The organism is Clostridium novyi NT, assembly GCF_000014125.1.
Classification (GTDB): Bacteria; Bacillota; Clostridia; order Clostridiales; family Clostridiaceae; genus Clostridium_H; species Clostridium_H novyi.
This window is the reverse complement of the sequence record NC_008593.1, coordinates 1,211,104-1,326,446: the sequence shown is the minus strand read 5'-3', so window position 1 is coordinate 1,326,446 and position 115,343 is coordinate 1,211,104. Positions and strand designations below refer to the sequence as shown.

Annotated in this window: 106 protein-coding genes, 3 pseudogenes, 1 riboswitch and 2 other annotated features (2 of these 112 only partly in view); of the genes and pseudogenes, 29 read left to right on the top strand and 80 right to left on the bottom strand. The window is 27.5% G+C overall.

Going from position 1 to position 115,343, the window contains the following annotated elements:
- The 10 genes and pseudogenes from recA to NT01CX_RS06120 form a co-directional block, all read left to right on the top strand.
- Window positions 1–343: the 3' end of a recombinase RecA gene (gene recA / locus NT01CX_RS06165; RefSeq protein WP_011722196.1), read on the top strand. Its footprint begins 710 nt before the window's first position; the window shows 343 of its 1,053 coding nt (coding positions 711–1,053); its start codon lies beyond the left edge, outside the window; the stop codon is at window positions 341–343.
- A gap of 289 nt (window positions 344–632) precedes the next feature.
- Window positions 633–2,147, top strand: a complete 1,515-nt coding sequence (gene rny, locus NT01CX_RS06160) for a ribonuclease Y (RefSeq protein ID WP_011722195.1) — start codon at window positions 633–635, stop codon at window positions 2,145–2,147.
- Between the two features lie 132 nt (window positions 2,148–2,279).
- Window positions 2,280–3,474 (top strand): annotated as a pseudogene (locus tag NT01CX_RS06155) (pyridoxal phosphate-dependent aminotransferase).
- Window positions 3,475–3,559: 85 nt separating this feature from the next.
- Window positions 3,560–3,814, top strand: a complete 255-nt coding sequence (locus NT01CX_RS06150; RefSeq protein WP_011722192.1) for an HPr family phosphocarrier protein — start codon at window positions 3,560–3,562, stop codon at window positions 3,812–3,814.
- 158 nt (window positions 3,815–3,972) lie between these two features.
- Window positions 3,973–5,406, top strand: coding sequence for an adenylosuccinate lyase (purB, locus tag NT01CX_RS06145; RefSeq protein ID WP_011722191.1), 1,434 nt, complete (start codon window positions 3,973–3,975; stop codon window positions 5,404–5,406).
- A gap of 270 nt (window positions 5,407–5,676) precedes the next feature.
- Window positions 5,677–7,398 carry a methyl-accepting chemotaxis protein gene (locus NT01CX_RS06140; RefSeq protein WP_011722190.1) on the top strand — a complete coding sequence of 574 codons (1,722 nt, stop codon included), beginning with the start codon at window positions 5,677–5,679 and terminating at the stop codon, window positions 7,396–7,398.
- Window positions 7,399–7,494: 96 nt separating this feature from the next.
- On the top strand, window positions 7,495–8,907 hold the full coding sequence (gene lysA, locus NT01CX_RS06135; protein WP_011722189.1) for a diaminopimelate decarboxylase: 1,413 nt from the start codon (window positions 7,495–7,497) through the stop codon (window positions 8,905–8,907).
- A gap of 48 nt (window positions 8,908–8,955) precedes the next feature.
- Window positions 8,956–10,374: an APC family permease gene (locus NT01CX_RS06130; RefSeq protein ID WP_011722188.1), complete on the top strand. Its 1,419-nt coding sequence runs from the start codon at window positions 8,956–8,958 to the stop codon at window positions 10,372–10,374.
- 14 nt (window positions 10,375–10,388) lie between these two features.
- Window positions 10,389–11,495 carry an alanine/ornithine racemase family PLP-dependent enzyme gene (locus NT01CX_RS06125; protein WP_011722187.1) on the top strand — a complete coding sequence of 369 codons (1,107 nt, stop codon included), beginning with the start codon at window positions 10,389–10,391 and terminating at the stop codon, window positions 11,493–11,495.
- A 742-nt stretch (window positions 11,496–12,237) separates the two neighbouring features.
- Window positions 12,238–13,062 (top strand): tyrosine-type recombinase/integrase, encoded by an 825-nt coding sequence (locus tag NT01CX_RS06120; protein ID WP_011722186.1) that lies wholly within the window; start codon window positions 12,238–12,240, stop codon window positions 13,060–13,062.
- 94 nt (window positions 13,063–13,156) lie between these two features.
- Here NT01CX_RS06120 and NT01CX_RS06115 read toward each other — a convergent pair whose 3' ends face one another.
- Window positions 13,157–13,558, bottom strand: a complete 402-nt coding sequence (locus NT01CX_RS06115) for a hypothetical protein (RefSeq protein WP_011722185.1) — start codon at window positions 13,556–13,558, stop codon at window positions 13,157–13,159.
- Window positions 13,559–13,693: 135 nt separating this feature from the next.
- On the opposite strand from NT01CX_RS06115, the gene lexA reads away from it, so the two are divergent.
- Window positions 13,694–14,308, top strand: a complete 615-nt coding sequence (lexA, locus tag NT01CX_RS06110) for a transcriptional repressor LexA (RefSeq protein ID WP_011722184.1) — start codon at window positions 13,694–13,696, stop codon at window positions 14,306–14,308.
- A gap of 101 nt (window positions 14,309–14,409) precedes the next feature.
- Here the strand turns inward: lexA and NT01CX_RS06105 are convergent, their stop codons facing one another.
- From NT01CX_RS06105 to miaB, 7 genes are all read right to left on the bottom strand, one after another.
- Complete coding sequence (locus NT01CX_RS06105) at window positions 14,410–15,690, bottom strand: aminotransferase class I/II-fold pyridoxal phosphate-dependent enzyme (protein WP_011722183.1); 1,281 nt, start codon at window positions 15,688–15,690, stop codon at window positions 14,410–14,412.
- A gap of 101 nt (window positions 15,691–15,791) precedes the next feature.
- A complete protein-coding gene (locus tag NT01CX_RS06100) occupies window positions 15,792–18,197 on the bottom strand; it encodes a homocysteine S-methyltransferase family protein (protein ID WP_039223736.1) in 2,406 nt (801 codons plus the stop codon).
- Between the two features lie 118 nt (window positions 18,198–18,315).
- Entirely contained in the window at window positions 18,316–18,549 is a 234-nt protein-coding gene (gene hfq / locus NT01CX_RS06095) for an RNA chaperone Hfq (RefSeq protein WP_011722181.1), read from the bottom strand.
- A gap of 22 nt (window positions 18,550–18,571) precedes the next feature.
- Window positions 18,572–19,516, bottom strand: a complete 945-nt coding sequence (miaA, locus tag NT01CX_RS06090; RefSeq protein WP_011722180.1) for a tRNA (adenosine(37)-N6)-dimethylallyltransferase MiaA — start codon at window positions 19,514–19,516, stop codon at window positions 18,572–18,574.
- A gap of 12 nt (window positions 19,517–19,528) precedes the next feature.
- Window positions 19,529–21,466: a DNA mismatch repair endonuclease MutL gene (mutL, locus tag NT01CX_RS06085; protein ID WP_011722179.1), complete on the bottom strand. Its 1,938-nt coding sequence runs from the start codon at window positions 21,464–21,466 to the stop codon at window positions 19,529–19,531.
- A gap of 19 nt (window positions 21,467–21,485) precedes the next feature.
- Window positions 21,486–24,215: a DNA mismatch repair protein MutS gene (mutS, locus tag NT01CX_RS06080; RefSeq protein WP_011722178.1), complete on the bottom strand. Its 2,730-nt coding sequence runs from the start codon at window positions 24,213–24,215 to the stop codon at window positions 21,486–21,488.
- Window positions 24,216–24,266: 51 nt separating this feature from the next.
- A complete protein-coding gene (gene miaB / locus NT01CX_RS06075) occupies window positions 24,267–25,625 on the bottom strand; it encodes a tRNA (N6-isopentenyl adenosine(37)-C2)-methylthiotransferase MiaB (RefSeq protein WP_011722177.1) in 1,359 nt (452 codons plus the stop codon).
- Window positions 25,626–25,923: 298 nt separating this feature from the next.
- On the opposite strand from miaB, the gene gltS reads away from it, so the two are divergent.
- Entirely contained in the window at window positions 25,924–27,120 is a 1,197-nt protein-coding gene (gltS, locus tag NT01CX_RS06070) for a sodium/glutamate symporter (protein ID WP_039223733.1), read from the top strand.
- A 69-nt stretch (window positions 27,121–27,189) separates the two neighbouring features.
- Here gltS and NT01CX_RS06065 read toward each other — a convergent pair whose 3' ends face one another.
- The 4 genes from NT01CX_RS06065 to NT01CX_RS06050 form a co-directional block, all read right to left on the bottom strand.
- Entirely contained in the window at window positions 27,190–27,897 is a 708-nt protein-coding gene (locus NT01CX_RS06065; RefSeq protein WP_011722175.1) for a hypothetical protein, read from the bottom strand.
- Window positions 27,898–28,117: 220 nt separating this feature from the next.
- Window positions 28,118–29,662 carry a thiol-activated cytolysin family protein gene (locus NT01CX_RS06060; protein ID WP_011722174.1) on the bottom strand — a complete coding sequence of 515 codons (1,545 nt, stop codon included), beginning with the start codon at window positions 29,660–29,662 and terminating at the stop codon, window positions 28,118–28,120.
- 100 nt (window positions 29,663–29,762) lie between these two features.
- The gene (locus NT01CX_RS06055) at window positions 29,763–30,248 is read right to left on the bottom strand and encodes a flavodoxin family protein (protein ID WP_011722173.1); all 486 of its coding nucleotides are present in this window, start codon (window positions 30,246–30,248) and stop codon (window positions 29,763–29,765) included.
- A gap of 206 nt (window positions 30,249–30,454) precedes the next feature.
- Window positions 30,455–31,426 carry a GH25 family lysozyme gene (locus NT01CX_RS06050; RefSeq protein ID WP_011722172.1) on the bottom strand — a complete coding sequence of 324 codons (972 nt, stop codon included), beginning with the start codon at window positions 31,424–31,426 and terminating at the stop codon, window positions 30,455–30,457.
- Between the two features lie 184 nt (window positions 31,427–31,610).
- Between NT01CX_RS06050 and NT01CX_RS12270 the strand changes: the two genes are divergently transcribed.
- Window positions 31,611–31,781 carry a hypothetical protein gene (locus NT01CX_RS12270; RefSeq protein WP_011722171.1) on the top strand — a complete coding sequence of 57 codons (171 nt, stop codon included), beginning with the start codon at window positions 31,611–31,613 and terminating at the stop codon, window positions 31,779–31,781.
- A 45-nt stretch (window positions 31,782–31,826) separates the two neighbouring features.
- Here the strand turns inward: NT01CX_RS12270 and NT01CX_RS06045 are convergent, their stop codons facing one another.
- The 6 genes from NT01CX_RS06045 to NT01CX_RS06020 all read right to left on the bottom strand — a co-directional run bounded on the left by NT01CX_RS06045 (window position 31,827) and on the right by NT01CX_RS06020 (window position 38,575).
- Window positions 31,827–32,696 (bottom strand): GNAT family N-acetyltransferase, encoded by an 870-nt coding sequence (locus NT01CX_RS06045; RefSeq protein WP_011722170.1) that lies wholly within the window; start codon window positions 32,694–32,696, stop codon window positions 31,827–31,829.
- A gap of 133 nt (window positions 32,697–32,829) precedes the next feature.
- The gene (locus NT01CX_RS06040; RefSeq protein WP_011722169.1) at window positions 32,830–34,734 is read right to left on the bottom strand and encodes a bifunctional 4-hydroxy-3-methylbut-2-enyl diphosphate reductase/30S ribosomal protein S1; all 1,905 of its coding nucleotides are present in this window, start codon (window positions 34,732–34,734) and stop codon (window positions 32,830–32,832) included.
- A 12-nt stretch (window positions 34,735–34,746) separates the two neighbouring features.
- Window positions 34,747–35,406 carry a (d)CMP kinase gene (gene cmk, locus NT01CX_RS06035; RefSeq protein ID WP_011722168.1) on the bottom strand — a complete coding sequence of 220 codons (660 nt, stop codon included), beginning with the start codon at window positions 35,404–35,406 and terminating at the stop codon, window positions 34,747–34,749.
- Window positions 35,407–35,490: 84 nt separating this feature from the next.
- Window positions 35,491–36,717: an NAD(P)/FAD-dependent oxidoreductase gene (locus NT01CX_RS06030; protein ID WP_011722167.1), complete on the bottom strand. Its 1,227-nt coding sequence runs from the start codon at window positions 36,715–36,717 to the stop codon at window positions 35,491–35,493.
- A 140-nt stretch (window positions 36,718–36,857) separates the two neighbouring features.
- Entirely contained in the window at window positions 36,858–37,736 is an 879-nt protein-coding gene (locus tag NT01CX_RS06025; protein ID WP_039227161.1) for a MurR/RpiR family transcriptional regulator, read from the bottom strand.
- A 128-nt stretch (window positions 37,737–37,864) separates the two neighbouring features.
- Entirely contained in the window at window positions 37,865–38,575 is a 711-nt protein-coding gene (locus NT01CX_RS06020; RefSeq protein ID WP_011722165.1) for a pseudouridine synthase, read from the bottom strand.
- A gap of 167 nt (window positions 38,576–38,742) precedes the next feature.
- Between NT01CX_RS06020 and NT01CX_RS06015 the strand changes: the two genes are divergently transcribed.
- Window positions 38,743–39,897: a THUMP domain-containing class I SAM-dependent RNA methyltransferase gene (locus tag NT01CX_RS06015; RefSeq protein WP_011722164.1), complete on the top strand. Its 1,155-nt coding sequence runs from the start codon at window positions 38,743–38,745 to the stop codon at window positions 39,895–39,897.
- Window positions 39,898–39,945: 48 nt separating this feature from the next.
- Here the strand turns inward: NT01CX_RS06015 and NT01CX_RS06010 are convergent, their stop codons facing one another.
- The 17 genes and pseudogenes from NT01CX_RS06010 to ilvA all read right to left on the bottom strand — a co-directional run.
- Complete coding sequence (locus NT01CX_RS06010) at window positions 39,946–41,385, bottom strand: IS1182-like element ISCno1 family transposase (RefSeq protein WP_011722163.1); 1,440 nt, start codon at window positions 41,383–41,385, stop codon at window positions 39,946–39,948.
- 153 nt (window positions 41,386–41,538) lie between these two features.
- A complete protein-coding gene (locus tag NT01CX_RS06005; RefSeq protein WP_011722162.1) occupies window positions 41,539–42,207 on the bottom strand; it encodes a potassium channel family protein in 669 nt (222 codons plus the stop codon).
- Window positions 42,208–42,515: 308 nt separating this feature from the next.
- Window positions 42,516–43,379, bottom strand: a complete 864-nt coding sequence (locus NT01CX_RS06000; RefSeq protein WP_011722161.1) for an MBL fold metallo-hydrolase — start codon at window positions 43,377–43,379, stop codon at window positions 42,516–42,518.
- Between the two features lie 26 nt (window positions 43,380–43,405).
- The gene (locus NT01CX_RS05995; RefSeq protein ID WP_011722160.1) at window positions 43,406–44,239 is read right to left on the bottom strand and encodes a methyl-accepting chemotaxis protein; all 834 of its coding nucleotides are present in this window, start codon (window positions 44,237–44,239) and stop codon (window positions 43,406–43,408) included.
- Between the two features lie 118 nt (window positions 44,240–44,357).
- Window positions 44,358–45,143, bottom strand: a complete 786-nt coding sequence (locus NT01CX_RS05990) for an ABC transporter ATP-binding protein (protein WP_011722159.1) — start codon at window positions 45,141–45,143, stop codon at window positions 44,358–44,360.
- A gap of 3 nt (window positions 45,144–45,146) precedes the next feature.
- Window positions 45,147–46,199 (bottom strand): FecCD family ABC transporter permease, encoded by a 1,053-nt coding sequence (locus NT01CX_RS05985; RefSeq protein ID WP_011722158.1) that lies wholly within the window; start codon window positions 46,197–46,199, stop codon window positions 45,147–45,149.
- Window positions 46,200–46,234: 35 nt separating this feature from the next.
- Complete coding sequence (locus tag NT01CX_RS05980; RefSeq protein WP_011722157.1) at window positions 46,235–47,194, bottom strand: ABC transporter substrate-binding protein; 960 nt, start codon at window positions 47,192–47,194, stop codon at window positions 46,235–46,237.
- A 63-nt stretch (window positions 47,195–47,257) separates the two neighbouring features.
- Window positions 47,258–48,319 carry a pyridoxal phosphate-dependent aminotransferase gene (locus NT01CX_RS05975; protein WP_011722156.1) on the bottom strand — a complete coding sequence of 354 codons (1,062 nt, stop codon included), beginning with the start codon at window positions 48,317–48,319 and terminating at the stop codon, window positions 47,258–47,260.
- Entirely contained in the window at window positions 48,316–49,281 is a 966-nt protein-coding gene (locus tag NT01CX_RS05970) for a cobalamin biosynthesis protein (RefSeq protein ID WP_011722155.1), read from the bottom strand. Before NT01CX_RS05970 ends, NT01CX_RS05975 begins: the two co-directional genes overlap by 4 nt.
- Window positions 49,265–50,782, bottom strand: coding sequence for a cobyric acid synthase (locus NT01CX_RS05965; RefSeq protein ID WP_011722154.1), 1,518 nt, complete (start codon window positions 50,780–50,782; stop codon window positions 49,265–49,267). Before NT01CX_RS05965 ends, NT01CX_RS05970 begins: the two co-directional genes overlap by 17 nt.
- Before the next feature lie 14 nt (window positions 50,783–50,796).
- A complete protein-coding gene (gene cobC / locus NT01CX_RS05960; RefSeq protein WP_011722153.1) occupies window positions 50,797–51,396 on the bottom strand; it encodes an alpha-ribazole phosphatase in 600 nt (199 codons plus the stop codon).
- Window positions 51,393–52,145 (bottom strand): adenosylcobinamide-GDP ribazoletransferase, encoded by a 753-nt coding sequence (gene cobS / locus NT01CX_RS05955; RefSeq protein ID WP_011722152.1) that lies wholly within the window; start codon window positions 52,143–52,145, stop codon window positions 51,393–51,395. The genes cobC and cobS overlap by 4 nt, the downstream gene beginning before the upstream one ends.
- A gap of 11 nt (window positions 52,146–52,156) precedes the next feature.
- Window positions 52,157–52,717, bottom strand: a complete 561-nt coding sequence (gene cobU / locus NT01CX_RS05950) for a bifunctional adenosylcobinamide kinase/adenosylcobinamide-phosphate guanylyltransferase (protein ID WP_011722151.1) — start codon at window positions 52,715–52,717, stop codon at window positions 52,157–52,159.
- Window positions 52,718–52,722: 5 nt separating this feature from the next.
- Window positions 52,723–53,790 (bottom strand): nicotinate-nucleotide--dimethylbenzimidazole phosphoribosyltransferase, encoded by a 1,068-nt coding sequence (cobT, locus tag NT01CX_RS05945; RefSeq protein ID WP_011722150.1) that lies wholly within the window; start codon window positions 53,788–53,790, stop codon window positions 52,723–52,725.
- A gap of 121 nt (window positions 53,791–53,911) precedes the next feature.
- Window positions 53,912–54,089, bottom strand: a riboswitch (cobalamin riboswitch).
- 51 nt (window positions 54,090–54,140) lie between these two features.
- Window positions 54,141–54,782, bottom strand: coding sequence for a histidine phosphatase family protein (locus NT01CX_RS05940; RefSeq protein WP_011722149.1), 642 nt, complete (start codon window positions 54,780–54,782; stop codon window positions 54,141–54,143).
- A 125-nt stretch (window positions 54,783–54,907) separates the two neighbouring features.
- A complete protein-coding gene (locus tag NT01CX_RS05935; protein ID WP_011722148.1) occupies window positions 54,908–55,246 on the bottom strand; it encodes a hypothetical protein in 339 nt (112 codons plus the stop codon).
- Window positions 55,247–55,682: 436 nt separating this feature from the next.
- Window positions 55,683–56,642 (bottom strand): annotated as a pseudogene (gene ilvA / locus NT01CX_RS05930) (threonine ammonia-lyase); the annotation flags it as partial.
- Between the two features lie 1,279 nt (window positions 56,643–57,921).
- Here ilvA and NT01CX_RS05925 point away from each other — a divergent pair.
- Window positions 57,922–59,109, top strand: a complete 1,188-nt coding sequence (locus NT01CX_RS05925; RefSeq protein WP_011722146.1) for a dicarboxylate/amino acid:cation symporter — start codon at window positions 57,922–57,924, stop codon at window positions 59,107–59,109.
- 101 nt (window positions 59,110–59,210) lie between these two features.
- Here the strand turns inward: NT01CX_RS05925 and NT01CX_RS05920 are convergent, their stop codons facing one another.
- The 7 genes and pseudogenes from NT01CX_RS05920 to NT01CX_RS05890 all read right to left on the bottom strand — a co-directional run bounded on the left by NT01CX_RS05920 (window position 59,211) and on the right by NT01CX_RS05890 (window position 67,686).
- Complete coding sequence (locus NT01CX_RS05920) at window positions 59,211–60,569, bottom strand: sodium-dependent transporter (protein ID WP_011722145.1); 1,359 nt, start codon at window positions 60,567–60,569, stop codon at window positions 59,211–59,213.
- 351 nt (window positions 60,570–60,920) lie between these two features.
- Window positions 60,921–62,300 carry a tryptophanase gene (locus tag NT01CX_RS05915; RefSeq protein WP_011722144.1) on the bottom strand — a complete coding sequence of 460 codons (1,380 nt, stop codon included), beginning with the start codon at window positions 62,298–62,300 and terminating at the stop codon, window positions 60,921–60,923.
- Between the two features lie 169 nt (window positions 62,301–62,469).
- On the bottom strand, window positions 62,470–64,026 hold the full coding sequence (locus NT01CX_RS05910) for an ABC-F family ATP-binding cassette domain-containing protein (protein WP_011722143.1): 1,557 nt from the start codon (window positions 64,024–64,026) through the stop codon (window positions 62,470–62,472).
- A 126-nt stretch (window positions 64,027–64,152) separates the two neighbouring features.
- Window positions 64,153–65,256, bottom strand: coding sequence for an AI-2E family transporter (locus NT01CX_RS05905; protein ID WP_011722142.1), 1,104 nt, complete (start codon window positions 65,254–65,256; stop codon window positions 64,153–64,155).
- A gap of 145 nt (window positions 65,257–65,401) precedes the next feature.
- Window positions 65,402–65,769: pseudogene (locus NT01CX_RS05900) on the bottom strand (HsmA family protein).
- A gap of 51 nt (window positions 65,770–65,820) precedes the next feature.
- Window positions 65,821–66,255, bottom strand: a complete 435-nt coding sequence (locus NT01CX_RS05895) for a MarR family winged helix-turn-helix transcriptional regulator (RefSeq protein ID WP_011722139.1) — start codon at window positions 66,253–66,255, stop codon at window positions 65,821–65,823.
- A 129-nt stretch (window positions 66,256–66,384) separates the two neighbouring features.
- Window positions 66,385–67,686 (bottom strand): NCS2 family permease, encoded by a 1,302-nt coding sequence (locus tag NT01CX_RS05890; protein WP_011722138.1) that lies wholly within the window; start codon window positions 67,684–67,686, stop codon window positions 66,385–66,387.
- Between the two features lie 385 nt (window positions 67,687–68,071).
- Between NT01CX_RS05890 and NT01CX_RS05885 the strand changes: the two genes are divergently transcribed.
- Both NT01CX_RS05885 and NT01CX_RS12440 read left to right on the top strand, forming a co-directional pair.
- Window positions 68,072–68,818, top strand: a complete 747-nt coding sequence (locus NT01CX_RS05885) for a LytR/AlgR family response regulator transcription factor (protein ID WP_011722136.1) — start codon at window positions 68,072–68,074, stop codon at window positions 68,816–68,818.
- A 647-nt stretch (window positions 68,819–69,465) separates the two neighbouring features.
- A complete protein-coding gene (locus tag NT01CX_RS12440) occupies window positions 69,466–70,119 on the top strand; it encodes a sensor histidine kinase (protein ID WP_242648506.1) in 654 nt (217 codons plus the stop codon).
- 8 nt (window positions 70,120–70,127) lie between these two features.
- Here NT01CX_RS12440 and NT01CX_RS12160 read toward each other — a convergent pair whose 3' ends face one another.
- The 12 genes from NT01CX_RS12160 to NT01CX_RS05830 all read right to left on the bottom strand — a co-directional run bounded on the left by NT01CX_RS12160 (window position 70,128) and on the right by NT01CX_RS05830 (window position 80,975).
- A complete protein-coding gene (locus NT01CX_RS12160; RefSeq protein ID WP_011722134.1) occupies window positions 70,128–70,280 on the bottom strand; it encodes an AgrD family cyclic lactone autoinducer peptide in 153 nt (50 codons plus the stop codon).
- On the bottom strand, window positions 70,264–70,869 hold the full coding sequence (locus NT01CX_RS05875; protein ID WP_011722133.1) for an accessory gene regulator B family protein: 606 nt from the start codon (window positions 70,867–70,869) through the stop codon (window positions 70,264–70,266). Before NT01CX_RS05875 ends, NT01CX_RS12160 begins: the two co-directional genes overlap by 17 nt.
- Window positions 70,870–71,108: 239 nt before the next feature.
- Window positions 71,109–71,285, bottom strand: a complete 177-nt coding sequence (locus NT01CX_RS12055; protein ID WP_011722132.1) for an aspartyl-phosphate phosphatase Spo0E family protein — start codon at window positions 71,283–71,285, stop codon at window positions 71,109–71,111.
- A 102-nt stretch (window positions 71,286–71,387) separates the two neighbouring features.
- Window positions 71,388–72,329 carry a glucosaminidase domain-containing protein gene (locus NT01CX_RS05870; RefSeq protein ID WP_039242428.1) on the bottom strand — a complete coding sequence of 314 codons (942 nt, stop codon included), beginning with the start codon at window positions 72,327–72,329 and terminating at the stop codon, window positions 71,388–71,390.
- A 178-nt stretch (window positions 72,330–72,507) separates the two neighbouring features.
- Complete coding sequence (locus tag NT01CX_RS05865) at window positions 72,508–73,056, bottom strand: 2'-5' RNA ligase family protein (RefSeq protein ID WP_011722130.1); 549 nt, start codon at window positions 73,054–73,056, stop codon at window positions 72,508–72,510.
- 49 nt (window positions 73,057–73,105) lie between these two features.
- Complete coding sequence (locus NT01CX_RS05860; RefSeq protein ID WP_011722129.1) at window positions 73,106–73,894, bottom strand: hypothetical protein; 789 nt, start codon at window positions 73,892–73,894, stop codon at window positions 73,106–73,108.
- Between the two features lie 229 nt (window positions 73,895–74,123).
- On the bottom strand, window positions 74,124–75,563 hold the full coding sequence (locus NT01CX_RS05855; RefSeq protein ID WP_011721549.1) for an IS1182-like element ISCno1 family transposase: 1,440 nt from the start codon (window positions 75,561–75,563) through the stop codon (window positions 74,124–74,126).
- A 180-nt stretch (window positions 75,564–75,743) separates the two neighbouring features.
- Complete coding sequence (locus tag NT01CX_RS05850; protein ID WP_011722128.1) at window positions 75,744–77,414, bottom strand: peptide ABC transporter substrate-binding protein; 1,671 nt, start codon at window positions 77,412–77,414, stop codon at window positions 75,744–75,746.
- Between the two features lie 437 nt (window positions 77,415–77,851).
- Window positions 77,852–78,397, bottom strand: coding sequence for a Fe-S-containing hydro-lyase (locus NT01CX_RS05845; protein WP_011722127.1), 546 nt, complete (start codon window positions 78,395–78,397; stop codon window positions 77,852–77,854).
- Window positions 78,398–78,420: 23 nt separating this feature from the next.
- Window positions 78,421–79,260 (bottom strand): fumarate hydratase, encoded by an 840-nt coding sequence (locus tag NT01CX_RS05840; RefSeq protein ID WP_011722126.1) that lies wholly within the window; start codon window positions 79,258–79,260, stop codon window positions 78,421–78,423.
- A 2-nt stretch (window positions 79,261–79,262) separates the two neighbouring features.
- Complete coding sequence (locus tag NT01CX_RS05835; protein ID WP_011722125.1) at window positions 79,263–80,438, bottom strand: NAD(P)-dependent malic enzyme; 1,176 nt, start codon at window positions 80,436–80,438, stop codon at window positions 79,263–79,265.
- Window positions 80,439–80,600: 162 nt separating this feature from the next.
- Window positions 80,601–80,975 (bottom strand): phage holin family protein, encoded by a 375-nt coding sequence (locus NT01CX_RS05830; protein ID WP_011722124.1) that lies wholly within the window; start codon window positions 80,973–80,975, stop codon window positions 80,601–80,603.
- 168 nt (window positions 80,976–81,143) lie between these two features.
- Between NT01CX_RS05830 and NT01CX_RS05825 the strand changes: the two genes are divergently transcribed.
- The gene (locus NT01CX_RS05825; protein ID WP_011722123.1) at window positions 81,144–81,647 is read left to right on the top strand and encodes a GNAT family N-acetyltransferase; all 504 of its coding nucleotides are present in this window, start codon (window positions 81,144–81,146) and stop codon (window positions 81,645–81,647) included.
- 76 nt (window positions 81,648–81,723) lie between these two features.
- On the opposite strand, the gene NT01CX_RS05820 is transcribed toward NT01CX_RS05825, so the two are convergent.
- The 9 genes from NT01CX_RS05820 to NT01CX_RS05780 all read right to left on the bottom strand — a co-directional run bounded on the left by NT01CX_RS05820 (window position 81,724) and on the right by NT01CX_RS05780 (window position 90,543).
- Window positions 81,724–83,034: a hypothetical protein gene (locus NT01CX_RS05820; protein WP_011722122.1), complete on the bottom strand. Its 1,311-nt coding sequence runs from the start codon at window positions 83,032–83,034 to the stop codon at window positions 81,724–81,726.
- Between the two features lie 178 nt (window positions 83,035–83,212).
- The gene (locus NT01CX_RS05815) at window positions 83,213–84,544 is read right to left on the bottom strand and encodes an esterase/lipase family protein (RefSeq protein WP_011722121.1); all 1,332 of its coding nucleotides are present in this window, start codon (window positions 84,542–84,544) and stop codon (window positions 83,213–83,215) included.
- Between the two features lie 343 nt (window positions 84,545–84,887).
- A complete protein-coding gene (locus tag NT01CX_RS05810) occupies window positions 84,888–86,132 on the bottom strand; it encodes a hypothetical protein (RefSeq protein ID WP_011722120.1) in 1,245 nt (414 codons plus the stop codon).
- A 423-nt stretch (window positions 86,133–86,555) separates the two neighbouring features.
- On the bottom strand, window positions 86,556–86,855 hold the full coding sequence (locus NT01CX_RS05805) for a hypothetical protein (protein WP_011722119.1): 300 nt from the start codon (window positions 86,853–86,855) through the stop codon (window positions 86,556–86,558).
- Window positions 86,856–86,885: 30 nt separating this feature from the next.
- Entirely contained in the window at window positions 86,886–87,116 is a 231-nt protein-coding gene (locus tag NT01CX_RS05800) for a hypothetical protein (RefSeq protein WP_011722118.1), read from the bottom strand.
- Entirely contained in the window at window positions 87,109–87,417 is a 309-nt protein-coding gene (locus NT01CX_RS12570; protein ID WP_011722117.1) for a terminase small subunit, read from the bottom strand. Before NT01CX_RS12570 ends, NT01CX_RS05800 begins: the two co-directional genes overlap by 8 nt.
- Before the next feature lie 154 nt (window positions 87,418–87,571).
- Window positions 87,572–87,691 (bottom strand): terminase small subunit, encoded by a 120-nt coding sequence (locus NT01CX_RS12565; RefSeq protein ID WP_338032958.1) that lies wholly within the window; start codon window positions 87,689–87,691, stop codon window positions 87,572–87,574.
- A gap of 591 nt (window positions 87,692–88,282) precedes the next feature.
- Window positions 88,283–89,560 (bottom strand): FAD-dependent oxidoreductase, encoded by a 1,278-nt coding sequence (locus NT01CX_RS05785; protein ID WP_011722116.1) that lies wholly within the window; start codon window positions 89,558–89,560, stop codon window positions 88,283–88,285.
- Window positions 89,557–90,543 (bottom strand): sulfide/dihydroorotate dehydrogenase-like FAD/NAD-binding protein, encoded by a 987-nt coding sequence (locus NT01CX_RS05780; RefSeq protein WP_011722115.1) that lies wholly within the window; start codon window positions 90,541–90,543, stop codon window positions 89,557–89,559. Before NT01CX_RS05780 ends, NT01CX_RS05785 begins: the two co-directional genes overlap by 4 nt.
- Before the next feature lie 273 nt (window positions 90,544–90,816).
- Between NT01CX_RS05780 and NT01CX_RS05775 the strand changes: the two genes are divergently transcribed.
- A complete protein-coding gene (locus NT01CX_RS05775; RefSeq protein ID WP_011722114.1) occupies window positions 90,817–91,092 on the top strand; it encodes a hypothetical protein in 276 nt (91 codons plus the stop codon).
- Between the two features lie 80 nt (window positions 91,093–91,172).
- Here NT01CX_RS05775 and NT01CX_RS05770 read toward each other — a convergent pair whose 3' ends face one another.
- Complete coding sequence (locus NT01CX_RS05770) at window positions 91,173–92,141, bottom strand: ROK family protein (RefSeq protein ID WP_011722113.1); 969 nt, start codon at window positions 92,139–92,141, stop codon at window positions 91,173–91,175.
- 275 nt (window positions 92,142–92,416) lie between these two features.
- On the opposite strand from NT01CX_RS05770, the gene NT01CX_RS05765 reads away from it, so the two are divergent.
- Window positions 92,417–93,856: an IS1182-like element ISCno1 family transposase gene (locus NT01CX_RS05765; protein ID WP_011721434.1), complete on the top strand. Its 1,440-nt coding sequence runs from the start codon at window positions 92,417–92,419 to the stop codon at window positions 93,854–93,856.
- An 85-nt stretch (window positions 93,857–93,941) separates the two neighbouring features.
- On the opposite strand, the gene NT01CX_RS05760 is transcribed toward NT01CX_RS05765, so the two are convergent.
- Together NT01CX_RS05760 and NT01CX_RS05755 are read right to left on the bottom strand one after the other, a co-directional pair.
- Window positions 93,942–94,151 carry a hypothetical protein gene (locus tag NT01CX_RS05760; RefSeq protein WP_011722112.1) on the bottom strand — a complete coding sequence of 70 codons (210 nt, stop codon included), beginning with the start codon at window positions 94,149–94,151 and terminating at the stop codon, window positions 93,942–93,944.
- A 131-nt stretch (window positions 94,152–94,282) separates the two neighbouring features.
- Window positions 94,283–95,410 (bottom strand): D-alanyl-D-alanine carboxypeptidase family protein, encoded by a 1,128-nt coding sequence (locus NT01CX_RS05755; RefSeq protein ID WP_011722111.1) that lies wholly within the window; start codon window positions 95,408–95,410, stop codon window positions 94,283–94,285.
- Between the two features lie 212 nt (window positions 95,411–95,622).
- On the opposite strand from NT01CX_RS05755, the gene NT01CX_RS05750 reads away from it, so the two are divergent.
- Window positions 95,623–96,156, top strand: coding sequence for a DUF2953 domain-containing protein (locus NT01CX_RS05750; RefSeq protein WP_011722110.1), 534 nt, complete (start codon window positions 95,623–95,625; stop codon window positions 96,154–96,156).
- Between the two features lies 1 nt (window position 96,157).
- The gene (gene ytfJ / locus NT01CX_RS05745) at window positions 96,158–96,562 is read left to right on the top strand and encodes a GerW family sporulation protein (RefSeq protein WP_011722109.1); all 405 of its coding nucleotides are present in this window, start codon (window positions 96,158–96,160) and stop codon (window positions 96,560–96,562) included.
- A gap of 4 nt (window positions 96,563–96,566) precedes the next feature.
- Here ytfJ and scpB read toward each other — a convergent pair whose 3' ends face one another.
- From scpB to ilvC, 6 genes are all read right to left on the bottom strand, one after another.
- On the bottom strand, window positions 96,567–97,139 hold the full coding sequence (gene scpB / locus NT01CX_RS05740; protein ID WP_011722108.1) for an SMC-Scp complex subunit ScpB: 573 nt from the start codon (window positions 97,137–97,139) through the stop codon (window positions 96,567–96,569).
- Window positions 97,126–97,878, bottom strand: coding sequence for a segregation/condensation protein A (locus NT01CX_RS05735; RefSeq protein WP_011722107.1), 753 nt, complete (start codon window positions 97,876–97,878; stop codon window positions 97,126–97,128). Before NT01CX_RS05735 ends, scpB begins: the two co-directional genes overlap by 14 nt.
- A complete protein-coding gene (locus tag NT01CX_RS05730) occupies window positions 97,856–99,040 on the bottom strand; it encodes a CCA tRNA nucleotidyltransferase (RefSeq protein ID WP_011722106.1) in 1,185 nt (394 codons plus the stop codon). The genes NT01CX_RS05735 and NT01CX_RS05730 overlap by 23 nt, the downstream gene beginning before the upstream one ends.
- 99 nt (window positions 99,041–99,139) lie before the next feature.
- A complete protein-coding gene (locus NT01CX_RS05725; RefSeq protein WP_011722105.1) occupies window positions 99,140–100,054 on the bottom strand; it encodes a branched-chain amino acid transaminase in 915 nt (304 codons plus the stop codon).
- 19 nt (window positions 100,055–100,073) lie between these two features.
- Window positions 100,074–101,774, bottom strand: a complete 1,701-nt coding sequence (gene ilvB, locus NT01CX_RS05720) for a biosynthetic-type acetolactate synthase large subunit (protein ID WP_011722104.1) — start codon at window positions 101,772–101,774, stop codon at window positions 100,074–100,076.
- A 37-nt stretch (window positions 101,775–101,811) separates the two neighbouring features.
- The gene (gene ilvC / locus NT01CX_RS05715) at window positions 101,812–102,807 is read right to left on the bottom strand and encodes a ketol-acid reductoisomerase (RefSeq protein WP_011722103.1); all 996 of its coding nucleotides are present in this window, start codon (window positions 102,805–102,807) and stop codon (window positions 101,812–101,814) included.
- Between the two features lie 47 nt (window positions 102,808–102,854).
- Window positions 102,855–103,054, bottom strand: a binding site (T-box leader).
- Between the two features lie 36 nt (window positions 103,055–103,090).
- Window positions 103,091–103,290 (bottom strand) — a binding site (T-box leader).
- Between the two features lie 164 nt (window positions 103,291–103,454).
- Here ilvC and ilvD point away from each other — a divergent pair.
- Window positions 103,455–105,119 carry a dihydroxy-acid dehydratase gene (ilvD, locus tag NT01CX_RS05710; RefSeq protein ID WP_011722102.1) on the top strand — a complete coding sequence of 555 codons (1,665 nt, stop codon included), beginning with the start codon at window positions 103,455–103,457 and terminating at the stop codon, window positions 105,117–105,119.
- Between the two features lie 71 nt (window positions 105,120–105,190).
- Here ilvD and NT01CX_RS05705 read toward each other — a convergent pair whose 3' ends face one another.
- From NT01CX_RS05705 to NT01CX_RS05675, 7 genes are all read right to left on the bottom strand, one after another.
- Window positions 105,191–106,369 carry a D-alanyl-D-alanine carboxypeptidase family protein gene (locus tag NT01CX_RS05705; RefSeq protein WP_011722101.1) on the bottom strand — a complete coding sequence of 393 codons (1,179 nt, stop codon included), beginning with the start codon at window positions 106,367–106,369 and terminating at the stop codon, window positions 105,191–105,193.
- A gap of 112 nt (window positions 106,370–106,481) precedes the next feature.
- On the bottom strand, window positions 106,482–107,360 hold the full coding sequence (gene xerD, locus NT01CX_RS05700; protein WP_011722100.1) for a site-specific tyrosine recombinase XerD: 879 nt from the start codon (window positions 107,358–107,360) through the stop codon (window positions 106,482–106,484).
- A gap of 35 nt (window positions 107,361–107,395) precedes the next feature.
- Window positions 107,396–107,626 (bottom strand): hypothetical protein, encoded by a 231-nt coding sequence (locus tag NT01CX_RS05695; protein ID WP_039242266.1) that lies wholly within the window; start codon window positions 107,624–107,626, stop codon window positions 107,396–107,398.
- Window positions 107,623–108,276, bottom strand: a complete 654-nt coding sequence (gene spoIIM / locus NT01CX_RS05690) for a stage II sporulation protein M (protein ID WP_011722099.1) — start codon at window positions 108,274–108,276, stop codon at window positions 107,623–107,625. The genes NT01CX_RS05695 and spoIIM overlap by 4 nt, the downstream gene beginning before the upstream one ends.
- Before the next feature lie 81 nt (window positions 108,277–108,357).
- Window positions 108,358–108,876: an NUDIX hydrolase gene (locus NT01CX_RS05685; RefSeq protein ID WP_011722098.1), complete on the bottom strand. Its 519-nt coding sequence runs from the start codon at window positions 108,874–108,876 to the stop codon at window positions 108,358–108,360.
- Between the two features lie 162 nt (window positions 108,877–109,038).
- Window positions 109,039–109,425 (bottom strand): hypothetical protein, encoded by a 387-nt coding sequence (locus NT01CX_RS05680; protein WP_242648505.1) that lies wholly within the window; start codon window positions 109,423–109,425, stop codon window positions 109,039–109,041.
- A 139-nt stretch (window positions 109,426–109,564) separates the two neighbouring features.
- Window positions 109,565–110,458, bottom strand: coding sequence for a DegV family protein (locus NT01CX_RS05675; RefSeq protein WP_011722096.1), 894 nt, complete (start codon window positions 110,456–110,458; stop codon window positions 109,565–109,567).
- A 395-nt stretch (window positions 110,459–110,853) separates the two neighbouring features.
- Between NT01CX_RS05675 and NT01CX_RS05670 the strand changes: the two genes are divergently transcribed.
- The 5 genes from NT01CX_RS05670 (at window position 110,854) to NT01CX_RS05660 (ending at window position 112,919) form a co-directional block, all read left to right on the top strand.
- On the top strand, window positions 110,854–111,180 hold the full coding sequence (locus tag NT01CX_RS05670; protein WP_011722095.1) for a hypothetical protein: 327 nt from the start codon (window positions 110,854–110,856) through the stop codon (window positions 111,178–111,180).
- Between the two features lie 327 nt (window positions 111,181–111,507).
- Window positions 111,508–111,750 carry an aldehyde dehydrogenase family protein gene (locus NT01CX_RS12435; RefSeq protein ID WP_011722094.1) on the top strand — a complete coding sequence of 81 codons (243 nt, stop codon included), beginning with the start codon at window positions 111,508–111,510 and terminating at the stop codon, window positions 111,748–111,750.
- 154 nt (window positions 111,751–111,904) lie between these two features.
- Window positions 111,905–112,066 carry a hypothetical protein gene (locus tag NT01CX_RS12260; RefSeq protein WP_187146702.1) on the top strand — a complete coding sequence of 54 codons (162 nt, stop codon included), beginning with the start codon at window positions 111,905–111,907 and terminating at the stop codon, window positions 112,064–112,066.
- 18 nt (window positions 112,067–112,084) lie between these two features.
- Window positions 112,085–112,222 (top strand): hypothetical protein, encoded by a 138-nt coding sequence (locus NT01CX_RS12255; RefSeq protein ID WP_011722092.1) that lies wholly within the window; start codon window positions 112,085–112,087, stop codon window positions 112,220–112,222.
- A gap of 298 nt (window positions 112,223–112,520) precedes the next feature.
- Window positions 112,521–112,919: a (deoxy)nucleoside triphosphate pyrophosphohydrolase gene (locus tag NT01CX_RS05660; RefSeq protein ID WP_011722091.1), complete on the top strand. Its 399-nt coding sequence runs from the start codon at window positions 112,521–112,523 to the stop codon at window positions 112,917–112,919.
- 63 nt (window positions 112,920–112,982) lie between these two features.
- Here NT01CX_RS05660 and NT01CX_RS05655 read toward each other — a convergent pair whose 3' ends face one another.
- Window positions 112,983–114,422, bottom strand: a complete 1,440-nt coding sequence (locus NT01CX_RS05655; RefSeq protein ID WP_011721549.1) for an IS1182-like element ISCno1 family transposase — start codon at window positions 114,420–114,422, stop codon at window positions 112,983–112,985.
- 293 nt (window positions 114,423–114,715) lie between these two features.
- On the opposite strand from NT01CX_RS05655, the gene NT01CX_RS05650 reads away from it, so the two are divergent.
- Window positions 114,716–115,343, top strand: partial view of a hypothetical protein gene (locus NT01CX_RS05650; RefSeq protein ID WP_011722090.1) — the 5' portion only. The gene runs 917 nt beyond the window's last position; only the first 628 of its 1,545 coding nucleotides appear in the window; its start codon is at window positions 114,716–114,718; its stop codon lies off the right edge, out of view.

Here is a 115,343-nt window from a genome sequence, read left to right as displayed (position 1 = left end):
AGGAAGCAGAACTAGAGTAAAAGTAGTTAAAAACAAAGTAGCACCACCATTTAAACAAGCGGAATTCGATATAATGTACGGTACAGGAATTTCTTTTGAAGGAAATGTGTTAGACGTTGGTGTTGATAATGAAATAATTCAAAAAAGTGGTTCTTGGTTCTCATATAATGATACTAGATTAGGACAAGGAAGAGAAAATGTAAAACAATTCCTAAGAGAAAATCCTAGTATATTATTAGAAGTAGAGAATAAAATAAGAGAAAAACATAATTTAAAAACAAGAAATACAGCGGATTCAAAAGTTACAGGTGCTAAAGACGAAAAGTCTAAAGAAGAAAAATAAATAAAAAATTATAGTGGTATTTATTAAATAGCTTAATGCTATGAAGTATATACCACTTTATAGTATATTAAAAAGTTTTTATACAAAGTTTCTAGGATTTTTTGCATAAACTTGACATGAATTTAAAAATAATATAAAATGAATACAAATACTGGTTTAACATATCATAAATAATTAATATATAAGAAAACATAACACCTTTTCTAAAACTTCGATGACGCTGAAATTTGTATTAAAGCTAAAGTAAGGAGGTGTTGTTTTGGGTATTCCGTTTTATATTTACCCGTTAATGATTATTACAATTTTAATTGCTATATTTGTAATAATATATGTTAGAAAAAATATTTCGCAAGCTAAAATTGCAGAAGCAGAAGCTAAGTCTAAAAAGATCATAATAGATAGTGAAAAAAATGCTGAAGCAATAAAAAAAGAAGCAATTTTAGAGGCAAAAGAGGAAGTTCATAGGATTAGAAATGATTTTGAAAAAGAATCAAGAGAAAGACGTAATGAAATTCAAAGATTGGAAAGAAGAATTATTCAAAGAGAAGAGTTGCTAGATAAAAAAAGTGAGGCTATTGAAAATAAAGAAGAAGTCTTAAATAAAAAGCAACAGGATATCAATGAAAAGGCTGCTAGCATAGATGAGCTCTATGATAAGCAAAGAGAAGAACTTGAAAAATTATCAAATTTATCTTCTGATGAAGCTAGAGAATTATTATTAGAAGAAACAAAAAAAGAAATTAGACATGATTTAGCAGTAATGATTAAAGAGATGGAAAATAAGGCAAAAGAGGAAGCAGATAAAAAGGCTAAAGAAATAATTTCTACAGCTATACAAAGATGTGCTGCCGACCATGTTGCTGAAAGTACTGTTCATGTGGTTTCTTTACCTAATGATGAGATGAAAGGTAGAATTATAGGAAGAGAAGGTAGGAATATAAGAGCCTTAGAAACATTAACTGGTGTTGATTTAATTATAGATGATACTCCAGAAGCCGTAATTTTATCTGGTTTTGATCCTATTAGAAGACAAGTGGCAAGAATAGCCCTTGAAAAATTGATAATTGATGGTAGAATTCATCCTGCTAGAATTGAAGAAATGGTAGAAAAAGCAAAACAAGAAGTAGAAAACGATATTAAAGAAGAAGGAGAACAAGCTACTTTTGAAACAGGAGTGCATGGTTTACATCAAGAGTTAGTGAAACTTTTAGGAAGACTTAAGTACCGTACAAGTTACGGACAGAATGTTTTAAAACATTCTATGGAAGTAGCTTACTTAGCTGGTCTTATGGCATCTGAATTAGGTATGGATCCAACTTTAGCTAAAAGAAGTGGATTATTACATGATATAGGTAAAGCTGTAGACCACGAAATAGAGGGTCCTCATGCACTTATAGGTTCTGAAATGGCCAAAAAATATCATGAATCTTCTGTAGTTGTTAATGCAATAGCTGCACATCATGGAGATGTTGAATACGAATCAATTGAGGCTATCTTGGTTCAAGCTGCAGATGCTATATCAGCAGCACGTCCTGGTGCAAGAAGAGAAACTCTGGAAGCTTATATCAAGAGATTAGAAAAACTTGAAGAAATAGCAAATTCATACGAAGGTGTAGAAAAATCTTATGCTATACAAGCTGGAAGAGAAGTTAGAATCATGGTTAAACCAGAGGATATTGATGATTATGGATGTATTGAAATGTCAAAAAATATTGTTAAAAGGATAGAAAGTGAATTAGAATATCCTGGACAGATTAAAGTTAATATTATAAGAGAAGTTAGAGCAGTAGAATATGCAAAATAAAAAATAATTAGATAAAGGCCCTTTTGTTGTATTAAATTATTACAAATAAAAAGGGTTTTTATTTTTTTTATAGAATAGTAAAATATTAAAGTAATTTATATTATAAATTCAAAGCAAATGGAGGAAATTATAATGATATTATCAAAAAAGGCTAAAGAAATTTCGCCTTCAGTAACTTTAGCTATAACAGCTAAAGCTAAAGAAATGATGAAAGAAGGAAAGGATGTTATAAGTTTTGGCGTTGGAGAACCTGACTTTAATACTCCTAAAAATATACAAGATGCTGCAATTAAAGCTATACAAAGTGGACTAACAAGATACACAGCAGCTTCAGGAATACCTGAATTAAAACAGGCTATTGTAGAGAAGTTTAAAAAAGATAATAATTTAAACTATAACATAGATAATATAATAGTATCTACTGGTGCAAAAACAGTGCTTAGACAATGCATTTAAAGCTATTTTAAATCCAGGAGATGAAGTTTTGGTTCCAATACCTTATTGGGTAAGCTATCCAGAACTTATAAAAATGAGTGATGGCGTTCCGGTTTTTGTAGAAAATAGAGCTAAAGATAATTATAAATATACTCTGGAATCACTAGAAAAGTTTGTAACACCAAAAACTAAAGCGTTAATATTAAATAGTCCTAATAATCCTACTGGTTCAATATATTCAAAGGAAGAGTTAGAAAAAATAGCGGAATTTGCTAAAAAACATAATCTTATTATTATATCTGACGAAGTATATGAAAAACTTATTTATGGAGATAATAAACATATAAGTATAGCTAGTTTAAGTGAAGATTCTTTCAAAAGAACAATTGTTATAAATGGAGTTTCGAAGGCTTATGCTATGACGGGATGGAGAATAGGATATGCCGCAGGGGACAAGGAAATTATAAAATTAATGTCTAGTGTCCAAAGTCATACTACATCAAATCCTAATTCTATAGCTCAATATGCTGCTCTTGAAGCTTTAACAGGTTCTCAAGATAGCATCAAGGAAATGGTAGCTGAATTTGAAAAAAGAAAAGAATATATGATTTCTAAAATAGATTCTATGAAAAATGTATCATGTATAAAAGCTGATGGAGCATTTTATATAATGCTTAAAGTATCACATTTTTATGGAATGAAAAATAATGATAAACAAATAAAAAATTCTATAGATTTTTCAAGTGAATTATTAGAAGATAAGAATGTTGCTGTAGTTCCTGGAATTGGATTTGGATTAGATGAATATATTAGATTATCATATGCTAATTCTATGGATAATATAAAGCAAGGATTAGATAGAATAGAAAGCTTCATGAATAATTTAAAGTAATTAAATTAAAAAGTTGAGAAATATTAATATAATGATATAATAAGAGTGATATTACAAAATATAAAAAATATAGAGGTGATTTTACATGATAAAAAAGGAAGCTACAATTAAAAACTCTACAGGATTGCATGCGAGACCAGCTACATTATTAGTTAAAAAAGCATCTTCTTTTAAGTCTGATATATATTTAGAATATGGAGATAAAAAAGCTAATGTAAAAAGCTTAATAGGAGTATTATCTTTAGGAGTTACTAAAGATTCTAAAGTAACTATTAGTGCATCAGGAGACGATGAAACTTTAGCAGTTGAAGAAATGATAAAATTAATTGAATCACTATAAAAAGGCGGTTGAAGCCTTTTTTTATTGCATAAATTTAGTTTAAATAAGTAAAAAAGACAAATAAACGAATAAAAAACTTACTTAATTAGAGAATATATGTTATAATATGAATGAAATAAGAATAATAATTTTAAATATATGTGTATGGAGGTTCCAGAATGAAAAGAGATTCTTATAATACACCGTTAAATAGTAGGTATGCATCTCCTGAAATGTCATATTTATTTTCAGAAGATATGAAATTTAAAACATGGAGAAAACTTTGGACTGTATTAGCTGAATGTGAAAAAGAATTAGGATTAAATATTTCCGAAGAACAAATAAATGAATTAAAAAGTAATATAGACAATATAAACTATGAAGATGCACAAAAAAAGGAAAAGGAAATAAGACATGATGTAATGAGTCATGTATATGCATATGGACTTCAATGCCCTAATGCTAAGGGGATTATTCACTTAGGAGCAACTAGTTGTTTTGTTGGAGATAATACAGACTTAATAATTATGAAAAATGCTCTTGAAGTTATTAAAAAGAAAGTTTTAAATGTTATAAGCAACTTAGCGAAGTTTGCAAATGAATATAAAGCAGTTCCTACTCTAGGATTTACTCACTTGCAACCAGCTCAATTAACTACTGTAGGTAAGAGAGCTACGCTTTGGATGCAAGATTTATTGTTAGATTTAGAAAACTTAGAATTTGTTATAGATAATTTAAAACTAAGAGGAGTTAAAGGAACAACAGGTACTCAAGCAAGTTTTATGGAATTGTTTAATAATGATGAAGAATTAGTTAAGAAGCTTGATAAACTAGTTGCTAAAAAAATGGGCTTTGATAAAACTTATGCTGTAACTGGTCAAACATATTCAAGAAAGATAGATTCTATTGTACTTAATACTTTATCAGAAGTTGCTCAAAGTGCATATAAGTTCAGTAATGACTTGAGAATACTTCAAAGCATGAAAGAAATGGAAGAACCTTTCGAAAAGAAACAAGTAGGATCATCAGCTATGGCTTATAAAAGAAATCCTATGAGATCTGAAAGAATCAGTGCTTTAAGTAGATTTGTTATAACAACATCATTAAACCCTGCAATAACTGCTGGAACTCAATGGTTTGAAAGAACACTAGATGATTCTGCTAATAAAAGATTAGCTGTTGCAGAAAGTTTCTTAGCTTTAGATGGAGTATTAAACTTATATATGAATATATCTGAAAATATGGTTGTATATAAAAAGGTTATTGAATCACATGTGTTGCGCGAACTTCCTTTTATGGCTACTGAAAATATATTAATGGAGGCTGTAAAAAGAGGGGGGGATAGACAAGAACTTCATGAAAAAATAAGAGAACTTTCAATGGAAGCTGCAAAGAGAGTTAAGGAAGAAGGTCTTGATAATGATCTTATAGAAAGAATAATAAATGATGGATCTTTCTATATGAATCGTGAAGAAATTTTATCTATTATAGATCCTATTAAATTTACTGGTAGAGCATCAGGTCAAGTTGATGATTTTATAAATGAGGTAGTTAAACCTATATTAGAAAAAAACAAACAACTACTTGGAGCTAATGTTAGTATAAATGTATAAAAATTATATTTTATGTAGATAAGAAAAATATGTATAAAAGAGGAAGTGTTCAAATAAGTTTGGATGCTTCCTTTTAAATATTTTTAAGGAATATTTACTCCGTACAGAATGTTAACGATATTTTATGAAATCTATAGAAAACAATATAGAAAAAACCCGTAATAGAAAATTTTACATATAAATATGTAGAAAAATACTAAAATATATAGTATTATCTATTATGTAGTTAAAAATATTTTTAAAATATTCTATAGGAGGTATATTATTGTAATGATTAAACTCAAAGACAAATTAAGTTTTAGAATCACCATACTATTTATATTTATAACTTTCTTTACTGTAGTCACATTGTTTTTAATGATGTATACAAAAAGTAATAAGTTGTTGTTTGATAACTTTGCTATGAGAGCAAACAAAATAGCTAATGTTGTTATAGAAGACATTGATAAAGAAACCTTCAATAAGCTTCAGGTAAAAGAAGATAAAGAATTAGATGGTCATAAAAAAATGAGACAATATTTTAAGGCTACTAAAAGATTAGTGGGGGCTAGATATCTATATGGTATCAAAAAGAATAAAGATGGAAAATATATATATGTTATAGATGGTATGCCTGATAATGATGAAAACAAATCTGAAATAGGAGATATAGCAGAAGGCTTAGATGAAAGCTTGAACAAGTTATATGAAACTGGTCAAATTCAATCAGGAAATATGGAAATATCTAAATGGGGTGTTTTGGTAGCTAATTACTACCCAATAAAAGATAATAGTGGACAAGTCATAGGTGCGTTAGGTGTTGATTATAATATTAAAGATGAATATGATTCTTTTAAAAAAATGAAAATAGAAATTATTATAGTATGTATTGTTCTGATGGTAATTACTAGTGTTATTGGAATAATTATATCAAGAAGTATAGCAAGTCCTATAGTTGATATTTCTAATAAATCTAATAGTGTTGCAAATCATGATTTAACTGTAGAAAAAAGTAAGATGAAAGTATTTGGAGAACTTAAATTATTATCAGATAGCTTTTATATATTAGTAAACAATAATAAAAAACTCATAAATAAATTGGGGAGTATTATAGATAAAGTATCTGAAACATCTAAAGTAATAGCTAATTCTTCTAATGAAATTACATTATCCAGTGAAGAAATATCTATGAAGATTCAGGAAATAGCAGAAGGGGCAAATAATGAAGCTGAGCATGTAACAGAAGGGGTAGAAAGAGCTAGTGATTTTTCAAAAAAAATAGATGATATTTCTAAAAAATTAAATAATGCTGTAATGAATGCCAATAATATGAAAAATAAAAATGGAAAAGGAATGGAATCTATAAAAACTTTAGAAATCAAATTAAATGAAAATACAGAAATAACAAAAACTGTAGAAGAAGGAATGAAAGATTTAGTTGATAAATCTAATTCTATAAAAACAATTATAGAAACTATAAGAACAATTGCGGATCAAACGAATTTATTAGCTTTAAATGCATCTATAGAAGCTGCTAGGGCTGGAGAACACGGAAAAGGATTTGCTGTTGTTGCCGATGAAGTTAAGAATCTTGCAGAAGAATCTTCGAATGCAACTAAAGAAATAGAAAAAATAATAAATCAAGTTATAGATGATATTAATTGTACAAATATAACTATGGAGAAGAATCAAAATATAGTACAAAATGCTAATGTTTCTTTAAAAGAAGCTAAAGAAGTGTTTGATGAAATGGAAAGTTCGGTAAGAGATGTTGTGTTGCAAATTAAATCACTAAATGAAGATATAGAGTTTATAGATGATACTAAAAATAATTTATTGGAATGTATAGAAAATAGTTCTGCTATTGCAGAAGAAACAGCTGCATCAACTGAAGAAATAAGTAGTGCTGTAGAAGAACAAACAGTAGCTATACAACAAGTAAGTGAACTTACAGAAGAATTAAATAATGTAGTTGATGAATTAAGTGAAGAAATTAAAGTGTTTAAAATCTAATATTTGTGTTTAAAATGATTCAGCTAATAAAACATTTGATTTATTAGCTGATATATTTATTCAAATTTTAACTATATGTTTTAGGGGGAGAATAATATGAAATTGCAAAATGAACAGTTTATTAAAGAAAGGTTATTGTTGTTTAATAATACCAAGGAATACATTTTAGATAATGATAGAAGGTTTTCTAAAAGTGACGAAAACTTACTGTTTGAAGGAATTAACCTAAATGAATTAGGTAAAAAGTATTCTACGCCTTTTTATGTATATTCACAAAAAGAAATATTAAGAAATATAGATGAAATAAAAAATGCTTTTAAAAATCATGCTAATACTAAGATTTTTTATGCTTCTAAAGCTTGTTCTGTGATGAAAATATTGAATATTGTAAAAGAAAGTGGTATATGCGTTGAAGCAAATTCTATATATGAGGTTAGAAAGTGTTTAGATGTAGGATTTACAGGAGATCAAATAGTTTTTAATGGTGTTGTAAAGAAAAAAGAGGAATTGGAATTTGCTATAAAAAATGATTTGTACTCAATTAATGTAGATAGCTTTTTTGAACTTGATATTATTGAAGAAATAACTAATAGACTACAAAAAAATGCTAATGTTTGTGTAAGAATAGAGCCTAGTGTATCTTCTCCAACGCATCCGGGGCTTGTAACGGCTTTTCATGCAAAGTCAGGAATAGATTTAGAAGATGCAGAGAATATGTGTAAAAAAATAATTAATATGAAATATGTAAGATTAAAAGGATTACATATGCATGTTGGCGATCAAGTGCCAATATCAGAGCCTTTCAGAAAAGCTACAGAAATTATGGTTAAAGAGGCAGCTAGATTAGAAAGAGTATTAAATTACAAATTTGATTTAATAAATGTTGGTGGCGGTATTCCTGTGCCTTATAAGTATGAAAGAGGAAATGCACAAGAAGACTATTTGTATGGAGGCATAAACTCATATGATTTTGCAAGTGCTATAATAAGTGAGGTTCATAAGTGGAGAAAAGATATAGAGATTTGTATAGAACCAGGTCGAAAAATAGTTAGTAGTGCGGCTGTGTTACTTACTTCAATAAGCTGTGAAAAAACTAAAACTAATTATGATGAAAATAATAATATTCAAGATGTAGTTGATTGGAAATTTATAGATGCAGGGTATAGTATTCTTTCGGATAGTTTACATTTTGATTGGTATTTTTATTTATTAAATGCAAGCAAGACTAATGAAAAGTATGAGAGTTTATTTAAAGTTGCTGGCCCTTTATGTGATGGAGGAGATTATTTTCATCAAGGTGTGGTAGGAGAGTTTTTTGCACTTCCAAATAATACGGAAGTTGGTGATGTTCTAGCATTCTTGGATGCAGGGGCATATACAATAGAAAGCCAGACTGTGTATAATAATAGACCTAGAACTGCAGTAGTTTTAATAAATAATGAAGGAAAAGATGAACTTATAAGAAGAGAAGATTCTTATGAAGATATGCTAAAGTGTGATATATATTAATCTATATTACAAGTAAACTATATATTTATACAATTGGAGGAAAAAATAATGGAACAGACAAAGAAGTTGGGAGTAAAGGATATTTTACTTCTTAATGTAGCAGCTATTCTTAGTATAAAACAAATACCTAATGTAGCGCCTTATGGAGCATCATCTATAATACTTTGGGTTCTTGCAGCTTTAGGGATGTTTGTACCACTAGCTATGGTTTGTGGAGAATTGTCTACGGGTTGGCCTGAAGAAGGTGGTTTTTTTATATGGATTAAAGAAGCTATGGGAGAAAGAATTGGTTGGTTAAATGTATTTTTGTATTTATGTTCTTGTGTAGTGTATTTTCCTGTTACGTTACAATTTATGACTACTACTATAGGATATGCTATTAGTGAGTCGCTTGGACAAAATAAAGTATTCATTGGTTTAACATCTATAATAATTATGTGGTTACTTACATTTGTTAATGTAAAAGGTATGAATTGGACTAAAAAGATAAATAACTTAGGTGCTATTTTTGGAGTGTTTATTCCGTCCATCGTACTTATATTACTGGCTATGTATTGGGTTTTAACTGGGCACGGTATGGCAACGAATTATTCAAATATCAATAATTGGATACCTAAATTAGGAGAGTGGAACAATATAGTGTTCTTATCTTCTATGATGTTTGCTTTTGCTGGTATGGAAGTTGCACCTATGATTGCTGGACATGCAAAAAATCCTCAAAAAGATTTTCCGAGAGCTATCTTTCTTTCAGCTATTATTATAGTTGGTATATATATAATAGGAACTATATCTTTAAATGCTTTATTTTTAGATAAAGATTCAAACATTGTCGCAGGTATAATGCAGGCTATTAAGTCTGCTGCTATTAATTTAAATATACCTTGGTTGGTACCATTAATGGCTATATTTATAGCTGTAGGTGCTTTGGCTCAAATTAATTCATGGTTAATAGGGCCTATATATATGTTGAATGTAGCTACAGCTAATAACAATTTGTTGGGTAAGGAAGTGGGAAAGGTAGATGAAAATGGAACACCTAGAAAAGCTCTATATATAGAATCTACTATAGTATCTATATTTTGTTTATTTACTTTTATATCACCTAGTGCTGAAGCTGCTTATTGGACATTATCAGCATTAACAACATTGGTGTACTTTGTTCCATATCTATGTATGTTTATATCTTATGTTATATTAAAAAAGAAAAGAAAAGATGTAAAAAGAACTTTTGAAATACCGGGTAAAGTATTGCCAGTTGTATTACCTGTGCTAGGCTTTTTATCTACTCTATTTGCGGTTATTCTACTGTTTATTCCTCCGGCTCAAGTAGATACTGGAAGTATATTAATCTATGAGTTAAAAATAGCAGGTGGCGGAATTCTAGCCTGTTTGGTAGCTGATTTTATTTATTTAAGAGCTAAAAGAAAAACAAAGTTAAAAGATAAAGTATGTAATCTAAATAAGTAAGGGGTGTAGAATATATGAGCTATCCAAGATTAGAAATAAATATAAGCAAATTAAAACATAATGCTAAAGTAGAAGTGGAAACTTTAAAAAAAATTGGTGTAGAAGTAATGGGAGTAAATAAAGTTTTTAATGGGAGTGTGGAAACAGCTAAAGCCATAGTAGATGGTGGTATAAAGGTTGTGGCTGAATCTAGAATTGACAATTTAAAAAAAATTCAAAATCTTAAATGTGAAAAAGCTTTATTAAGAAGTCCTGCTTTAAGTGAAATTGGTGATGTTGTAAAATATGCAGATATATCATTAAATTCCGAAATAGAAATAATTAGAGAACTTTCAAAAGAAGCTGTTATTCAAAATAAAATTCATAAAGTATTATTGATGATAGATTTTGGTGATATAAGAGAGGGAATATGGTTTGAAAACAAAGGAGAAATAGAAGAAGTATTAAATAAAGTGAAGTTATTGCCTAATATAGAAATCTACGGACTTGGAACTAATTTTAATTGTTATGGAACAGCTCTTCCTACTGTTAAAAATGGAAAAATGTTTGTAGAACTAGCAAGAGAACTTGAGAAAAAATTAAATATTAAGTTTAAATATTTGTCAGGTGGAAATTGTACAAGTTATCACTTGATTGATAAAGGGATTTTTCCTAAGGGTATAAATCATCTTCGTATAGGTGGATTACATCAGTTTGGAATAGAATATGTAGAAGGAAAATATTTGGATGAGTATTATCATTCTGAAATGAGTATAGATAAATATGTATCTAACTTATATATATTAAAAGGGGAAATTATAGAATTAAATACTAAGCCTACAGTTCCGGTGGGGGAATTGGGGGTAGATGCATTTTTGAAAACTAAAGAATTTGAAGATAGAGGAAATAGGAAAAGGGCTTTGCTGGCTTTTGGAAGACAGGATATACCGGAAGAGAATATTCATCCTGTAGACAGTAATCTTAAAATATTAGGTCAAACAAGTGATCATACAATAATAGACATAGAAGATAGCAGTGACAATTATAAATTAGGTGATATAATTTCATTTGAAGTAGATTATACTGGACTTTTGGCTGCTTGCAATTCGCCTGGAATAGAAAAGAAGTTTATAGAAGAATAATAAATATTTAATTATAAAAGTGGTTATGTATATTTAATTTTAAATACATATAACCACTTTTATATATAATATATTAATTATAAGAAATTGCTACCTCTTTTTGCTTAGGAAATAAAATTAGGAAATTAAAAAATAAAATACAAAAATAATTTTTCAATTATATATATAAAAATTAAAAAATACTGATATTTTTATAAATTTGATAATTTAATAAATTTTGAAAAATTTCAATAAAATATAAAACGATTTATAGCAAAAAAATAATTTTTAAAATATATTAAATGCAGAATTATATCATGTAAATAATTTTGAAATTATAAAATGTATTAGAATTAAGATTGGAGTTATAAAATAACTTATAGTTTATAAAAATAAGATGAGAATTTTCATATAAATAAGTAAATATATAAATAAGAATTATTATTAGTTATTAATATGCAAGTATATATTAATATAAAGATGTTTAAAACTATCGATATATCTTTTGCTGTATAGTTGATAAATAATTTTAGCAGTTTCAAATAATACCATAGATGAGATGGTATATAAAATCATTATATAGGTATATAATCATTTTATAATACTACATGTTTTCTAATAATACTCTGAATTATTCTGACTCTGTTTTCAAGACATAAGATATATTATGTCTTGAAAAATGGAATGTGCTGTGATATAGTAATATCAAGGGTTACAAGTCTTTTGACCTTAAATAATACATAATTATAGGTGGTGTTACGCTTTGGATAATAATATATATAAATTTACGCTATTCCTTGCTGAAAATAGAAAAAGCGGAAAAACAATTGATAGTTATATAAGGGATATTAATCAGTTTAATGAGTACATAAAAGTTAACAAAAAGAAACTAAATAAAATTAATAACTCTGATATTGATGAGTATAAAAATCATTTAATATATGATAGAGGTTTAAAGATAAAAACAATAAATAGAAAGTTGGTATCTATTAATCAATTTTTGAAATTTAATAATATAACGGTAGATATAAGACAAGAAAAAGTACAAATGCAAAACTTTCTAGATGATATTTTAAGCAATGAAGATGTAAAAGCGCTAGTTAATGCTACCTACAAAAAAGATGATCTACGCGCCAGAGCCATAATATATACCCTATATTATACGGGTATGAGGGTTTCAGAGATGCTTCAGCTTACTATATATGACATAAAGAAGCAATCTATAACTATCCTAGGTAAAGGATCTAAACACAGAGAGGTATTTGTTCCAAATAAGCTAAAGGATATATGGGAAGCGTATATGAATGTTAGAATTAAAAAAGGAACGGCTCTGTTTACGGGTAAAAGAGGGCCTATAAATAGAAAAACTGTAGATAGTTTAATTAAGGAATATGCAGCATTGGCTGGAGTTAACAAAAGTAAGGCACACGCTCATAACTTTAGGCATTTGTATTGTAAGAATTTAGCAGATAAAGGTATTGATATTAGCACTATTGCAGATATTGCAGGTCATCAAAATATTAATACTACTAGAATATACACAAGAAAAACTAAAGAAGAATTACTTGATATAATAGATAATATGTAAACTAAAATAATATTTATTTATAAAGAAAAAGGCATTTTTATTATATTAAACCCCCTGTTTTTATAATAAAAATGCCTTTTTGCATAGGTGTTCGTTATTTGTTCGATTTACCCAAAACCATGAATCCTGGAAATACTTCATTAATTAAGCTATTTGTATTAGTATCATCGTCTATAAGTTCTTTTAGACCATCAATATCATCTATATACTCCATTTTTATTTCTGATTCTGTAAGATCTTTATTGATTTCTGCTAATTCTTCAATGTTTGAATCGTTAGAAGTTTCCCTAGTTAATTCTAACTCTTCTTCATCATAATCATTATCATCATCTTCTTCGAAAATTTGTTCTATATTAATAGCTTTTGTATCATACCCTTCCAATTCTAAGCATCTGCCACAATTATTACACTTTTTATTAGGATTAAGATCACATTTGTTACACTCTCCACAATCATTACATTCCTTATTTAGTTCTAATATGCAAAGTTTAGCCATTAACGTCACCTCTTTCTATATCATTAGAGTATTATATCAAAACTTTTATGCATAATCAATAGCCATAGAACATTAGTTTGATATCGGTGGAAATTTATGATATAATTCAAAATATATGAATAAGGAGTGTTTAAAATGAGTAGATCTAGTGAAGATAAACAGATAGAAATATATGAATTTATTAAAGAACAAATAATTGAAAAAGGATACCCACCTTCTGTAAGAGAAATATGCAAAGGCGTAGGTTTAAGTTCTACTTCATCTGTACATGGACATTTATCTAAGTTGGAGAAAAAAGGTCTTATAAGAAGAGATTCAACAAAACCTAGAACAATTGAAATACTAAAAGAGCCTATAGTTCCAAAAGAAATGGTTAATATACCTATACTAGGAAAAGTCACTGCTGGAACACCTATTTTAGCAGTAGAAAATATAGAAGACACCTTCCCTATTTCTTTAAACTTTATACCTAGTAATAAGGACTTATTCATGCTTAAAATATCAGGTGAAAGTATGATAGATGCAGGTATATTAGATGGGGATTTAGCTATAATAGAAAAGACTAATACTGCTAAAAACGGAGAAATAGTCGTTGCATTAATCGATAATGAAGTTACTTTAAAACGTTTTTTTAAAGAAGATAAACATATAAGACTACAACCTGAAAATAAAAACATGGATCCTATAATATTAGAAGACGATAGCGTGAGTATAGTTGGAAAACTTGCAGGGATTTTTAGAAGATACTAAATTAATTAAAAACTAGAGAAAAGCGATTTTAAATATAAAAACCATTTTTCTCTAGTTTTATTTTATTGTTAAGTAATACTATTACTGTTTTATAATTTTTACTATTTTACAATTCTACTTAAAGCTATTAAAATTCCTATTTTAGCATGATCGAATGTTAATCCACCTTGAAGATATGCAATATAAGGTTCGCGAATTGGAGCATCAGCTGATAATTCTATTGAAGAACCTTGAATAAATGCACCAGCAGCCATTATAACTTGATCAGTGTATCCTGGCATATCCCATGGCTCACATGATACAAAGGAATCTATTGGAGAACCAGTTTGAATTCCCTTACAAAACTCTATAAGTTTATCTTTATCATTGAATTTTATAGATTGGATTATATCACTTCTTTTTTCATCATACTTTGGCATAACTTCAAATCCTGCAAGTTCCATAATTCTAGAACATAATATTGCTCCTTTTAAAGCTTCCATTGATATATGAGGTGCTAAGAATAATCCTTGATACATAGAACGTACAACTCCGAAAGTAGAACCACACTCCCCTCCTATTCCAGGGACAGTTAATCTATAAGATGTCTTTTCTATGCAATCTTTAGTTCCAGCTAAATATCCTCCAGTTGGAGCAATTCCACCACCAATATTTTTAATTAATGATCCTGCAATAAGATCAGCTCCTACATCTGTAGGTTCTTTTGTATCCATAAATTCGCCGTAGCAATTGTCTACAAAGCAAATAATATCTTTTCTAATATTCTTTACACAGTCTACTATAGATTTAATATCTTCTATTAGTAAAGCTCTTCTCCATCCATAACCAGTGGATCTTTGAATATGTACAAGAGTTATAGACTCATCTTCTTTAAGAACTTTTTCTATTTCTTCTAGGTTTGGTTTTCCATCTTCTTTTAAGTCTACTTGTTTATAGTTTATGCCAAATTCCTTTAATGATCCCATATTTGAGTTTTCAGTAATACCTATTACATCATGTAATGTATCGTAAGGTTCTCCACATACAGATAACATAGTATTTCCTGGTCTTAAATTACCAAATAAAGCAGCGCCTAATGCATGGGTACCATTAACAAAGTGAGGTCTTACAAGTGCACTTTCTGTATTAAATACTCTTGCATAAACTGCATCTAATGAATCTCTTCCAATATCTCCATAACCGTAACCAGATGAATTTGTAAAATGAGCTTCACTTATTCTTTCTTCTTGAAATGCATTTAAAACTTTAAGTTGATTAAATTCTCTAATATCATCTAAAATTTTAAATTGATTTTGTATATCATTCATAGCAGTTTCATATAATTTTAAAACTCTATCATTTATATTATATTTTTTTAAAAATTGTTTTGTGCTTTCTAGCATAGATAAATCCTCCAAGCTTTATAATAACTATATTTTCTAAAATTTTCGCTAAAAATATATTAGCATATATAAAAAAAATAGGCAAATACGCCTATTTTTAATTAACCAAATACTAATTTTGCAATTTCTACAGAATCTTTTGCATCTTTTGCACAAAAGTCTGCTCCCATTTTAATTGAGTAATCTTTAGTTATTACAGCTCCAGAAGCCATAATTTTTCCCTTAAAATTAGCTTTTTTTAAGGCAGTAATAGTATCCTCCATAGATTTAACAGTTGTTGTCATAAGAGCACTTAAACCAACTAATTTAATGTCGTTTTCGATAGCTTCTTTTACTATTCTTTCAATTGGTACATCTTTGCCTAAATCTAAGATTTCGTATCCATAGTTTTCAAGAATTACTTTAACTATGTTTTTTCCAATGTCATGAACGTCTCCTTTTACTGTAGCTAGCATTATTGTACCTTTAGTTATCTCTTTTTTATTATTTCTATTTAAGTTTTCTTTAATTAAGTCAAAGGCTATTTTAACAGTTTCAGCAGCTTGTATGAGTTGCGGAAGAAATATTTCTCCACTTTCATACCTATCCCCTACTCTATCTAGAGCTGGAATTAAATAATCATTTATTATATTTAGTTCATTATTTGTTTTTAGTAGTTCCTTTACTAAGTCTTTTGTATTGCTTTTTAGTCCCTGTAGTATAGAATTTTCTAAGGATGCTTCATTTTTAAAAGCAGGGTTTAAGCTTTCATTAGAAGAATTATTATTTGTAACTATAGTAGTTGATATTTTTTTATCTTTATAGGTTTCTATGTAGTGTTTAGCATTTTTATCATTATTGTTTAAAACTTTAAATGCATTTATGATGTTTATCATATTTTCATTATTGGGGTTCATAATAGGAAGATCTAATCCTGCTCCCAGTGCTAATGATAAAAATGTTTCATTTATTATATCCCTATTTGGAAGTCCAAAAGAAATATTAGATATTCCAAGAAGTGTTTTTACTCCTAAATTTTCTTTAACCATCTTTAAAGCTTTTAATGTTTCCATAACTTCTTTTTGCTGAGCTGATACAGTAAGTGTTAAACAGTCTATATATACATCCTCTTTTTTTATACCATATTCTAAAGCAGTATTTAATATTTTTTTACCAATTTCAAATCTTTCACCGGCTGTTTTAGGTATACCCTTATTATCTAAAGTTAATCCAATTACAGAAGCACCGTACTTTTTCACTAGAGGCAGTATAGTCTCTAAAGAACTATTTTCTCCATTTACAGAATTCACTATAGGTTTACCATTGTATATTCTTAAAGCTCTTTCAATAGCTTCTAAGTTGCTAGAATCTATAGACAGAGGAATATCTATTCTGCTTTGAATTTCTTTTATAGTATTTTCTAAAATATTAGCCTCATTTATTTCTGGAAGTCCAACATTTATGTCTAATATATCAGCTCCTCCATTAAGTTGAGTTATAGCTTGTTTTAATATATAGTCCATATCATCATTTATAATGGCTTCTTTTAAGTTTTTTTTACCAGAAGGATTTATTTTCTCGCCAATTATCCTAACCTCATTTAATTCTAATATTTTAGAAGGAGTTGTAAGGAAACTCTTTTTTATAGGATCTCTTTTTAATACTTTTTTATGATGGGACATAGATTTTAGGCATTTTATAAAATCTGGTGTAGTGCCACAACATCCGCCTATGATAGAAACTCCCATATCTATTAAAGATTCAACATAATTACAAAATTCTTCAGGTGTAATAGTATATAAAGATTGTCCATTTACTATAGTTGGAAGTCCTGCATTAGGTTGAACTATTACTGGTAAATTAGTATGTTCTAATGTTTTTTTTACTATAGGTTTTAATTCTTTTGGTCCTAGTGAACAATTAACGCCTACTGCGGTGACACCTAGTGCTTCTAACGTAACTGCCATACTTTCAGGAAGACATCCAGTAAAAGTTCTACCATCATTTTCAAAAGACATAGTCGCGAATATAGGAAGATCACATGTTTCTTTTGCTGCTAATATTGCAGCTTTCATTTCATATAAGTCTGTCATTGTTTCTATAAGTATTAAATCTACTCCTGCTTTAACTCCTGCTTTTATTTGACGTTTAAAGATATTTATAGCGTCTTCAAATTTAAGTGTACCCATAGGTTCTAATAATTGACCAATAGGTCCTATATCAAGTGCTATAAAGCAGTTTGTATCTTCTTTGGCTTTAATGGCAAGAGAAACAGCTTTATATATAACATCTTCTACTGAAAATGAAGTGTTTTTTAGTTTAAGTTCATTAGCTCCAAATGTATTTGTAGTTATAACATTAGCTCCTGCCTCTATATATTTTTTATGAATATCTATTATTAAATTTTCATGAGAAAAATTTAATTTTTCAGGACTTTCTCCTAAATTTAATCCTGATTTTTGAAGCATTGTACCCATAGCTCCATCAAAAATTAGTATATTATCTTTAATATACTGTAGCACATTCATGTTTATCATCCTTTCGTGCATAAGTAAATTACATTATGGGCTGTATTATCTAATACATTCAAATAAAAAAGTCTTAGGGCATCCTAAGACTTTTAGTGAAATGCATTTTTAAAATTTATTATTTTTCTTTGTTTGTAAATAGTATTGGTGATTTAGGAATTATAGTAGAAACTGCATGTTTGTATATCATCATTTGTTTACCATTATTGTCAAGAATTATTGTGAAATTATCAAACCCTTTTACTAAACCTTCTAATTTGTAACCATTTGTTAAAAAGATAGTTACAGATATTCTGTTTATTCTGGCATTGTTTAAAAATAAATCTTGTAGATTATTGGTAGATTTATTCATGCTTATCCCCTCCAAGCTATTTTTATAAATTATTTTTTAAATTTAAAAATTTTTCTTCTATAGCATTACATACTTCTGTATCATCTTTATATTGATCTTTATCTATCCAGTTTACTCTATTATCTTTTCTAAACCAAGTTAGTTGACGTTTAGCGTAATGTCTACTTCCTTTTTTAATAAGTTCTACGGCTTCATCTAAAGAAAGTTTTCCATCCAAATAATATAAAATTTCTTTATATCCTATACCTTTCATGGATTGCATATCAGGAGTGCATCCCATATTTTGAAGGGATTTTACTTCTTCTATTAATCCTTTTTCCATCATTATATCGACTCTTTTATTAATTCTTTCATATAATTTACTTCTATCCATATTTAAAACAAAGTAGTATACATTATAAGGAATATCAAATATATCTTGCTCCTTATTAAATTCAGAAATAGTTTTTCCAGTAAGTTTAAAAACTTCTAGAGCTCTAATTACTCTTTTTAAATCATTTGGATATAGTTTTTTATAAGAAACTTCATCTATATCTTTTAAAAGCTCATGAACATATTCTTTACCATGTTCAGAGGCTAGATTTTTTAGATGTTCTCTATATTCTTCATCTTTATAAGTGTTTGCAAAATCATAATTAAATATTAGAGAATCTATATAAAATCCTGTTCCTCCTACTATCATAGGTAGTTTTCCTCTAGATGCAATGTCCTTTATTGCGTTTTTAGACTTTTCTTTAAACTCTGCAACACTGAATTCATCAAAGGGACTTACAAAGTCTATTAGATGATGAGGTATTCCTTCTTTTTCAGCTTCCGTAATTTTAGCAGAACCTATATCCATATGTTTATAAATTTGCATGGAGTCTGCTGAGATAATCTCTCCATTTAATTTTTGTGCAAGTTTAATTGAAATATCTGTTTTTCCAACAGCAGTAGGACCTGCTAAAATAAATAAATCTTGTTTCATTTAAAATCTCCTTTATTGAATACGCTTAAATTTCTTTTCAATTTCTTTTAAAGTTAATTTTATAATGGTAGGTCTACCATGAGGACAATTAAAAGGTTCTTCTATATAACGTAAATCTTCTATTAAAGAATTCATTTCTTCATAGGATAAAGTATGATTTGCTTTAATAGCTGCTTTGCATGCTAAAGAAGATATCATGTTATGCTTAATTTTTGCTATATTTCCATTGCCCATATTTTTTATATCGTCAAAAATTTCTAAAAAGAAATCTTTGGTGCTAACCTTACCAAGAAGCATTGGTGCCTCTCTTATGCTTATAATATTGTCTCCAAAAACTTCTGTTACAAAACCGCTTTCATGAAATATATTAATATTTTCGGAGTAATATGCAAAATCTTCTGCACTCATTTCAATTATTACAGGTGTTAATAAAATTTGAGATATAACATCCCTGTTTTCTATTTGATTTTTGAATTTTTCAAATAAAATCTTTTCATGTGCAGCATGCTGATCAATCATATAAAATGTATCTAAACTTTCAGCTAAAATATATGTTTTGTTAAATTGTCCTAGTATATTTAATCTAGGAAATTTTGCTTCTATAGTATTATAATTATCTATATTTTTACTTTGAGACTTTTCACATAGAATATTATCTTTTGGAGAAGCAGATATAGAATTCTCGTAATAAATATCTTTAGTTTTAAGTTCTTCAGTAGTATTTTTTAAATTAATATCTATACTATTTAAACAATTTTCTCTGCATGAATCTTTAGGTTTTTCATAGGAAACATTAGGGTTAAACTTTGGCAAATTTTCTATAATAGAATCACTTCTTTTGTTTTGAAGGTCTATTGGAATTTGTACTTGTTCTTGTTTTGGTGTTTCATCTTGTATAAGGTTATAAGTAGTATCTTTATCATCAAATATAGAATCCTTGTTTATATTAAAGGACTCTTTAATGCTAGTTGATAATGCACTATGAACAGCATCAAAGACAACTTTGTATATTATTCTTTCATCTTGAAATTTAACTTCTGACTTAGTTGGATGAACATTAACATCTATAAATTCAGGATAGATATCAACAAATAATACAAAGAAAGGGAACTTGTTTACAGTAGAAAAAGATTTGAAAGCATTTTCTACTGCTGCTGTAATAGTACCACTTTTTATATAGCGTTTGTTTACAAATATACTTTGATTATTACGACTTCCCCTACTTATCTCAGAATTACCTATATATCCATATACAGAAACTATATCTGAATGTTCTTCAAAACTTATGATATTTTCATAGATATTCTTACCATAAATTGATCTTATAGTATTTTTAACATCACTAGATGCATAAGTCATAAGTGTTTTTTTGTTATTAGTATAATATTTAAAGGATATATTGTGATTTGCAAGTGCCAGTCTATTTATAATATTAGATATTAAACTTGACTCTCTTCTGTCTGATTTTAAAAATTTTTCTCTAGCGGGAACATTAAAAAATAAATTTTCTACAGAAATAACTGTACCTATATTACAAGCTGTGTCTTTTATGTGATTTATTCTTCCACCTGAAACTAAGATTTCTTTTCCAAAATCAGAATCCATTGTTTTACTCTTTAATAATACATTAGAAACTGCAGCAATACTCGGAAGAGCTTCCCCTCTAAAGCCAAAAGTATTTATGGAGTATAAATCTTCAATTAAAGAAATTTTACTAGTACCATGTGGCATAAAAGCTTTTTCAATATCATTTGGATGTATGCCTATACCATCATCAGATATTTTAATGCTATCTTTTCCGCTTTCTTTAATTTCTATAGTTATGTTCTTGGCATTTGCATCTATACTATTTTCTACAAGTTCTTTAACAACTGAAGCAGGTCTTTCAACAACCTCTCCAGCTGCTATTTTGTTAGATGTTTCTTCACTTAATACATTTATTCTTTTCAAATAATCACCTTCTATAAAATTACAAGGATTTTGCTTTATTTATTATATCATACAATTTATCAAAACAATCTTTAACCGTCATATTAAGTATGTCTATAGAAGATATTTCTTTAATTAAAGCTTCCTTTTCTATATCTAAAAAGCCTATTTGTTTTATATCTTGAGTTACTTCTTTTTCCACTGCTACTTCTACTTGTGCTTCTTTAATTTTATTAGTTTCTAAATTAGAAATTTCATCATAAGTTTTTATATTAGATTCTGATTCTTTTATTACAGATGATTCTAATTTATCATGACTATTAGAACTACTAGATGATTCTTTTGAAATATCATTGTTTTGAGGAGAGTTTTCTTCAAGAGTATTTAGTATTTCTTTAGCCCTATTTGTAACAACAGATGGTATTCCTGCAAGTTTTGCAACCTCTATTCCGTAAGATTCATCTGCTCCACCTTCTATAATTTTTCTTAAAAAGATTATATCATCATCTACTTTTTTTACTGCTATGGAATAGTTTTTAACTCCTTTGATTTTTCCTTCTAGTGAAGTAAGTTCGTGATAATGTGTTGCAAATAATGTTTTGCTCTTTAAGTTATTATCTTTACATATATACTCAATTACTGCCCATGCAATACTTAAACCATCATAGGTACTAGTACCTCTACCTACTTCATCTAATAATATTAAACTTTTATTAGTAGCATTGTTTAATATGTTTGCAACTTCCCACATTTCAACCATAAAGGTACTTTTTCCACGAGCTAAATCATCTGATGCACCTATTCTTGTAAAAATTTTATCGCATATAACAATTTCAGCTTCTTTTGCAGGTACAAAACTACCTATTTGCGCCATAAGAGTTATTAAAGCAACCTGTCTCATGTAAGTAGATTTACCTGCCATATTAGGTCCTGTAATCAATAGTAATTGATGATCTTTATTATCAAGAATAGTGTCGTTGGATACAAAGGAATCCCTAGGTATCATTTTCTCTACTACAGGATGTCTTCCATCTTTTATTAAAAGTTCTCCATCTAATTTTATTATAGGCTTTGAATAATTGCTTTCTAATGCTACTATTGCTAAAGATTGAAGTACATCTATGCTAGATATAAGTTTAGCAGTGTTTTTTATTCTATAAATTTCTTTTTCTATAAGTTCTCTTATTTCTACAAATACATTATATTCAAGTTCCATAAGTTTTTCTTGAGCACCTAAGATTTTATCTTCTACCTCTTTTAATTCTGGAGTTATGAATCTTTCACAATTAGCAAGAGTTTGTTTTCTTATATATCTATTTTCAGGAACTTGATTTAAATTAGATTTTGTAATTTCAATGTAGTATCCAAAAACTTTATTGTATTTAACTTTTAGTGATTTTATTCCAGTTATATTTCTTTCTTGTTCTTCTAGAGAAGCTATCCATTCAGTTCCATGGGATTTTGCCATTCTTAGCTCATCTATTGTCTTATTGTAACCATCCTTTATTATTCCTCCTTCTTTTATAGAAAGCGCTGGAGAAGGTAATATAGAGTTATCTAGTAACGAATATAAATCCTCTAAACAATCTAAGCTTGAATAAATATTTTTTAAAAGGTCCGTATTATAATTTTCAATGATTTTTTTAATAATTGGTAAGTTCCCAATAGAATTTTTTAAAGAAAGTAATTCTTTTGCATTGACAGTTTTAGAAGAAATTTTTCCTGCTAATCTTTCTATATCATAAACATCCTTTAGGTTATTTCTTAAATCATCTAAAAGAGGTACATTATTTAATATTTCTTCTACAGCATTTTGACGATTTTCTATAATTTCTTTGTGAATCAAAGGTTGTTCTACCCATTTTCTAAGAAGTCTAGCACCCATTGCCGTAGTTGTCTTATCAAGTACCCATAAAAGAGAACCTTTTTTTGATTTATCTCTTAAAGTTTCTGTAAGTTCAAGATTACGTCTTGAATTTATATCTATACTTAAATAATCTACAGTTTCATAATAATCTAGTTTATTTATGTGAATTAATGTAGTCTTTTGAGTTTCTATTATATAGTTTAAAAGTCCGTTACAACCAGTTATGACTATATCATCATAGTTTTCTTCCTTAAAGTCTGGAAATTGATTTTTAAGATTCAAAGAAGCATTTAAATAGAAAAAATCTTTATTTTTAACGGTAAATGATACTTCAAATCTTTCTTTTATTGCTTTTATTATAGTGTCATCTATACTATCGATAATTACTATTTCTTTTGGCATAAATTTAGATATTTCATCTAATATAGAAGATTCATTATATTTTACATAAGTGCATTGAAAGTCGCCTGTAGAAACATCTGCAAAGGCCATACATACAAGTTCATTTTCTAAATAAAGACTCATTAAATAATTATTTTTAGTTTCTTCTAAGAAAGATGCATCAGAATAAGTTCCAGGAGTATATATCTTGATTACATCTCTTTTAACTATTCCTTTAGCTTTAGAAGGATCTTCTAATTGTTCACATATAGCTACCTTATATCCTTTAGTAATAAGCCTACTTATATATGTATTTGCAGCATGATATGGTATTCCACACATAGGGGCCCTATTTTCAAGACCACAATCACGTCCTGTAAGTACCAGTTCTAATTCACGAGCTGCAGTTTCAGCATCTTCAAAGAACATTTCATAAAAGTCACCTAGTCTAAAAAATAAAATACAATCTTTATTTCTTTCTTTTACTTCAAGATATTGCTTCATCATTGGCGTAAGTGCCATTAATATTCCTCCTTAATTTTTTATAATATAAAAAGCTCTAAAAAGAGCCTTTTATATTATTTCACCAGTTAATGAAAAAGAATTTGCTTTAGTTATTTTTATATTTACAAGTTTTCCTACTTGATCTAAACATCCATTAAAGTTTACAAGTTTTCCTGATCTAGTTCTACCCATAAGTTTTGTATCATCATTTTTACTAGGACCTTCAACTAGAACTTCAACTGTTTTTCCTTCAAATTCTTTATTTTTTCTTGCCATTATTTCGTTAACAGCCTCAACAAGTTTATTAAAACGAGTATGCTTTACATCTTCAGGTACTTGATCTTCAAGCTTTGCAGCTGGAGTGCCTTCTCTTTTAGAATATATAAATGTAAATGCTGAATCAAATTCTATTTCTTTTACAATACTTAATGTATCTTCAAAGTCTTTTTCAGTCTCACCAGGATATCCTATTATTATATCTGTACTTATTCCTACATTTGGCATAGCTTTTCTTAGTTTTTTTACTAAAGTTAAATAATCTTCTCTAGTATATTTTCTATTCATTTTTTGAAGTATTTCAGTAGAACCAGATTGGAGAGCAAAGTGACCTTGTTCGCATACTTTTTCACATTCAGCCATAGCTTTGATTAGTTCATCTGATACATCTTTCGGATGAGATGTCATAAATCTGATTCTTTCAAGTCCATCTATTTTATTAACCATTCTTAGTAAAGTGGCAAAATTAATTTCAGGTTCTAAGCCTTTTCCGTATGAATTAACATTTTGGCCAAGAAGAGTTATTTCTTTATAGCCTTTTGACACTAAATCTTTAATTTCATCTATTATATTTTGTGGATCACGACTTCTTTCTCTTCCACGTACATAAGGAACAATACAATAAGAACAGAAATTGTTACAACCATACATAATAGTAACAAAAGCTTTTATATCACTTTTTCTATCTACAGGAAGTCCTTCAACTATTCCTTTTTCTTTATCCCATATTTCTATTATAGAATTTCCTTCTGTTTTTACTCTTTCTATGTATTCAGGTAGTTTATATGAATTGTATGTACCAGCTATAATATCTACATGTGGGAATTTTTCCATAACCTTTTCTGGCATACCCTTTTGTTGCATCATACATCCAGTAACAATTAATATAAGGTTAGGATTTTTTCTCTTTAATGCTTTAAGTTCACCAAGATGACCATATACCTTTTGTTCAGCATTTTCACGTACACAACAAGTATTAAAAATAACAACATCAGCTTCATCACGTATGTCTGTTCTAGTATATCCAATTCCTTTTAATAATCCTGATATTTTTTCGGAATCTTCTTCATTCATTTGGCATCCCCAGGTTGAAATAAAGAAACGTTTATTATATATATTTTTTGTATTATTATCCAAAACTAAATCCTCCATTTATATAAAATCTCTTTTGTATTATAACATAACTAATATACCATAAATCTATAAAAAAATAAAAAAGAATATATTAAAACAAAAGTGAATAATTTAAAAAAGCTTCTTGCACTGTTTGTTTTAACATACAATGTAGAAATTAGTGTTTATATGAGTTTGTAAACTCCAAAAATTGAAATGTAAAATATAGTTTCTTTCATTTTTCGGAGAAATAATGTATAATACTAATACTAAATATAAAAATGTGCATAAAACAAGCGATTAAAATTCAATAACAAAAGAAGGGATGTTAAATATAGTGAATATTAAATTAGATATATTTTCAACTATGGCATTAGCCACTTTTGTATTTTATTTTGGTACATATTGCAAAAATAAAATACAATTATTTTCTAAGTATTGTATACCAGCACCGGTTATTGGTGGACTTATTTTTTCTATAATAGTTTTAATATTAAAAATGACTAATATAGCAACTATAACTTTAGATACAACACTTCAAACGGTATTTATGACTGCTTTTTTTACAAGTGTAGGATTTACTGCAAGTGTAAAAATGCTAAAAAAAGGTGGGATTAAGGTAATAATATTTTTGGGACTTTCTATTTTATTAGTAGTCTTTCAAAATACTTTAGGAGTTACCTTAAGTAAATTGTTTAAATTAAATCCTCTATTAGGACTTTGTACAAGCTCCATAGCTATGGTTGGAGGACATGGAACAGCAGGATCCTTTGGACCACTTCTAGAGGAAATGAATGTACGTGGAGCTACCACTGTTTCTTTTGCATCTGCAACATTTGGACTTATTATGGGAAGTGTTATTGGAGGTTTTGTAGCTAAAAGTTTAATTGAAAGATATAATTTAAAAACACCTAAAATATCAAAAGATAAATCTATTCCAGTAAGTGATTTTCATGAGGATAATGCAGCTGTTTTATGTCATAGCAGACTTATGAATGCTGTATCATGGATATTCTTTGCTATGGGAATAGGATGCTTGATTTCTAAATTTATTCAAAGTATGGGACTAACTTTTCCGTCTTATATTGGGGCAATGATGGCTGCTGCAATTATAAGAAATATTTGTGATTTTAAAAACAAGAAATTAGAGGAGAAGGAAATAGAAACAATAGGTGGTATTAGTTTATCATTTTTTCTTTCCATGGCTCTTATGGGATTGAAATTATGGGAGTTATTCGATCTTGCAATTCCAATGGTAGTTATGCTTATAGCACAATCTATACTTATGTTTTTATTCTCTTATTTCATTGTTTTTAAGGTACTTGGGAAAAACTATGAATCAGCTGTTTTTGCTTCAGCTAACTGTGGATTTGGAATGGGTGCAACTCCTAATGCTGTAGCAAATATGGATGCTTTAACTGATAAATTTGGATTTGCACCTACACCTTACTTAGTTGTTCCTATTGTAGGATGTTTATTTATAGATTTTGTAAACTCAGCTATAATTACTGTGTTTATAAATTTTATTAATTAGATATTATTAGATTATTTAAAGAGGCATGTTATTCAAAACTATGATTAACAATGCCTCTTTAAAATTATATTATTTTAATTTTATAATTTCACTAGCTAACTTCTCTACATATTTTAGCATGGCCTTTTTACCGTTGTTATCAAGTAAAGAATCTACCTTTTTAATTGTATTTTCTACAAACTTAGGATCGTTTATGTTTAGATCAAACTTTATATTACTAGACTTTGTTTGTGTAGTTTCAGAAGGTACATTTATTAGTTTAAGCTTATCTTCGAAATTTCTTAATTCCATTTTAATAATATACATAATTTTATTTTTATAATTTTCTTTAGTATAATTATTGTTTAATACATTACAGTTGTTTTCTATACAATCTAATGTTTTTATAGAGATTTCTTCTATTTTTGATTTAGGTATTTCTTCAAAAACATACCCAACAACTGTACTGTAAGTTATTTTAACATGGGCATTTTGAAATCTTGTTGAAAGTTTTTTAATAAGATCTATACCAAAATCATTGAAAATATTAAAAATAGAATCATTAATATCTTTATTTTCTGAATCAAAATCATATATTAAATTTAAATCAGTATAAATATTAGAAGAAATTATATCTAATTGTTTTTTCATTTCTTCCCTTAAGGTTTCTAAGTCTTCTAGGCTAAGTCTTCCATTATCATCTGAAAGAATATCATCTTCAAATGAAAGCATATTACTTACATTGTCTAGAAAACCTGTTGGTATTGAAGGAATATTATTTTCATTATTAATTGTCATTTTTATTTCTCCTTTTAGTTAGATTAGATTTATTATGATAGTTTATATTTTACACAGTATACAAAAATTCTTCAATAAATTAAAGCTTATATTTATACTAAATAAAAAATGTCATTCTAAATTTTTATGTAATCTATAGTAGAGGTTTATATTGGTATCATTCTATAAAAATTTTTAAAAATATAGGATCATAAGTTTTAGACCTATGATCCTATATTTTTTATTCTATTTCTGTTAATGTTCTAGGATATAATGTTGTTCCCCAAATATAGACTTTTCTGTTTTTAACTAAAGGAACATTTTTATCATCTATTATAGTTCTCCACCATTCCCAAGCAAGACCAGTGCATTCTTTAGCTTTTATGCAAATATTTCGAGCGTTACCTTTTAGGTATAATTCTGTATTGAAATGAGCTGTTCTACCGAAGTCATTTCCTTCCCATGATTTGTGTTCTACTATTTCTTTTCCATTCTTATCATAGCTTACTTCATCCCAAGTAATATTGAATTTAGCTACATATGCACCTCTATGATCAAGAGTAATTTTTCCATTAGTATATTCTGTAGAGGTTGTCTCTATATAATCTGTTTTATTGTTCACTGTTGCAACACTATTATCTTTTAGAAAAGAAGTAGTATATGCTATAGGATAACCTGGATTTCTAGGACTATATTCTGAGTTGTTAGTTATTATATTTCTTATTTCATCAAAGTTTTTAGTTATTACTTTGTTATGTTCTTTAGCTCCACCACCTAATACTGTAGCTGTAAATGAGCTTTGATTTAAAATATTTTTGTACTCAGAATTACTGCTTATATTTTGATTTTCTATTAGTGCTTTAAATGCAGCTTTTACATTGGCACTTTTAGAAGTAGTTTCAAGTTTTACATAAATAGTTCTACCATAAGATACACTTGAAACGTATACAGGAGGATTCTTACTATTAACTCCTTTTTTTGCTAAGTCATTAAATGTTACTTTATCCCCAAAGAAGTCTGATGGATGATTTGGGGCATCTACATTTACTGTATAAAAAATTTGCTTATATGCAAGAAGCATTACTTTCTTTTGTCCTTTATAAATAGAATCAAAATCAATATCCAATGCTTTATTTAAAGCTTTGAAATTACAACCTAATTTAGCTGATAATTGAGACTTACTATAAACCATAGAATCTGAATAGCTAAATCTAGTTGGAATGCTATATATTGACGAATAATGTGAATTCCACTTATTTAGCAATGAATCAATTCCTGCTTTAACAGAAGAATAAGTAGGAGAAGTTATAGTTGTCTTCCCTTCTTCACCCATCCCAGGTAAATCTATACTTATTGTTATTGGCTTTCTTTCACAAGATACTATATTAGGCTTGTTTTCTATAAGATTTCTATTTGCAAGTTGTATTGCACCAGGATAAGTTTTGTCATTCATCGAGTCTATAACAGCTATATCTGCTGTAGAATCTGATATACTTTTCTTTTCACGTTTTATAACGATGTACTTATCGGGTGTTGAAAAACCTTCGTTAGGTACAAAATTTTCAACTTTTTCTCCATTAAATGATAGTATTTTATTAGGATCATATTTTAATCCATAAATCCTATCATCTAAGGATTTAGTTTTCTTAGGTTTAATAACTTTATTAGGTCCCGATAATAAGCTTACATTTTTCTGGGTGCTTGTTATAAAGTTGCAACTACAAGTTAATGTTAATATTGAGAGAAAAGATATGCTACGAATTATAGTTTTTAAAGATTTCTTCATTAGTTACTCCCCCTATTTTGTTTAAATATAATTATTTTCTCTAATTAAATTATCGTATAAACGGTATGGAGCTTTATTTAAGATATATAATTTTTAAAAATTATAGTAAATTTTTAATCCATTCTTTTGCTTGATTTCCAATTTCTTTAGCCTCGTGTTTTAAAGGATCTTTAAATTGTATATCTCCTAAAATAGTATTTCCTTCTAGATTTTTTTTAAATACATCGAATGTTTTAGCAGCACCACCGCCACCATGACAGCAGAATAATGCTATATTTTTATTTTTTATATTATTATATTTTTCGAAAAAAGTATTAAATGCAGGTGCAAATGTTCCAGCCCATACTGGTGTTCCAAATACTATAAAATCATATTCATCAAAGTTAATATTTATTGGATTGATTTCTGGTTTCTTTTTCCTCATTGCATTAGTACCACCCACCAAGTATTTTTTTAAAAAGCCAGTTTTAGGTACATCGTTTACAGGAACTAATCGAACAATATCTCCTTTTAATACTTCATTTATACATTCGGATATAAACTTTGAATTTCCTTCTAATGAATAATAAATTATGATTGATTTCATAAGTAACCTCCATTTATATATAGTTAATTACATTTATATGGGTATTGCACAAATATTATAACATAATCATAAGATAAATGATATTAATTATCATTGAATGATATTAATTATCATTGAATGATATTAATTATCATTGAATGATATTAATAAAAGCCATAACTTAAATTAAGTTATGGCTTTTATTACATAATATATTATTTTAATAACTATTTTTTAAATAGAGCTTTCCAAGTTTCTATGCCAACTATACCATCTACTTTAAGATTATTATTTTTTTGAAATTTTTTAACTGCAAGTTCAGTATCATTTCTAAAAACACCGTCAGCTTTATAAATTCCAACATAGTAGCCTTTATCTATTAATCGTTGTTGAATAATTTTTGTTATATTTCCTCTAGCACCTCTACGAACTAGTATACAGGCATTTAAAGTGGAATTTCCAAAGTAACCATCTACTTTTAAACCTTTATTAAACTGTCTATTTAATTCTCTTTGCAAGTCTTTTACTATATCACCACTTATGCTTAATTGCCATAGAGGTTTTTCTTGTATTATACTATTATTTTGGGGAACTTTAAAATCTGAATTTATAAATATATATGGTGTAAATTTATTAGCATCACATGTATTTGGAACCCCTTCAATTCTTGCTTTATCAGTATACTGGAATCCTACCCACTTATTCCAGATACCATTATTATGAGGAGAAGCTACTCCATAATGAGCTATCCATAAAGGATAACTTGAGAGTCTTTTGTCTAGTTTTTCTATGGCAAATGAAGTATAAGTGTAAATTATACATTTAAATCCACTTAATCTTTCCATTTCCTTTAAAAATTCTAAACATCTATTTGTAACTTCAGTTTTACTTCGTTTTGAGGTTTCTATATCAAGTACAGGAATTACATGCATTTTTTTATTTTTTATAGTATTCCAAAAGTCTCTTGCTTGTTTAGTAGGATTACTTTTATCACTAAAAAAATGATAAAATCCAATTTTTAGTCCTGCTGTTTTACAACCATTGTAATGGGTTAAAAACATTTTATCTATAAAATCTACACCTTCAGTAGCTTTTATTATGACAACTTCTGTATTTCTTTTTAATTTATCATAGTTTATTCCTGATTGCCAGTTAGAAATATCAATTCCATTTATGATTTTATTACTAGCACATTGCATTATTATTCTCTCCTTTATAATATACAAGAAATAATTTTTTGTATATTATATATAAAAAAGTCAAGTTTTGACACAAAAATTTTATTGCTTAATGAAACTATATGCACAAATATAAGGAAAACATAATTAAAAAAATGAAATAAGAACATACTAACAATAGATAATATAAAAGGAGGATATTATAATGTATGATGCTAAAGAAAAAGAAGAATTAGGCGAAGTTACAGATTTAACTAAAGGATGTTGTATATCTGATAGAAGTTATTTTGGAGTTCTTCAAAATCAAAGGCTTACAAATATAAAATCATCATATGTTCCAAAAGAAGGATTACTTAATGATTTGAATTTAGAATAAAAACGTACAAAGAGAGCTTATATATGCTCTTTTTGTACGTTTGATTTAAATATTAGATAAGTACCATTTAGACCTTTCAAAGTCTTCTTTAAAATCTAGCAATTTGTATAATTCTAAAGCACGAATATTTTTAGGATCTACATTTATTTTAACAAAAGACTTCTTTTTCTTGTATAACATATTCAATAAATATTTTAAAAGTAAAGTACCATATCCTTGATTTTGATACTGAGGAAGTATTCCTAGGTTGACTATAAACGGAATCTTATTTTTTTCAATAATTTGACCATAACCAATATAACTATTTCCTTGTTTTAAAAATATAGCAGAGTCTTCACAGTAGTAATCCTGCATTTCATCATAATATATATCCTTAATTGTTAATGGTAATCTATTTTTAGATTCAAATATTGTATTTTGCAAGAAACATCTTATTGCTTCATCCTTACCCCTAATAAACTTTTTAAATTTTATATCACTTGGTACATACATTTCTTTTATTGAATTTAAATTTTGACTCATTTCCATAATCCCATGAATTTTTTCAAATCCTATTTTATTTAAGATATCAAAATTATAATGATTTTTTTCACATGTATATATAGTAGGATATGAAAGATCTAAGTTATTTATTAAATATGAATAATCATTTAATATATTGTCGTTTTCAACAATATACATAGAGTTTATTCTATGTATATTGTTCACTTTGCCACCTATCCAAACATAACCTATATATTTAAAGTCTTTTTTTAAAAGTTTTATTTTTTTTCTAAGTAATAAAATTTGCATATTATTTAATGTGTAATAAGATTGCCAAAAGTCTTTATTTAATTTATTAAAATTAGTTCTAAACTCATTTAGTTTATTAAATTCATTTAAGTTTTCTTTAGTAAGAACTTCTAATGTATACATATACCAATCCCCCAAGATGATATTCTGTAATAATATATACAAAAAAATTTTATTAATTCCAATATCTTATATATTTATATTAATTTAAATAAAATACACAAGAATTATTTAAGTTTCTTGTGTATTAATATAGTTATTCTGTTTCTTTTATACTTAAACTTAATCGTTTAGTTTCTTTATTAACATTTATTATTTTAGCTTTAACTTCTTGATTAAGTTCTAAAACATCGCTTGGTTTGTTTATTCTTTTATAACTGATTTCTGAAACATGAACTAGTCCATCTATACCAGGTTCTAATTGAACAAAAGCACCAAAGTCAGCAAATCTAACTATTTTTCCAAGTACTACAGAACCTACAGGGTATTTTTCTTCAACGTTATTCCAAGGATCTTCAGTTAATTTTTTTATAGATAATGATAGTTTTTTATGTTCTTTATCAATATTTAGTATACAAACTTTTACTTTTTCTCCTACACTTAAAATATCTTCAGGTTTTTCTACTCTTCCCCAAGAAATTTCAGAAACATGCAGTAAACCATCTATTCCATTTATATCTACAAATGCTCCAAAGTTAGTAAGTCTCTTTATTTCACCTTCTACTACATCATCCTTTTTAAAAGTTTCCCAAGCTTCTTCTTCTTGTTTAGCTTGTTCCTTTTGTAGTACATTTCTTCTAGAAGCTACTATTTTAGTACCTTTTCTGTTAACTCTAAATTCAATTATACTTACAGTCATTTCTTGTTCAATATATACGCTTAAATCTTCTACATGGAAAAGTTCTACATGTGATGCAGGGACAAAAATTCTAACTCCTCTATATCTTCCTATAATACCACCTTTTACAGATTCTTTTATAGAAATATTTAAGGTAGTCTTATTATTAAATGCTTCCTCTATTTCTTTAAATGCTTCTTCTCTTTCTATTTCAATTTTAGATAAAACTACACAATCATCATTATTTTTAAGACTAACTACTTTAGTTGTTACTTCATCACCAATATTAAATAAGTCCTTCATTGAAATATTTTCATCTCTAGTAGCTTCTTTTAAAGGTATAATACCATCTTTTTTATAACCTATGTTTACAAATGCTTCTTTTTCATTTAATGATATAACTTGTCCCTTTACTGTATCACCAACAGCTATTTGGATATCATTTTGTTCCATATAAGCTAATTGTTCATTAAATGCTGAATTGTTATTTTCACTCATTTTTGATATGGCCTCCTTTATAATCCAATCAGGTGTTGACGCGCCTGCTGTAACACCTATACTATTACTATTTTCGATTAAATCATTTGGTATTTCACTTGCATTTTCAACATGGATTGTATTTTCACAATTTTTTTTACAGATTTCATATAATTTAGTAGTATTCGAACTGTGATATCCACCGATTACTACCATAGAGTCTACTTTTTGTGAAAGTTTTTCTGCTGATTCCTGTCTTGTTTTTGTTGCATTACATATAGTATTAAAATTAGCAAGTGATTTACATAAAGGTGTTATTTTATCAATAACCTTATTAAAGTTTTCTTGTTTTTCAGTTGTTTGAGAAACAATGCAAACTTTATCAGGCAATGATTCAATATTTAATCCATCTTTTGATATTATAGCGGTATTGTTACAGTATCCATTTATACCAACAACTTCTGGATGACTTTTATCCCCTACTATTATTATTTGATAACCTAATTCATAATATTTTTTTACTGTTTCATGTATATGTGCTACATAAGGGCATGTAGCATCGGCAATTATAAGATTTTTATCTTTTAAAAGTTCTATAACATTAGGAGTAACTCCATGAGATCTTATAATAATAACATCACCTTCTTTTAAAGACTCAAGTTCATCTAACTCTATTGAAGTGATGTTTTTTGATTTTAAAAATTCAACCACGTCATTATTATGTATAAGTGGTCCTAATGTATATATAGGTTTTTTATATTCATTACTAAAGTTAATTGCAGTATCAACAGCTCTCTTAACACCAAAACAAAATCCAGCTTTCTCAGCTAACAATATTTTTTTCATAAAATCACTACCTTATTTGTTAAGTTTTTTAGCTATAATAGAACAAATACTATTTACAACTTCATCTATAGACATAGTTGTTGTATCAATTTCTATAGCATCTTTTGCTTTAGTTAGAGGATTTATCTTTCTAGTTGAATCTATATAATCTCGTTTTTTTATTTCTTCTAATATGTTATCATAATTTACTTCTATGTTTTTTGAACATAATTCTTTATAACGTCTAGAAGCTCTTTCCTCTGGAGAAGCAGTTATATAGAATTTAAAAGGTGCATCTTTTAAAACAACTGTTCCAATATCTCTTCCATCCATAATAACATCATATTTTTCTGCCATTTTTTGTTGTAGATACACAAGCTTTTCTCTTACTTCTAAAATAGCTGCATAATTTGAAACATTTTCACTTATTTTAGGTAGAGTAAGTGCATCATTTACATCTTCTCCGTTTAATATAAGTCTATCATTTTCAAAATGCATTTCAAGATTACTCATAAGATCGCATAACTTTTCAATGTTATCAGAGTTAATGTTGTTTTCTAATGCTTTTAGTGTAATAGCTCTATACATAGAGCCTGTGTTTATATACATTAGGTTGAATTTACTTCCAACCATTTTTGCTATTGTGCTTTTTCCAGCTCCTGCTGGTCCGTCTATTGCTACATTTAATTTCAAAATAATACCGCCTTTCTTATTTTAGGCATAGATAATATATTCTATGAAAAGTACTAAAATCCTTTATTTTTTTACATAAGTTAACTAATTATCTATGCTAATTCCAGCTATAAATCCAGTGGATAATGCTATTTGTATATTAAATCCCCCAGTGTATGCATCTACATCTATCATTTCACCTGCAAAGGATAAGTTATTTATTATTTTTGATTTCATTGTGGAAGGATCTATATCCTTTACACTAACACCACCAGAAGTTACTATAGCTTCTTTTATAGGTCTAAGTCCTTTTATGCTTAATTCAAAGTTTTGAATTAAATGAACTAGTCTTTTTCTTTCTTCTTTTGTAATTGAATTTACTTTTTTATCTTCAGATATATTGCTTAACTTTATTATAATTGATATTAGTCTTTGAGGTAATAGATCATTTAATGCATTTTTAAAATCTTTATTTAAGTATTTTGAAAAATCCTTTTGAATACGTTTGTCTAATTCTTCTTCTGTTAATGCTGGTTTCAAGTTTATAACTGCTTTTAAGTTAGAATTAGAATTTACAACATGACTTCCGCTTAAAACAATAGGACCTGATATTCCAAAGTGAGTAAATAACATCTCACCAAAATCCTCATATAATGTTTTGTTTTTATTTTTAATAGATAGAGTTACATTTTTAAGAGATAACCCTTGAAGTTCTTTTATCCACTCTTCTTTTAGCTCAATTGGAATTAAAGAAGGTTTAGGTTCAACTATTTTATGACCTAATTTTTCAGAGAAACTTAATCCTTCACCAGTGGAACCAGTTTGAGGATAAGAAAGTCCTCCTGTTGCAAGTATAAAATGATCACCCTTTATCTCTTTACCATTTTTTAAAATTACTTTTGAAATAGTATTATTTTCTGTTACTATATCTTTAATAGTTGAATTTAACATTATATGTACATTTTTATTTGAAAGTTCTTTTTCGAAAGCTTTTATTATATCTGATGATTTATCGGATTTAGGAAATACTCTATCTCCTCTTTCTACTTTAAGAGGCACCCCAAGACTTTCAAAGAAGTTTATTGTATCTAAATTAGTATAGGAATATAAGCTACTATATAAAAAAGTAGAGTTAGTTGGTATATTGTCAAAGAACTCACTAATATCTTTATTGTTAGTAACATTACATCTTCCTTTACCTGTTATAAAAAGCTTTTTGCCTAATTTATCATTTTTCTCTAAAAGGGTTACTTCATTATTAGGATTTTTGGCAGATTCAATAGCTGCCATCATACCAGCAGGTCCCCCTCCTATAACTATAACTTTTTTCATCAGTTCACCTCTTCAATAAATATATGACTTATCTACTATTATAATTTAATACACAGGAATAGTTTATTCAAGATATATGTATATATAAATAAAAAAAGCAAGAAATTAAAATAACTTCTTACCTTCTATACTTAAAATATCTAATCTTCTCCCTTGCAAGAATAAACTTGATATTCTTCCCAAATATTTTCTAATTCTTTAAATAAATTAGAAATATGATCTTTTTCTCTAAGGCCTACTGCAACAATTAAGGCGTTAATAACACTAAGTGGAGCTACAAGTGAATCAACGAAAGATGCCATATTGCTTTGGGCAATTAAGGTATATTGAGCTTTAGTTGCAAGTGGAGATAATAAACTATCAGTTATTGCAACTACTTTTGTACCTTTACTTTGAGCGAAAGATAATGCTTCAACTGTTCTTGCAGCATAGCGAGGAAATCCTATTCCTATAAGCAAGTCATCTTTTGTTATATTTATCATTTGATCAAATACATCACTTATGCCATGCTTTACAACTTTTACATTTACATTATCTAAAATCATGTTTAAATAAAATGCTAGAAATTCAGCAAGTACAGTGGAGCTTCTAAGACCTATTATGTATATTCTTTTAGCCTGAAATATACTATCTACAACTTCTTCAAAGTCCTTATAATTTATTTTTTCAAGGGTAGCACGTATATTTTCCATGTCACCTTTTAAAACTCCCTTTAATGAGTTTTCTTGATTTATTAAATTATTTGATATTTCTATTCTTTGTACTGTTGTAAGCTTATTCTTTATTAAGTCATGTAATGCCTTTTGAAGTTTAGGATATCCACTAAATCCAAGTTCATTTGCAAATCTAACTACTGTAGATTCACTGACTCCTACACTATTACCAAGTTTTGCAGCTGTCATAAAAGCTGCTTTATCATAATGTTTTAATATATATTCAGCGATTAACTTCTGACCTTTACTTAATCTAGTAAATTTCATCTGTATGGTTTTCATCAAATCCTGAGTATTATCATCCATTGTACTATTCAATCCCTTCTTACATTCATTGCAACAATATGAAATTTTTATTTCATTTTATCATCAATTAAATATTTTATCAATATATAATGCATATTATTGGATTTGAAACTATAAAATAAAAGGATTTATAGATTTTTTAAATATTTTATCTCACTTTCATTCAAATATCTCCACTGACTACGTTTTAAGTTATTTAGAGATATTTTACCTACTGAAATTCTTTTAAGTGCTATAACTGGGTGACCAATTTTATCACACATTCTTCTTACTTGTCTGTTTTTACCTTCATGAATAGTTATTCTAACTTTAGACTTATCTTCTAACTTATCAATTACTTCAAAATTTGCTTTGGATGTTATATAGTCTCCAATATCGAGTCCATTACAAAATTTATGTATTTCTTCATCAGATGGAACCCCTTTTATAATTGCTATATATACTTTATCTATTTCTTTACGAGGATGAATTATTTTGTTATAAATATCTCCATCGTTTGTCATAAGCAATAGTCCAGAAGTATTATAATCAAGTCTTCCTATTGGAAAAATTCTTTCTTCAACTTCTACTAAGTCCATTATGGTTTTTCTATTTCTTTCATCTTTAACTGTAGAAACATATCCTTCTGGTTTATTAAGAGCTATATATACTTTTTTTTCTTCTAAAAATATTAGTTTTGAATCTACATATACTTTATCTTTTGAAGGATCTACTTTGAATCCAAGTTCATTAACAATAGTTCCATTTACTTTTACTCTATTACTAATAATAATTTCTTCGCATTTACGTCTTGATGCAACTCCACAAGAAGCCATGTATTTTTGCAATCTTTCTTTCATTTATAATCACCTACATTATTTTATTTACAGAGTTTATTATATAGTCATTTATATTTATAATCAAATAATAAGTGTATTTGCTAAATTTGTTGTTTTATATATTATATAGTGCTATATTATAAATACTGTATTTTGATAATAATAATTAAAGTGAGGGATAAAATTACATGGCAAATTATGAATTAGTTGCAACTTCTGCTTTTGGTATAGAAGGTCTTGTAAGTAAAGAACTAAAAAGACTTGGATATAAAAACTTAAAAGTGGAAAATGGAAAAGTTACATATAATGGTGATGAGGAATGTATTTGTAAATCTAATCTTTGGCTTAGATGTGCAGATAGAGTATACATAAAACTTGCGGAATTCAAAGCTACAACTTTTGAAGATTTATTTCAAGGCACAAAGAGAATTCCTTGGTCAAACTTTTTACCTGAAGATGCAAATTTTATTGTAAATGCTAAATCAGTTAAATCAACATTATTTAGTCTTTCTGATATACAATCTATATGTAAGAAAGCTATTGTTGAAAATTTAAAAGAAGAATATAATGTAGAATGGTTTAGTGAAAGCGGAAGTGTCTATCCTATACTTATTTCTATATTAAATGATGAAGTAACAGTTTTATTAGACACTAGTGGAGATGCTCTTCATAAAAGAGGATATAGAGAAAAAGGGAGTTTAGCTCCACTAAAGGAAACACTAGCTGCTGCCCTTGTTATTTTAAGTAATTGGAGATACGATAGACTTTTCATAGATCCATTTTGTGGTTCAGGAACTATTCCAATAGAAGCTGCTATGATTGCTAGAAATATAGCACCTGGTCTTAATAGAACATTTGCATGTGAAAATTGGGATTTTATTATATCCTCATTAACATGGAAAAAGGTAAGAAAAGAAGCATATGAAGCTATTATGTATGACAAGGAATATCATATATTTGGATATGACAAAGATAGCAAGATAATTCCTGTAGCAAGAGAAAATGCTGTAAAGGCAGGAGTTGATGATTGTATTCATTTCCAAACTCAACCTGTTCAAGAATTAAGTACTCATTATAATTATGGTACCATTGTTTGTAACCCTCCATATGGAGAAAGATTAAATGAAAAAGATGAAGTAGAAGCTCTTTATAGAGATATGGGAAAAGTATTTTCAAAATTTGATACTTGGTCAAAATTTGTAATTACATCTTATAGTGACTTTGAAAAATGCTTTGGTAAGAAGTCTGATAAAAATAGGAAGTTATACAATGGAAGAATTCAGTGTTACTACTATCAATATATAGGTCCAAAACCACCAAGAAGAAATAAAGACATGGATTAATTCCATGTCAGATTGTTCAAAAAGCCCCCAACAATTGGGGGCTTTTGTTTACGCCAAAATTCTTTTATGCGATAGCATTCGAAAAATATTTATTATGTATGTTAATTTGGAATAAATTTGAATTAATGTACACAAAAAATAATGCGATAGCACCATGGCTATCTTTTTCATATTCTGAACTGCCGCTGTAAGTAAGCATTGTTCAGAAACATTTTTAATTCCTCGCATGCGACAATAACGTAGCCCATGTAATTCTTTTGAATCAGCAAAGCTACGCTCAATCTTTTCTTTACGTCGTTTGTAAATACTTTTACCTTTTTCTGTTTTAGTAAAGCTAAAAATTTGATCTTTATAGTCTTCCCAAACATGACGACGTATAGTTCTATTAATGGATTTATCAGATGTTAAGCAATTATTTTTATATTTGCAATAAGCACAATGCTCCGCATTACTTAAATATTCTTTATAACCTTCCCTCGTAGTAGTTCTATATTTTAAAAAGCAATTATTAATACACACATATCCATCTAATTCTTTAACATACTGAAATCTATATTTTGTATATTTTCCTTTAACATGGGGTCCTAAACGGAACCCAAAAACACCTTGATAATTTTTGTCTGAAATTTGTTTACAAATAGGATTCGTAGAATATCCGGCATCTGCTACTAAATATTTTGTATTAAAATTAAACTTTTCTATTTGAGTTTCTATTCTTTTAACATAAGGATCTACATCGTTTATATTCCCGGGAGTAACATGAACGTCTGTTATAATATTATACTTTCCGTCAACAGTTCTATGATCTAAATAAAAAAAGCCTTTAGGTTTTCCATCTCTAACCATATATCCACTGTCTGGATCAGTTGTACTTACTTTTATTTCCTTAGTTTCAGCTATTTTAGTCTTTTTTTTTAGAGGCTTTTTATTATGATTAATTCTATCTTTATTAATGTCATTCTCTAATTCATCAAAGTATTCCTTTGTGGATTTAGTTATTTCTTTTTTAATAAATTTATGTTTATTAGCGTTAGCTTTTAAGTGAGTAGAATCAGTATATAGAATTTTCCCATCAACCAAGTTTCTATTAATAGCTTGAAATACAATATTATCAAATATTTCTTGATGTATATTTGTATTACTAAATCTTTTTGTTCTATTCTGGCTTATAGTGGAATGACTTGGTATTTTATCAGTAAGTCCATATCCTAAAAACCATCTGTAAGCTACATTTACCTGGATTTCTTTTATAAGCTGACGCTCTGAACGTATACCGAATAGGTATCCTATAAAAAGCATTTTAAATAATACAACTGGGTCTACTGAAGGTCTTCCATTATCAGGACAATATAAATCCTTAGTTAAATCTCTTATAAATGAAAAGTCTATGTATTTATCTATCTTTCTAAGTATGTGATTTTCAGGTACTAAATTTTCTATATAAACTAGTTCTAATTGATTTTGTTTTCTTTCATTATTAGTAAGCATTTTTCCTCCGTAGGAGCCCTAACGGGCTAAAAGATTTATTGGTCTAAAATATATATTCTACATAAAAACTAAAAACCCTTTTTGTAATAAATGTAAAAAGGCTGTTGACAAATTATGTTTATCAACAGCCTGACATGGATTAATTCCATGTTTTTATTTCTTTTCTTTTTTTTCTAATCTAAGACCATCTATTAATATAGATAAGAATATAGGTATAGAAATTATAGTTAACAAATATGAAGTAGTCATTTCTAATAATATAATTCCAAGAAAAAATATTCCCCTTGGAACTATATCACCAAATCCAACAGTAAAAAATGTTACAGCACTAAAATAAACACATTCAGCAAATGATTTTCTCTCTCCATTATCCATAAAGTTATCCTTAAGATCTAATGCTATACTTGGAGGCAAATTGTTTATTATGTAATATATAAATCCATATGAAAATATAACTAGAGATATTGAAAATATTATTACAAATAGAAAAAACGAAAATCTATTTTTATATATATAGTTTTTTATTGAATTTTTATTTTTATTGTACGAGTTTACGTCTTTCCAAATAAAGTACATATTATACAACATTAAAACTAATAATAATGATATAAACAACAAACTAAATATTATTGGTTTTTTAAGATAAATAGGTTTCCCATTATACAAAGTTATAGATGTTAATAAACCATAAAGAGCTGATATTATACCTAACATCAAAAGTACGCAATTCATTAAAAATCTCTCGAAAGTATTCTTCTGTTTATGTAATATTAGTATAGAAATAATACATATAAGTGCATATATAAATATTGATACTATCATATTGACAAATCGTTAATCTCCTTTATAATTTATACCTTCTTAGATACTATATGTCTTAATATTTTTTATATGATATTTTAATTTTAAGATATGTTTATAGTTTACATTTTAATGTTAAATACATAATAATTATTATGTTAACTAAATATTTTTAAATTAAGTTTACTTTTATAAGTTTTATTATACATAATATTGTTTATGTAAACTGATTTATTTGCTCTAATTTTTGTATGTTTATTTTGTTTAATACAAAAAGGCCCCTTATTTAAGGACCTTTTCTAAAAAATATACTATTTTTTAAACTTGTATTATAATTTATTGATTACAGTTCCTGTGTTATTTACAAAGAAATTATCACATTCATTTCTGAACATTTCTACAGCTTTATCACCTGTACAATGTGAAACACCTATAAGTTTTATATTCATTTCTTTTAGCTTTTCAATTGTCTTATCTATTCTATCTTCGCTAGCTTCTACTAAATGAGTTCCACCTAAAATTCCATATATATTTTTTCCTGTTCTTTTTTCAATATCACTTACTATGTTTAAAATTCCTGGATGAGAACATCCTAGTAATATTAATATACCTTTTTCTGTTTCTATGGTTAATACTACTTCATCTTCAAAAGGATCTATAACATATTCTTCTCCTTTTTTCATCATCATATTAGGATTTAATTTTTCAAAATCATATACCCTGTTGAAGTTTGTAAAAACTTTTATTTTATCTGTAATTTCAGTACAATTAGATACATAATTGATTTGTAACCCTTTATTTTTTATAAAACTTTCATCAAAATTTATACCTATATACTTATATTCTTCACTATCTGAAGAAAAATCTAATTTTTGACTTCCATCTGAATAATGATATTTATCACTATTTATAAAAAACTTATCTCCTACATACATTTTAGGTTTTATATTAAAAGATTCTAAAAATCTTCTTACCCCTCCACAGTGATCATAATGAGCATGACTAAGTACTAAATAATTAGTTTTATTTAGATCGATGTTTAGATCCTTGGCATTTTCAATAAAATCTCCAGTTTTTCCTGTATCAAATAATATGTTTTCACTACCAGTTTCTATAAAAAAAGAAATGCCATGTTCATTATTTAGATTAGTTTTATCTCCTAGTGAATTTTCTATTATGGTTGTTATTTTCATAATAATACTCCTCCCCTTATTTATATTTAAAGCTCAGATGCCATTTTATTAAGCAAAAGTGCTGATTCATTTAAATTATCTATAACAGAAGTTATTTCCTCAATAGAGGAAACTTGTTCTTCAAAAATATTGTTAGAATCATTAATTTTATTGGATATTTCTAAAACTGAATCCTGTATCTTTTTTAGAACTTCATTAATTTGTTTAATTGATTTACTACTAGATACAGAAAGCTTTCTTATCTCATTTGCTACAACACTAAATCCTTTTCCAAATTCTCCTGCTCTTGATGACTCTATAGCAGCATTTAGTCCTAATAAATTGGTCTGAGATGCAATATTTTCAATGAATTTCAAAACTTCATCTGTATTTTTAGCCTCTTTATATGCTTTTTCTACATTATTTTGTATAAAACCGTTATATTCAGAAACACTTTGAACTCCCTTATTTATTTCACTTAAAGCAAGTGTCATTTGTTTTAAAGAATTAGATAAATCATTAGTAAGATTAGTTACTTCATTTTTACGTTTTAAACTTTTTGCAATAACTATAGTTCCTTCTATTTTACCATTTACCTTTACTGGAACTCCCATAGCTTTAACAGAAACTCCAAATACCTCTTTTGGAACCATTACAGATACTGGCTTTCTTGCTTTCAAACATTCATAAGCAGCACATCCTACTGGAATAGGGTCACCACTATTTACTCCTAATTTTATATTTTCACTATCCACTCCTCTTAAAAAATATTCTGTATTAGAAATAGTAAATGCTATCTCGTCTTCAAAGTAATATTGGAAATATGGTATTAAAGCATTAAAAGATCTTATTAAATCGTTTTCTTCTAAAGTTTTTATCATAATTTGTTACTCCTTTATCCATTATTTATTATAAAGTAATAAAAAAATTATATCATACATTCTTACATAATTATACAAAAACCAGCAAATATTATTTTATTTACTGGTTTTTGTATAATTAAAATAATGGTATTATATATGGCTTTTGACTAGTTGGATGTAATACTATATCTACTTTTATATTATATACATTTTTTATATTTTCTTTGGTTAATACTTGTTCACTAGTACCACTGTCAACTATTTTTCCTTTATTCATTAAAACTATATAGTCACTATATGTAGACGCTAAATTTAAATCATGAAGTATTGCAATAACAGTTATTTTTTTATTAATATTCAAAGATTTTAGCTTATTTAATAGCTCTATTTGATATTTTATATCTAAATGAGAAATTGGCTCATCTAATAAAATGATATCAGTGTTTTGACAAATAGCTCTAGCAATTAAAACTCTTTGTCTTTCACCTCCACTTAATGACCTTATATTTTTATCTTTTAATCTCCATACATCTAAAAATTCCATAGCCTCTTTAGCTATATTTAAGTCCTGATAGGTTTCAGTAGAAAATGCTTTTATATATGGAGTTCTACCCATTAATACTATATCCATAACCGAAAAATCAAAATCAATATTAGTATCTTGTGATACAACTGAAATAGATTTAGAAATACTGTTAAAATCCATTTTATTGATATCTTTTTCATTTATAAATATGTGCCCATTCTTCCCCTCAAGTATCTTACATATATTCTTAATAAGTGTTGTCTTTCCCGAGCCATTAGGCCCTATTATACTATAAAATTTTCCTCTTTCTATTTTTATATTTACATCATCCAGTATTTTTTCATTATTATATAAAAATTTAAGCTTTTTAACTTCTATTGGATATATATTTTTCATAATTTAACTCACCTTCTTTTTAGATGAATATAAAATTTTAATAAAAAATGGTACACCAAATAATGATGTGATTATACCAACAGGAATTTCAGTAGGCGGCACCAAAATTCTAGCTAAGGTATCACATATTATTAAAAATATAGCACCTCCTAATGCTGAAAATGGTATTATTACTCTATTATCTGATCCCAATATCATTCTTATTGTATGTGGAATTATAAGTCCTATAAACCCTATTACACCACTTACAGATACAACAAGTGCAACTATTATACTTGAAATAACCATAAGTACTTTTTTTATTTTATCAGTATTAATACCTAAATTTTTAGCTGTATCATCTCCAAGAAGCATTATATTTAAATGTCTTGAAAATATGTATAGTAATACTATTCCTATAAGAATAACGGGTGTTAAAAGTATTATTTGTTCCCAAGTAGCTGCTCCAAGACTTCCCATTGTCCACATTATTATATTTTCTATTTGTTCTCTTTTAAAAATCATAATTAATGATATAAAAGATGAAAGCATAAAGCTTATTGCAATTCCAGCTAATAAAAGCATAGTTGTAGGAATTTTCTTACCTACTCTTGCTATAGAATATACCACTATAACTGTTATAATAGCTCCTATAAATGCACCTATAGCTGTTGCCCCCATACCTAAAAAACTCCCACTTAATCCTAAGATTAAAGTGAGAGTAGCTCCAAAGGCTGCCCCTGATGATACACCTAAAATATAAGGATCAGCCATTGGATTTTTAAAGATACTTTGAAAAGAGGCACCTACAACAGATAGTCCTGAACCTACTAAAGATGCAAGTAAGACTCTAGGTAATCTTAAATTTAATATTATTAATTTAGAAGTTTCTTTTATATTGTTTAAATTAAAATATTTATTTACCATAGGTAATTTGCTTAAAATTATAATAGATGTTTGCTTAAAAGATATATCAGCAACTCCAATATAAGTAGAAAATATAATTAAAATAAATAAAAGTATTACACCTAAAATAAATAAATTATTATAATGCTTCTTCTTTTCAATAAATGACATAGTAAATCCTCTCTTACTTTAAACTTACTGTATTGTTATTTAAATGCCTCTGGATGAATTATTTTTGCTAGTGATTCTAATCCATCTACTACTCTAGGACCTTGTCTATCTAATAAATTATTATCAATTTCTATTAATTTTCCATCTTTAACTGCTTTTAAATCTTTATAGCCTGGTGTTTGTTGTATACCTTTTTTAGCATCAAAATACTTTGAACATATGATTATATCAGGATTTTTTTCAACTAACTTTTCAACACTGTATTTCCATCCCTTAACATCACTTGCTGCATTATTTCCTCCTGCCATTTCTATCATGTTTCCTATGAATGTATCTCCACCTGAAGTGAAATCACCCATTTTACCATAAGAAACTACATAGTAAACTTTAGGTTTGTTTTTATCTTTAATTTTATAATTTATAGAACTAACTTTATTTTTCATATCTGATACTAGCTTATCAGCTTCAGATTTTGCATTTATAACTTCTGCAACCTTGCTTATGGTATCATATACTCCATCAAAAGTTTCAGGACCATATAAAACTACCACTTTTATATTCATTTTTTCTAATTTAGTAAGTACATCTTTTTTAAAATGTGTAGATGCTATTACAACATCTGGTTTTAACTCTACAATCTTTTCTATATTAGGTTCAGTTAAACTACCTATAGCTGTTATATTATTTACTTCTTTTGGGTAATCACAATAATCTGTTCTACCTACAAGCTTATTACCTTTTCCAAGAGCAAATATTGTTTCTGTAATATTAGGTGCTAGAGAAACTATTCTCGTAGGTTCTTTATCAATAGTTACTTCTCTATTATAAGAATCCTTAATTTTAAGAGGATATGTAACACTTACATTTACCTCTTTTTTATTATTTACATTGTTTTTTGTACATCCTGCAAATGAAAATACACATGCCAAAATCATTGCTAGTGCTAAAAATAAACTTAAAAATCTACTACTTTTTTTATTATTTTTTAAAATCATGTTTGTTAACAAGAAAACTTAATTCTCTTGCTTCCTCCCTTCTTATTTATTAAATTATATATTTTATTTAAATATTTTCTTTAACTTTCTTATTAAAAATTCATTACTTTCTCTATCTTTTATAGCAAGTCTAAAATATGAATCAGATAATTTGTAAAATCCTTTAGGAACTCTAATTAATACCCCTTCTTTTATAAGTAATTCTTTTAAATCATAAGCATCTATATCCTCTCTATTTATTTTTAATAAATGAAAGTTTGCATTTGACTTAAATACTGTTAAATCCCTAAATTCTTTTAGTTTATTAAATAAGAATTCTCTTTCTTCATTTATCCACTTTTGAGACTTAGATATATATTCTTTATCTTTAAATATTGTATTTCCTGCTATAACAGCAGCAGTATTTATATTCCATGGTTCTAGTGTTTTTTTTATATTTGCCATATAAGACTGATTTTTGGTAATACCATATCCAAGTCTAATTCCGGGCATTCCAAAAAACTTTGTAGCTGCTCTTACTATAATTAAATTATCATATTCATCTATTAGTGAAGTCATTGTACTTTCTTCATAATTAGGCGTAAACTCTATAAAAGCTTCATCTATAAGAAGTGTACTTGTCTTATCTTTAAGTTTTTTTAATAATTTACATATATCCTCTCTTCTTGTTAAAGTTCCTGTAGGATTATTCGGATTACAAAGTATAACTAGTGAGTTATTTTCAATTCTATGTAAAAGACTATCTATATTCAAAGATAAGTAATTGTCATCAAAAACATCTATTTCTTCACATTCTATTCTATTTAATTTTACAGCTCTTTTATATTCTGAAAAGGTAGGGCTTATAACAAATGCTTTTTTGCATCCTACAGCTCCTATAGCTTTATAAATTATTTCAACAGCACCATTTCCCTGAACTATGTAGTCTATATTGCTAATACCTATATAGTCTTTAATAGTCTCTCTAAGCTCAGTATAATTAATATCTGGGTATTTAATAAAATTATTTATATTTTCTATAAGAGCTTTTTTAAAGCTTTCAGGTACTCCAAACGGGTTTATGTTTGAACTAAAGTCTACTACCTTTGTTTCTATACTGTATATATCACCGCCATGAAAATTCATACTATCTTCTCCTTAATTAATAATAAAATTAATGAAAATATAACTATACTAACAACTGTTGTAGCGTACATTAATATACATGATTTTTTTATATCTTCTTTATTTAATTCTTTTAACTTATCTCCTATTTTAGGCTTATATGTAAGTTTCCCAAAATATGAATTAGTACCTCCTAGCTGGACTTTTAATGCTCCAGCCATGGCAGATTCAGGATAGCCTGCATTAGGACTTGTGTGATTTTTTCTATCTCTTTTTATAATTTTAATACAATTTTTATAGTCTAATCTTAAAACACAAGAACTTATAATCATAAAAATTGCTGTTAGTCTAGCTGGTATGTAATTTACAACATCATCAAACTTTGCTGAAAACCAACCAAAATCAAAGTATATATCTTCTTTGTATCCAACCATTGAATCTAAAGTATTAACCGCCTTATATGCAAGTGCTAAAGGGGCTCCTCCTATGAACATATACATAAGGGGTGCTATAATTCCATCAGAAGTATTTTCTCCTATAGTTTCAACTACTGCCCTTGTGATTTCACCTTCGTCTAAATTTTCAGTATCACGTCCTACTATATAGGATAGTTGCTTTCTTGCTTTTTCTAAATTACCTTTACTTAGTTCTTTATATATTTTTACCCCTTCACTTGAAAGACATTTAGGGGCTATAGCAGTCCACATCATTACTATATTTAAAACATAATATAATTCAACATTTACATCAAAAGCCACTTTTAACACTAAATAACTTATAGTATAAGTAATAGTTACCGTACTTATAGTTAAAACTATTCCAAATATTTTTAAAGCCTTATTATTAAGTTTTAATTTTCTAATTTGTTTTTCAAAAAAGCTTATATATTTTCCTATAAATCTAACTGGATGAGGAAACCAATAGGGATCTCCTAAAATACAATCCAATAAAAACGCTAAATAAATACTAATTATCTGTTTCATCTATTCCCTCATTTACTATTTCATATAATTTTTTCATATCTACATTATTTCTTATTATATCTGCAAGTTTATCATATTCTTCATTTTTAAATTCCCAATAATCCTTTGGAGTTTCTTTTATTTCATCCATACCTGCATTTTTTCTTATGAGATTTAAAAATTTTCTTGTAAACTCTGAATTATCAAATATTCCATGAATATATGTTCCAAAAACTCTTTTATCTTTACTTATAGCTCCATCTATATCATTACATGTTTCTTCATTCCTACTATTAATAACTAAAAAATTGCTGTTATTATCATCTATAAGGGTTTTCCCCATGTGAATTTCATATCCCTTTATATTACAATTAAAAATTTTGTCCCTAGCTTCAGTTAATGTGGTTGTTTTATCTGTTTTTATTTCAGTTACAGAGTTTATTAAATTTAATCCCTCTATTGAAGTTATATTACTTTCTATGTTGTTTGGATCTTTAATTTTGCTACCTAATATCTGAAATCCTCCACAAATTCCAAATACAAAGCTTCCATTTGAATGACAATTAAGTATTGCACTATTCATTCCTGAACTTTTAAGGTATTCCATGTCTTTTATAGTATTTTTACTTCCCGGTATTATAATTAAATTAGGATTTTTTAAGTCTTCCACTTTTTCTATTAACCTAATGCTTACATCATCATACATCTTTAATGGGTTTATATCTGTAAAATTAGACATATGTGGCAGTTTAATTACAGCTACATCAATATCTCCCTTGGAATTAAAATTAAACTTACTCCAATCAGTAGCACTATCTTCATCTTCAAGATTTAAATTAAAGTATGGTATAACACCCAGCACTGGTACTTTAATAATGTCTTCTAACATTTTAAGTCCTGGTTTTAAAATTTCGTAGCTTCCTCTAAATTTATTTATGATAACTCCACGTACCATTTTTCTTTCATCTTCTTTAAGTAACATCATAGTACCAACAATAGATGCAAAAACTCCCCCTTTGTCTATATCTCCTACTAATATTACTGGGGATTTTGCTATTTTAGCCATGCCCATATTTACAAAATCTTCTTTATTTAAGTTTATCTCAGCAGGACTTCCTGCACCTTCAATTACTATTATGTCACTCTCATCACTTAACTTGTTATAAATCTTCGAAACATCCTTTTTTAATTGAGGCTTAAATTTATAATAGTCAACAGCATCCATATTTTTAAATACCTTTCCATTTATTATAACTTGAGATCCTCTATCTGAATTTGGCTTTAATAATATTGGATTCATTTTCACTGATGGAACTTTATTTGATGCCTCCGCTTGCATATATTGAGCTCTACCAATTTCACCACCATCACAAGTTATTGCAGAATTTAGTGACATATTTTGAGATTTAAATGGATTCACATTATACCCATCTTTATAAAATACCCTACAAAGTCCTGTACATAGTATACTCTTTCCAACAGATGAGGCGGTTCCTTGAACCATAATACTTTTGCTTTTCATTATGTATACATCCTTTAACAATTAATTTTTTTAAGTATTGCAAAATCATCAACTATTTCAAACAAGCTATACATTCCATATTCAAATGAAAATCTCCAATAACCATCTTCATTTAATCCAAGTAATATAGATGTTATAACCCTTAATGTACCTTGATGACATACTAACAAAATCTTTTTATCCTTATATTCTTTTAATATAAATTCTAAAGCATTTTTTACTCTTTTATAAAATGTTTTAAAATTCTCTCCTTCTGTGGGATAGGCATTTTTCCAATCCTTTACCCACTGATCCCATTCTTTAGGATAAATTTTTGTAATTTCTTTATAACTAAGTCCTTCCCATTTTCCAAAATCTAATTCTTTAAACTCTTCAAAAATCATTAAATCCTTATATCTACAATTAGCTATTATTTTAGATGAATCTATGGCTCTTTTAAGAGAACTTGTAATTATTACATCAAAATCTAGCTCATTTAACTGACTTAATTTCTTATTTAAATTCTCACATTGAAATATTCCTGTACTAGTTAGTTCACAATCAGTTACACCAAAATATACTTTTTTAGTATTTAACTCTGATTCTCCATGACGTGCTAAATATAATGATGTCATAGTAACCCACATCCTTTAAATGATAATAGCGCTAACATAAATATAATTTCTGCTATTTCATTGGCAGCTCCAAGTGTGTCTCCAGTCATACCATCAATTTTAGAATATATAAGCTTTTTATATATTTCAATGAATAAAACTGTAATTAAGAGTAAAGCTACATACTTATATCCTATAAGCACATATCCTATTGAAATTGATATTATAAATGCAACAATCACTCTAAAAGGTTTTACTTTTCCTACAAATACTCCTCCAAGTCCCCCTTCTTTTCTTGCATAAACAGAAAAACACATAAGTAGTGTAACAACTGTTTTTGCAACTACAGGAGACAATATTAAGGCTATTATTATATATTTTTTGTTTAAACTATTAAGTACTGCATATCTAAGCATAAAGTCAAATACTATAGCTATAGCACCATTAGTTCCAACTCTACTATCTTTCATTATTTCCAGCATTCTTTCTTTTTTTCTTGAAGAAAATATACCATCACAAGTATCTGCAAGACCATCTATATGAAATGCCCCTGTAATAATTGTATTTGCTAAAAGTGCTAATACAATGGGAAGTGTACCTAAAATAAATTTAGATGACACAAAATATACAATAGCATTAAATCCTCCTATTATCAGTCCAACTAGTGGAAGATATGAAATCCCTTTAGCAAAGGAATCTTCTTTTACATCAATTTCTATATTTATAGGAATTCTAGTAAAAAACTGAATCATTAATATTAAATTTTTCATAAATTCTATCCTCACTTAACTTTTATTGGTATACCACATACAACTAAATATACCTCACTTGCCCTTGAGGCTATATATTGATTTATTCTACCTACTATATCCCTATATACTCGTGCTAATTTATTTTCTGGAACTATTCCATAGCCTAATTCATTAGTTACAAGTATCATAGTACTATTTCCTTTAATAGCTTCATTTAAAAGCTTCTCAAAATTTGTTATTATCTTCTTTTCTACTGTATCCAAAGTAGTGTTATCTGCTTCTTCTATTTTATCTCCAATATAATCAAACATAAAATTTGAAGTCATAATAGTTACACAATCAAGTAACATACCATCATATAAATTATTCTTTTCTCTTACTACTTTATCTAAACTTTTGTATCCTTCATAGGTATCCCAAATTTCTGGTCTGCTTTCTTTGTGTTTTTTAACTCTATGCTTCATTTCTTCATCAAATGGTATTGATGTTGCTATGTATAATATTTTTTCTCCAACATTTTTAGCTATATTTTCAGCATAACTACTTTTACCACTTCTTGCTCCACCGGTTACTAATATAATTTTTCCCATTTTTATCACCTTATATCAATTAAATAATCATCAACTATAGATGCTTCTTCAAAAGTTGCCATATTGCACATAATATCAGAAGCTGCATCTATTAAATCAAAGGTTAGTGGACATCCACTTCCTTCTCCTAATCTCATATTAAGATTAAACATAGGTTCTAGTTTAAGTTCCTTCATAATAAGATTAAATCCTGGTTCTTTAGAAGCGTGAGATGGTATCATATATTCTTTAGTTAAAGGATTTAATTTATATGCAATTAATGCAGCAGCACTAGATATAAATCCATCCATAACTATTGGAACTCTATAGTATGCAGCTCCTAAAAAGCAACCAACAAGCCCTGCAATATCAAATCCACCTACTTTAGATAGTACATCAATAGGATCTTCCTTATCTGGATTATTAATTTTTATAGCTTCTTTAATTACCTTCTTTTTATTAATATAAGCTTCTTCTGTAATACCAGATCCTTTTCCAACTGCAATATCAGCACTACATCCTGTAAGAACCATTAATATTGCACTACTTGTGCTTGTATTGCATATTCCCATTTCTCCGGTACCTAAAACACTATAGTTTTCCTTTGTTAACTCTTTAACACTCTCTATACCAATTTCTATAGCTTTTATAGCTTCATCTCTTGTCATAGCACTGCCTTTAACCATATTGTAAGTGCCCATTCTTATTTTCCTATTCACTAAACTAGGATGACTTATTTCTGCATTGATACCAATATCTATAACCTTTATATCCGCATTAGCATGTTTAGATATAACCGCAACTCCAGTTAATCCTTTAAGCATATTAATTGTTTGTATAGCTGTAATTGATTGAGGGCATGCACTCACACCTTCTTCCCATATCCCATTATCAGCAGCCATAACTATAGTACACTTTTTCTTGCACTTATTCTTAACATTACCTGTTATTCCTGATATTTGCATTGCTATATCTTCAAGTCTTCCAAGACTCCCAAGAGGTTTTGCAAGTTTATCCAATCTTTTTAATGCTTTATCCATAATAGTAGTATCTAATGGTTTGATTTCCTTTAAAACAGTCTCTAATAAATTCATGAATTTCCTCCTAAATTCAAAATAAAAAACCGCACCTATTAAGATGCGGGAATATATAAAGCAAGCCAAAAAAGTTGTATCTACAATACAACTTTAACTTTTATATCTTCCCACCGAAGACTTAAATAATCGTACATTAGGCAGGTTTCCTGGCTTATGGATCATATTACTTTCTAACCTTCTCCTTATGGATGGCAATTTAGATTTCATCCTCATTTACAGTAGCGGGGGCTGCAGTGGATTTTAACCACTTTCCCTTTTACCTCTTATAATAGAGCACCTAATGACTTATTTAATTTTCTCAATTGAAAACTGTTGTGATTATATCATTTATTATATGTAAAATCAAATTACCATCCTACTTGAACATGATTATCATCATAATGACTGGTATCATTTTGAAAAACTAAGTTATATTTTCCGTCAGCAACATCAATTTTAGTAAGACTAGTTTGTCCCATTACAGGAAGCTTTACAATATCATCAAGTGTCATATTTTCATTAAAATAATGAAGTAGCATTTTTAATGTCATTCCATGTGTAACTATTAGTATCTTTTTATCTTTGTTTTTTCCTAGTATCTCGTTCATTGTAATATCTATTCTCTTTATAAGATCATCGTATGTTTCTCCACCAAAAGGCTTATATTCCTTAGGACTATTAAATAAATTATCTAATTCTTTGGTATACATAGGGTTTTTCTCTATTTCATCAATGGTTAATCCTTCCCAATCACCATAGTTAAATTCCTTTAATCCATCATGCTTTATAATTTCAATATCCTTATTTCCTTTTATAATTTCTGCTGTTTTATATGCTCTTTCTATAGGACTTGAATAAATAACGTCTATTTCAGTATCCTTAAGTCTCTCACTTAATGCTTTAGCCTGGGAAATTCCAAGTTCCGTTAAAGGAGAGTTCTTCCACCCTTGTAATCTCTTATTTAAATTCCACTCAGTTTGTCCATGTCTAGTTAAATATATTGTAGTCATATATTAATTCACCTCTTATATTTTTAGTATTTTTATTATATCATATATTTTAATAATTAAAAAAATCTCTGCACCTTATAGTGTAGAGATTTTGTTTTTAAAGTTATTTTAAAAGTAGTACTTTATTAGTACTTTAATTGAATACCTTGATTTTTAGTAACATTTAGATTTATTATTTCCTCTTGGAATGCTTTAAGTAAAGCTTTTTCCAAAACTTTTTCTTCATCAAAATTAGGAATATCCCTACAAATAGCAAATACCTTTTTAACATCACCTGTTACATTTCTATAAGTTAATATAACATTTGGCTTATCATATTTTACTTCTAATATTTTTATTCCTAATGTTAATTTTGAGTAATTTTCTTTGTTTACTTTTAATTCTATTAGTTCACTTAGCTTTTTAACATCTTCGTGTTGATTTTCAATTATTATTAATTCTTCCCCTACTTTATACTTACTCATAACAATTCCTCCTTAAATCTTAATATTTGTATATTAAATATTACATAACCATTTAATTAGTATAATATTTAGTTAACTAAATTATTTATATCTTTCACATAATATTTAATAAATTTAATTAAATTTATTAAATATTTAATTCTGTATCACTATTATATCATATTTATTAATAATATTATATAACAACTTTGACAAAAAATAAACAATAAGATTTTTTAAAATATTTTTATTATTTATTAATATTCTTTTTTAATTTTGTAATTTAATTTCATACTAATTAATGAATAAAATTATCTCTTACATCCATTTGAGTAATCATATCATATAGGAGGCTTTTTAAGCAATAGGAAAACTGCTAAAACTATAAACTTATGTAGTTTTAGCAGTTTTTTATGTTAACCTATTCCACCATAAAATATTCCAAGAACATATACTATAATTCTTTTCTTATTATTTCTGATACTACAGCCATATCAACGTTTCCACCACTTACTAATAAAGCAACTTTCTTTCCATCAACTTTTATCTTTCCTGCCAAAAGTGCTGCTAAAGGTGATGCACCAGCTCCTTCTGCTAATAATTTTCCTCTTTGCATAAGTTGGAACATAGCATGAGCTATTTCATCTTCAGTTATAGTAACTACTTCATCAACATATTTTTGCATATATTGGAATGATACATCTCCTGGAGTTTGTACAGATATACCATCAGCTAAAGATTTAGCACCGGTTACAGTAACTACCTTTCCAGCTTCTAATGAAGCTTTTGTAGAAGCTATTATTTCGGGTTGTACTCCTATTATTTTAACACTTGATTTTATAAATTTTGCAGCTACAGCTATACCTGATATTAATCCGCCACCGCCAATAGGTACAACGATTCCATCTACATATGGTAAGTCTTCTAATATTTCAAGACCTATAGTTCCTTGTCCAGCCATTACATCTTCATCATTAAAAGGATGAACAAATGTAGCTCCAGTTTCTTTTTGTATTTCAACAGCTTTTGCATAACATTCATCATAAACTTGACCATATTGAACAACTTCTGCTCCATATCCTTTAGTAGCTTCAACCTTAGCTTGTGGTGCTGTAGCTGGCATAACTATTGTTGATTTTACTCCAAACGCAGTAGCTGCATATGCAACACCTTGAGCATGGTTACCAGCTGATGAAGCTATTACTCCACATTTTTTTTGTTCTTCTGTTAAATTAACTATTTTATTATAAGCTCCTCTTAATTTAAAAGCTCCTGTTTTTTGTTTGTTTTCACATTTTAAATAAACTTCATATCCACTTATTTTTGAGAATGTACTTGTGTAAAATAATGGAGTTCTTCTTGCTACTCCTTTAATATTTTCTTGAGCTTGTTTTATTTTTTTTAAATCTAATGTCATTATATCCTCCTCCTTATTTTGAAATCGATTACATCAAGCTAATAATTGTCACAATTCTTAACCTTTTAGGTATATTGTATTAAATTCCGTTTGCAAGGTTATTTTTCTGTTATTTTATGTTTAAAGAAATTATAAATTTCTATTTTCATTTTCAATTACAGTTTAATTTTATTAATTGTCACTACTTTTTATGAAAAAAACAACAAAATTTTTTGACAGAAAAACACATGTTTTTGTATCGGATACACTTTTAAACTAATTCCTTACTATGCTATACCTTATTTATGTAATAATATATTTTTATATTTTAAATATTTTTGGAATTTAAAACATAATAATCTAATATTTTATTATTAAGCGATATAATTATTGATAAATAGTCAGCAACTCCTTTGCGATATGATTGAATAATTATATTAAAGCAAAGGTGCTGAATATTTTCATTTATATATTAATAGGCAAAATGCAAGTTTATTGTTTATTAAATTAGATTATTGTCAATAAAATTTTAAATCCATTTATTAAATACTAGTGTGTAAATTTTATATTTTATTTATTATTTTAATAATATATAATCACTACCCTTAATAATATATACTAATAAACTTTTAATCTAAGCTCATTATGCATCATTTAACATATTAATTAAATTATTTGGTTCTATTAATTAATTATAATAATTTAACTATCTCAATCTCAAAATTACGAATTTAAGCATTAGCTTAGATTGATTTTACATGTAAATTTAAAATTTTACAAAAGTAACCACTTAAATGTTCTTTTTTTAGCCTTTAGGTTGCTAATAGTAAGCTAGCTTTTTTAATACTATTAAGTTTAATTGCTGCAACTTCAACTAAAGCATTTAGAATAACAGAAACAAAATATCTTACACCTTTAAAATTATTATTGCAATCGATTACATACTCATATGGATATGAAATAGCTTGCCTTTTACTTAAATAAGTATACGTTTACATTTTCTATTACCACATTTATAACGGGTATATTTAGGATGATCATGATGAATATAAATTGCTTTGCCACATAAAAAACAACCTTTACATTGATATTTTTGATTTCCTTCTTTGTTCTCCCCAAACTTTATTTAGTTTATGACTGTGGCATGTAGGACATTTTAATCTAGCTTTTGACATTGGACTATTCTCCTTTCCCATGGGAGGTAATGATTTTATGGCGAAACTATTGTAACTCTAGGGATGAGATAGTTCAGTGTTCATATAACTTAACAAAACAAATTATTTTTCAAGGGGGTATTTTAATGAAAAAATTAGGTTTAATACCTAAAATTGTAATCGCTATTATCCTAGGTTTTATTTTTGGTAGATATCTACCAGTAAGTTTCTGTAGAGTTTTTGTTACATTCTCATCTATATTTGGTAATTTCTTAAACTTCGCAATTCCACTTATAATTATAGGTTTCATAGTAGCTGGTATTGCAGATCTTGGATCTGGCGCTGGTAAACTATTAGGCATCACTATATTAGTAGCATATGTCTTTACGTTAATTTCTGGAGCTTATGCAGTACTAGCAGGAAAATTATTTTTACCTCATATTATTAATTCTAGTGAATTAGGTGCCATGCAAAATGCAAAACCAGATTTAAAAGCTTTCTTTACAATGGAAATGACTCCAATAATGGATGTTACTGCTGCCCTTATTTTAGCTTTTATAATGGGTCTTGGTATTGCAAAGGTTCAAAACAAAACATTAAAAGATGCATTTATAGGATTCCAACAAATAGTAACCGCTACTATAGAAAAAGTAGTTATTCCATTACTTCCTATACACATTTGCGGTATTTTTACTAATATGTCTTACACAGGAAAAGCTTCTACAGTATTTCATGTATTTTGGAAAGTATTCATAATCATACTTTGTCTTCACTATTCTATGCTATTATTCCAATTTATGTTTGGATGTAGTTGTAGTAAAAAGAATTTAATATTTTCTTTAAAATCTCAGGTTAAAGGTTACTTAACAGCACTTGGAACTCAATCCTCAGCTGCTACTATTCCTGTAAACTTACAATGTGCAGAACAAATAGGCACTACTAAAGGAATAAGAGATTTCGTTATACCACTTTGTGCTACTTGTCATTTATCAGGAAGTACAATAACTATCACAACTTGTGCACTATCTGTAGCCATGTTAAATGGAATGCATATAACAATGGGAACAATAATTGGATTCGTAGCAATGTTAGGTGTTACTATGGTTGCTGCTCCTGGAGTTCCTGGTGGTGCAGTAATGGCATCACTAGGTCTTTTAAAAGCAAATTTACATTTTTCTCCATCAATGACTGGTTTAATGATTGCTTTGTATATAGCTCAAGATAGTTTTGGTACTGCTTGTAATATAAGTGGTGATCAAGCTGTTGCTATGGTTGTTGATTCATTTCAAAAGAAATTTTCAAAACAACATCCAGTAGATACAGCATCTAATTAATAAAAAAAGCCTTTAAAAAGACTAAGGCTGTTGACAAATTATGTTTATCAACAGCCTGACTGCTAAAACTATAAACTTATATAGTTTTAGCAGTTTTTATGTTAACCTATTCCACCATAAAATATTCCAAGAACATATACTATAATTGTTAAACCACAAAATACATATTTAGTCATAGGAGTAAACCAATTTCCTACTTCATGCTTACAACCTAATTGAACTTGTTCCTTTGCAAATTCAGAACCACAAATCCAGAAAAACATTATTCCTGCAAGAAGAGCCCCTAATGGTATTACATAAATAGATATTATATCCATCCATACTCCAAGTTTGTCTGCTTCTTCAAGAAATGTTCCTGAAATTACGCTTATTATAGCAATTGTAGAAACGGCACTTATTCTACTAAAATTAAATCTTTCTTGAAGTGCTTCTATTGAAGCTTCAAATAAATTTATTAGTGATGTAACTCCTGCAAATAAAACAGCTAAAAAGAATATAACAGAAAATATTCTTCCAAAAGGCATTTGTTTAAATACGCTAGGCATTGTAATAAACATAAGTGGTGGACCTGCTGATGGATTCATACCAAATGCAAATACAGATGGTATAATAACAAAAGCTGCTAACATAGCTGCAATAGTATCAAATAGTGTTACATACTTTGCACTTTCTACAATATCTTCTGTCTTTTTTAGATAACTTCCATAAACTACCGTTCCCGATCCTGCCAAAGATAAAGAAAAAAAGGCTTGTCCGAGAGCGAAAACCCATGTCTTAGGGTTCATTAAGCATATCCATTTAGGTACTAGTAGATATCCGTATCCTTTAATTGCACCTGGTAACATTACAACACGTATAGCTAAAATCAAAAATAATATAAAAAAAGCTGGCATCATAATTTTATTAACTTTTTCTATCCCCTTAGATACACCCATAAGCATAACAATAAATGTTAGTGCTAATGCCAAAAGATGCCAAACAAGACTTCCATATTGTCCTGAAATAACTTCAAAATATTTAACACTATCTGTTGAGCTTGTGAGCTGTCCACTAATACTTCCTATTGTAAATCTAAGAATCCAACCTACAACAACAGAATATCCTATAGCAATACCTAATGATCCTACTATAGGGATAAGCCCAAGAATATCTCCATGCTTTTTTCCTCTTCTATTTAATGCTTTTTTAAAAGCACCAACTGGTCCAGTTTCCATAGCACGTCCAAAAGACATTTCCCCTATAACACCAGTAAAACCTATAATTATTACAAATATAAAATAAGGTACTAAAAAAGCTGCTCCTCCAAATTGTCCTACTCTATAAGGAAACATCCAAATATTACCCATACCTACAGCTGAACCAATACATGCCAATATAAATCCTGTTTTAGAATCAAATTTATCCCTACTTACTTTATCATTAGAATTTTGGGAACTATTTTTTAAAATATTTTTACTCATAATTTCACTCCTTATGATACTAAAAAAATAATAAAAATCTTATTTTCATTAATTTAAATTAAAATAAATTAATCTTTTTCCTAAATTTTATTTTTTTATTAAGCTACAGTGAAATTTTAATAAAAAGTAAAAAATATTATATAAATTTTTAAATAACGCTTATATAATTATATAACTTGTAGGTATTTTAAAAAATGTCTATTGGTTTTTAAATTATATCCATATATGATATAATGTAGCTGTTGTTAAAATTATATTTAATAAAGCGATTGCAAAATTACAAATGTATAATTGCAATCGCTACTTTGTTGTTTACTAATATAATATTTTTTTACATGAATTTTTACAAATTTATTCTATTGGTTTTAATCTAGCTGTAAAATGTCTTAAAACTTTTGGTTCATAAGTAAATTCTAATCCCTTTAATGATTTTGCTTTGTCTTTAATTGATATTAAGGCATCTGCGATTACATCCATATGATCGTTTGTATATACTCTTCTTGCAATTGTAAGTCTTACAAGTTCAAGTGGTGATTCCAGTTGTTCACCTGTTTCAGGATCTCTACCTAATAAGAAAGATCCAACTTCAACAGCTCTAACCCCTGATTCTAAATATAAAGCATTACATAAAACTTGAGCTGGGAATTGATAATAAGGAATGTGTGGAAGAACTTTTTTAGCGTCTACAAATACAGCATGTCCTCCTGTTGGATATTGAATTGGTATTCCACCTTCTTTTAATCTGCTTCCTAAATATGCAACTTGAGACACTCTATAATCAAGATAATCATAATTTATTCCTTCATATAATCCTCTAGCTAAGCACTCCATATCTCTACCAGCAAGTCCACCATAAGTTATAAATCCTTCCATTGGAACTACACTAGATTGAACTGCAGTAAATAATTCTTTATCTTCTTTTATTCCACATAAACCACCTATATTTACTATAGCATCTTTTTTAGCACTCATTGTAAAGCCTTCTGCATATGAAAACATTTCTCTAACAATTTCTTTTATAGTCTTATCTTTATATCCTTCTTCTCTTTGTTTTATGAAGTATGCATTTTCAGCAAATCTAGCTGCATCTATAAATATTCTTATTCCATACTTTTTAGCTAAAGAATTTGTAGCTCTTAAATTAGCCATTGATACAGGTTCTCCACCTGCACTGTTACAAGTTATTGTCATAAGTATAAAAGCTATCTTATCAGCACCTTTTTCCTTTATAAAGTTTTCCATTTTTTCAAGATCAAAATTACCTTTCCAATCAAAATATGTTTCTGTGTCAAATGCTTTTTCTGTTACAAAATTTAATGCTCTACCACCATTTAATTCTATATGAGCTTTTGTAGTATCAAAATGCATATTTCCAAGTACATATTGTCCTTTTTCTTTTATAAGATTAGAGAATAATACTTTTTCTGCACCTCTACCTTGATGAGTTGGCACAACATAATTATAATCAAATATGTCTTTAACTGCATCAACTATATGATAATAACTTTTACTACCAGCATAAGCTTCATCTCCTTGCATAAGCCCAGCCCATTGATTATCACTCATTGCCCCTGTTCCACTGTCTGTTAAAAGGTCTATATATACATCTTCAGATTTTAATAAAAATGGATTGTATCCTGCATTTTTTAGTGCCTTTATTCTTTGTTCTTTAGTTGTAATGGTAAGAGGTTCTACCATTTTAATTTTAAAAGGTTCTGGTTTTCTAATCATTTTAAATCCCCCCAAATATAATATTTTATATATTAAAATTAATAATTTTAATATCAATTAACTTTTGAAAACCTTTTCGTAATTAATTTTAACATATTTGTAATTTATTTACAATAACCTATTTTAAGTATAAATGAAGAAATCCTATATTACTATAGGATTTCTTCATTTATACTATCTTAGTTGTCCATTCTTCACAATTCCATATATCTGTTACTACATCTCTATAAAATTCTGGTTCGTGGCAAACTAAAAGTATTGTTCCATTGTATTCTTTTAACGCTCTTTTTAATTCATCCTTTGCATCAACATCTAAATGGTTAGTAGGCTCGTCTAATATTAATATATTACTTTCCCTATTTATAAGCTTACAAAGTCTAACTTTAGCTTGTTCTCCTCCACTTAGGACATTTACTCTACTTTCTATATGTTTAGTTGTAAGTCCACATTTAGCTAATGCTGAACGCACTTCATATTGAGTAAGTGACGGAAACTCTTCCCAAATTTCTTCTATACAAGTATGATTATTATTACCTTTTATTTCTTGTTCAAAATATCCAATAAGTTGATAATCGCCAAGTTCAACTTCTCCACTTATAGGTTTTATCTGTCCCATTAAACTTTTTAGAAGAGTACTTTTACCAAGTCCATTTGCACCAACTAATGCTATTTTTTGTCCTCTTTCCATAGTTAAATTTAAAGGCTTTGAAAGTGGTTCATCATACCCTATTACTAAATCTCTAGTTTCAAATATCATTTTTCCAGATGTTCTACCTTTTTTAAAGTTAAACTCTGGCTTTGGTTTTTCGGATGTAAGTTCTATTCTTTCCATCTTATCTAATTTCTTTTGTCTTGATTTTGCCATTCCTGTTGTTGCAACTCTAGCCTTATTTCTAGCAACAAAGTCTTCAAGTTTTGCTATTTCTTGTTGTTGTCTTGCATAAGCTGCTTCTAATTGTTTTTTATTTGCTTCATATATTCTCTTAAAGTTATTGTAGTCACCTACATATCTTGTTAATTTCAAATTATCTAAATGATAAATTAAATTTATTACGCTATTTAGGAATGGAATATCGTGTGATATTAATATAAAAGCATTTTCATAGTTTTGAAGAAATCTTTTTAACCATTCTATATGCGCTTCATCTAAATAGTTTGTAGGCTCATCAAGTAATAAAATATCAGGCTTTTGAAGTAGTAACTTTGCAAGAAGTATTTTTGTTCTTTGTCCTCCACTTAAGTCATGCACATCTTTATCTAATCCTATATCACTAATTCCAAGACCAGATGCTACTTCTTCTATTTTTGCATCTATTATATAAAAATCACTATTATCTAAAATATCTTGTATATCTCCCATATCTTCTAGTAATTTTTCTAATTCTTCTGGAGATGCATCTGCCATTTTTTCTGTTATATCTAGCATTTCTTTTTCTAATGTAAATAACTCATCAAAAGCTTCTCTTAAAACCTCTCTAATTGTTTTACCCTTTTTAAGGTTTGCGTGTTGATCCATATACCCAACCTTAACTCTGTTACTCCATTGTATCTTTCCCTCATCAGGCATAAGATTTCCTGTGATTATATTCATAAAGGTAGACTTACCTTCTCCATTAGCTCCTATAAGTCCAATATGTTCTCCTTTTAAAAGTCTAAATGATACATCATCAAATATTGCTCTATCACCAAATCCGTGACTCATATTTTTAACTGTTAATATACTCATACTATTATTTATGTTCTCCCTTCTAGTAACTAATATATTTTTCTCTTACAATATAATATATTAGTTTTAGAAAACTTTAAAGAAATTTTTTATTAAAAATTAAAAAGAATAGCCTAAAACTATAAGCTATTCTTGTTTAAGTGAATTTTCATACTGATTTACTTTTTTTCTAAACCATTTTCCTAGATATATATTTAACACTGCCATAATTGGTGATGCAAGTAGCATTCCTATAACACCAAATACGCTTCCAAATATGGTTATACCTAATATAACTAGAAATGGACTAACCCCTACACTAGTGCTTACAAGCTTGGGTTCAAGTATCCATGCATCAAATTGTTGTAATAAAATTAAAAATACTAAAATTCCAATTGCTCGTTTAGGATCATAAAAAATATTTATGACAACTGGAGGTATCATACCCATAAAAGGTCCAAAGTACGGTATCATATTTGTAATCATAACTATAATAGATAATATAAGTACATAAGGAGTTTTAAAAATCATAAGACCTATAAAACATATAATACCTATTATAAATGAATCTATTGCCTTTATTCCTATATAAGTTCCAACCATAGTATGAACAGTTTTTATAAAACTTATAAACTTATTTCCTTTATTTTCTTTTAATAATATATAAACTAATTTTGTAGCTATATCTTGAAACTTCTCTTTATCATATAACATATATATTGATATTATAAGTCCAAACAAAAAATTAATTAAGGACGTTGTAGTTGAAACTATTGTCGATAATAATAAAGATATCCATTCTGAAGACATAATACTAAGCTTTTCTATCCACTTTCCAGAATTGTTTCTTAAAATACTTCCTGAACCTATAAGTTTACTTGGAATATGGCTACTAGTCCAAGAATACATCTTTTGTGCAAATTCAGGTATATTATCGATCATATCAATTCCACTATTAAAAACTTTTGGAATTATTGTTATTGAAAAAACAGTTATTAAGCTCATAACTAAAATGTATGTACATACTATACTTGTTCCTCTATTAAACTTTAGTCTTTTTTCTATGAACTTCATTATCGGATTTAAAACATAAGCTATTGTAAACGCTAAAATAAATGGGGTCAGTATATTTATTATATCACCTAATATTTTTAAGATAAATTTATAATTAATTATAAGCTGAATGGCTATAAAAGATATTATTACAGCTACTATTATGTCATAATACTTAATCCTTTTTATATTAAACAAACTATTTTCCTCCTTTGTCTTTAATACTAATTGTCGTATAATTATAACACAAATTCTATTGTATAATTTAATTTTTAATAAATTTCTAAAACAATAAAAAGAACTTTAAGAAATGTATGAATTCTTAAAGTTCTTCTTGTTATTATTATTTGCTCATTCCAACGAAGATACCTGATAAATATGGTATTAACCAAATTATCCAAACAACTATACTAAATTTGTGAAATGTTCTCTTTGATTGTTCACTATTTCTTACTAATACAATAGTAGCCCATATAGCATGGAATAACATAAGTATTATAGCAAGCAATCCTGTTATACCATGTATATTCACCTCAAACATAGAACCTGCTATTTTCCCCATAAAACTTGTCCCTAATGTATCGCATACAAGTCCACACCAAAATACAACTACATGCCATACCTTTAATGTACCTGTTTCTTTTCTGAAAAAACTCCAATTGTATAAAATATAAGAGCTAAAGTTATAAAAACTATTGCTTTTGCTAACATAACCATTACACATCCTCTCTACGTAATCAAGTTTAATTTTTACTTATAATTTTACAAATGTTTTTCTACTACCTTTAATAAAGAACTTAAATGATTGTCTATGCTAATTAAATCTTCTTTAGAAACATTACTGAATATATTTTCAAAACAATTATTCATTATATGCTTTATATCTTTAGCTAAGCTTAATCCCTCATCTGAAAAAACTATATATACAATTCTTTTATCTTCATTGCTCCTTATTCTTTTGATTATATTCATATTCTCTAATCTATTTAGAATACCAGATACAGTAGCTTTAGTAACACTCATTTCTTCACTAAGTTCAGATACAGTTACCTTCTTTCTATGTGCTATAAATTTTATAGCTGTAATTTGAGGAACAGTTAATCCTATATTTTTTAGTTCCTCTGTAACTTTATAATTTATTTTAGAATTTATTTCTTTAATAAGTAATGCAATTTTAAAACCAGATGTACAATTCATAACCCCTCCAAATAGTTTGCATGCTAACTATTTATAAAATATAATATATTTTTATCTTAAAGTCAATAATCTTATAGAACAAACCATACATTTTCAAAATAAAAAGGACAGCATATGCTGTCCTAAAATTTAACTTACTGCATGTAATATAAAGTTTAGTAAAAATACTATAGGAATTATATACATAGTAAGTGATATTTCTTTTGATTTTTTAGCTGCAAGCTTAACTATTGGATATGCGATAAATCCAAATGCCATACCATCTACTATACTAAAAGTTAACGGTATCATAGCAATAATTAAGAAAGCAGGGAATCCTTCTGAAAAATCATTAAAGTCTATGTTTAATGCATTTTTCATCATAAGTCCACCAATTATTATAAGTATAGGTGATATTGCACTGTTAGGTATGATCTTTATTATCGGAAGTAAAAATAGTGATACTAAAAATAATATTCCTGTAAATATAGAAGTAATTCCTGTTTTACCTCCTGCTGCTATTCCAGCCGCACTTTCTATTGTAGCAACTGTAGGACTTGTTCCAAACATTCCACATGTAATTGCAGATAATGAACATACTCTAAAAGAACTTTTAAACTTTTCAGGCTGTTTTAACATTACATTTATGTGTCCATGAAGTAAACCTAAGTTTTCAAACACAAGCACTAATGTTACTGAAAATACAGCAATCCAAAATGTAGATGTTCCAATTTTACTAAAATCCATAACCATGAAAACATCTTTAAATCCACCTAATGAAAATCCCTTAAATGTAACTTGTGAAATATCAAATAAATGGAATAATCCAGATATTATCGTTCCTCCTATCATACCAATTAAGAAATTTCCTGGAACATTACATATAAATAATATTAATGTAATAACTAAATTAATAAGTGTTACATATACTGCTGGATCACTTAAATTACCTAGTCCAACAAAAGTTTTTGGATTTGAAACTACAATACCGCACTTTTGAAGTCCTATAAACATAATTAAAAGTCCTATACCAACGGTTATAGCTTCTTTTAAAGATGTAGGGATTGATTCAGTAAGTATTTTTGCAAGTTTTGTAAATGCTACAATTGCAAAAACAATTCCTGAAATAAACACAGCTGCAAGTCCTTGTTTCCATGTAAGTCCCATACTTGTGGAGATTGTGTAAGAAAATAATGCGTTAACTCCCATTCCCGGCACCATTATAACAGGGGCATTACCAATTAGTCCAACCAATACGCATCCTACAAATGAAGATAATACTGTTGCAATTATAGCTCCTTCAAGTGGCACCTTTGCATCATGTAATATAGATGAATTTACAGCTATAATATACACGATAGCAAAAAACGATGTCAATCCTGCTACTAGCTCCTTCTTAATAGTAGTGTTATTTCCTTTCAAATCAAATAAATTATTAAATTTTTTACTCATACTTCTCTTCCTTTTCTTTTTCCCTCTCCCTCCCACACCACTTAAGGTGCATTAAATATTATATTTAAAAATTTTTATAAAATCAACCTTAATTTTCGCATTTACCTTTGTATTTTATTATTTTTAACAAACTCAACACATATTCTTTCAAAAACTTTACATATATTTTCTATATTATTAAATACACACTTCATTATAATTCTATATTTTCTTATAAAATATAACTTTTTTAATTATTATTTATAAAATCCTTTAAGAAATAACGACAAATATTTTATTTTTGCGACTTGAATTCCATATTCTTACTTGTAATTTTCTTCAATTCATATATAATTTATATATGAATCTGTAGAACCTTTGAATTTTTTATAGGAGGATTTATTATATGATAGATATATTTATTTGCGATGATAATATTGAAACATTAAAATTGATAACTAAAGTAGTTAATGAATGTTATAAAAAACTTAATTTCAAATCCTTCAAAGTATCAATATTTAATAATAGCAAAGATATTTTAAATGCCATTAGTGATACCAAAAATGCTAAATGTATTTACATATTAGATATAGACTTAAATGAAAAAATGAACGGCTTATTATTAGGAAGAGAAATTCGCAAATTGGATAATTACACTGGAGAGATGATCTATATAACTAATCATTCAGAGTTAGGTTTCAAAGTATTTCAATATAAATTGCGCATACTTCAATTTATAGATAAAAATTATAATTTATCTAAAGACCTGCAAGATAGCTTGATTACAGCTACAAAAATCTTACAAAAAAATACACCAACAAGTGCAGAAAAAACACTTAAAATTAAATCTGGATTTCAAATTTTCAACATTCCCTTTAAGGATATAATTTGTATTGAAACTATAAAGAATAGTAAAAAAGTTCAACTTTCTACTAATAAAAATATAATTCAATTTTACACTACACTTAAGGAATTAAAAAGTAAATTAGATGATAATTTTATACAAATACATAAGACAACTATAGTAAATAAAGATTGTATAGTAAGTGTAAATAAATCTCAAGATAATTCATTTGTAAAATTAACAAATGATATTTTATGTCCTCTATCTAGAAATGGCATAAAAGAGGTGAATAAACATTGGATATATTAAACATATTTTTGTTATTTTTAAATTTTTATACTTATTTATATGTTGGTTATAAATTAATGAATTATAAATTTACTATAACTAAAAAAAATAGTATTATAATTTTAATTATAGCTATTTCTCACAATTTTATAAGCAAAATGAATAACTTATATCATTTTAAAATACTTTTAACATTTATCTTATTGATATTACTGTTTAAAAAAGTTTTTAATAAAGATTTTTTCTTAATTATAGAAACTTGTTTTTTTACATTAATAATAATGATATTTTCAGAACAATTAATAGCTATAATTCTTTCTAATTTATTAGATTTAAATTTATCTTATATTATATCTAATAATGTGCTTAAATTTTGTTCAAATATATTAATTATAATAAATAATATTTTTATAATTAATATTCATTCAATGCTCTGGAAATATATTAAAGATAAGTATTTTTTAAATTACTGCAATTCAATAATAAAAAATTTTTTTATACTTATGCTAACATTTATCTTGCTTATAAGTTACTTATTATTATATGAATGTTTTAATAGTTATTTAAAAAATAAAACTTTTATTTTTATCTTTATATTATGCATTTTTTCAGGTTATTTATCTTTAGCATTTTTGTATACAAATTATCTTTTCAATCATAACCTTATTATGTTAAAGATCAAAGAAAAAAAATATAATCAATTAAAAATTTATTCTGATAGCATTGAGAATCTAATAGATGACATATCGTCATTTAAACATGATTACAATAATATAATTTTTATGATGAATGGATTTTTACAAAATAATGACTATGTTAGTTTAAAAAATTATTTCAATAAAAACGTGTTTAAGGAGAAAGATTATTATGACATTTCAAAATTAAAGAAGATAAGAAATTCGGGAATCAAGGGATTATTATCAGCTAAGATATCCCAAATAATAAAAAATGATATTAAAGTAAACATAGAAATATTTGATATTATAGATAATATTTACATGAGCGAATTTGACTTATGTAGAATTTTAGGTGTATTTTTAGACAATGCTTTGGAATCAGCTAAACTAAGTTCTGACAAATTTATATCTATTTCATTTATAAAAAACGAAGGACTAAACATAACTGTATTAAATAGTTTTGCAAATAACAATATAAAACTAAATTCTATATTTAAAAAAGGATATTCTTCAAAAGGTTCTAATAGAGGCATGGGACTTTATAATGTCCATTCTATACTTAATGAAAAGTATACTGAAAATACTATATTAAATACGTACGTAAAGAATGATATGTTTATTCAAGACTTATACATTAAAGACTAAGTAGAAATCTACTTAGTCTTTTTTAATAATACTTTTGGCATTTTAGGTTCCTCTAAACCATTAAGAGAAACACATGCTTCTGTTGATGTATACGCCACATCTGTAGATATCTTGCTTATTGTCTTTGCAATACCTTTAGATAACTTATTCATAATTTTCATAATTATTATACCTCCTGTTAAATATCTTATAGGTTAAAGGTAATATTAAAATCCCTTCAATCCATATGAAATGTATTAATATATTTGAAATAAACATATTCTTATTGAAAACTAATGATAATAAAAAATATAAAATAATAACTGCTATACTTTTTACTTTTAACTTTTTTCTTAAATTTTTATTTAAATACGGTTTTTCTTCTGTATCTGCTGGAGAATACTTTAAATATATTATAAAACATATACAGAATATAATTATCTTTAATATATTACTTAATTTAAAATTTAAAGATAAATATATTGATCCATATATAACTAACATAGTAGATGCTAAGCATGTATAACTTTTTCTTGCATGAATACCAGCAGCAAATCTTCTAATAACTGAAAAAATAATCATTGCACATACAGTCATTTTAAATATGTTTAACATATATCCTACTATAAGTATAAGTGGTAGCTTTGTAAAATTCATAAACAATAATTCAACACCATATTTTATTATCTCTAAATCCTCTTCTGTTTTATTGGGAAGAGTATTTTTTACATAAGTTGTTACTTTCTCGCTAAATTTCTCTGACAATTTCATAGATATAACCTCATAATAAATTCTTTATATTATTTTAGTAATTAATGTATTTAATGTCAATATATCCTCCTTGAAATAACATTTTTATTCCTTTAAATGCATTTTACAATTTTAAGTATAATTTTTTATATAATAATCAATATATATTTACATTTGTTGAAAAACCTGGTAATATTGTTTTGTAGAAATCGTATACTTATACTTCTGTTAAAAGATAGTAATAATATATGGTTAATGTTCTAGTTATGTACATTAATCATATATTTTGCTATAAGCTTGTCTAAAACTTGACTTAACTCAATAATTTCCTCATTAAAATACTCATAATCAGAGTAATTCATCAAATCATTAAGAGGATCTCTCAATTTTTCTATTATGTCTTTTATTTCTTCTGAGGAACTTTTATATTTAATCATAATATCCTCTCCAGTTCTAAAAGTTTATTTGATATTTTATCAATTGTACTTTCAAAATGTTAAATTTTACAATATTATATCATGTAAAGTTAATAAAATCAATTACCTTAACTTCTTAATACTATTGTATATATGTATAATATCTTCCCCGTAATTTTTACCTGGGACAGCCCATTTTCCATTTAAATCTTCCCAATAATACGCACTTCCGCATACCCCTAAATTACGCAATATATTATATCTTGGATCTATGCATGGATTTTTAAGTTCTTCTTTACTTGCATACCCTTTTAAATGTTGTATTTGGGCTCTTACACCATCTCTAGCTTCTTTAAACCATGCACCTTTTCCTATAGGCTCATTGTTTAGTGCACCTATTCCTGCATAGTTATTTTGTTCTGGTAATACTTGTCCACCATATTTAAAAAAACCTGTTTCCTTTATGCTTTGACAGAAAGCTATGTCTCCTCTAACTCCTTCAGCCTGTCCCTCTTCTAAAAATAGTTTTGCAAGACTATATATGTCTATTGAAGTTTTTGGATTTTTATTATGACTTAATACATAATCTCCCATGCTTTTTGCAACTAAATCGGATTTTCCCATTATAGGATTTTTTTCAAAACAATTAGAATGATTGTTTTCCAACTCCAAATCACTTTCTGTTTGGTTATTAACTTTAAATTTAATGCTTTTAGAGTGTGCTAATTTTCTACCATTTTCATCTTTTATACTATTATTTACTGTTAATGTGTATACTTTGTTCTTTTTAAAATTATCAATACACTCAACCACAATCTTTGTATTATTATCTTTAATATAAAAAACTAAATCGCAAATATTATTTTTGTCATCTTTTATTTGCACACCATCATATACAGTATATCTTGAAATAGGTTTATTAAATTTTATTTCCCATTTTTTATTGGAATCTACTTCTAATATTGCTTGAGCATCAGCATAACAAAGGCTAGACTTTATTATAAATACTCCTAATCCTAACATAATCCCACAAACACCTTTTAACCAGTACATTTTCTTCTTCATCGTTTCCTCCATCTAACACCATCAAATTTATTAAATTCCATAAAAATATTCCATTTAATAATTATATTAGAATTTTTTTCATTAATCAATATTTTACTTTTATAAAAACACAAAGAACTTTCGATAAATTTATATAATACCGAAAGTTCTTTTATATAAAATTAATTCATTGTACTAACTAAAAATCTTTTAATGGAATACTTTTTACAACCATTCTTTTCTTATCATTTATAGGCTTCCAAAGTTCAATTTTATTTATTGTTATCATTTCACATATTCTATCCTGTTTTAAATTACTACAGGCTGTGGAATATTCATTATAAGACCATTCTCTTGAAGAAAAATTAGTATTAGCCAATGATATGTGAATATCCCAATTTTCAATATTTTTTCTAACCCTAAATCCATATAGTTTCAAAGTCTCATTTATAGTTCTACATAATCTATTTATATATCCTTTTCCTTCTACTTTTAAATTAACAGATTTATAAGGTGGCTCAAAACATATTACTCCACTTATTTGTACTTTAAACTTTTTATAAGGCTCTAATATCTTACGTATTACTTTTTCAAGCTTATCAACATCAGGATTATCTATAACTTCAAGAGTTATGTGAAGCATAGGTAAACTATTATATATATTATATTCTCTGGCTATGCTTTTTTGAATTTTTTCTATTTTTTTATAATCTTCGTTATCAAATAGTGCCACTAAATAATATCTCATAATCTAAAATTTTCTCCTACACTTTCATTTTATATATACCTTAACAACTTTATTTAACAACTTTAATCAAGTATTCTATATTATCTTTAACATCATGTCTAAAAGCATGCATACTGTAATAATTTTCATCAATCATAATATTTGGTATTGGCATACAAGGTAATGTTATAGAGATTAATATTTCCTTTAACTTCTCTTTTTTAGTTTCTTTAACTTTTAAATCTTCTATAGATATAAATGCATCTCTCATAAATTCATGTATATTTATATATTTCTTATCATTTGTAGATAATTGATCATGTATATAAGATATATAGGTAATATCATCTTTTGTTATTAAACTCATCTTGTTAAATTCATCTATGTCACTTTCCAAAACTTCATTAATTGTTTTTATATAATATTTAATACACTTACATAATTTTTTTAAATTAACTCTATCTTGCCTGTCATATCCTAAGTAACAATAAAGTCTAAATAATACCCTATTTTCTTCATCATATTGTAATTTATCCCTTATTTCTTCTTTGTTTACATAAGTGAAATTTTGTTTTTTTAGATTACTTACTAAATTTAATATATCCTGAAGTTTTTTCTCTAATTTAATAATTTTTTTGTTGTATACTATAGGACATATTTCTTCTGAAATATCACTTATATCTGGAAATGAATTAGGCAAACTTAACTTTATTGTATTTAATACAGTTTTATACAAATTTAAGTTATCTAAATTTGGCTCTGTGGGCAATCCATATAATTTTAATAACTTCTTAATATAGAAAAATGATATGGGTTTTATACTAACTCTGCTACTTTCTATATACTCTTTAACATTCATAACTGATTCCTCCTCACTTTATTTAAATAACTAATTACCTTTATTTTATATACATACGTTAAACTTATATTTCCTTATATTAATTATACATCTAATGAACCAAATAAATCCATATAAATTTAAAAGTATTACAATAAATAGCAATTTAAAACATAGAACATAATAAAAAGCTTTCACATAGTGAAAGCTCAGATTGTTCAAAAAGCCCCCAACAATTGGGGGCTTTTGTTTACGCCAAAATTCTTTTATGCGATAGCATTCGAAAAATATTTATTATGTATGTTAATTTGGAATAAATTTGAATTAATGTACACAAAAAATAATGCGATAGCACCATGGCTATCTTTTTCATATTCTGAACTGCCGCTGTAAGTAGGCACTGCTCAGAAACATTTTTAATTCCTCGCATGCGACAATAACGTAGCCCATGTAATTCTTTTGAATCAGCAAAGCTACGCTCAATCTTTTCTTTACGTCGTTTGTAAATACTTTTACCTTTTTCTGTTTTAGTAAAGCTAAAAATTTGATCTTTATAGTCTTCCCAAACATGACGACGTATAGTTCTATTAATGGATTTATCAGATGTTAAGCAATTATTTTTATATTTGCAATAAGCACAATGCTCCGCATTACTTAAATATTCTTTATAACCTTCCCTCGTAGTAGTTCTATATTTTAAAAAGCAATTATTAATACACACATATCCATCTAATTCTTTAACATACTGAAATCTATATTTTGTATATTTTCCTTTAACATGGGGTCCTAAACGGAACCCAAAAACACCTTGATAATTTTTGTCTGAAATTTGTTTACAAATAGGATTCGTAGAATATCCGGCATCTGCTACTAAATATTTTGTATTAAAATTAAACTTTTCTATTTGAGTTTCTATTCTTTTAACATAAGGATCTACATCGTTTATATTCCCGGGAGTAACATGAACGTCTGTTATAATATTATACTTTCCGTCAACAGTTCTATGATCTAAATAAAAAAAGCCTTTAGGTTTTCCATCTCTAACCATATATCCACTGTCTGGATCAGTTGTACTTACTGTTATTTCCTTAGTTTCAGCTATTTTAGTCTTTTTTTTTAGAGGCTTTTTATTATGATTAATTCTATCTTTATTAATGTCATTCTCTAATTCATCAAAGTATTCCTTTGTGGATTTAGTTATTTCTTTTTTAATAAATTTATGTTTATTAGCGTTAGCTTTTAAGTGAGTAGAATCAGTATATAGAATTTTGCCATCAACCAAGTTTCTATTAATAGCTTGAAATACAATATTATCAAATATTTCTTGATGTATATTTGTATTACTAAATCTTTTTGTTCTATTCTGGCTTATAGTGGAATGACTTGGTATTTTATCAGTAAGTCCATATCCTAAAAACCATCTGTAAGCTACATTTACCTGGATTTCTTTTACAAGCTGACGCTCTGAACGTATACCGAATAGGTATCCTATAAAAAGCATTTTAAATAATACAACTGGGTCTACTGAAGGTCTGCCATTATCAGCACAATATAAATCCTTAGTTAAATCTCTTATAAATGAAAAGTCTATGTATTTATCTATCTTTCTAAGTATGTGATTTTCAGGTACTAAATTTTCTATATAAACTAGTTCTAATTGATTTTGTTTTCTTTCATTATTAGTAAGCATTTTTCCTCCGTAGGAGCCCTAACGGGCTAAAAGATTTATTGTTCTAAAATATATATTCTACATAAACACTAAAAATCCTTTTTGTAATAAATGTAAAAAGGCTGTTGACAAATTATGTTTATCAACAGCCTGAGCTTTCACATAGTGAAAGCTTTTTATACATTTAAATTCAAATATAAACTATTTTTCTATACTTGCCCATTTAAATTCATAACTTGCTCCAAAGGCTGGGTATTGAACACCTTTTACATAATTTTGTCTTGCTCCACTTAAATCTTTATAAAATAATGGTGCTATACCAACATCTTCTGCAACAATTAACTTTTCAGCTTGTTTATATAGTTCAAGTCTTTTAGCTGGATCTAGCTCTGCGTTTGCCTTAGCTATAATTTCTTCATATTTTGCATTATAGTATTTACTATGATTATTTCCATTTGTTTTAGCAAATACATCTGTCATACTAGATGGATCATTATAATCTGCTCCCCATCCTGATATTGCAAGATCAAATTCTCCAGCTTGACATTTTGTTAAATAATCTGAAAAACTAGCTGGTTGTTTAATTGTTATATTAACACCTATTTTTGTTTTCCATTGATTTTGGAAATATTCACCTGATTGTTTTTCAAAAGCATCACTGCCATGAGTCATGTAAGTAAAAGTATATTTTGATGGATCTTTATCCATCTTTAATTCTTCTAATCCTTTTATAAATAATGCTTTGGGATCTTGCTTTTTATCAATTACAGCCTTTAATGGTTCTGGAACTTCTTTTCTAAATTCTCTATCAATACAATTTATAGTTTCTGGAATTAATCCATAAGCTACAAATCCTCTTTTATATATTTTATTTACATATGTTTCTCTATCAATTGCTAAAGATAATGCAAGTCTTATATTTTTATTTGTAAGAAGTTTATTCTTTCCATTCATATTAAATAGAGTATAGAAAGCTATAGGAGCCTTTCCAATACTTAACTCACATTTACCATTCTTAGCATCATTTTCTAATTTTTGCTTGTATTCTCCTGTAGCCCCCATCATATCCAATTGTTTAGCTGAAAACATTTGATACTTTGTTGGAAGTTCTTTTATATCTTGTAAAGTTATTCCCTCAAGTTTTACGTTTTTAGCATCATAGTATTTGTCATTTTTCTTTAATATAGTTTTACCACCTTTTTGCCAACTTTCTATTACAAATGGTCCGTTGTATACCATTTTAGTTGGATCTGATCCATATTTGTCCCCTTGAGCTTCTACTATATCTTGTCTTAATGGGAAAAGTGCTGTAAAAGCTGTCAAGTCATCAAAGTATGGTACTGGTTTTTCAAGTGTTACAACTAAAGTTTTATCGTCTTTAGCTTTAATTCCTAATTCTTTAGGATCTAATTTTCCTTCTGAAATTTTATCTGCATTTTTAACTATTCCATTTATAAATGTTGAATATGGTGCTTTTGTTTTTGGATCAACCAATCTCTTCCATCCATATTCAAAATCTTTTGCTGTTACTGGTTTTCCATCAGTCCAATTAGCATCCCTTAATATAAAAGTGTATGTCTTTTTATCTTCTGATAATTTCCATTCCTTCGCCATACCAGGTTCTACTTTTTTATTATTTACTCTTGTTAACCCTTCAAAAGATGCTCCAATTGGAGTTGATGATGCTGTATCCTGTGCTTGACTAGAATCTAATGTTTTAATTTCTGGTAAATCAGCATTTAATATGCCCCCACTTTTAGCTGTATTACCTCCTGCATTAGTTGCCCCTGTCTTTGCACTTCCACATCCTGTAAACAACATAGTAGTGGCTAATGCCACTGTAAGTATTACAGCTATAAACTTTTTCTTCATTTAAATTCCCCCTTTTTATTACTATAAGCCCCCTCTAAAATTATATTTATACTTAATATTCATAAATATAATTTTAGAGATAATGCAATATATTTTTTATGAAAATTCATAAATCATATTTTTGTAAAAACACTCCAAAAATATAACTGCAATATAACTGCATTTTTCATTTTAATAATTTAATTCATTATTTTTATAAATAATAACACTTTTTTAACATTTGGTCAATATTAATAATAAATTTTTAATATTATAAAGTTTAAATAGCATATTTTTTATTTAATCATTAAAATAAATATATTATAAAATATTTTTAATATTACATGTAAATTGCATTTATGAAATATTTTATTCGTTTTATGTTTATGTTCAAATTTTCTAATAATTTATAATGCATATATAAATATACTTATTTGAATAAATATAATTTTTTATAACTATTTTATTTCATATTTTTTTCTACCTATTTCATACAAATCATTTCCGTAAATATCATTTGCTACTATAGCAGGAAATCCTTCAACTTCTATTTTTCTTATAGCTTCTGTACCAAGGTCAGGATATGCTATAACATTTGATTCTTTTATGGTTGTTGCTATTAATGCACCTACTCCACCAACTGCCAAAAAATATATTGCCTTATTTCTTTTTATAGATTCTTTAACTTCATTATTTCTAGGTCCTTTTCCAATCATTCCTTTCAAACCATTATCTAGTAAAACAGGTGCAAAGCTATCCATTCTATAACTTGTAGTTGGACCTGCAGAACCAATTACATTTCCCGGTTTAGCCGGTGCTGGTCCTACATAAAATATTATCTGACCCTCTAATTTAAATGGTAAATCTTTTTTATTATTTATTAAATCAACTATACGCGAATGTGCAACATCCCTTGCAGTATATATAGTTCCATAAAGCTCTACCTTATCTCCAACTTTTAAATTTTTTATATCTTCCTCTCTTAAAGGCAAATTTATTTTCATTTTTAACTCTCCAATCAACTTAATTATAAAATAATAGACTTATGTCTAGATGCATGACAATTTATATTTATAGCTACAGGAAGAGAAGCAATATGACATGGATATGTATTTATTTTTACTGATAATGAAGTAGTTCTTCCTCCAACTCCCATAGGTCCAATTCCTAAATTATTAATATCCCTAAGTAATTCTTCTTCTAATGTAGCAATCTTAGGATTACTATTTTTATCATCAATATGTCTTAATAGTGCTTCTTTAGCCATTAAAGCAGCTTTTTCAAAAGTACCACCTATTCCAATTCCAATTATAGTAGGAGGGCATGGATTTCCTCCTGCTTCACTTATAGTGTCTAATACAAACTTTTTTATCCCCTCTTTCCCTTCTAATGGTTTTAACATTTTTATTTTGCTCATATTTTCACTTCCGCCACCTTTAGGCGCAAGAGTTAACTTTATTTTATCTCCTGGTACAATTTTTATATGAATAACGGCAGGAGTATTATCTTCTGTGTTTTTTCTATATAAGGGATTTCCAACCATTGATTTTCTTAAATATCCCTCTTTATATCCTTCTCTTACTCCTTCATTTATCGCTTTATTAATATCTCCTTCAACATGTACATCTTGTCCTAATTCTACAAATACCACAGCTACCCCAGTATCTTGACAAATAGGCATATATTTTTCAGATGCTACTTTATTATTTTTTATTATTTGAAACAGTATTTCCTTTCCAACAGGAGATTCTTCATAATTATAACTTTTCTCTAAGGCTTTTAATACATCTTCATTAATAAAATAATTGGCTTCAATTGAAAGCTTTTTAATAGCGGATGTAATATCTTTAGAATTTATAACTCTCATATTTAACCCTCCCTTGATATTCCCATATTTTTAGCTACCTTTTCAACTTCACTTGAAACAGCTAAAACGACTTTTTTGTTGAATGCATCTGGAATTATATACTCTTCATTCAATTCATCTTCTGCAATTATGCTTGCTATAGCTTTTGCAGCTGCAAGTTTCATTTCATCATTAATATCTCTAGCTTTTGCTTTTAAAGCCCCTTTGAATATTCCTGGAAATACAAGTACATTATTAATTTGATTAGGAAAATCTGATCTTCCTGTAGCAACAATTCTAGCTCCACCTCTTTTAGCTTCATCTGGCATTATTTCTGGATTTGGATTAGCCATAGCAAATATAATGGAATCCTTATTCATAGTAGATACCATTTTTGCATCGATTACATTAGGACCTGAAACCCCAATAAATACATCCTTACCTTTTATAATTTCCTCTATATTTCCTTTTTGTAGACTTCTATTAGTCAATTTAGCTATTTGCTTCTGAGAATCATTCATCCAATGCTCACCTTCTGCCAAAGCACCTTTTAAATCACACATTACTATATCTTTAGCTCCTGCTAGTAACAATAGTTTACATATTGAAATTCCGGCAGAGCCCGCTCCATTAATTACAATCTTAGCCTTAGATATATACTTTTTAACAATCTTTAAAGCATTTAATAATCCAGCTAAAACAACTATAGCAGTTCCATGTTGATCATCATGAAATACTGGTATATCCAATTCTTCTTTTAATCTCTTTTCTATTTCAAAACATCTAGGAGCTGATATATCCTCTAAATTTATTCCTCCAAATGTAGGAGATATAAATTTCACTGTTTTTATTATTTCTTCAGTATCTTTAGTATCTAAACAAATAGGAAAAGCATCAATATCTGCAAACTCTTTGAATAATATTGCTTTTCCCTCCATAACAGGCATAGCTGCTTCTGGTCCTATATCCCCAAGTCCTAACACTGCAGTACCATCTGTTACTACAGCTACTAAATTTCCTTTTGATGTATATTTATATACATCATGAGCATTTTTATTTATCTTTTTACAAGGTTCTGCAACCCCAGGAGTATAAGCAATACTTAATTCTTCTTTGTTTTCAACCTTCACCTTTGGTAGTATGGAAATTTTACCTTTATTTTTTTCATGAACATTTAAACTTTTTTCATTATACTTCATAATATATCCCCCTCTAATTCCTTTTATATTACAGTTATTCTAAGTATTCGTGCATATATTTTACTATTCTACAATAATTTATAATTTCCTTTGAATTAATTTTTGAAATAAAAAAACACCAGACAAATAGTCTGATGTTTTTTGTTTGTTCTTTAAAATTTATTACATTACCCTTCCAGGAACTATAGCATCTATAATCCCTATAACTACTGCTGCTAATAATGCTCCTATTATAGATACTCTCATATTTGGAACTAAGAATTGAGTTAAATATATTATAATAGCCGCAATGATAAATCCTTTTACTCCTTTTCCCATAGGAGATGCATCTACTCCCATAAAAGACTCAACAAAATAATCTATTGCTGTAATTATAATAGCTGCTAGTATAAATGACCATAATCCTTTTATACTAAATCCAGGAGTAAAAAATGATGTTATTCCTAATACTATAGCAAACAGTACCATTCTAACTACCCATCCAAGAAAGCTATTGTTTCCTGAACCTTCTTTTTGATTACCTGTATTATTTCCCAATTAAAATGCCTCCTTTATAATTTCTAACTTCTTTTATAGTTTGCTCTTATAATTAATAAATATAATAAAAACTTATTATTTTTTTTAATTATGCATTAAAATAATTTCTCTTTTATTGTATAAATTTTTAATATATAATAAATTTATTATATTTAAAGGAGAATTTGTATGAAATTTAGAAAATCAACTAAATCAGACATTACTAATATATTAGAAATTATATTTGAAGCTCAAAATTACTTTAAAAAACACAATATCGACCAATGGCAAGATGGTTATCCAAATTTTGAAACTATAGATAATGATATTAATAAAGGTTACGGATATGTATTAGTAAAAGATGAAATAATACTAGGAACAGTAGCTTTATCTTTTGACAAGGAAGAAAGCTATACGAATATATATGATGGTAAATGGCTTTCAAATGAAAATTCAGCTGTTATTCACAGAATAGCAATAAGTAATAAACTTAAAGGAAATAACTTAGCTTCTGTAATTATTAAACATATTGAAGATATTTGTCTAAATAAAAATATTCATAGCATAAAAATTGATACCCACGAAGATAATATATCTATGCAAAAATTACTGTATAAAAATAATTTTAAGTATTGTGGAGTTGTTTATCTAGAAGATAACAGTAAAAGAATAGCTTTTGAAAAATTAATATAAACTAATCCACTTATATTTTATTAAATCAAAAATAGGACAAGATCAATTAATCCTGTCCTATTTATTATTTAGATCTCTAATTTATACCATATTCATAGTTATTAGTATAATAATCAGTGTTTAAATTACTGTTGTTGTAATTATTATTTACGCTATTATTAAAATTACTATACCCACTATTATTATAGTTATTATTTAATTCAGGATACAAATTAGTTAGCTTCTTCTCCATATCCTTAAGATACTTGTCCATATTTGAATTTAAATTATTAGGAGTTAACTCTGTAATTTTAATATCTTTAGTGTATTTTGATGAATCAAACACTTGTTTATCTATAGAATAATTTATATTAACATTTTGTTCAACATTAAATACTATATTCCCTAGTTGTCTAAAAGTATATATACATAAAACATTTCTTATTTTATCATCATTATCAAATCTAAATGACATATCTATTTTAAAATCATCATTAGTTTGTGTCTTATCAATTTCATTTATTATTTGTGTAAAGGCTTCTTCCCACTCCTTATGGAAGTATTTATCAAAATTCTTATCTTCTTTAAATTCTTTTACATCTTTGTTTGTTAATCCAAATTTATCAAGATCATTATTTTTAACTGCTATATCTAAGAATTGATTAATTTTGCTTTTTAAAAATAATTTTATATTAGGATTATCTTTAGCAAACTTATTTAGTTCCTTTAGAATATTTTTTATATCTTCACTATTTAGACTTATTTTAAGTTCATTACATTTTACTAATTTTTCACTTTCTTCAAATTTAAGTTTAATTAGCACATTCTCATTGTTTTGAAATTTATGATTCAAACTATTTTTTAGAGTACTTAAAAGATCCTTATTTATGTTTTTAATATATGAATCTTTACTTACATCAAATAAAGGTAAATAATTTTCTATATTAATGCTATTAGAATCGTTGGATGTGTTAAAAAACTTACAAATATCCTTATAATCTAAGTACAAATTACCATTAAAAATATCAGAACACTTTAATATTACCCCTTCTTTATTAGAAAACAATTCTAAATTTCCAAAATCCTCATTTTTATTTTTTAGTTTAACTTTTGTTAGATTTCTAAAATTATCATAATCATAATTCATATCTAATCTTAACGTAGTATTATTAAACATATCATTAAATACTTTTTCTTGTTCATTATTAGCACTAATACCCTTAACACTAAATTTTATTTCTTCTTGTAAGTTTAATTGTTTAGCTTCATATTGTTGTTTTATTCCATATGCAAGCCAATTAAAATTGTCTTTTCTTATAACATAATGTTTTATGGGTTTTATACTAAAAAAACATATAACTATTAAAATAACAGCTATTATTCCAAAAACTTTTTTGTTACTTTTCATATATTCTTTATCTCCTTTGTTTATTTTATGACATTACAATTAATTTTTAATGTCATATTTTCTTTCAATATTATAACTTTTTACCATGCTTAATTTCAACTTTTTTTAACATGAAAACAAAAACTCCTAATATAAATACAAATTTATACTAGAAGTTCTTTGTTTTCCTATTATTTTATTATTCAGTTACAGGAAGATTTCTAAGCATTTGAGCCATGTCTATAAAGAAGTTAGGTGCTCCATTCCAGTGTCTTCCTATTATATCTTCGTGATCCATGTCTTTAACACCCATAAAGTTCCATTTACCTATTTGAGGTGTTCCATTATAATTTACAATTTCATCAGTTGATCCAGCTTTAGGTCCATTTTCAGAAATAGTATTTACATATCCATCATTTGGCCACCATTTACTATCAATTACAGGTATTGCACGACGAGGATTATTTCTGCTATATGTTCCCATTAATTGAGCTTGTAATGCCCATTGAACATTATATAGTCCCTTGTCACTCATTCTTATAGGACTTGCCATATGATGTCCAAATATGCTAATTGGATTTCTTATAGTTCCACAACATGCCCATGAGAAGTAGTATACATTTGGTTGGGCCTTTACCCATTTGTTTTGTTCTACAGCACCATTGGTACTTAAATCTACTGAACAAATATCTTTTGAGTTCCACATTTTACTTGTAGCACATCTATTAAAATAGCTTATAAATGATTCTGAAGGTTTTCTCTTAAGTCCCCATTGATCAACCTTTAAATCAAATATTATATCTGAATTAGATATATTTCCTAGCATTGATCCCACTGCACCTATACCAATTGCTGCTGCAGCATCTGTACCTTTCATATCAGCTAAAGTAGTTCCGTCATGTGGTGATGCTAATGTTATTAGTCCTGAAACCCAATCATGTCCACCTTTAAATAATTCGTTAGTATTTTCTCCTGTTGCTGATATTTCTTCTTGTTTACCTTGACCAAGAAGAGTAGTTAACATACGTATAGTTTGTCCACCTTGGCTGTGTCCTATTAAATGAACTTTACGTATATTGCCGTTTTCATCCTTTGTTCCCCATTCTGGATAAAAACCTCTGTAATATCTTCCATATCTAGAGTGTCCATGTTTTTTAGCATGAGCTTCACCATAGTCAACCCTTCCACCTTTAATTTGAGCATAAAGTTCACAAGCTCTGTCCCAGTTACTCGAAAGTGGTCCTACAGCTGCTGTATAAGTTGTAAATCCATTTTCAATAAGCTTTTGTTGTAAGTCAACATTTCCACCCCAGTAATATCTTGCTCCAAAAGCAACTGTTCCGAAGTTTTCAGTTCTACCCCATCCATTACATCCATGACAAAGTATTATAGGATAATTATTTTGTGATACTTTTTGATTTTCTTTAGCAAATGCATTCACCGGCTTCGCCATTGAAAACGTTAACACAGAAGCTAAAGTAAATAAAGATACAGAGATTGTTGAAATAAATTTTTTAAGCTTCGATTGCATGTTCTTAATTCCCCTTTCATTATTTATTTTTAATTCTAAATAAAATATTAATTAACGCAATATAAACTATCTAAAGGTTTACATTTACCTTTAAGTAATATTTTACATAAGTGTTAACTAATACTTCATTTTTTAATATAATACACTATTATGAACCATATGTCAATTAATATTTTCATATTTTGCTAAATATAATTAAATATTGTATATTTTTTCAATAAAATAAAACATAAAACAAAAGGATATTAATAAATTAAATTTATCAATATCCTAAAATCTTCTACATATGTAGAATTATAAAATTATTTTTATCTAAAAAACAATAAAAGTTTATTTTTTAAAACTATTTAATTCTACCAACAGTTGTATTATCACGTTTTCTATCTCTAAGTTCATTTATTGGATTAGGTGATTCCTCAAATCTATAATCCATTCCTTTTTTATTTATATAATCCTCTATAACTACATGACTTGCAACATCATTAAGATTTTTATTTACAATGTTTTGATATTTAAAGAAATCATAATCATCTGGAAGTGTATCAACTTCTGCGTAATCTTCCCTTTTAGCTGTTAATCTTGCAGTCTTTAATATTTCTCTTAAATATTCTTTATTTGGTCCTAAATTAAGCAACTTTGGAAATGTTCCATTTGGTATCACTTGTTGCCAATCTTTATTTTCATACTTTCTTAAAAGTTCTACTGCTTTGTGTAAGTGAGCAACTTCTTGAATAAAACATTTTTCCCATATATTTTTTATATTTTCATCTTTTTCATCTTCATAGCATGAATAATATAAATAACATTCTGTATACTCATGCATTAAAAGTTCTTCAAACCATGTACATCTAGTATCTTTTAAACTTCCATATTGACTAACGTGTTGTTCTTCTACCATTCCAATTTCTAAATACAGTTTTCTACCTATATCACTTTTATATAAAGAACTAACATTCATGTAATAATTCATTGTTTGTTGTTCTGCTGCAGTTATAATTCCTATATTAAGATTTGTTAACAAATCAGCCTTCTTGGAATCAGTAGATCTTTTTATGGAATCATAAGGATGACGATGATGTGATATTGTTGGTCTTCCTGGCATGATTTCAGTATAATGTCCTACTAGCTTTTCGGCCTTTACACCTTGTTCCATCTCAAGCAAATCTGCATATCTATACAAATGGTCAAAATCCTCAAGCAATGCAAAATTAAGTGCATTTTTTACATCAGAATCTTTTTCATTTTTTGCAAGAGCACAAGTTAAATCAACTGCAAGTTGTTCATAACTTATAGTTGTTTCTAATATGGTTTCATTTAATGGTCTTAAATTACTTATCTTTTTTTGTTGTTGCTGTTCCACTCTTCTCATCAGAGCCAATTCTCGTCTTACATCATTATTATCACAGTGACGTGAAAATTGATGTGAAAACCAATTAGCTTCAAATTCTGTGCCGTTCATTAAAATTATACGTGTTTTAGTATATGGATCTACTTCATTTTTATCATACTTTTGAGGATACAACTTCCCCCAATCTTCAATAGTAGATTCAACACAAACTGGTTTTTCTTCAAATGGATTTAAACTCATAAAAGCAACTCCTTTAAACATTATTAATTTATTAATTAATGTTCCTCTAATTATCCTTTTTATTCAATTTTTAGTTACTTTTTAAGAGCTAAATCAATTGTTGCATGAATTTCTTCACTAACTTATATTTACATATAACTTAGTTAATGACGTAAACAAATTATTTATAACTTCTGAAATTTTTAGAAAATAACAAAAGCTCTAGGGTTAGTCTAGGGCTTTGTGTTTGGGTGTTTAGTGTTAAGCAATACTACTTTTTATTTTTTTATTATTGTTTCTATATCTGCATTTATATTTCTTTTAAGTAGTTCAAATCTTCCTATAGTTCTAGATGAATTATAAACATTGTAAATAAAATCTTTATAATTATTATCTTTCCGCCTTCTTCAAGTCTTGATATCATAGTATTAGTAAATCAATTTCTCAATGCTTTTCAAGTACATTCTCGTTGTAGGTTTCTTCTGCATTTTTAATTAAGCCATATATAATCATAAGGCTATAACCAAAACCAGTAGCAGTTCCTGTTGGAGAAGTTGCCAAGTAATTATTATATCCACTTTCTAAGAACCATAAATTCATAGCTCCATCACCTTGTTTTATACTTACTCCTGAGAATATATCAGTAAATACTATCTTATCCTTATCCCCTTTAACTTCTTGTATTGCATTTCTTACATTCTTGGAGAAAATAGTTGATAATGTTTCGTTATATGATCCTGTCATAACTTTTTCATTTTTGTTTTTACCAAATACCTATTGAGTAAACATTGATGCAGTTCTTGACTTTCCATGTCTAGGCAGCATATTTATAATAAGAATCTCATGTTCATATCTTTCATAAAACTCCTGAAGGTCATTGCAAAACTCTACTAGATACTTTCTGTTTTTCTTATAGAAGTCTGGTGCTATTAAATTGTAATAAAAAAATAACCTACGCTTTGCAAATTCTATCTTTGCTCCTAATTCTATTAACTTTTTATCCATCTTCTTCACCAGCTAATTTTAATAGCTGCTCTGTTGTTAAGTTCTCAAATGGATTATTAACATTCATGTTGACATTTACCTCAACTTTATCAGTAAACATACCTAAATGCTTACCTAATAGCTCTAAGGCTTTAACCTTGTCACAAGTTTCAACTGATATTCCAAACTTAGTCCTTTTTATTGATGATATTGCTCTCTTTTGGTTCTCTGTTAAATTATCAGTTTCTATAACTACAACATCTTTATAAAAGACTTCTTCTTCATCAACCTTATGTCCTCGGTCATCTAAAATAGGTTTCATATAAGATTTTTCAACTACTTTAGCATAATAAGTTCCTTTTGCAAATGCTATTTTGGATATTTCCTAAATAACCATATCTTGTGTTATCTCCGTTCTTTTTTCTCTATCCTTCATTCGCTTGTCAATATAGTCTTTAACCTTAACATTATACTTGCTACTGCATTTGTAGTTTCATCTTTTTTATGTTTTTATAGGCTGTTTTATAAGCTCTAGTGGCATTGAGATCCACTAGATACTCATCACAAAATATTTTCTGTTTTGGTGTTAGCTTCACAATGCCACCTCCATTTAATCATATTTTAAAAATTAGTAATAAATTAAAACTAACCTAGTTTAATTCAGAATATATTAATTTAAATATTTTCCAAAAAATGTTATAATGAAATTGCGTTGGAATTATCTTTGAAAGGAGGTCTTAACGTGTTAGTTTCTTTTATTTTTCATAAATATGCTAATATGTTTAAGAAAGCTAATTCTATGAAAAACACTAAAAAAAGAAGCTACCGTAAAAATAATTATAAAGGCAAAATAATAAGCAAAAAAATTAGGACTAATATAAAAGGGTATATTAATCCTATAGTAACTAGTCTGATAAGTACTTTTATAACTAAGTTAGTGTTTTCAACAGATAGAATTATTAAATCTACCGACGTATATTTTTTAATCTTATCAGCAATGATATTGTTCACTTATTATTATTTGCATAAACACTAGATTAAACTAGAAACTTTTATTCCAACGTAAAGATCCTATATCTCAATATAAAAGCTTGATGTTTTTCATCAAGCTTTTATTTTTAATATTCTCTATATTATTATATTAAATTCACACAAAAAAGACACCCATTTGTGAGTGTCTTTATTATTTAAACAACCTTTTCGTTGAATATTCCTTTAAGACCAAGTCTTGTAATCCTATCTTCTATTTCTTTGCTATCTGTACTATATAATCCTATTTCTTTCATTCTATTAAAGTATATTGAGCCTGCAAATGTGAATCTGCTTTTTTTATCTTTATCTTTTAAAAATTTCTTATTTGCAAAGTCAATGATATCGCCGATTACTGTTTCATTTGGAAGCACAATCATGTTTTTACCTGCTGCGTGTCTAACAGCATTAGCTCCTGCAAGAGAACCTGTAGATATTGCCTCTGTATGACCTACGAAAAGTCCAGATTTTTCTCCACCACAGAATAAATTGTCTAATCCAATTACTTTCATTGCATTATCTCTTGGAGTAATAGCTAGATATCTTACTGAATTTCCTTTACCACCTGCATATGGATCAACATATTTTACATGCTCCAATCCTTTAATTTTTCTTAGTTTTTGCAATGGATAAAAGCAAGTCATAAGTTTTACATGTCCTGTATCTAAAAGTACTACGTTTTCTGCAAATTCTTTTAGTGCGTATTGTTGACATACCTTTACTTTTAATTTATCAAAATTAACATCTTCTTTAGGAACTTTTAAAATAACTACGCCTTTTTCCTCTAATTCTTTTACTATTTTAGGATCTATACTTTCTTTGCAAAGCTTACATGATCCACTAAATGCTCCATATACTTCGTCTGCTCTTTCTCCTTTTAAATCTTCTATTCCAGCTCGTTTGCTTATACTAATTCTAGGACCAAATGCAGGGCATCTTAATATACACATAGAGCAACCATTCCCGTATCTTAGACAATTTCCCATAGGTCCTGTTGTGCCTGTTGTTTCTATAAATGCATCTCCTTCTACATAAGTTCCATCACTTAAATATACTCCTTTTATTTTGTTGCCTTCCTTTTCTACGTTTACTACCCTAGAAATTAAATGTATATCTATTCCTATATCTATAAGATACTTTCTAACTTCTGCTTCAATGAGGTTTACATCATAAAGCCATGCATGTTCATGTCCTGGAAAATCTATATTTTTATGTCTTGTATTTTTATCAGTTATGTTAATTAGATCACCTGCTCCAAGTGCTATTAATTCTTCACTGGCTGTATATCTTCCATTATTCCTCATTATTCCACCAACGTTACCAAGTCCAAGTAACATATCTGTTTTTTCATATAATGCTACATCTGCCCCTGCTTTTTTAGCAGTAATAGCCGCTGCACATCCAGACCATCCGCCTCCAATTATTACGATTTTCATATTAGTCTTCTCCTTTCAAATACATATTTAGGATCAACTTGAAGTTTACACATTCTTCTAATTTTATCTCCTTCATAACTTAGAGTACATGCACCACACATACCTTCACCACAGCACATTTTTGCATTGTTACAACAAGAATAATTTATATTATCTCCTATATATTTCATTACTTTATAATTGAGTATATCTGCTCCCGAACAATGTATTAAGTTAATGTCTTCATCTTTTAGAAACTTTGAGAGTAATTCCTTTAACTCTTCTGTAAGTTCTCCGTCTATTAATAATGTGGAACATTCAATTATTTCAACATCATAGACATCTAAGTACTCTTTTATAAAAATATTGCTATATCTTCCTTTGTCTATAATAACCGTAACCTTATTTCCATTAGCACAAAGCTTTTTTATTACAGATAACATAGGTGCCATTCCTATACCTCTAGCTACAACTATTGCCCTACCGTTATTGCATTTTAAAATATGTCTTAATCCTAATACTCCATTCCAAAATGGTCCTTTTACTAAAATTTCTTCTCCAATATTTATATCTTCAATTTTTTTAGTCTTAGTACCCTTAATTTCTATTGCTAATGATATAATACTTTTTTCAGTGTTAACGTTCATAATAGAAATAGGAGAATTATAGAATACTTCACTTTCTGGATTTCTTAAAAAGACTAAACTGCCTGGATGAACTAAACTTTCTGATAATTCATAGGGTACTTTAATTTTAAGTATTAATAGGTTTTCTTCCACTAGATCCTTATTTATTAATTTACAACTATATGTCTTTCTTCCTTCTTTAGCTTTTTTACCATTCCAAATGAATTCTTGATATATACAAGTACCTTTCCAATTGACGCAATCACAAAATGTTTTACTACAAAGCTCTGAACACAAAATGCAATCCCCAGTTTCTGATAAATGGCAAGGACAATATTCCGTTCCAGCATCTATACAATCTATTATTTCATATTTCATTTCTACGCCTCCTCCTAACCACTCTAATAATTAAAATATTTTAGTAGTTTAGATTTGGTTACAGTAAATTTATAAAAAGAAAATAAACAGTGTGTTAAAAACATATATATACATATATATTGAATAGGAATAATATATAGTATTAATATAATTATGTTATACTATATATTATTTTTTAGAAAAAAATGAATTTTTTTCACAAAATCTATTGATTTTAGCATATAAAGTATAGTATATTATATATAACATATACTATTTAAGGATGGTGATATTATGATCAATAATTTAATAAAAATAGGAAGATCATACAGTGACAAATTTACAAGGGAATATAACTTAGGAGTAGAGCATGGAATAGATGTAAAATTTGAAAAAGATTATTTAACATGGCTTTCTAAGATCGGAAAATTTGTAGAAAACACATTAACAAAGAAATTCCCTAATATATCATCGCAAATACTGGAAATGGTAAACAGAAAAAGTATTTATAGTATTGATTATAGCATTATAATGAGCTACTTAGAAAGAGCAAAACAATTTGGTTATTAAAAAATAAATACTGCGTTTAAATAAAGAAAAGAACCTATTTGATGTAGGTTCTTTTTGAAAAGTTTGAATTTATTTACTCTTTACATTCTATCCAATAATGCTGCTCCAATGATTCCAGCATCATTTCCTAGTTCAGCCTTTTCTATTTTACAAAGCTTTAATCCTTTAAATAACTTATGTTCATTTATATAATTTATTAATCTATCCATAAATAAGTCAGAGCCTGCAACTACTCCACCACCAATTGAAATAACATCTAAGTCTAATATATTTATTATGTTATTTATTCCAGTTCCTAGGTATTTTATAAATCTATCTAGTGTAAGATTTCCAACCTTGTCCCCTTCTCTAGCAGAATCAAACACAACTTTTGCATCGATTTTACTTAAATCTCCTTGAACTTTATCAGTTATTATGCTTTTTTCACCATTTTTAATTAATTCTTGAGCATATTTTATGATTGCTGTAGCAGATGCAAATGTTTCAAAACATCCGTTATTTCCGCAAGAACAATTATAGAAGTTTTCTCCAACTATCATATGTCCGATTTCTAAAGCAGCTCCATCTTTTCCTCTATGGACTTTTCCGTTTAATACCATTCCACCACCAACACCAGTTCCAAGTGTTATTAGTATAGCACTGTTACAATTTTTCATGCTACCAGCTAAATATTCACCTAAAGCAGCGGCATTAGCATCATTTTCTATGAATACTTTAATATCATTTTCTGTATTAAAACTTTCCTTTAATTTTGCATTAATATCTTTTGCAAGATAAACTTCCTTCCAATGAAGATTTACGCATTCAACAACAACGCCCTCTTCATATTTAACAGTTCCCGGCACGCCTATTCCTATTGAATTTATATCACTTATCTTTAAATTATTTTCTATTAAAATACTTTCTATTAATTTTACCATATCATATATTATGAATTTACCATTGCATTCTAAGTTTGTTTTTATGCTATCTTTGTAAATTAACGCTCCATCGTTATTTACTAAACCCGCTGCAATATTTGTCCCCCCTAAATCAATACCTATACGCATTTTTATTCCTCCTTAGTCCAATTAATATAAATTCTGAAAAATATTTATCTTATAATAGTTTGCTTACTAAAATATATTATAACGTATACAAAAAAATTTCAATTTATTTATAAAAAAATATAAGTGTTATAAAAATAACACTTCAGGCTGTTGATAAACATAATTTGTCAACAGCCTTTTTACATTTATTACAAAAAGGATTTTTAGTGTTTATGTAGAATATATATTTTAGAACAATAAATCTTTTAGCCCGTTAGGGCTCCTACGGAGGAAAAATGCTTACTAATAATGAAAGAAAACAAAATCAATTAGAACTAGTTTATATAGAAAATTTAGTACCTGAAAATCACATACTTAGAAAGATAGATAAATACATAGACTTTTCATTTATAAGAGATTTAACTAAGGATTTATATTGTCCTGATAATGGAAGACCTTCAGTAGACCCAGTTGTATTATTTAAAATGCTTTTTATCGGATACCTATTTGGTATACGTTCAGAGCGTCAGCTTGTAAAAGAAATCCAGGTAAATGTAGCTTACAGATGGTTTTTGGGATATGGACTTACTGATAAAATACCAAGTCATTCCACTATAAGCCAGAATAGAACAAAAAGATTTAGTAATACAAATATACATCAAGAAATATTTGATAATATTGTATTTCAAGCTATTAATAGAAACTTGGTTGATGGCAAAATTCTATATACTGATTCTACTCACTTAAAAGCTAACGCTAATAAACATAAATTTATTAAAAAAGAAATAACTAAATCCACAAAGGAATACTTTGATGAATTAGAGAATGACATTAATAAAGATAGAATTAATCATAATAAAAAACCTCTAAAAAAAAAGACTAAAATAGCTGAAACTAAGGAAATAAAAGTAAGTACAACTGATCCAGACAGTGGATATATGGTTAGAGATGGAAAACCTAAAGGCTTTTTTTATTTAGATCATAGAACTGTTGACGGAAAGTATAATATTATAACGGACGTTCATGTTACTCCCGGGAATATAAACGATGTAGATCCTTATGTTAAAAGAATAGAAACTCAAATAGAAAAGTTTAATTTTAATACAAAATATTTAGTAGCAGATGCCGGATATTCTACGAATCCTATTTGTAAACAAATTTCAGACAAAAATTATCAAGGTGTTTTTGGGTTCCGTTTAGGACCCCATGTTAAAGGAAAATATACAAAATATAGATTTCAGTATGTTAAAGAATTAGATGGATATGTGTGTATTAATAATTGCTTTTTAAAATATAGAACTACTACAAGGGAAGGTTATAAAGAATACGTAAGTAATGCGGAGCATTGTGCTTCTTGCAAATATAAAAATAATTGCTTAACATCTGATAAATCCATTAATAGAACTATACGTCGTCATGTTTGGGAAGACTATAAAGATCAAATTTTTAGATTTACTAAAACAGAAAAAGGTAAAAATATTTACAAACGACGTAAAGAAAAGATTGAGCGTAGCTTTGCTGATTCAAAAGAATTACATGGGCTACGTTATTGTCGCATGCGAGGAATTAAAAATGTTTCTGAACAGTGCCTACTTACAGCGGCAGTTCAGAATATGAAAAAGATAGCCATGGTGCTATCGCATTATTTTTTGTGTACATTAATTCAAATTTATTCCAAATTAACATACATAATAAATATTTTTCGAATGCTATCGCATAAAAGAATTTTGGCGTAAACAAAAGCCCCCAATTGTTGGGGGCTTTTTGAACAATCTGAAAATATAAGTGTTATAAAAATAACACTTATATTTTTAAGTATATTTATAAAATTAATTCTACAGATTTTAAATCTGATACTTTTATCCTTTCACCAGATAAAACAAAACTCATATCTCCTATTTTATTGGTCTTTTTAGGTCCCATTAAATATTTAGCGACTTTTAAAAAGTTAATACTATCTATTAATTTTTTAGTATCCTCTTCATCTATAACTTCTTTTTTTCCTGTTTTAAAATTAAATGCTAGTTTCATTGTTTACCCCCAGAATTAATGATTATAATATAATATATTCTACTTTAAATATAAAGATACCTTATAAATATAAATTTATATGTTATTGCAATCTTTATAGTATTTTCTGAGTATAAACGATATCAATCAATTTATTTATTAAAAATGCTTTTTATCTTTTTAAAGAAGCCTTTAATTTCTATACCATTTAAGTTATCTCCACTTTTTAAAACATTACTTGATACTAATTTTCCATCTTTATATATGTTTATTTTTCCAAGATTTATTCCTTTATAAACTCTTGATGGTAATTTAGTAGGTTTTATAATTTTGTATTCACATTTTTCTTGTTTTCCAACTGGAATTACTAAATCATTATTGCAAACAAGTTTAACCTTATTTCCTTTATTATCTTCTATATTATCTAAAACCTGATCTTTTGATACTAACTTTTTAAAATCATAGTTTTCTTTTACAAAATCATATATTTTTTTAGTTTCTTTCCATCTTGGAGTACAGTTTAAAACTACTATTATTACATCATCATCATCTTCTTTAACAGATGTAACAAGGCATTTACCTGCCCCTCCTGTATATCCTGTCTTTACTCCATTAGCATTAGGTATTTGATATAAAATTTTATTAATATTATGATAGCTTCTTGTAAATCCATGTTGTTTTTCATCTATATCTTTTACACCAACTATTTCATTAAAAAGCTTATTTTCTTTTGCTTTAGCTGTAATTCTAGCAAGATCATATGCAGTTGAATAGTGATTTTGACTATCAAGTCCATGGGGAGATTCAAAATGAGAATTAAAAGCACCTATTTCTATAGCATATTCATTCATAAGCTCACAAAACTTTTCAACACTTCCGCTAATCCCTTCTGCAATTGTAATTGCAGCATCATTACCTGATCTTAACATAAGTCCATATAAAAGCTCTTTTAGAGAGATTTGTTCTCCTTTTTTGTATCCTACTTTAGATCCTCTTATGCTAGCAGCCTTAGGTGATACTTCATATTTTGTATCTAAATTTCCGTACTTTAATGCAACTAATGTAGTCATTATTTTAGTTGTACTTGCAATAGGTACTAGCATTTCTGCGTTTTTTTCATATAATACGCACTTACTTTTACTATCCATTGCAATGGCACATCTAGCATCTACGTATATAGAATTATTTTTAGGTTCCGTCGCCTCTATACTAGGTACAAATGCTATATTAAATATTAAACATATATTTAAAATTATAGAGATTGTTCTTAATTTTTTCATTGGTTTTCCGCCTACCTTTCATATATATTTTTTTCAAATTATTAATTAATACTCATGGAAAGTTTTCCAAAATTCTAACTTTACATTTGATTTTTGTAACATAATTAATTTTATGTAAACTAATATATTAATATATTTAAAATTGATTTCTTATTATAAATTATGGTTTTAATGTTAATAATACTTATAAGACTTAATTTGGAGGATTTTTAATGATTTGTATTATTGCATTTTTTTTTATTTTTTTAATTCCTTTACCCTTAACTTTAAAAGTAACTTACGAAAATAATAAATTATATATATATATTTATAAGTTTAAAGTATATCCTTCTAAAAAAACTATTAAATCTATGCCTGAACCTAAGCCTAAAGGTATTTTCCCCAAACTTGTATATGTTAAAACTACAAAGTATATATATACAAAATGCAGAAGATTAATATATAATTCAAAACTTAAAATTGACTTAAATGTTTTGTATGGCTCTGAAAATGCCGCTATAACTGGTATATTTTATGGTCTTATACATAGTAGTTTTTCTTATATCTACGGATTATTACGATCTATTTTTAATATTAAACATTTTAACTGTAATGTAGTTCCTAAATTTAATAATTCTATATTTAAAATAGAATTTAAAAGTATAATTTTTATTAATTTAGGTAAGATTATCTATATAACTATATTAATTTTTTTATCCTTTAAAAAATCATCTAGACAATATTTAAAACCTAAGGAGGAATATTGATTTGGAAACACATCCTATAGAAAGTTTAATGAAAAGTACCCTTGAAAATTTAAAAGATATGATAGATGTAAATACAGTAGTTGGAGATTCAATAAAAACTATAGATGGTACTATAATAGTGCCTATATCAAAAGTTACATTTGGATTCGCCTCTGGTGGAAGTGAATTTTATAATAAGAATTCAAAAGAAGAAGTTTCTAAATACCCTTTTGGTGGTGGTTCAGGTTCAGGAGTTTCAGTAAAACCAATTGCATTTTTAGTTATAAAAGATAAACTTGTAAGACTACTCCCTATGGAACAAAATAATATAACTATTGTAGATAAACTTTTAGATCAAATACCTGAATTGATCGATATATTAAAAGGAAATAATAAAGAAAAAGATAAACAAAAGGAAGAAGAATAATCATTTATTCTTCTTCCTTTTGTATAAATTCATCTAAAATAGGCATTTGATTTAAATCTTCAAGTCCAAAGTATTTTAAAAATTCTCCTGTGGTAACGTACATTATAGGTCTACCTGGTACTTTTTTTCTACCTGCTTCTTTTATGATATCTTTTTCTAATAAAGTTTGAATTGCTTTATCACTCTTAACCCCTCTAATTTCATCAATTTCTATTCTAGTTATTGGTTGCTTGTACACTATAATTGCAAGTGCCTCTAGGGAAGCTCTAGATAAGGATTGTCTATTATTTGTCTTTAATAGTTTTTGCAAAAATACGCTATTTTCTGGCTTAGTAACTAGAGTGTATTCTTCTTTCATATTTATTAATAGTAATCCTCTACTATTTTCATTATATGTTTTTTTCATTTCTTCTAATAAACTATATGTATATTCCTCGCCACATTCTATTATGTGTGCAATTTCTTTTATATTAAGTGGATTTCCACTGGCAAATAAAACAGATTCTATAATAGAAAAATATCTATTCTTCGTAGATATTTCGTCTATCTCCATTTGATTTATATTATTGTCCATCATAAGATTTTACTCCTTCTAAATATATTTCTTTAAAATTCCCCTCTTGAATAGCTGATATAACTCTTAATTTGATTAATTCTAATAGTGCAAGAAATGTAACTATAGCTTCTATTTTATCTTCACAACTATTGACTAATTTAGAAAAACCAATTGTAGAACCATTTTTCAGTATTTCACTTATTTCTACCATTTTATCTTCTATTTTAAATTTATCAAGAGCTATTTCTTTTGGAATAACATTCTCAGTATTCATTTTATTTTTATATGTATTAATTAAATCATTATATATGTTAAATAGCTTTAATATAGTTATGTCTTTTAGTATATCAACATTATCATCTTTATGTATATCCTCAATTATTTCAGGCTTTTTAGAATACATAAATCCTACAGTTGCCTCTCTCTTCATTAAATAATCAGCTACTTGTTTAAACTTTTTATATTCTAAAAGTTTGTTTATTAGTTCTTGTCTTGGATCTTCTGTATCTTCTTCATTTTCTTCTACAACTTGTTTTGGAAGAAGCATCTTTGACTTTATCTCTAAAAGTGTTGCAGCAATTACTATAAACTCTGATGTAACTTCAAGATCAAGTTCCTTCATATTATTTATGTAATTTAAATACTGTGTAGTTATTTCATATATTTTTATATCATATATGTCCATTTCATTTTTTTTAATTAAGTGTAGTAATAAATCAAAGGGACCTTCAAAATTTTCAATTTTTATATTTAACGACATTAAGTATCTCTCCTAAATTTCCAAATAAATATTTCTCATCATCTCTTATTCCAGTATTTAATTTTATCATATATAAATAATTTAGAATATCTTTATATTTCTTTTTATTATTTAAATTTAATTGGCTAAGATATTTACCATTTACATTTAATTTTATATTTTTTAAATTGTGTATGTAGTTTAATAATTTATATTTGTTTTCTTTAAAATGAGCAAGAATTTTAATATCATAAGTGCTAAAGTTTTTAAGTTTATTGTATATACTAAAGTTATCTTTTTCATTTAATATATAGTTTTTATTTGTTATACCATTATTATAATTTTCAAAAGCTTTTTTAATATCTTTGCATAACACTGAATTTTTTATAAATATACCTCTGTTACCTTTTGATGATAAAAATACATTTAAAATTCTATCATTATAGTCTTTATAATTAAAAAGAAAATTATCTTCTAAAAACATACTCTTTTCTATATTTAAAATGTTAAGCTCATTACATGAAAATATGTTATGAATCCATTTTTCTTCCTTACATAAAGATACTATTTCCCTTATAATTCTATCATTACTTATATTGTTCATAGATTTTTTTAACAATGATTCCTTTATTTCATCTTTATCATGTATTTTAAAATCATATCTATTGGCATATTTTATAGCTCTAAATATTCTAGTTGGATCTTCCATATAGCTATTTTCATGTATTTTTCTAAGAATTCCTTTGTTAATATCATCTCTTCCGTTAAATGGGTCTATAATAGTATCATTTACCAAATTATATGCTATAGCATTACATGTAAAATCTCTTCTAAATAAATCATCCATTATATTTGAAGGTATCACTTTAGGTAAAGCTCCATTAAACTCATATTTCTCTTTTCTACATCTTATTAAATCAATTTCCACTTCATTTTCAAATACTATGGTGCTTGTTTGAAACTTTTCATAGTATTTGTATTCTTTTACAAAATTCAATTTACTTATTATATTTATTGAATTTGATTCAATACATATGTCTATATCTTTAGGTTTTACATTTAAAATAGAATCTCTAATAGCTCCTCCTACTATATAGGCATTTGCATTGAATTTAGAGCAAGTTTCCTTTATTAAATTTATAGCCTCTAATTCCTTAAAATCAAAATTATCTAAAATATTCATTTTCTACATCCTTATTTATATAATCATTATTATATAATTATAGTATAAAACAAAAAGCTCCAGCAATATTATTTGCTAGAACTTTTATTTTGTTACTATTTAATATATTTTTGTACAAAAATTAGAGTATTTTTTAAGTTTTCCTACTGTAAGTTTTGAGAACAATTCCTGTAATTTACTACATACATTTGATTCTACCCCATTTCCAACTTTTCTATCATCAACTTCACAAATAGGAGTAACTTCCATTGCAGTACCACTAAAGAATAATTCATCTGCTGCATAAAGCTCTGTTCTTGTAATGCTTCTTTCAACAACTTCCATTCCAAGCTCTTCTTTTGCAAGTTGCATAACAGTATCTCTAGTAATTCCTTCTAATATATTGTCTGATGCAGGTGGTGTTACAAGTTTTCCTTTTCTAACCATAAAGATATTTTCTCCTGGTCCTTCACAAACGTGACCATTTCTTGTTAAGAATATAGCCTCATCATATCCTTTTCTAAGTACTTCAAGTGATGCAAGTCCTGAATTTAAATATGCTGCTGAAGGTTTTGTTCTTGCTGGTATCATATTATCTTCAATTCTTGACCAAGAACTTACTGCTACCTTTAATGCTTTTTTACCTGTATAACTTCCCATAGGCATACAATATATAAGTAGTCTATTGTCATCATCCATTAGTGTAGGCGCTATATTATTTGAGCCTTTATAAGCCATAGGTCTTATATAAGTAGTAGTTTTAAAATTATTTTTTCTTAATAATTCTACTGTAATATCTACAAGTTCGTCTACAGTGTATGGTATATCAAGATATAGTGCCTTACATGATTGAAGTAATCTTTCATAATGTTCTTTTAATCTAAATCCATATAGCTGTTTTGTGTTTTCATCATAGTAAGCTCTAATTCCTTCAAAACAAGCAAGCCCATAGTTAAAAGCTTTATTTCTAATACTTAAATTAACATCCTTTTCATCCATTATTTTTCCATCAAAGAATACATATGATTTTTCCATTGTTTTGCCCCCTAATTATTTAAATTTTTTCTGTTAGCATATTGTCTATAGTTTCTCCTGGTGGAACTATAGGAAACACATTTTCATTTGTATCTATTAAACATTCTATAATAACAGGTTCATTTAGCTTTAATGCTTTTTTTAATACATCTTCAAATTCTTCTTTTTCATTTACTTTAAAACTTTTAATTTCATATGCCATACCAAGTTTTGTGAAATCAACTTCTTTATGAAAAATAGAATGTGAAAATCTCTTATCATAAAACATTTCTTGCCATTGTCGAACCATTCCTAAGCATCTATTGTTTAAAACTATTTGTATTATTGGTATATTGTATCTTGATATAGTATCAAGTTCTGCACAATTCATCTTAAAACTTCCATCACCAGCTATATTTATAACCCTTCTTTTAGGATTTCCAAAATACGCTCCAATTGCTGCCCCAAGCCCAAACCCCATTGTGCCAAGTCCACCTGATGATACAAATGTTCTGGGTTTTAAATATTTATAATATTGTGCTGCCCAAATTTGATTTTGTCCCACTTCTGTACAAATTGTACAATTACCTTCTGTTATTTCATTTAACTTTTCTATAATATATTCTCCACTTAATTCATCTTTTTTATCAAAATTAAGTGAGTATTTTCTTTTCAAACTCTCTATTTTATAATTCCATTTTCCTTCTTCTTTTACTTCAACACATTTTATTAATAAATTTAGTATTTCTTTTATATCACCATTTATAGGTACATCCACATTTACATTTTTCCCTAGTTCTTTTTCATCAATATCAATGTGAATTATTTTTGCATTTGGTGCAAATCCTTCTATCTTACTTGTTACTCTATCACTAAATCTCATTCCTATTGCTATTAAAAGATCACTTTCTGTTATGGCATAATTTGAATAGACATTTCCATGCATACCCCCAAGGCCCATAAAATATTTGTGATCTCCTGGAAAACTTCCAAGCCCCATTAATGTGCATATTACTGGAGATTTTATTTTTTCGGAAAATTCCATCAATTCTTTATTTGCATTAGAACTTACTATTCCTCCACCAGAATATATTATAGGTTTCCTGCATTTATTAATTAATAACGACGCTTTTTTTATGTTTTTATATAAATTTTCATTCTCTACGCAATTTATTTCAGTAAATACCTCATAAATATTTTTATAATAAAAGTCATCATTTACTAATGTATCTTGAATATCCTTTGGAATATCCACAACTACAGGACCTTTTCTTCCTTCTGTAGCAATTTTAAAAGCTTTATATACTATTGTTGGAAGTGCCTCAATACTCTTAACTAAAAAATTCTTTTTAGTTATAGATTTTGTAATACTCAATATATCAACTTCTTGAAAAGCTGCCTTACCCATTTGTCTTTTTGGCACTTGTCCTGTAAATACTACCATTGGTATTGAATCCCTATATGCGTTTGCAATTCCTGTAACAGTATTTGTAGCCCCTGGTCCAGATGTAACAAGTACAACCCCAACTTTACCTGTTACCCTTGCATATCCATCTGCAGCATGAGCAGCCCCTTGCTCATGTGCAGTTAATATATGATTTATATCTTTTTCGCAATATAAGGCATCATATATAGGAAGTACAGCCCCTCCCGGATAACCAAAAATAGTATCTACATTCAGTTCCTTTAAACACTTTATTAGTATTTTTGCCCCATTTAATTTATCATTAAAGCCCCCCATTAAAAATCACCATCCCTAAATAATACCTATTTACTAATTAATTCTCTTTTAGCCAAGGCATCATAGCTCTAAGTTCAACTCCAACTTTTTCAATAGGATGTTCACTTTCAATTCTTCTTTTAGCATTAAACTTAGGTCTATTTACCTGATTTTCAACTAACCATGCATTTGCAAATGTTCCATCTTGTATTTCACGAAGGACTTTTTTCATTTCTTTTTTAGTTTCTTCTGTTACAATTCTATTTCCTACTGAATATTCCCCAAACTCAGCAGTATCACTTATAGAATGTCTCATACTGTTAAATCCACCTTCATAGATTAGATCAACTATTAGTTTCATTTCATGAACACATTCAAAATAAGCATTTTCAGGTGCATATCCCGCTTCAACTAATGTTTCAAATCCAGCTTTCATAAGAGCTGTAAGTCCTCCACATAACACTGCTTGTTCCCCAAACAAATCAGTTTCTGTTTCGTCTTTGAATGTAGTTTCTAAAACTCCACCTTTAGTTCCTCCAATTCCTTTAGTATAAGCAAGTGCATACTCTTTAGCTTTTCCTGTATAATCTTGGGCTACTGCAACAAGACAAGGAACCCCACCACCTCGTACATACTCTCTTCTTACCATATGTCCAGGTCCCTTAGGTGCAATCATATACACATCTACATACTCTGGTGGAACAATTTGATTAAAGTGAATATTAAATCCATGTGCAAAAACTAGTGCATCTCCTTCTTTAAGATTCATACAAACATCTTCCATGTAAACTTTTGCTTGCTTTTCATCAGGTATTAACATCATAATTACGTCTGCATTTTTTACAGCATCTTTTGTATTTAGCACTTGTAATCCTTGACTTTCTGCAATTTTTCTAGATTTACTGCCCTCATATAAACCTACAATTACATTAACCCCACTGTCTTTTAGATTAAGTGCATGTGCATGACCTTGACTTCCATAACCAATTATGGCAACTGTTTTGCCCCTTAATAACTCTAAATTTGCATCTTCATCATAATAAACTTTTGCCATTTTTATAGCCCCCTTTATTTTAAATATAAAAAAAGATTCCTTGCTCTCCATGAGGCGAAGGAATCTTATAATCGCGGTACCACTCAAATTTATAACTCTAACTTTAACGGCAATGCCGGCTCAGCTTACTCTTATTTCAGCTTGCAACTCAGGGGTGATTTTCAATAAAATCTTCGTCATGGGCTCTCACCTTTTCCCACTCTCTTTAGACTATCTTTTATTTACTCTTCCCCGTCTTCGTTTTTCATATTGGATTTTTTTATAAAACAAAAGGACTCCAATGCCATGAGGCGAAGGAATCCTGTAATCGCGGTACCACTCAAATTTATAACTCTAATTTTAACGGCAATGCCGGCTCAGCTTACTCTTATTTCAGCTTGCAACTCAGGGGTGATCTTCAATAAAATCTTCGTCATGGGCTCTCACCTTTTCCCACTCTCTTTAGACTATCTTTTACTTACTCTTCCCCGTCTTCGTTTTTCGTATTGGATTTTTTTAACTTGTTCACGAGTATACTCTCATTAATTTTAAAAGTCAATAGTTAATTTTAAAAAAATTTTCGTGGTTGACGATGCATTTTATTTACTGTATATTAAAACTCAAACAATTTAACCTTTATTTTGAAATTTTAAAAGGGGGCTTTCAAAATGAACAGTAAAGAAGTTACAAAAGGCGTTGCACGTGCTCCTCATAGGTCACTATTCTACGCCATGGGTTATACACCTGAAGATTTAAAAAAGCCTTTAATAGGCATAGTAAATTCACATAATGAAATCATACCTGGACATTTTCATCTAAATGAAATTGTTCAAGCTGTTAAGTTAGGGGTAGCTTCAGCTGGAGGAACACCAATAGAGATTCCGTCTATTGGAATATGTGATGGAATTTCTATGAATCATAGTGGAATGAAATATCCACTTGCAAGTAGAGAATTGATTGCAGATTCTATAGAAGCAATGACTATAGCTCACAAATTTGATGCACTAGTTCTTGTGGGAAACTGCGATAAAATAGTTCCTGGAATGTTAATGGGCGCTGCAAGGCTTAATGTTCCTGCAATTTATGTAAGTGGAGGTCCTATGCTTCCAGGAAAACTTAAGGGCAAAAAAATTGATCTTGTTCATGGTGCTTTTGAAGCTGTTGGTTCATATGCTGAAGGAATTCTTTCAGATGATGATTTAAATAAAATAGAACAACATTCATGTCCTACTTGTGGAAGTTGTGCAGGATTATTTACTGCAAATTCTATGAATAGTTTAGCGGAAGCTTTGGGAGTAGCTCTTCCTGGTAATGGTACCATTCCTGCTCCTTATGGTAGACGTAAGCAACTTGCTAAATATGCAGGAGTTAAAATTATGGAATTAGTAAAAAAGAAAATAAAGTTGCGAGACATATTAACAAAAGAAGCTTTTAAAAATGCCATTGCTCTAGATATGGCAATAGGTGGTTCTAGTAATACAACTCTTCATCTTATGGCAATAGCACATGAAGCAAAGGTTTATCTTACATTAGAAGACTTTGATGAAATAAGTAGACGTATTCCTCACATAACAAAGTTAAGTCCTGCCGGAACTCATCACATGGTAGATTTAGATGAAGCTGGCGGAATATCAGCAGTATTAAAAGAACTTATGGATGCTAACTTAATATTCAAAGATCAACTAACTGTAACAGGAAAAACTTTAGAAGAAAACATAAAAAATTCACTTGTGCTAAATGACTCAGTAATAAGACCACTGAACAATCCTTATTCTAATGAAGGAGGAATCGCAATTCTAAGGGGTAATCTTGCACCTGATGGTGCAGTTGTAAAACAGTCCGCAGTGGAACCAGAAATGTTATATCATAAAGGTGTAGCTAGAGTTTTTGACGGTGAAGAACTCGCATTTGATGCAATTATGAATAAAAAAATTCATCCTGGTGATGTAGTTGTTATACGCTATGAAGGACCTAAAGGATGTCCTGGTATGAGAGAAATGTTAAGTCCTACAGCGGCCATAATAGGTCTTGGACTTGAAAAAAGTACTGCACTTATAACAGATGGAAGATTTTCTGGAGGTACTCGTGGTCCTTGTATTGGTCATATATCTCCAGAAGCCTCTGAAGGTGGTCCTATTGCCTTAATAGAAGAAGGTGATCTGATTGAAATAGACATATCAAATAGGCGTATTTCTCTTTTAGTTTCTCCTGAAGAATTATCTAAAAGAAAAGAAAATTGGATTCAACCACCTTGTAAAGCACCTGATGGAACATACCTTAAAAGATATAGTAAACTTGTAACATCAGCAAGTACAGGTGCAGTACTTGAATAAAAAATAAAATTTATTTTATTATTAACAATAAAAAAACCACGACACATTAAAATGTCGCGGTTTTTTATAAGTTATATTGCATTATCAAAAAGATTCATTATATTATATTTTATACTATCTAAAATTCCATAAGTTTTTATATCCCTATCACTATATACTGGAACTTTACCTAAAAGTTTATCATTTACGTAAACCTCGCAATTGCCTATAATTTCTCCTCTCTTATATTCTTTTTTACCTTTATCCAATACACACTTTTTAGTTATTTTGTTTTTTGTTCCTCTTTCTAAAACTAAATTTAAATCATCTTTAGCCTTTGCAAAAAAGAATTTTTCTCCTTTTTTGTCTAGAGTAATTTTCTCAACATCGCTATCTTTTGCTACTACCTTTTTAGACTCAAATTTTGAGAATCCGTAATTCATAAGCATACTAGCATCACGATTTCTTATTTTATAAGTAGGAGCTCCCACTATTATTGCAAGCATTCTTATATTATCTCTAACAGCTGTAGCTGAAATACAATACTTAGCTTCATTTGTAAATCCTGTTTTTAATCCATCACAACCTTTATAAAATCTAACAAGCTTATTATGGTTTACGAGTTCTATTGGTTGTTTCCTTCCTTCAGATATAGTTTCCATATATGTTCCACTATATTTTAATATTTTTTTATGCTTTAAAAGTTCACGAGACATAATTGAAATATCATATGCACTAGTTAAATGGCCCTCTTTTGATAATCCATGACAATTTTTAAAAGTTGTATCTTTCATGCCTAGTTCTTGTGCTCTTTTATTCATCATTTCAACGAAACTTGATTCGCTTCCACCTATATATTCAGCAAGAGCTGTTGCTGCATCATTTCCTGAAGCAATGGCAACCCCCTTTAATAAATCCTCTACTGTTCTAACTTCTCCAGTATCAAGTAGCATGCTACTGCTTCCATTTCCGCCCATTTTTTTAGCATTCTCACTTACCACAACTGTATCAGTTAATTTTATTTTTCCTGAATCAACAGCCTCCATAGTTAAAAGCATAGTCATTATTTTTGTTACAGATGCTGGTGCAAACTTTTCATGCACATTTTTTTCAAATATTATCTTTCCAGTAGTAGGCTCCATTAAAAGTCCTGCCTTTGCTTCAACATCTAACGCAGTATTTTCCGCTGCCATTACATTCACTACACAAATTTGACTCATAAGAGTTACTACCAAAAATAAACAAATTAAAACTTTATTTCTTATTTTCATTTTTATCCCCTTTCTACTAAGTATGTATTTTCTAACTTTAGTTTTACCAATTTGGATTAGATTATCACAATATTTAAATATTGAATAATCTAAAAAAAGACGCAGCCAAGCTTTAAGCCCTTGGATGCGCCTTTTTATAAACATCAACTATTTTATTTTGTTTTGATATACTAGAGTAAATTTGAGTGGTTGCTATGGTATTATGTCCCAAAAGTTCTTGCACAGACTTTATATCCGCACCATTTTGTAATAAATGAACAGCAAATGAATGTCTTAAAGTATAGGAATCTATCTTTTTATTTATACCCGCGTCCTTTGCATACTTTTTAACTATTTTCCAAAATCCTTGTCTTGTCATTTTTCCCCCTCTTAAATTACAAAACAATGTCTCAGAATTTGCTGCACTCATCTTATCTCTTACATTTAAATATTCATTTAAACAATTTACAGCGTAACTTCCTATTGGAATTATACGTTCTTTGTCCTTTACCCCTTTACACTTTACATAACACAATTTTAAATTAATATCAAAAATAGTTACTCTCAAAAGCTCGGACACTTTCATTCCTGTAGCATACATAAGCTCTAACATTGCCTTATCCCTTATACCTTTATATTCACTGCAATCTGGAGCATTTAAAAACTTTTCAACTTCATCTACAGTTAATATTTCAGGAATGGTTCTCTTGTTTTTTGGAACTTCATAATTAATTAATGGGTTATCTACGTCCTTACCCATTCTAATTAAATACTTATAGAAATTTCTTATAGAAACTATGCTTCTTATTATTGAGCTATCTGCTTTTTTCTCTTTTTTTAAAGTTTGTACATATGCCATTATACTTACCATATCAGCATCTAATATATCTTCTTCTCTTTCTTTTAAAAATTTACAGAATTTTATTATATCCCTGTTATATGCTTCTATTGTATTTTTACTTAATTCTTTTTTTCTCATATCCTCTATATACTGTTTTAAATATTCTTCCATAACTTTTCCTCAACTATCATAATAAATTTCTTTAGTTAAAGTGAAAAATACATATTAACTATATATTTATAATAACATAATATACCTTCATTTTCATTTACTAAGTTGAATACAAAAGTACTGTTATTATATGTACTGCAATTATTTCTAAAAGTTCTTAGTAAAAACCCTATAACTTCTGGTAATACAAATCCTAAAATAAATATTATAATATAGCATTTTAAAAAAAGTACAATCGTATTATAAATATCTCTATGTTTAATCATGGAATAACACATCCTACGCTAGATGCTATAAGCTTAATCATACTTGGAGATAAATACCCTTCAACCACAAATCCGATTAGCATAAAACTTGTTATAAAAAGAAATACGGTAGAATACTTAGCTATTTGCTTAAAATTATTATTCTTGTCCATCAAACTATGAGAAGTATTTTTTAGCATTTTCAAAGAGAATTCACATGCTATTACAGATAAAATTATAATTGTAGGTATATATATTATATTTTGAGGAAAAATAATAAGTAGATTTAATAATATTCCTTTTGCTCCTAGTCCATTTATAACTAAGCTAGATGTAAATCCTATAGTAAACCCTTTAATTAAATCTGTTAAAAATATTATAGGAGTTCCTAGCATAGTAAGTCCTAAAAACCATATTGCTAAAATAAACATCATATTATTTTTCACAGCTTGTAAAAATACATACTTATTATCTATATTTTTAGGATTAATTTTTTTAGTTACAGTTACCAAAAACTCAACAAGATTATTTTTATCTGTCTTGTCCATATATTTGACTGTATACATTCCAATTACTATACCTATACACAAAAATAGTAATGTTAACATATATAACATTAAATTTTTGTGTATATGATCCTTTAAACTTCCAAATACCATTTTACTCTTCATCACTTATTCCTCCTCTTGTTGCTATCTTAATAAATACTATGATTTCAAGAGAAGTTATATGACTAAGTATTGTTAATAACCTTAAAGGAAAGTAAGAGCAGCTATAGTTTTTCCATCTATAATCTCTCCATCTTTTATCATTTCTCTTAATGTATCTAATTTAATTTCATAATTATTTATAAATTCATCTTCGTCTCCACCAATATTTCCTTTATATAATTCCTCCGCTTTGTATATGTATATACACTCATCACAAAATCCTGGACTTGTTACTATTTTACCAAGATAAGTAAATTTATTTGATTTGTATCCTGTTTCTTCTTCAAGTTCCCTTCTACCACACACCTCAATTTCTTCATTTGGTTCTAGTTTACCTGCTGGTATTTCTAGTATAGTTTTTCCTAGTGGGTTTCTAAATTGCTCCACTAAAAGCACTGTATCCTTATCCTTAAAAGCTAGTATTGCAACTCCACCTGGATGCTTTACAATTTCCCTTTTAGAAGTTTTTCCATTAGGTAATTCAACAGTTCTAACATCTAATTTAAGTATCTTTCCAGTAAACTCATTTACTTCATTTATAGTTTTTTCATTAAAAATCATTATATTTCCTCCACTTTCTATAATTTTTATTAGTTTAAAAATATATTTTAATAAGTAATTACCATAAAACTCTAGTTAATTATTTATTTTAAGTATACCACTTATTACTATTATTAAAAAACAACAAAAATAGACGTGTTTTATCACGCCTAAGTCTGAATTTTATATTTCTGTACTTGCTACTACAGCAAAATTTTCATCAGTTCTAACATTAGCACAAGTAATTTCATGATTATTTCCATTGCGTTCAGTTACTAAAGATATTCCATACTTAATATCTCCATTAGTAACTATATAATATCTTCTCCAATCTCCACCATCACGAATATCGTCTAATGCTACACTTACCACATTTCCAATTGAATCTGACAAATTATTATTTATAAGATCTATATCTTCAATTGAAATTTTATTTGTTATATCTCCTTTTACCAGTTCCGAATCACTTACGTTATTAAATTTATTATATAGTAATCTATTTATACCATCGTTTATATTTTGCATAAGCTCACTAAGCATTTTTACAACTCCTTCATAAATTATATTCATACTTTGCACTAATGTTTTATATGCTTAGTTTTTTCTATTTGTATAATCTTATGCATATGAGAATTAGAAAACTTTAGACAATTTATAAAAGGGATAATTCATAAAATCTCATGATGAACTATCCCTTTTCCTTATTATTTTAAATATCTATTATGTGATTTTGTCTATGTTCTCCAATGAAAAATATAGCTAATGCACCTGGTCCTCCATATGTACCAACTGCTGGCCCTATATTACTTATTATTACTTCTTTAACTTCAGTATTTTTTAGTATAATATCTTTAAGTTTTTCTGCTTCTTCTACTGAATCTCCATGGGAAATACATACTATTTCTTTACTAGTATTTTTCATCTTTTTTGATATAATCTCAGCTAACTTCTTTAACAAAGCTTTTTTACCTTTTATTTTTAGTATAGGAATAACTTTTCCTTCATTATCAAGAGTTAGTAGAGGCTTAATATTGAGTAGCTTTCCAACAAAAGCTGCTGCATTTGATATTCTTCCTCCTTTTTTTAAATAATCAAGATCATTTACACTCATATAGGTATTTAAGTTAAATTTCATTTTTTCTAAAGCTTTTGAATTTTCTTCCAAGGTAAAACCATTACATTTCATGTCTACAGCCTTTATTACCATCAATCCTTGTCCTAATGAAGCCGTTAACACATCTATAATTTCTATTTTTCTATTTCTATATTTTTCTTCATCCATTATCATATCTTTTGCTATATTAGCACTATTGTAAGTTCCACTTAACCCTGAAGATACACATACATATAGTATATCTTTTCCCTGATCTAATATTTCTTTAAACATTTCATAATATGATTGAGGATTAACTTGGGAAGTTTTAGGAAGTTCTCCTTTTCTCATAAAATCATAAAACTTTTTATACTCTAAGTCTTGTCCAAAATTATCGTAAAACTCCTTGTCACCTAGTCTGCAAGTTAAGCTTATATGTCTAATATCATTACTTTGTAAATATTCTATAGGTAAATCACAACACGAATCCGTTAATATAGTATAGTTCATAAAATTAACTTTCCTTTCATTTTTGAATGTTCATATTTATTAGTATTTGCACTATTTTTTATATAATTAAAATTTTCAAAATTTAAAGAGTTCTAGATTATAATTTTAATTTATAATTATACTTTTTTCAACAAAATTTTATTTTCTATAGAGTTTATTATAGATATATAATGTTTTCCAATAAATTCAATAAAATTTTTAATGTTATTTTTAATTAAATTATGTATAATAATCTATGGGTTATTTTATTATTTATAGATTTTTAAAGAATATATATATAATTATTCTGTATATAAAAATTATATTTTAGCAAATTACTATATATAATCATTGTACATATTTAAGTTATTTGTTAATAATATTATTATTTTAATTAAGAAAGGTGAAGTAAATTTATGAAAAAATTTGATTCTTTAATTGAAGAAACTTTAGAAGCTGAAGATATGGAAGAATTAGAAGCAGCTGCTGATTTATTTATGTTTGGAATAGAAAAAAACTACTACAATAAAAAGCAAGCAGATGAGTTTAATACTATATATTGGAAAGTAAAAAATAGATTTTTAGTTAATGAAATCGCAAAAAAAGTTAAAATGAATAGATTAGATATATCTTATATTATATCTAATGCACCAGCTAACATGAAAGATGACATAAATGCTTTAACTAATTATGTTCTTGGTCGTGTAAAATCATTAAAAGGAAGAATAGCTGGCCTTAAATAAACATTCATTAAAATTATATTTATATCCTATATTAAAAAGCTGCCTTATATTAAAATAAGACAGCTTTTTAATTCTTAAATGCTCCATTTTACATTTGATTATACATACTTAATGTTTTAAAGAGGTGCTTTCATTTGAATATCAAAAATATAGTATTAAATCAGCGTAACTTTTTCAATAGCAATAAAACTAAAGATATCGATTTCAGAATATAAGCATATAAAAAATTTAAAATCTTGGTCAAAACCTAAAAAAGCAAAAACTTCTATAGTAAACTTTTTAGGAAAATCCTTTATATTAAATATACCTTATGGGGTTGTACTTATTATGTCTCCTTGGAATTACCCTTTTCAATTATCAATTATGCCTTTAATTGGAGCAATTTCTACTGAAAACTGCGTTATCTTAAAACCATCTGAGTATTCTATTGAAACCTCTAAAGTATTGGAAAATATTATAAAAAGTACATTTGGAGAGGAATATACAAACATAATATTAGGAGATATTGAAATTAACGAACAAATACTTGAAGAAAAGTTTGATTTTATTTTCTTTATTTGTAGCAAATGACACTATTATGCATTTAGCTAATGATTCCCTTCCTTTTGGAGGTGTTGGTACATCGGGCATTGGAAATTATCATGGAAAATAAATTTCTCTTAGTATAAAAATATTAAATCTATATATACTAAACTTGAACATTAAAATAAGTGAGGTAGATTATATGGCTAAAGCAGGAATGCGTCGTCCAAATCCAAAAGAACCACATGGTACAGAAAGTAATAGTAAAACTCATTTCCCTAAAAATGATGTTCCTCCTGTACCAGAAATTCAAGGTAAAGCTAAAACAGGAAACAAAAAAGTTAAACCTACATTTTATGATTAAAATTTAGGAAGTGATATTATGCCAAAAGATAGTCAACCAGATAACAAAAAAGCAAGACAAGAAAAATGTAATTATCAAATCCCTATTACAGCTGAAGCTCAAAATCATAATCCTAACTCCAAAAAACACTCTGTGAAAAATAACGAATTTAAATAAAAAATCTCACGCATTTGCGTGAGATTTTTTATTTAGAATTTGTAATTTTCATTACATATCTGGCACAAAGTTGTACTATAATTAATTCTAAAAATATAACTACACAAAAGTCTCTTGGTCATACACCTGGGACTCTCTTATAACATCCATATTAAAACCATCTTATATATCAATTTTTAATTCCAATTATTGCACATTTTATTTAAGTCTCACTTTTAAGTCTTTGTAATAATTTAATTTATATAATATGCTATAATTGTATTGACATAATAAATATAGTTAACATTAGGAGGATATAATGAAGAAATTAGTAAAAGTTGTTGGAGCTATTATTGAAAATGATAATAAAGAAATATTATGCGCACTTAGATCACCTAAAATGAGCATTCCAAACAGTTGGGAATTTCCTGGTGGTAAAATAGAACAAGGCGAAACATTAAAAGATGCCATTGAAAGAGAAATAAGAGAAGAATTAGATTGCTCTGTTGAATTTATAGAAGAATTTCACAATAATACACATGAATATGATGACTTTATAGTAAACTTAATTACTGTTAAGTGTAAATTGGTACAAGGGATTCCTACAGCAAATGAGCATTCTAAGTTAATCTGGCTACATAGAGAAAATCTATCTTCCCTTAAATGGGCTCCAGCAGATATTCCTGCAATGAAACAATTAAGCATAGAAAAAGTATAGCATTTTATTGCTATACTTTTTCTCAGATTGTTCAAAAAGCCCCCAACAATTGGGGGCTTTTGTTTACGCCAAAATTCTTTTATGCGATAGCATTCGAAAAATATTTATTATGTATGTTAATTTGGAATAAATTTGAATTAATGTACACAAAAAATAATGCGATAGCACCATGGCTATCTTTTTCATATTCTGAACTGCTGCTGTAAGTAGGCACTGCTCAGAAACATTTTTAATTCCTCGCATGCGACAATAACGTAGCCCATGTAATTCTTTTGAATCAGCAAAGCTACGCTCAATCTTTTCTTTACGTCGTTTGTAAATACTTTTACCTTTTTCTGTTTTAGTAAAGCTAAAAATTTGATCTTTATAGTCTTCCCAAACATGACGACGTATAGTTCTATTAATGGATTTATCAGATGTTAAGCAATTATTTTTATATTTGCAATAAGCACAATGCTCCGCATTACTTAAATATTCTTTATAACCTTCCCTCGTAGTAGTTCTATATTTTAAAAAGCAATTATTAATACACACATATCCATCTAATTCTTTAACATACTGAAATCTATATTTTGTATATTTTCCTTTAACATGGGGTCCTAAACGGAACCCAAAAACACCTTGATAATTTTTGTCTGAAATTTGTTTACAAATAGGATTCGTAGAATATCCGGCATCTGCTACTAAATATTTTGTATTAAAATTAAACTTTTCTATTTGAGTTTCTATTCTTTTAACATAAGGATCTACATCGTTTATATTCCCGGGAGTAACATGAACGTCTGTTATAATATTATACTTTCCGTCAACAGTTCTATGATCTAAATAAAAAAAGCCTTTAGGTTTTCCATCTCTAACCATATATCCACTGTCTGGATCAGTTGTACTTACTGTTATTTCCTTAGTTTCAGCTATTTTAGTCTTTTTTTTTAGAGGCTTTTTATTATGATTAATTCTATCTTTATTAATGTCATTCTCTAATTCATCAAAGTATTCCTTTGTGGATTTAGTTATTTCTTTTTTAATAAATTTATGTTTATTAGCGTTAGCTTTTAAGTGAGTAGAATCAGTATATAGAATTTTGCCATCAACCAAGTTTCTATTAATAGCTTGAAATACAATATTATCAAATATTTCTTGATGTATATTTGTATTACTAAATCTTTTTGTTCTATTCTGGCTTATAGTGGAATGACTTGGTATTTTATCAGTAAGTCCATATCCTAAAAACCATCTGTAAGCTACATTTACCTGGATTTCTTTTACAAGCTGACGCTCTGAACGTATACCGAATAGGTATCCTATAAAAAGCATTTTAAATAATACAACTGGATCCACTGATGGTCTGCCATTATCAGCACAATATAAATCCTTAGTTAAATCTCTTATAAATGAAAAGTCTATGTATTTATCTATCTTTCTAAGTATGTGATTTTCAGGTACTAAATTTTCTATATAAACTAGTTCTAATTGATTTTGTTTTCTTTCATTATTAGTAAGCATTTTTCCTCCGTAGGAGCCCTAACGGGCTAAAAGATTTATTGTTCTAAAATATATATTCTACATAAAAACTAAAAACCCTTTTTGTAATAAATGTAAAAAGGCTGTTGACAAATTATGTTTATCAACAGCCTGAGAAAAAGTATAGCATTTTATTGCTATACTTTTTCTATATTTACAAATAATAATAACTTTTCAAAATAAGTTATATTATGTTATAATTTACATAATATTAAAATAATTAGAATATACATGAAAGGAGAAATAAGGTGATTTAACCTTATTAAAAAGACCATATGAAAGAAACAATTAAATTTTATATAAAGATAATGATTAAAAATCCACTATTTTTTATTTCATTATTTTTTAATGTTTTTTTGTTATACAAACAATCTTCTGTTCTTGAATCTTCAATTTTTCAATTTAGCCAAGTATTCTATTTTGGATTTGTTTGTTCAAATTTATTTTTTCTTATCATAAGTACATATGTTACATATAAGAACTATATTATACTTAATTTTTTAGAAAAAAACTTGTTAAAAAAGCAAGTAAGCATAATACTTTCTAGTATTATAGTTTCAACAATTACTTCACTAATTCCAGTATTAACTATGCTAATATTAAAAAATCCTATTTTTCAATTAAAATTTGTTGTAACTGGGGTGCTCCATTTTTTCATACTTTGGACTTTATCTAATGTGTTAGCAGCTACACTTGGCTGTTGTGTGGGTAGCATATCTAAAAATAGCACTTCAATGATTGTATCACCTTTTATATACTCATTATTTGCATATCATTCATATAATTTTTCTATTAATCCTATATGGAAACTCTTTAATATTTATGATGACTTTACTATGGTAGATATAAGTAATATTTGTGGACATTTATTTAATAAAGCATACTATTTTGATAAATTATTTG

Excerpts from the sequence above, each read along its gene's own strand:
- NT01CX_RS05725 (WP_011722105.1), bottom strand. The coding sequence starts at position 100,054 with ATGGAAAAATCATATGTATTCTTTGATGGAAAAATAATGGATGAAAAG.
- NT01CX_RS05765 (WP_011721434.1), top strand. The coding sequence starts at position 92,417 with ATGCTTACTAATAATGAAAGAAAACAAAATCAATTAGAACTAGTTTAT.
- cobU (WP_011722151.1), bottom strand. The coding sequence starts at position 52,717 with ATGGGAAAAATTATATTAGTAACCGGTGGAGCAAGAAGTGGTAAAAGT.
- NT01CX_RS05770 (WP_011722113.1), bottom strand. The coding sequence starts at position 92,141 with ATGCGTATAGGTATTGATTTAGGGGGGACAAATATTGCAGCGGGTTTA.
- NT01CX_RS05965 (WP_011722154.1), bottom strand. The coding sequence starts at position 50,782 with ATGAAAAGCAAAAGTATTATGGTTCAAGGAACCGCCTCATCTGTTGGA.
- NT01CX_RS06045 (WP_011722170.1), bottom strand. The coding sequence starts at position 32,696 with ATGTATACATTAGAAGTTCTTACTAAAGAAAACTTAAATGAATTTAAT.
- NT01CX_RS05915 (WP_011722144.1), bottom strand. The coding sequence starts at position 62,300 with ATGATTAGAAAACCAGAACCTTTTAAAATTAAAATGGTAGAACCTCTT.
- NT01CX_RS06115 (WP_011722185.1), bottom strand. The coding sequence starts at position 13,558 with ATGGCTAAACTTTGCATATTAGAACTAAATAAGGAATGTAATGATTGT.
- NT01CX_RS05810 (WP_011722120.1), bottom strand. The coding sequence starts at position 86,132 with ATGAGTTTAAATCCATTTGAAGAAAAACCAGTTTGTGTTGAATCTACT.
- NT01CX_RS06105 (WP_011722183.1), bottom strand. The coding sequence starts at position 15,690 with ATGCTAGAAAGCACAAAACAATTTTTAAAAAAATATAATATAAATGAT.
- NT01CX_RS05870 (WP_039242428.1), bottom strand. The coding sequence starts at position 72,329 with ATGAAGAAGAAAATGTACTGGTTAAAAGGTGTTTGTGGGATTATGTTA.
- NT01CX_RS05805 (WP_011722119.1), bottom strand. The coding sequence starts at position 86,855 with ATGACAGGATCATATAACGAAACATTATCAACTATTTTCTCCAAGAAT.
- NT01CX_RS12440 (WP_242648506.1), top strand. The coding sequence starts at position 69,466 with ATGTTAAAGATCAAAGAAAAAAAATATAATCAATTAAAAATTTATTCT.
- NT01CX_RS05980 (WP_011722157.1), bottom strand. The coding sequence starts at position 47,194 with ATGATTTTAAAAAATAATAAAAAAAGTAGTAGATTTTTAAGTTTATTT.
- NT01CX_RS05855 (WP_011721549.1), bottom strand. The coding sequence starts at position 75,563 with ATGCTTACTAATAATGAAAGAAAACAAAATCAATTAGAACTAGTTTAT.
- NT01CX_RS05670 (WP_011722095.1), top strand. The coding sequence starts at position 110,854 with ATGAAAAAATTTGATTCTTTAATTGAAGAAACTTTAGAAGCTGAAGAT.
- xerD (WP_011722100.1), bottom strand. The coding sequence starts at position 107,360 with ATGGAAGAATATTTAAAACAGTATATAGAGGATATGAGAAAAAAAGAA.
- NT01CX_RS05730 (WP_011722106.1), bottom strand. The coding sequence starts at position 99,040 with ATGAATATTTTAGATAATTTTGATTTTAAGGAATTAGAGGCTATAAAT.
- NT01CX_RS05995 (WP_011722160.1), bottom strand. The coding sequence starts at position 44,239 with ATGATAAAAACTTTAGAAGAAAACGATTTAATAAGATCTTTTAATGCT.
- NT01CX_RS06005 (WP_011722162.1), bottom strand. The coding sequence starts at position 42,207 with ATGATAGTATCAATATTTATATATGCACTTATATGTATTATTTCTATA.
- NT01CX_RS05970 (WP_011722155.1), bottom strand. The coding sequence starts at position 49,281 with ATGAAACAGATAATTAGTATTTATTTAGCGTTTTTATTGGATTGTATT.
- NT01CX_RS05660 (WP_011722091.1), top strand. The coding sequence starts at position 112,521 with ATGAAGAAATTAGTAAAAGTTGTTGGAGCTATTATTGAAAATGATAAT.
- NT01CX_RS06130 (WP_011722188.1), top strand. The coding sequence starts at position 8,956 with ATGGAACAGACAAAGAAGTTGGGAGTAAAGGATATTTTACTTCTTAAT.
- NT01CX_RS05885 (WP_011722136.1), top strand. The coding sequence starts at position 68,072 with ATGATAGATATATTTATTTGCGATGATAATATTGAAACATTAAAATTG.
- NT01CX_RS05780 (WP_011722115.1), bottom strand. The coding sequence starts at position 90,543 with ATGAAATATGAAATAATAGATTGTATAGATGCTGGAACGGAATATTGT.
- NT01CX_RS06055 (WP_011722173.1), bottom strand. The coding sequence starts at position 30,248 with ATGAAATCAATCATAATTTATTATTCATTAGAAGGAAATTCAAAGTTT.
- NT01CX_RS05705 (WP_011722101.1), bottom strand. The coding sequence starts at position 106,369 with ATGAAAATAAGAAATAAAGTTTTAATTTGTTTATTTTTGGTAGTAACT.
- hfq (WP_011722181.1), bottom strand. The coding sequence starts at position 18,549 with ATGAATAAATCTACCAATAATCTACAAGATTTATTTTTAAACAATGCC.
- cobS (WP_011722152.1), bottom strand. The coding sequence starts at position 52,145 with ATGAAAAATTTAATATTAATGATTCAGTTTTTTACTAGAATTCCTATA.
- NT01CX_RS05815 (WP_011722121.1), bottom strand. The coding sequence starts at position 84,544 with ATGCAATCGAAGCTTAAAAAATTTATTTCAACAATCTCTGTATCTTTA.
- NT01CX_RS06040 (WP_011722169.1), bottom strand. The coding sequence starts at position 34,734 with ATGAAAAAAATATTGTTAGCTGAGAAAGCTGGATTTTGTTTTGGTGTT.
- NT01CX_RS05685 (WP_011722098.1), bottom strand. The coding sequence starts at position 108,876 with ATGATTTTTAATGAAAAAACTATAAATGAAGTAAATGAGTTTACTGGA.
- NT01CX_RS05695 (WP_039242266.1), bottom strand. The coding sequence starts at position 107,626 with ATGATTAAACATAGAGATATTTATAATACGATTGTACTTTTTTTAAAA.
- NT01CX_RS06065 (WP_011722175.1), bottom strand. The coding sequence starts at position 27,897 with ATGACAATTAATAATGAAAATAATATTCCTTCAATACCAACAGGTTTT.
- NT01CX_RS06000 (WP_011722161.1), bottom strand. The coding sequence starts at position 43,379 with ATGAAAATAACAACCATAATAGAAAATTCACTAGGAGATAAAACTAAT.
- miaA (WP_011722180.1), bottom strand. The coding sequence starts at position 19,516 with ATGAAACAAGATTTATTTATTTTAGCAGGTCCTACTGCTGTTGGAAAA.
- NT01CX_RS05750 (WP_011722110.1), top strand. The coding sequence starts at position 95,623 with ATGATTTGTATTATTGCATTTTTTTTTATTTTTTTAATTCCTTTACCC.
- scpB (WP_011722108.1), bottom strand. The coding sequence starts at position 97,139 with ATGATGGACAATAATATAAATCAAATGGAGATAGACGAAATATCTACG.
- NT01CX_RS05985 (WP_011722158.1), bottom strand. The coding sequence starts at position 46,199 with ATGTCATTTATTGAAAAGAAGAAGCATTATAATAATTTATTTATTTTA.
- NT01CX_RS05890 (WP_011722138.1), bottom strand. The coding sequence starts at position 67,686 with ATGAGTAAAAAATTTAATAATTTATTTGATTTGAAAGGAAATAACACT.
- NT01CX_RS05975 (WP_011722156.1), bottom strand. The coding sequence starts at position 48,319 with ATGAATTTTCATGGCGGTGATATATACAGTATAGAAACAAAGGTAGTA.
- NT01CX_RS06150 (WP_011722192.1), top strand. The coding sequence starts at position 3,560 with ATGATAAAAAAGGAAGCTACAATTAAAAACTCTACAGGATTGCATGCG.
- purB (WP_011722191.1), top strand. The coding sequence starts at position 3,973 with ATGAAAAGAGATTCTTATAATACACCGTTAAATAGTAGGTATGCATCT.
- NT01CX_RS12255 (WP_011722092.1), top strand. The coding sequence starts at position 112,085 with ATGCCAAAAGATAGTCAACCAGATAACAAAAAAGCAAGACAAGAAAAA.
- rny (WP_011722195.1), top strand. The coding sequence starts at position 633 with ATGATTATTACAATTTTAATTGCTATATTTGTAATAATATATGTTAGA.
- NT01CX_RS12435 (WP_011722094.1), top strand. The coding sequence starts at position 111,508 with ATGTCTCCTTGGAATTACCCTTTTCAATTATCAATTATGCCTTTAATT.
- NT01CX_RS05895 (WP_011722139.1), bottom strand. The coding sequence starts at position 66,255 with ATGAATTGTACATCTGGTTTTAAAATTGCATTACTTATTAAAGAAATA.
- NT01CX_RS12270 (WP_011722171.1), top strand. The coding sequence starts at position 31,611 with ATGTATGATGCTAAAGAAAAAGAAGAATTAGGCGAAGTTACAGATTTA.
- NT01CX_RS05860 (WP_011722129.1), bottom strand. The coding sequence starts at position 73,894 with ATGAATGTTAAAGAGTATATAGAAAGTAGCAGAGTTAGTATAAAACCC.
- cobT (WP_011722150.1), bottom strand. The coding sequence starts at position 53,790 with ATGAATTTATTAGAGACTGTTTTAAAGGAAATCAAACCATTAGATACT.
- NT01CX_RS05785 (WP_011722116.1), bottom strand. The coding sequence starts at position 89,560 with ATGAAAATCGTAATAATTGGAGGCGGATGGTCTGGATGTGCAGCGGCT.
- NT01CX_RS05990 (WP_011722159.1), bottom strand. The coding sequence starts at position 45,143 with ATGAAAAATATATATCCAATAGAAGTTAAAAAGCTTAAATTTTTATAT.
- NT01CX_RS06140 (WP_011722190.1), top strand. The coding sequence starts at position 5,677 with ATGATTAAACTCAAAGACAAATTAAGTTTTAGAATCACCATACTATTT.
- lexA (WP_011722184.1), top strand. The coding sequence starts at position 13,694 with ATGAGTAGATCTAGTGAAGATAAACAGATAGAAATATATGAATTTATT.
- NT01CX_RS05755 (WP_011722111.1), bottom strand. The coding sequence starts at position 95,410 with ATGAAAAAATTAAGAACAATCTCTATAATTTTAAATATATGTTTAATA.
- NT01CX_RS05655 (WP_011721549.1), bottom strand. The coding sequence starts at position 114,422 with ATGCTTACTAATAATGAAAGAAAACAAAATCAATTAGAACTAGTTTAT.
- NT01CX_RS12160 (WP_011722134.1), bottom strand. The coding sequence starts at position 70,280 with ATGAAAATTATGAATAAGTTATCTAAAGGTATTGCAAAGACAATAAGC.
- NT01CX_RS05775 (WP_011722114.1), top strand. The coding sequence starts at position 90,817 with ATGATCAATAATTTAATAAAAATAGGAAGATCATACAGTGACAAATTT.
- NT01CX_RS06010 (WP_011722163.1), bottom strand. The coding sequence starts at position 41,385 with ATGCTTACTAATAATGAAAGAAAACAAAATCAATTAGAACTAGTTTAT.
- NT01CX_RS05840 (WP_011722126.1), bottom strand. The coding sequence starts at position 79,260 with ATGAGAGTTATAAATTCTAAAGATATTACATCCGCTATTAAAAAGCTT.
- lysA (WP_011722189.1), top strand. The coding sequence starts at position 7,495 with ATGAAATTGCAAAATGAACAGTTTATTAAAGAAAGGTTATTGTTGTTT.
- miaB (WP_011722177.1), bottom strand. The coding sequence starts at position 25,625 with ATGGAGGATTTAGTTTTGGATAATAATACAAAAAATATATATAATAAA.
- ilvB (WP_011722104.1), bottom strand. The coding sequence starts at position 101,774 with ATGGGGGGCTTTAATGATAAATTAAATGGGGCAAAAATACTAATAAAG.
- NT01CX_RS05735 (WP_011722107.1), bottom strand. The coding sequence starts at position 97,878 with ATGTCGTTAAATATAAAAATTGAAAATTTTGAAGGTCCCTTTGATTTA.
- NT01CX_RS05925 (WP_011722146.1), top strand. The coding sequence starts at position 57,922 with ATGAAAAAATTAGGTTTAATACCTAAAATTGTAATCGCTATTATCCTA.
- cobC (WP_011722153.1), bottom strand. The coding sequence starts at position 51,396 with ATGACATCATTATATTTAGCACGTCATGGAGAATCAGAGTTAAATACT.
- NT01CX_RS05760 (WP_011722112.1), bottom strand. The coding sequence starts at position 94,151 with ATGAAACTAGCATTTAATTTTAAAACAGGAAAAAAAGAAGTTATAGAT.
- spoIIM (WP_011722099.1), bottom strand. The coding sequence starts at position 108,276 with ATGAAGAGTAAAATGGTATTTGGAAGTTTAAAGGATCATATACACAAA.
- mutS (WP_011722178.1), bottom strand. The coding sequence starts at position 24,215 with ATGGCACTTACGCCAATGATGAAGCAATATCTTGAAGTAAAAGAAAGA.
- NT01CX_RS05935 (WP_011722148.1), bottom strand. The coding sequence starts at position 55,246 with ATGAGTAAGTATAAAGTAGGGGAAGAATTAATAATAATTGAAAATCAA.
- NT01CX_RS05800 (WP_011722118.1), bottom strand. The coding sequence starts at position 87,116 with ATGGATAAAAAGTTAATAGAATTAGGAGCAAAGATAGAATTTGCAAAG.
- NT01CX_RS12260 (WP_187146702.1), top strand. The coding sequence starts at position 111,905 with ATGGCTAAAGCAGGAATGCGTCGTCCAAATCCAAAAGAACCACATGGT.
- NT01CX_RS06125 (WP_011722187.1), top strand. The coding sequence starts at position 10,389 with ATGAGCTATCCAAGATTAGAAATAAATATAAGCAAATTAAAACATAAT.
- NT01CX_RS06015 (WP_011722164.1), top strand. The coding sequence starts at position 38,743 with ATGGCAAATTATGAATTAGTTGCAACTTCTGCTTTTGGTATAGAAGGT.
- NT01CX_RS05835 (WP_011722125.1), bottom strand. The coding sequence starts at position 80,438 with ATGAAGTATAATGAAAAAAGTTTAAATGTTCATGAAAAAAATAAAGGT.
- ilvD (WP_011722102.1), top strand. The coding sequence starts at position 103,455 with ATGAACAGTAAAGAAGTTACAAAAGGCGTTGCACGTGCTCCTCATAGG.
- NT01CX_RS05875 (WP_011722133.1), bottom strand. The coding sequence starts at position 70,869 with ATGAAATTGTCAGAGAAATTTAGCGAGAAAGTAACAACTTATGTAAAA.
- ilvC (WP_011722103.1), bottom strand. The coding sequence starts at position 102,807 with ATGGCAAAAGTTTATTATGATGAAGATGCAAATTTAGAGTTATTAAGG.
- NT01CX_RS12570 (WP_011722117.1), bottom strand. The coding sequence starts at position 87,417 with ATGAAACCTATTTTAGATGACCGAGGACATAAGGTTGATGAAGAAGAA.
- NT01CX_RS05680 (WP_242648505.1), bottom strand. The coding sequence starts at position 109,425 with ATGAATATAATTTATGAAGGAGTTGTAAAAATGCTTAGTGAGCTTATG.
- NT01CX_RS06100 (WP_039223736.1), bottom strand. The coding sequence starts at position 18,197 with ATGAATGTGCTACAGTATATTAAAGATAATATACTAATTTTTGATGGA.
- NT01CX_RS12055 (WP_011722132.1), bottom strand. The coding sequence starts at position 71,285 with ATGATTAAATATAAAAGTTCCTCAGAAGAAATAAAAGACATAATAGAA.
- NT01CX_RS05910 (WP_011722143.1), bottom strand. The coding sequence starts at position 64,026 with ATGAGTATATTAACAGTTAAAAATATGAGTCACGGATTTGGTGATAGA.
- NT01CX_RS05845 (WP_011722127.1), bottom strand. The coding sequence starts at position 78,397 with ATGAAAATAAATTTGCCTTTAAGAGAGGAAGATATAAAAAATTTAAAA.
- NT01CX_RS05865 (WP_011722130.1), bottom strand. The coding sequence starts at position 73,056 with ATGAGATATTATTTAGTGGCACTATTTGATAACGAAGATTATAAAAAA.
- NT01CX_RS06060 (WP_011722174.1), bottom strand. The coding sequence starts at position 29,662 with ATGAAGAAATCTTTAAAAACTATAATTCGTAGCATATCTTTTCTCTCA.
- NT01CX_RS06050 (WP_011722172.1), bottom strand. The coding sequence starts at position 31,426 with ATGCAATGTGCTAGTAATAAAATCATAAATGGAATTGATATTTCTAAC.
- NT01CX_RS06030 (WP_011722167.1), bottom strand. The coding sequence starts at position 36,717 with ATGAAAAAAGTTATAGTTATAGGAGGGGGACCTGCTGGTATGATGGCA.
- NT01CX_RS06025 (WP_039227161.1), bottom strand. The coding sequence starts at position 37,736 with ATGGATGATAATACTCAGGATTTGATGAAAACCATACAGATGAAATTT.
- NT01CX_RS06020 (WP_011722165.1), bottom strand. The coding sequence starts at position 38,575 with ATGAAAGAAAGATTGCAAAAATACATGGCTTCTTGTGGAGTTGCATCA.
- NT01CX_RS05920 (WP_011722145.1), bottom strand. The coding sequence starts at position 60,569 with ATGAGTAAAAATATTTTAAAAAATAGTTCCCAAAATTCTAATGATAAA.
- NT01CX_RS05820 (WP_011722122.1), bottom strand. The coding sequence starts at position 83,034 with ATGAAAAGTAACAAAAAAGTTTTTGGAATAATAGCTGTTATTTTAATA.
- NT01CX_RS05940 (WP_011722149.1), bottom strand. The coding sequence starts at position 54,782 with ATGACTACAATATATTTAACTAGACATGGACAAACTGAGTGGAATTTA.
- NT01CX_RS05825 (WP_011722123.1), top strand. The coding sequence starts at position 81,144 with ATGAAATTTAGAAAATCAACTAAATCAGACATTACTAATATATTAGAA.
- NT01CX_RS05675 (WP_011722096.1), bottom strand. The coding sequence starts at position 110,458 with ATGAACTATACTATATTAACGGATTCGTGTTGTGATTTACCTATAGAA.
- NT01CX_RS05850 (WP_011722128.1), bottom strand. The coding sequence starts at position 77,414 with ATGAAGAAAAAGTTTATAGCTGTAATACTTACAGTGGCATTAGCCACT.